This is a genomic window from Hydrogenophaga taeniospiralis CCUG 15921 (genome assembly GCF_001592305.1).
GTDB classification, from domain to species: domain Bacteria; phylum Pseudomonadota; class Gammaproteobacteria; order Burkholderiales; family Burkholderiaceae_C; genus Hydrogenophaga; species Hydrogenophaga taeniospiralis.
In genome coordinates, this window is record NZ_BCWR01000022.1 from 1 (window position 1) to 102,511 (window position 102,511).

The 102,511-nt window shown below is 65.8% G+C and carries 85 protein-coding genes, 6 tRNA genes and 1 pseudogene; 21 read left to right on the forward strand and 71 right to left on the reverse strand.

Features of this window, described 5'->3' with window-relative positions:
• Window positions 1-180 (reverse strand): hypothetical protein (locus tag HTA01S_RS25785; RefSeq protein WP_218017383.1); only part of this gene is annotated, 180 nt, incomplete at its 3' end.
• Window positions 181-300: 120 nt separating this feature from the next.
• Here HTA01S_RS25785 and HTA01S_RS22470 point away from each other — a divergent pair.
• The 5 genes from HTA01S_RS22470 (at window position 301) to HTA01S_RS22490 (ending at window position 5,351) form a co-directional block, all read left to right on the forward strand.
• A complete protein-coding gene (locus HTA01S_RS22470) occupies window positions 301-765 on the forward strand; it encodes a DUF4863 family protein (protein ID WP_068175497.1) in 465 nt (154 codons plus the stop codon).
• 28 nt (window positions 766-793) lie between these two features.
• A complete protein-coding gene (locus HTA01S_RS22475; RefSeq protein ID WP_068175499.1) occupies window positions 794-1,606 on the forward strand; it encodes an alpha/beta fold hydrolase in 813 nt (270 codons plus the stop codon).
• A gap of 105 nt (window positions 1,607-1,711) precedes the next feature.
• Window positions 1,712-3,997 carry a selenide, water dikinase SelD gene (gene selD, locus HTA01S_RS22480; protein WP_068175501.1) on the forward strand — a complete coding sequence of 762 codons (2,286 nt, stop codon included), beginning with the start codon at window positions 1,712-1,714 and terminating at the stop codon, window positions 3,995-3,997.
• A gap of 51 nt (window positions 3,998-4,048) precedes the next feature.
• Window positions 4,049-4,723, forward strand: coding sequence for a TIGR04283 family arsenosugar biosynthesis glycosyltransferase (locus HTA01S_RS22485; protein ID WP_068175503.1), 675 nt, complete (start codon window positions 4,049-4,051; stop codon window positions 4,721-4,723).
• 7 nt (window positions 4,724-4,730) lie between these two features.
• Complete coding sequence (locus HTA01S_RS22490; protein WP_068175505.1) at window positions 4,731-5,351, forward strand: TIGR04282 family arsenosugar biosynthesis glycosyltransferase; 621 nt, start codon at window positions 4,731-4,733, stop codon at window positions 5,349-5,351.
• Window positions 5,352-5,484: 133 nt separating this feature from the next.
• On the opposite strand, the gene HTA01S_RS22495 is transcribed toward HTA01S_RS22490, so the two are convergent.
• The 16 genes from HTA01S_RS22495 to hemN form a co-directional block, all read right to left on the reverse strand.
• A complete protein-coding gene (locus tag HTA01S_RS22495; protein ID WP_068175507.1) occupies window positions 5,485-6,123 on the reverse strand; it encodes an ATP-binding cassette domain-containing protein in 639 nt (212 codons plus the stop codon).
• Between the two features lies 1 nt (window position 6,124).
• Window positions 6,125-7,792 carry an ABC transporter permease gene (locus HTA01S_RS22500; protein ID WP_218017384.1) on the reverse strand — a complete coding sequence of 556 codons (1,668 nt, stop codon included), beginning with the start codon at window positions 7,790-7,792 and terminating at the stop codon, window positions 6,125-6,127.
• Window positions 7,765-8,940 (reverse strand): ABC transporter substrate-binding protein, encoded by a 1,176-nt coding sequence (locus HTA01S_RS22505; protein WP_068175523.1) that lies wholly within the window; start codon window positions 8,938-8,940, stop codon window positions 7,765-7,767. Before HTA01S_RS22505 ends, HTA01S_RS22500 begins: the two co-directional genes overlap by 28 nt.
• Window positions 8,941-9,015: 75 nt before the next feature.
• Window positions 9,016-10,080 carry an aminoglycoside phosphotransferase/kinase family protein gene (locus tag HTA01S_RS22510; RefSeq protein WP_169804803.1) on the reverse strand — a complete coding sequence of 355 codons (1,065 nt, stop codon included), beginning with the start codon at window positions 10,078-10,080 and terminating at the stop codon, window positions 9,016-9,018.
• Between the two features lie 110 nt (window positions 10,081-10,190).
• A tRNA-Pro gene (locus HTA01S_RS22515) sits at window positions 10,191-10,267 on the reverse strand.
• A 35-nt stretch (window positions 10,268-10,302) separates the two neighbouring features.
• Window positions 10,303-10,779, reverse strand: a complete 477-nt coding sequence (locus HTA01S_RS22520) for a MerR family transcriptional regulator (protein ID WP_068175527.1) — start codon at window positions 10,777-10,779, stop codon at window positions 10,303-10,305.
• Between the two features lie 196 nt (window positions 10,780-10,975).
• On the reverse strand, window positions 10,976-11,302 hold the full coding sequence (locus HTA01S_RS22525) for an integration host factor subunit alpha (protein WP_068175530.1): 327 nt from the start codon (window positions 11,300-11,302) through the stop codon (window positions 10,976-10,978).
• Window positions 11,303-11,327: 25 nt separating this feature from the next.
• Entirely contained in the window at window positions 11,328-13,763 is a 2,436-nt protein-coding gene (pheT, locus tag HTA01S_RS22530; RefSeq protein WP_068175532.1) for a phenylalanine--tRNA ligase subunit beta, read from the reverse strand.
• A 17-nt stretch (window positions 13,764-13,780) separates the two neighbouring features.
• Complete coding sequence (pheS, locus tag HTA01S_RS22535; protein ID WP_068175534.1) at window positions 13,781-14,833, reverse strand: phenylalanine--tRNA ligase subunit alpha; 1,053 nt, start codon at window positions 14,831-14,833, stop codon at window positions 13,781-13,783.
• Between the two features lie 125 nt (window positions 14,834-14,958).
• The gene (rplT, locus tag HTA01S_RS22540) at window positions 14,959-15,318 is read right to left on the reverse strand and encodes a 50S ribosomal protein L20 (RefSeq protein ID WP_068175536.1); all 360 of its coding nucleotides are present in this window, start codon (window positions 15,316-15,318) and stop codon (window positions 14,959-14,961) included.
• A 24-nt stretch (window positions 15,319-15,342) separates the two neighbouring features.
• A complete protein-coding gene (gene rpmI, locus HTA01S_RS22545) occupies window positions 15,343-15,546 on the reverse strand; it encodes a 50S ribosomal protein L35 (protein ID WP_066151481.1) in 204 nt (67 codons plus the stop codon).
• A gap of 171 nt (window positions 15,547-15,717) precedes the next feature.
• Window positions 15,718-16,329 carry a translation initiation factor IF-3 gene (gene infC, locus HTA01S_RS22550; protein ID WP_084236483.1) on the reverse strand — a complete coding sequence of 204 codons (612 nt, stop codon included), beginning with the start codon at window positions 16,327-16,329 and terminating at the stop codon, window positions 15,718-15,720.
• 109 nt (window positions 16,330-16,438) lie between these two features.
• Window positions 16,439-18,346: a threonine--tRNA ligase gene (thrS, locus tag HTA01S_RS22555; protein WP_068175539.1), complete on the reverse strand. Its 1,908-nt coding sequence runs from the start codon at window positions 18,344-18,346 to the stop codon at window positions 16,439-16,441.
• Window positions 18,347-18,580: 234 nt separating this feature from the next.
• Entirely contained in the window at window positions 18,581-19,912 is a 1,332-nt protein-coding gene (gene aceA / locus HTA01S_RS22560; RefSeq protein ID WP_068175541.1) for an isocitrate lyase, read from the reverse strand.
• Window positions 19,913-20,289: 377 nt separating this feature from the next.
• Window positions 20,290-20,961, reverse strand: a complete 672-nt coding sequence (locus HTA01S_RS22565) for a sulfite exporter TauE/SafE family protein (protein WP_068175543.1) — start codon at window positions 20,959-20,961, stop codon at window positions 20,290-20,292.
• Window positions 20,962-21,022: 61 nt separating this feature from the next.
• Complete coding sequence (hemN, locus tag HTA01S_RS22570) at window positions 21,023-22,402, reverse strand: oxygen-independent coproporphyrinogen III oxidase (protein ID WP_068175733.1); 1,380 nt, start codon at window positions 22,400-22,402, stop codon at window positions 21,023-21,025.
• 179 nt (window positions 22,403-22,581) lie between these two features.
• Here hemN and fnr point away from each other — a divergent pair, with 179 nt between their 5' ends.
• On the forward strand, window positions 22,582-23,301 hold the full coding sequence (gene fnr, locus HTA01S_RS22575; protein WP_068175544.1) for a fumarate/nitrate reduction transcriptional regulator Fnr: 720 nt from the start codon (window positions 22,582-22,584) through the stop codon (window positions 23,299-23,301).
• Between the two features lie 107 nt (window positions 23,302-23,408).
• Here fnr and HTA01S_RS22580 read toward each other — a convergent pair whose 3' ends face one another.
• From HTA01S_RS22580 to HTA01S_RS22620, 9 genes are all read right to left on the reverse strand, one after another.
• A complete protein-coding gene (locus HTA01S_RS22580; protein ID WP_068175546.1) occupies window positions 23,409-23,702 on the reverse strand; it encodes a hypothetical protein in 294 nt (97 codons plus the stop codon).
• A gap of 77 nt (window positions 23,703-23,779) precedes the next feature.
• Entirely contained in the window at window positions 23,780-24,076 is a 297-nt protein-coding gene (locus HTA01S_RS22585; RefSeq protein ID WP_068175548.1) for a hypothetical protein, read from the reverse strand.
• A gap of 42 nt (window positions 24,077-24,118) precedes the next feature.
• Window positions 24,119-25,492: a cytochrome c oxidase accessory protein CcoG gene (gene ccoG, locus HTA01S_RS22590; RefSeq protein WP_084236508.1), complete on the reverse strand. Its 1,374-nt coding sequence runs from the start codon at window positions 25,490-25,492 to the stop codon at window positions 24,119-24,121.
• 163 nt (window positions 25,493-25,655) lie between these two features.
• Window positions 25,656-26,564 carry a cytochrome-c oxidase, cbb3-type subunit III gene (gene ccoP, locus HTA01S_RS22595; RefSeq protein ID WP_068175553.1) on the reverse strand — a complete coding sequence of 303 codons (909 nt, stop codon included), beginning with the start codon at window positions 26,562-26,564 and terminating at the stop codon, window positions 25,656-25,658.
• Between the two features lie 26 nt (window positions 26,565-26,590).
• Complete coding sequence (locus HTA01S_RS22600; protein WP_068175554.1) at window positions 26,591-26,728, reverse strand: CcoQ/FixQ family Cbb3-type cytochrome c oxidase assembly chaperone; 138 nt, start codon at window positions 26,726-26,728, stop codon at window positions 26,591-26,593.
• A gap of 15 nt (window positions 26,729-26,743) precedes the next feature.
• Window positions 26,744-27,364 (reverse strand): cytochrome-c oxidase, cbb3-type subunit II, encoded by a 621-nt coding sequence (ccoO, locus tag HTA01S_RS22605; protein WP_157572239.1) that lies wholly within the window; start codon window positions 27,362-27,364, stop codon window positions 26,744-26,746.
• Window positions 27,365-27,375: 11 nt separating this feature from the next.
• Entirely contained in the window at window positions 27,376-28,821 is a 1,446-nt protein-coding gene (gene ccoN / locus HTA01S_RS22610; protein WP_068175556.1) for a cytochrome-c oxidase, cbb3-type subunit I, read from the reverse strand.
• A 68-nt stretch (window positions 28,822-28,889) separates the two neighbouring features.
• Window positions 28,890-29,027, reverse strand: a complete 138-nt coding sequence (gene ccoS / locus HTA01S_RS22615; protein WP_068175737.1) for a cbb3-type cytochrome oxidase assembly protein CcoS — start codon at window positions 29,025-29,027, stop codon at window positions 28,890-28,892.
• Window positions 29,028-29,070: 43 nt separating this feature from the next.
• A complete protein-coding gene (locus HTA01S_RS22620; RefSeq protein WP_245638180.1) occupies window positions 29,071-31,488 on the reverse strand; it encodes a heavy metal translocating P-type ATPase in 2,418 nt (805 codons plus the stop codon).
• 110 nt (window positions 31,489-31,598) lie between these two features.
• Here HTA01S_RS22620 and HTA01S_RS22625 point away from each other — a divergent pair, with 110 nt between their 5' ends.
• A complete protein-coding gene (locus HTA01S_RS22625; RefSeq protein WP_068175557.1) occupies window positions 31,599-32,042 on the forward strand; it encodes a universal stress protein in 444 nt (147 codons plus the stop codon).
• A 70-nt stretch (window positions 32,043-32,112) separates the two neighbouring features.
• Here HTA01S_RS22625 and HTA01S_RS22630 read toward each other — a convergent pair.
• The 4 genes and pseudogenes from HTA01S_RS22630 to ilvD (HTA01S_RS22645) form a co-directional block, all read right to left on the reverse strand.
• Window positions 32,113-33,670: pseudogene (locus HTA01S_RS22630) on the reverse strand (malonate--CoA ligase).
• 11 nt (window positions 33,671-33,681) lie between these two features.
• Window positions 33,682-34,467, reverse strand: coding sequence for an enoyl-CoA hydratase/isomerase family protein (locus HTA01S_RS22635; RefSeq protein WP_245638181.1), 786 nt, complete (start codon window positions 34,465-34,467; stop codon window positions 33,682-33,684).
• Window positions 34,464-35,291, reverse strand: a complete 828-nt coding sequence (gene lgt, locus HTA01S_RS22640) for a prolipoprotein diacylglyceryl transferase (protein WP_068175558.1) — start codon at window positions 35,289-35,291, stop codon at window positions 34,464-34,466. Before lgt ends, HTA01S_RS22635 begins: the two co-directional genes overlap by 4 nt.
• A gap of 46 nt (window positions 35,292-35,337) precedes the next feature.
• Complete coding sequence (ilvD, locus tag HTA01S_RS22645; protein ID WP_068175560.1) at window positions 35,338-37,185, reverse strand: dihydroxy-acid dehydratase; 1,848 nt, start codon at window positions 37,183-37,185, stop codon at window positions 35,338-35,340.
• Window positions 37,186-37,349: 164 nt separating this feature from the next.
• Here ilvD (HTA01S_RS22645) and ilvD (HTA01S_RS22650) point away from each other — a divergent pair, with 164 nt between their 5' ends.
• Window positions 37,350-39,056, forward strand: coding sequence for a dihydroxy-acid dehydratase (gene ilvD / locus HTA01S_RS22650; protein ID WP_068175562.1), 1,707 nt, complete (start codon window positions 37,350-37,352; stop codon window positions 39,054-39,056).
• A 45-nt stretch (window positions 39,057-39,101) separates the two neighbouring features.
• On the opposite strand, the gene HTA01S_RS22655 is transcribed toward ilvD (HTA01S_RS22650), so the two are convergent.
• A complete protein-coding gene (locus tag HTA01S_RS22655; RefSeq protein ID WP_068175564.1) occupies window positions 39,102-39,347 on the reverse strand; it encodes a TIGR04438 family Trp-rich protein in 246 nt (81 codons plus the stop codon).
• Between the two features lie 123 nt (window positions 39,348-39,470).
• On the opposite strand from HTA01S_RS22655, the gene HTA01S_RS22660 reads away from it, so the two are divergent.
• Window positions 39,471-39,776, forward strand: a complete 306-nt coding sequence (locus HTA01S_RS22660) for a c-type cytochrome (RefSeq protein WP_068175565.1) — start codon at window positions 39,471-39,473, stop codon at window positions 39,774-39,776.
• 88 nt (window positions 39,777-39,864) lie between these two features.
• Here the strand turns inward: HTA01S_RS22660 and acs are convergent, their stop codons facing one another.
• Window positions 39,865-41,859, reverse strand: a complete 1,995-nt coding sequence (gene acs / locus HTA01S_RS22665) for an acetate--CoA ligase (RefSeq protein WP_068175567.1) — start codon at window positions 41,857-41,859, stop codon at window positions 39,865-39,867.
• Between the two features lie 196 nt (window positions 41,860-42,055).
• Here acs and HTA01S_RS22670 point away from each other — a divergent pair, with 196 nt between their 5' ends.
• Window positions 42,056-42,655: a TIGR00645 family protein gene (locus HTA01S_RS22670; protein WP_068175570.1), complete on the forward strand. Its 600-nt coding sequence runs from the start codon at window positions 42,056-42,058 to the stop codon at window positions 42,653-42,655.
• 69 nt (window positions 42,656-42,724) lie between these two features.
• On the opposite strand, the gene fumC is transcribed toward HTA01S_RS22670, so the two are convergent.
• Window positions 42,725-44,110, reverse strand: a complete 1,386-nt coding sequence (gene fumC, locus HTA01S_RS22675; protein ID WP_068175572.1) for a class II fumarate hydratase — start codon at window positions 44,108-44,110, stop codon at window positions 42,725-42,727.
• A gap of 130 nt (window positions 44,111-44,240) precedes the next feature.
• On the opposite strand from fumC, the gene HTA01S_RS22680 reads away from it, so the two are divergent.
• Complete coding sequence (locus HTA01S_RS22680) at window positions 44,241-45,794, forward strand: fumarate hydratase (protein WP_068175574.1); 1,554 nt, start codon at window positions 44,241-44,243, stop codon at window positions 45,792-45,794.
• Window positions 45,791-46,603, forward strand: coding sequence for a glutamate racemase (gene murI, locus HTA01S_RS22685; RefSeq protein ID WP_068175588.1), 813 nt, complete (start codon window positions 45,791-45,793; stop codon window positions 46,601-46,603). The genes HTA01S_RS22680 and murI overlap by 4 nt, the downstream gene beginning before the upstream one ends.
• 30 nt (window positions 46,604-46,633) lie before the next feature.
• On the opposite strand, the gene HTA01S_RS22690 is transcribed toward murI, so the two are convergent.
• The 18 genes from HTA01S_RS22690 to HTA01S_RS22775 form a co-directional block, all read right to left on the reverse strand.
• Window positions 46,634-47,950 (reverse strand): MFS transporter, encoded by a 1,317-nt coding sequence (locus HTA01S_RS22690; protein ID WP_068175592.1) that lies wholly within the window; start codon window positions 47,948-47,950, stop codon window positions 46,634-46,636.
• Window positions 47,951-48,037: 87 nt separating this feature from the next.
• On the reverse strand, window positions 48,038-48,661 hold the full coding sequence (locus HTA01S_RS22695; protein ID WP_068175596.1) for a DUF6806 family protein: 624 nt from the start codon (window positions 48,659-48,661) through the stop codon (window positions 48,038-48,040).
• 42 nt (window positions 48,662-48,703) lie between these two features.
• A tRNA-Leu gene (locus HTA01S_RS22700) sits at window positions 48,704-48,796 on the reverse strand.
• A 133-nt stretch (window positions 48,797-48,929) separates the two neighbouring features.
• Window positions 48,930-49,005, reverse strand: a tRNA-Gly gene (locus HTA01S_RS22705).
• Between the two features lie 25 nt (window positions 49,006-49,030).
• Window positions 49,031-49,104: transfer RNA gene (locus tag HTA01S_RS22710), tRNA-Cys, on the reverse strand.
• Between the two features lie 74 nt (window positions 49,105-49,178).
• Window positions 49,179-49,254 (reverse strand) — tRNA-Gly (locus HTA01S_RS22715).
• 78 nt (window positions 49,255-49,332) lie between these two features.
• A complete protein-coding gene (gene lon, locus HTA01S_RS22720; RefSeq protein WP_068175602.1) occupies window positions 49,333-51,765 on the reverse strand; it encodes an endopeptidase La in 2,433 nt (810 codons plus the stop codon).
• Between the two features lie 101 nt (window positions 51,766-51,866).
• On the reverse strand, window positions 51,867-53,132 hold the full coding sequence (gene clpX / locus HTA01S_RS22725; RefSeq protein WP_068175604.1) for an ATP-dependent Clp protease ATP-binding subunit ClpX: 1,266 nt from the start codon (window positions 53,130-53,132) through the stop codon (window positions 51,867-51,869).
• Between the two features lie 149 nt (window positions 53,133-53,281).
• Window positions 53,282-53,902 (reverse strand): ATP-dependent Clp endopeptidase proteolytic subunit ClpP, encoded by a 621-nt coding sequence (clpP, locus tag HTA01S_RS22730; RefSeq protein ID WP_068175607.1) that lies wholly within the window; start codon window positions 53,900-53,902, stop codon window positions 53,282-53,284.
• Window positions 53,903-54,124: 222 nt separating this feature from the next.
• Complete coding sequence (gene tig, locus HTA01S_RS22735) at window positions 54,125-55,435, reverse strand: trigger factor (protein WP_068175611.1); 1,311 nt, start codon at window positions 55,433-55,435, stop codon at window positions 54,125-54,127.
• A gap of 72 nt (window positions 55,436-55,507) precedes the next feature.
• A tRNA-Leu gene (locus HTA01S_RS22740) sits at window positions 55,508-55,594 on the reverse strand.
• Window positions 55,595-55,705: 111 nt separating this feature from the next.
• Window positions 55,706-56,350 carry an aspartate/glutamate racemase family protein gene (locus HTA01S_RS22745; protein WP_068175614.1) on the reverse strand — a complete coding sequence of 215 codons (645 nt, stop codon included), beginning with the start codon at window positions 56,348-56,350 and terminating at the stop codon, window positions 55,706-55,708.
• Complete coding sequence (locus HTA01S_RS22750; RefSeq protein ID WP_068175617.1) at window positions 56,347-58,944, reverse strand: TRAP transporter permease; 2,598 nt, start codon at window positions 58,942-58,944, stop codon at window positions 56,347-56,349. Before HTA01S_RS22750 ends, HTA01S_RS22745 begins: the two co-directional genes overlap by 4 nt.
• 102 nt (window positions 58,945-59,046) lie before the next feature.
• Window positions 59,047-60,033, reverse strand: a complete 987-nt coding sequence (locus tag HTA01S_RS22755) for a TAXI family TRAP transporter solute-binding subunit (RefSeq protein ID WP_068175621.1) — start codon at window positions 60,031-60,033, stop codon at window positions 59,047-59,049.
• A 180-nt stretch (window positions 60,034-60,213) separates the two neighbouring features.
• Complete coding sequence (locus HTA01S_RS22760; RefSeq protein WP_068175624.1) at window positions 60,214-61,602, reverse strand: aspartate aminotransferase family protein; 1,389 nt, start codon at window positions 61,600-61,602, stop codon at window positions 60,214-60,216.
• A 42-nt stretch (window positions 61,603-61,644) separates the two neighbouring features.
• Window positions 61,645-62,535, reverse strand: a complete 891-nt coding sequence (locus HTA01S_RS22765) for a MurR/RpiR family transcriptional regulator (protein WP_068175627.1) — start codon at window positions 62,533-62,535, stop codon at window positions 61,645-61,647.
• Window positions 62,536-62,685: 150 nt separating this feature from the next.
• Window positions 62,686-65,853 carry an efflux RND transporter permease subunit gene (locus tag HTA01S_RS22770; protein WP_068175630.1) on the reverse strand — a complete coding sequence of 1,056 codons (3,168 nt, stop codon included), beginning with the start codon at window positions 65,851-65,853 and terminating at the stop codon, window positions 62,686-62,688.
• An 8-nt stretch (window positions 65,854-65,861) separates the two neighbouring features.
• Entirely contained in the window at window positions 65,862-66,983 is a 1,122-nt protein-coding gene (locus HTA01S_RS22775) for an efflux RND transporter periplasmic adaptor subunit (protein WP_068175633.1), read from the reverse strand.
• Between the two features lie 246 nt (window positions 66,984-67,229).
• Between HTA01S_RS22775 and hpnC the strand changes: the two genes are divergently transcribed.
• The 7 genes from hpnC (at window position 67,230) to HTA01S_RS22810 (ending at window position 77,988) form a co-directional block, all read left to right on the forward strand.
• Complete coding sequence (gene hpnC / locus HTA01S_RS22780) at window positions 67,230-68,162, forward strand: squalene synthase HpnC (RefSeq protein ID WP_084236490.1); 933 nt, start codon at window positions 67,230-67,232, stop codon at window positions 68,160-68,162.
• Window positions 68,163-68,230: 68 nt separating this feature from the next.
• On the forward strand, window positions 68,231-69,352 hold the full coding sequence (locus tag HTA01S_RS22785) for an efflux RND transporter periplasmic adaptor subunit (RefSeq protein ID WP_068175637.1): 1,122 nt from the start codon (window positions 68,231-68,233) through the stop codon (window positions 69,350-69,352).
• A gap of 13 nt (window positions 69,353-69,365) precedes the next feature.
• A complete protein-coding gene (locus tag HTA01S_RS22790; RefSeq protein ID WP_068175641.1) occupies window positions 69,366-72,530 on the forward strand; it encodes an efflux RND transporter permease subunit in 3,165 nt (1,054 codons plus the stop codon).
• A 61-nt stretch (window positions 72,531-72,591) separates the two neighbouring features.
• Complete coding sequence (hpnD, locus tag HTA01S_RS22795) at window positions 72,592-73,458, forward strand: presqualene diphosphate synthase HpnD (RefSeq protein WP_068175644.1); 867 nt, start codon at window positions 72,592-72,594, stop codon at window positions 73,456-73,458.
• 40 nt (window positions 73,459-73,498) lie between these two features.
• Window positions 73,499-74,869, forward strand: coding sequence for a hydroxysqualene dehydroxylase HpnE (hpnE, locus tag HTA01S_RS22800; RefSeq protein WP_068175752.1), 1,371 nt, complete (start codon window positions 73,499-73,501; stop codon window positions 74,867-74,869).
• A gap of 46 nt (window positions 74,870-74,915) precedes the next feature.
• Window positions 74,916-77,375, forward strand: coding sequence for a Lon protease family protein (locus tag HTA01S_RS22805; protein ID WP_245638182.1), 2,460 nt, complete (start codon window positions 74,916-74,918; stop codon window positions 77,373-77,375).
• Between the two features lie 145 nt (window positions 77,376-77,520).
• Window positions 77,521-77,988 (forward strand): SH3 domain-containing protein, encoded by a 468-nt coding sequence (locus HTA01S_RS22810; protein ID WP_068175649.1) that lies wholly within the window; start codon window positions 77,521-77,523, stop codon window positions 77,986-77,988.
• Between the two features lies 1 nt (window position 77,989).
• Here HTA01S_RS22810 and HTA01S_RS22815 read toward each other — a convergent pair whose 3' ends face one another.
• Window positions 77,990-78,649, reverse strand: a complete 660-nt coding sequence (locus HTA01S_RS22815) for a glutathione S-transferase family protein (RefSeq protein ID WP_068175652.1) — start codon at window positions 78,647-78,649, stop codon at window positions 77,990-77,992.
• Window positions 78,650-78,669: 20 nt separating this feature from the next.
• A complete protein-coding gene (locus HTA01S_RS22820; RefSeq protein ID WP_068175654.1) occupies window positions 78,670-79,446 on the reverse strand; it encodes an HAD family hydrolase in 777 nt (258 codons plus the stop codon).
• A gap of 19 nt (window positions 79,447-79,465) precedes the next feature.
• Here HTA01S_RS22820 and hemH point away from each other — a divergent pair, with 19 nt between their 5' ends.
• Window positions 79,466-80,557: a ferrochelatase gene (gene hemH / locus HTA01S_RS22825; RefSeq protein ID WP_068175658.1), complete on the forward strand. Its 1,092-nt coding sequence runs from the start codon at window positions 79,466-79,468 to the stop codon at window positions 80,555-80,557.
• Between the two features lie 22 nt (window positions 80,558-80,579).
• On the opposite strand, the gene HTA01S_RS22830 is transcribed toward hemH, so the two are convergent.
• The 16 genes from HTA01S_RS22830 to HTA01S_RS22905 all read right to left on the reverse strand — a co-directional run bounded on the left by HTA01S_RS22830 (window position 80,580) and on the right by HTA01S_RS22905 (window position 98,823).
• The gene (locus HTA01S_RS22830) at window positions 80,580-81,452 is read right to left on the reverse strand and encodes an alpha/beta fold hydrolase (RefSeq protein WP_068175661.1); all 873 of its coding nucleotides are present in this window, start codon (window positions 81,450-81,452) and stop codon (window positions 80,580-80,582) included.
• Window positions 81,449-82,549 carry a branched-chain amino acid ABC transporter permease gene (locus HTA01S_RS22835; protein WP_068175664.1) on the reverse strand — a complete coding sequence of 367 codons (1,101 nt, stop codon included), beginning with the start codon at window positions 82,547-82,549 and terminating at the stop codon, window positions 81,449-81,451. Before HTA01S_RS22835 ends, HTA01S_RS22830 begins: the two co-directional genes overlap by 4 nt.
• 13 nt (window positions 82,550-82,562) lie before the next feature.
• Window positions 82,563-83,549 carry a branched-chain amino acid ABC transporter permease gene (locus HTA01S_RS22840; protein WP_068175668.1) on the reverse strand — a complete coding sequence of 329 codons (987 nt, stop codon included), beginning with the start codon at window positions 83,547-83,549 and terminating at the stop codon, window positions 82,563-82,565.
• Window positions 83,546-84,283, reverse strand: a complete 738-nt coding sequence (locus HTA01S_RS22845; RefSeq protein ID WP_068175673.1) for an ABC transporter ATP-binding protein — start codon at window positions 84,281-84,283, stop codon at window positions 83,546-83,548. The genes HTA01S_RS22840 and HTA01S_RS22845 overlap by 4 nt, the downstream gene beginning before the upstream one ends.
• Window positions 84,280-85,047 (reverse strand): ABC transporter ATP-binding protein, encoded by a 768-nt coding sequence (locus tag HTA01S_RS22850; RefSeq protein WP_068175675.1) that lies wholly within the window; start codon window positions 85,045-85,047, stop codon window positions 84,280-84,282. Before HTA01S_RS22850 ends, HTA01S_RS22845 begins: the two co-directional genes overlap by 4 nt.
• Before the next feature lie 25 nt (window positions 85,048-85,072).
• Entirely contained in the window at window positions 85,073-86,569 is a 1,497-nt protein-coding gene (locus HTA01S_RS22855; RefSeq protein ID WP_068175678.1) for an extracellular catalytic domain type 2 short-chain-length polyhydroxyalkanoate depolymerase, read from the reverse strand.
• Between the two features lie 224 nt (window positions 86,570-86,793).
• Complete coding sequence (locus HTA01S_RS22860) at window positions 86,794-87,984, reverse strand: substrate-binding domain-containing protein (RefSeq protein ID WP_068175682.1); 1,191 nt, start codon at window positions 87,982-87,984, stop codon at window positions 86,794-86,796.
• Between the two features lie 162 nt (window positions 87,985-88,146).
• The gene (locus HTA01S_RS22865; RefSeq protein ID WP_068175685.1) at window positions 88,147-89,637 is read right to left on the reverse strand and encodes a sigma-54 interaction domain-containing protein; all 1,491 of its coding nucleotides are present in this window, start codon (window positions 89,635-89,637) and stop codon (window positions 88,147-88,149) included.
• Between the two features lie 70 nt (window positions 89,638-89,707).
• A complete protein-coding gene (locus tag HTA01S_RS22870) occupies window positions 89,708-90,346 on the reverse strand; it encodes an HAD family hydrolase (protein ID WP_068175688.1) in 639 nt (212 codons plus the stop codon).
• 78 nt (window positions 90,347-90,424) lie between these two features.
• The gene (gene phnD / locus HTA01S_RS22875) at window positions 90,425-91,390 is read right to left on the reverse strand and encodes a phosphate/phosphite/phosphonate ABC transporter substrate-binding protein (protein WP_068175692.1); all 966 of its coding nucleotides are present in this window, start codon (window positions 91,388-91,390) and stop codon (window positions 90,425-90,427) included.
• Between the two features lie 52 nt (window positions 91,391-91,442).
• Complete coding sequence (locus HTA01S_RS22880; RefSeq protein WP_068175698.1) at window positions 91,443-92,498, reverse strand: ABC transporter ATP-binding protein; 1,056 nt, start codon at window positions 92,496-92,498, stop codon at window positions 91,443-91,445.
• A gap of 21 nt (window positions 92,499-92,519) precedes the next feature.
• The gene (locus HTA01S_RS22885; protein ID WP_068175709.1) at window positions 92,520-94,712 is read right to left on the reverse strand and encodes an ABC transporter permease; all 2,193 of its coding nucleotides are present in this window, start codon (window positions 94,710-94,712) and stop codon (window positions 92,520-92,522) included.
• A 95-nt stretch (window positions 94,713-94,807) separates the two neighbouring features.
• Complete coding sequence (locus HTA01S_RS22890; protein WP_068175712.1) at window positions 94,808-95,830, reverse strand: ABC transporter substrate-binding protein; 1,023 nt, start codon at window positions 95,828-95,830, stop codon at window positions 94,808-94,810.
• Window positions 95,831-95,925: 95 nt separating this feature from the next.
• Window positions 95,926-97,005: an ABC transporter ATP-binding protein gene (locus HTA01S_RS22895; protein ID WP_068175715.1), complete on the reverse strand. Its 1,080-nt coding sequence runs from the start codon at window positions 97,003-97,005 to the stop codon at window positions 95,926-95,928.
• Entirely contained in the window at window positions 97,002-98,126 is a 1,125-nt protein-coding gene (locus HTA01S_RS22900; RefSeq protein WP_068175718.1) for a sensor histidine kinase, read from the reverse strand. Before HTA01S_RS22900 ends, HTA01S_RS22895 begins: the two co-directional genes overlap by 4 nt.
• A 10-nt stretch (window positions 98,127-98,136) precedes the next feature.
• Window positions 98,137-98,823 (reverse strand): response regulator transcription factor, encoded by a 687-nt coding sequence (locus HTA01S_RS22905; protein WP_068175722.1) that lies wholly within the window; start codon window positions 98,821-98,823, stop codon window positions 98,137-98,139.
• 391 nt (window positions 98,824-99,214) lie between these two features.
• Here HTA01S_RS22905 and HTA01S_RS22910 point away from each other — a divergent pair, with 391 nt between their 5' ends.
• Window positions 99,215-100,186: a porin gene (locus tag HTA01S_RS22910; protein WP_068175729.1), complete on the forward strand. Its 972-nt coding sequence runs from the start codon at window positions 99,215-99,217 to the stop codon at window positions 100,184-100,186.
• A 135-nt stretch (window positions 100,187-100,321) separates the two neighbouring features.
• Here the strand turns inward: HTA01S_RS22910 and HTA01S_RS22915 are convergent, their stop codons facing one another.
• Both HTA01S_RS22915 and HTA01S_RS22920 read right to left on the reverse strand, forming a co-directional pair.
• On the reverse strand, window positions 100,322-101,815 hold the full coding sequence (locus tag HTA01S_RS22915) for a tripartite tricarboxylate transporter permease (RefSeq protein ID WP_068175731.1): 1,494 nt from the start codon (window positions 101,813-101,815) through the stop codon (window positions 100,322-100,324).
• A 30-nt stretch (window positions 101,816-101,845) separates the two neighbouring features.
• Window positions 101,846-102,394, reverse strand: coding sequence for a tripartite tricarboxylate transporter TctB family protein (locus HTA01S_RS22920; protein WP_084236502.1), 549 nt, complete (start codon window positions 102,392-102,394; stop codon window positions 101,846-101,848).
• Window positions 102,395-102,511: the final 117 nt, after the last annotated feature.

Here is a 102,511-nt window from a genome sequence, read left to right on the forward strand (position 1 = left end):
TTCGCTGGGGGCGGTGCGGTAATCGACCATCTGAGCCTGGCGCGTGACGAAGGGATCGGGAGCGTTCATGGGGCCATTCCTTGGTAAATGCAAGATGCTGCAAACTGGATTTGATGCATCATAGTGCATGATATTGCGCCAGGTCAAGCATTTTAATGCGCCAATCACCCTATCGTTCATGACTCAAGCGCGACTTACACCAATATGAAGTGCAACATACTGCTTGACAGATCACCACATTTCGATAGTCTTGCCGAACTGCACAATAGTGCATACCCTATAAACCACCAGGAGACTTTCGTGAACCCCGACGCATTCAAGACCCTGCTGCAAGACGTGACGCGCCAGATCGGCGACCGTGCGCTCGACACCTCGCTACAGACGTGGCTCAACCAGGAACTGGGTGCCGACTCGCCCACCTACCGCCAGCTCAAGGCCGCGTGCGAGCAAGGGGTGGCCGAGGGCTGGCTCTGCCAGCGCGAGGGGGGCGGCCTCAAGTACGGGCGCATCTTCAAACCCGACGACGCTCTGCAGCGCTTTTCGGTGGACGTGGTGGACATGAACACCCTCGCCGGCCCCCACCATGCGCACCCCCTGGGCGAAATCGATCTGATCATGCCGCTGGACGACACCGCCACCTTCGACGGCCGTGGCGCGGGCTGGCTGGTCTATGGCCCGGGCTCGGCGCATTCGCCCACCGTGGCCCGCGGTCGTGCGCTGGTCCTGTACCTGCTGCCGGAAGGCCGCATCGAATTCACCCAGTGAGCCACTGCCCGCCGCGAAAAAGAACCCCATGAACACCACCCCCCTTTGCCGCGTGGACTGGGCCGGCAGCGCCGTCGACATCGAAACCCGGTGGATTCCCGCCAGCGCCGCCGACCGGCCCCTGTTGGTGTTCCTACACGAGGGGCTGGGCTCGGTCAGCATGTGGCGGGACTACCCCGCCCTGCTCTGCCAGGCGCTGGACTGGCATGGCCTGGTGTATTCACGGCCCGGCTACGGCCGCTCCACCCCACGGCCCGCCGAGCAGCATTGGCAACCCGACTTTCTGGAGCGCCAGGCGAGCGAGGTGTTGCCGGCCCTGTTGCGCGAACTCGGCGTGCACCAGATGTACCGCGAAGTCTGGCTGCTGGGCCACAGCGACGGCGGGTCGATCGCGCTGATCCACGCCGCGCGCCACCCCGGGTCGGTGCAGGGCCTGATCGTGGTGGCGCCCCATGTGATGGTGGAAGACATCTCCGTCCGCAGCATTCAGCAGGCGCGCGAGGCCTACCTCCAGACCGATCTGAAAGCCCGGCTGGCCCGCCACCACCAGGACCCGGACTCGGCTTTCTGGGGCTGGAACGATGTCTGGCTGTCACCGGCGTTCCGCGATTGGTCGATCGAAGACCTGCTGCCGCTCATCCGCTGCCCGGTGCTGGCGGTACAGGGCAGCGCCGACGAGTACGGCACGCTGGCCCAGATCGAGCGCATCGGCGCCCTGGCACCGTTGGCCACGACGCACGTCATGGCGGGCTGTGGCCATTCACCGCACCGGGACAGTCCTGACGAACTGACCCAGGCCATCAAGGCCTTCGTGGCCCGGTTGCCCCGGCACGGAGGCTGACGCACGGGAACTCCATCGACCTCTCGGCGCTGACCTCGATCAGGCCACTGCGGTGCATCGTGCGCCCACCTATGATCGACGGCAACAGCCCCCCACCAAGGTCCCATGCAAGCCTCCGAACAACCCATCCTGCGCGACCTCGTGCTCGTCGGCGGTGGCCACAGCCACGTGGTCGTGCTGCGCATGCTGGCCATGCAGCCCGAGCCCGGCCTGCGTATCACGCTCATCTGCACCGACATCGACACGCCCTACTCCGGCATGTTGCCCGGCTACATCTCGGGCCACTACAGCTTTGACGACGTGCACATCGACCTGGGTCGCCTGGCCTCGTTCGCCGGGGCGCGCTTCATCCACGGCGAAGTGACGGGCCTGGACCGCGCCCACCAGCGCGTGTTGCTGCGCGACCGGCCACCGATTCCCTACGACCTGCTCTCCATCAACACCGGCTCCACGCCCAATGTGCGCCAGGTGGACGGCGCGCGGGCACACACCGTGCCGGTCAAGCCCATCGCGCATTTCAACCAGCGCTGGCTGCAGCTGCTCGACCGCGTGCGCGAACTGCGCAGCCGCTTCACGATCGCGGTGGTGGGCGGTGGCGCGGGGGGCGTGGAACTGGCGCTGTCGGTGCAGTTCCGGCTGCGCAACGAGCTGCAGAAACTGGGCCGCAACCCCGAGCTGCTGCGTTTCGTGCTGATCACCGCGAGCGACACCCTGTTGCCGACGCACAACCCTGGCGTGCGCGAGCGGTTCACCCGCATCTTGCGCGAACGCCATGTGGCGGTGCACACCCGCGCCGAGGTGTCCCAGGTGTCGCCCGGTTGCCTGCACACGCAGGACGGCCGCACCTTCGACGCCGACGAAACCCTGTGGGTCACGCAGGCCGGTGGCCCAGCCTGGCTGCAAGGCACGGGCCTGGCGCTGGACAAGGACGGCTTCATCCAGGTCAATCAGCAACTGCAGACGCTGGACGACCCCAAGATATTTGCCGCGGGTGACGTGACCTCATTCACGGCGCGCCCGCTGGAAAAGGCCGGTGTGTTCGCGGTGCGCATGGGCCCGCCGCTGGCGAAAAACCTGCGCCTGAGCCTGCGCGGCCAGCCGCTGGTGGCCTACAACCCGCAGCAACGCTGGCTGGCTTTGATCTCCACCGGCGACCGCTACGCCGTGGCCTCGCGCGGAGCCCTGGGCTTTGCCGGCGCCTGGGTCTGGACCTGGAAGGACTGGATCGACCACCGCTTCATGCGCAAGTTCACCGAGTTGCCGGCCATGGCGTCGGAAACCTCTGCCCAGGCAGCGCCCGCCAGCGGTCTGGTGCTGAGTGCCGAAGAATCGCAGCAGGCCATCTCGGCCATCGCCATGCGCTGCGGCGGCTGCGGCGCCAAGGTGGGCGCCAGCATCCTGAGCCGCGCCTTGGGGCAACTGCAGCCGGTGCAGCGGGATGACGTGCTGATAGGGCTGCACGCGCCCGACGACGCCGCCGTGGTGCGCGTGCCGCCGGGCAAGGCCATGGTGCACACCGTGGACTTCTTCCGCAGCTTCATCGACGACCCCTACCTGTTCGGCCAGGTGGCGGCCAACCACGCGCTGGGCGACATCTTCGCCATGGGCGCCGAGCCGCAGTCCGCCACGGCCATCGCCACCGTGCCGCCGGGCCTGGAAGCCAAGGTGGAAGATCTGCTGCTGCAGATGATGACGGGCGCGGTCGAGGTGCTCAACGCCGCGGGGTGCAGCCTGGTCGGCGGCCACACCGGCGAGGGCCGCGAGCTGGCGCTGGGCTTCGCCATCAACGGTCTGATCGACGAACAACTCGGCGGCGTCATGCGCAAGGGCGGCATGTTGCCCGGCGACGTGCTGCTGCTCAGCAAACCCATCGGCACCGGCACCCTGTTCGCGGCCCACGCGCGGCACGCGGCCAAAGGCCGCTGGATAGCCGCCGCGCTGCAATCCATGGTGCTGTCCAACCAGGCCGGCGCGCAGATCCTGCGCCAGCACGGCGCCACCGCCTGTACCGACCTGACCGGCTTCGGCCTGCTCGGGCACCTGGTGGAGATGACGCGCCCCTCGGGCGTGGACGCCGAGCTGCAGCTGAGCGCCCTGCCCTTGCTCGACGGTGCCGTGGAATGCGTGGAGGCGGGCATCGTCAGCTCGCTGCAGCCGGCCAATGTGCGCCTGCGCCGCGCGCTGCGCAACGCCGAAGATTTCGTGAAAGACCCGCGCTACCCGCTGCTGTTCGACCCGCAGACGGCGGGCGGTCTGCTGGCCAGCGTGCCGGCCGATCAGGCCAGCGCCTGCATCCGCGCCCTGAAGGTGGCGGGCTACACCCAGACGGCCGCCATCGGGCGCATCCGCGGCGCTTCCGACGCGCTGGAACCCGTGGTGCTGACGGCTTGATGGCGTGATGCGGTCCCACGCCCGGTCCATTCGCTTCCATTGACGGTACCCATGCGCTTTTCGATCATCGTGCCCATGTTCAACGAGGCCTCTGGCTTGCCCGGCTTGCTGGCGCGGCTGTCCGTGCTGACGCGCCAGGGTTGTGAGGTCTTGATCGTCGACGGCGGCAGCGACGACGGTTCTGTGGAGTTGGTGGAATGTGCCGGCTTTCGGGTGCTGGCGTCACCGAAAGGCCGTGCGCGGCAGATGAACCTGGGCGCGGCCCGGGCCACCGGCGACGTGCTGCTGTTCCTGCACGCCGACACGCTCTTGCCCGAAGGCGCCCTCACCACCGTGCGCCAGACGATGCTGAAGACCGCCGCCTTGTGGGGCCGCTTTGATGTGCTCATCGACGGGGCACACCCCATGCTGCGCGTGATCGCCCGCCTGATGAACCTGCGCTCGCGCTGGACGGGCATCGCCACCGGCGACCAGGCCATCTTCGTCATCCGCAAGGCCTTCGAGGCCGTGGGTGGCTACCCCGATCAACCCCTGATGGAAGACATCGAACTCAGCCAACGCCTGCGGGCGCTGGCCCGCCCCGCCTGCATCCACACCCCGGTGCTGACCTCGGGGCGGCGCTGGGAAAGCCGGGGTGTCTGGCGCACCATCTTGCTGATGTGGCGCCTGCGCTGGGCCTACTGGCGCGGCACACCGGCCGAACAGCTCGCGCAGCGCTACCGGTAGGCCCCCTATGGCCAAACCACCCCGCATCGTCATCTTCGCCAAAGCCCCCGTGGCGGGCCTGGTCAAGACCCGGCTGATCCCTGCGCTGGATGCTCAAGGTGCAGCCATGCTGGCGGCCGCGCTGCTGCAACACACGGTAGCGCAAGCCCTGGCCAGCGGTGTGGGCCCGGTGGAACTGTGCGTGACGCCCGCGCCCCCTGACCCGCTCTGGTCGGGCCTGGCGCCGCAGGCAACGCTCAACTGGAGCGACCAGGGCGACGGCGATCTGGGCGCGCGCATGGCCCGCGCCGCCCAGCGCGCGCTGAGTGCGGGAGAGCCCGTGCTGCTGATGGGAACCGACTGCCCCGAGCTCACGGCCGGGCGCATCCGGGAAGCCGCAGCCAGCCTGATCGCGGCCGACGCCACCCTGGTGCCGGCCTTCGATGGCGGCTACGTGCTGCTCGGCCTGAACCGCTTCGACGCCAGCCTGTTTGCCGGCATCGCCTGGAGCACGGCCACCGTGGCGCAAGAAACGCAGCGCCGTCTGGAGCAACTCGGTTGGTCGCTGCGGACCTTGCCGACGCTGCACGACATCGACGAGCCGGCCGACTTGCGTTGGCTGCCCCCTCACCTGCAACCAGCCACTTGAAACGCGGCAGCTGGAAGTCCAACCACCTTTCCGGGACGACGTGCACGACCCAGAACGCCGCGGAACCGGCTTTGCCGGGCCGCCAGCGTTGCCCCCTGGAGGGGGTCGCGCGCAGCGCGGCGGGGGTGTCCCTCTATGCCTGCCACTGGTGGATGTCCAGCACCCGCCCGCCAGGGGGCACATCGTCCGGATCGTGCGTGACCAGCAAGGTGGGGATGCGCTGGCGCGCGATCTGCTCGAACACGAAGCCCCGGAACTGCGCTCGCAGCTCGGCATCGAGCCGGGAGAACGGCTCGTCCAGCAGCAGCGCGCAGGGCTCGGCCAGCAAAGCGCGCATGAGGCTCACGCGGGCGCGCTGACCTCCCGAGAGCGTGGCGGGATCGCGGTCGTGAAACCCGTCCAGCCCGATCTCGCGCAGCGTCTGCTCCACCCGCGCGCGGCGCGCGGCAGCGCCCTTCCGCGCTGCGGGCAAGGCGAAGGCCAGATTCTGGCCCACGCTCAGGTGCGGGAACAGCAGGTCGTCCTGAAAGAGGATGCCGACACCCCGGGCTTCCACCGGCAGGTGGTCGCGCCGCTGGCCGTCCAGCCACAGCTCGCCGCTGGCCTGGAAGGCCGGGTCCAGATCACCCACCAGCCAGTTGAGCAGCGTGGACTTGCCCGAACCCGAAGCCCCGGTCACGGTGGCGATGTCGCCTGGTTTCACCTGCAGGTCCAGACCCGCGATGAGCACACTCTGGCCCTGGGTGATGGTGAGATTCCGTATTTCAAACATGTCAGCGCAAGCCTTTCCGGCAGCGGCCGGCCCAGTGTGAAATCAGCGCCGCCAGGCCAAAGCCCAGCAGCGGCAGCGCGATCTGCAGCATCGCCTGCACGGCCAGCACGCGGCGGTTGCCGCCGGCGCTCAGGGCCACGGCTTCGGTGGTCACCGTCACAAACCGCCCGCCGCCCGCAAACAGCGTCGGCAGGTACTGCGCCACGCTCACCGCAAACCCCACGGCCAGCGCGGCCAGCATGGGTTTCAACAGCATCGGCCACTTCACGCTCAAACAGGCCCTCAGCGGTGAAGCCCCCAGCGCCCGCGCGGTGGTCATGAGGCGGCGGTCAAAAGCGCGGTAGGGGCCGATCAGCGTGAGCACCATGTAGGGCAGCACCCACAGCAGATGGCTCCACACCAGACCCGGCGCGGTGCCGTCCACCTGCAGCCGCAGCAGGGCCGCGTACTGCGCCGCCACCAGCGGCAGGGCGGGAATGATCAGTGGCACATACAGCACGGCGTTGAACCGCTGCGGCCCCCACTCCAGCCAGATCAGGGCGGCCGGCAGGCACAGCAGCACGGCAGCCGCGCCGAGCCACAGCGTGGTCCAGAACGGCGCCCTGTCGGCCTGTCTCCAGGTCTGCAGCGACAGCGATTCGGGCCACAGCGCCGGGAAAAACCAGCTCTCGGCCAGCGACCACACCAGCAGCACCGCCACCACCGCATAGCCGATCAGCAGCAAGGGCAGGTGCAGGCCCACGCGGGCCGGCCGGCGCGCGGGCCGGCGCTCGCCCGCCGGGTAGGCGGCGCGGCGCAGGGTGTGGCGCCACAGCCAGCGCGCGGCGCCGGCCCCCAGCAGGAACAGCCCCAGCAGCACCAGCGAGGCCGCGCCGCCTTTGGCCTGCATCGCGGCATCGGGGTCGGTGAGCCACTGCCAGATCAACACGGCCAGGGTGGGCGGTGTGCCCGGCCCCAGGATCACCGCCATGTCCACCACCGACAGACCATAGGCAAACACCGCCGCCAGCGGCCAGCCCAGGCGCGGCAGCAGCTGCGGCCACAACACCAGGCGCCAGGCCTGCACCCGGCTGTAGCCCAGCGAGCGAGCCACCACCATGTGGCGCTGGACCTGCTGCTCACCCAGCACTGCGACCAGCACCCACAACAGAAACCAGCTCTCCTTGATGCCCAGCGCCAGCGCCAGGCTCAGGCCATAGGGGTCCTGCACCGTGATCCAGGCGGGCGGCTCGGCCCAGCCCAGCCCCTGGGCCAGCGCGCGCGCCAGCCAGCCCGATGGCGACAGCAGGAAAAACAGGCCCACCGCAAAGGCCGCGTGCGGCACCGACAGCAACAAAGGCATGCGCCGCTGCAAGTCGGCCCAGCGGCGGCCCGGGTAGTACAGGGTGGCGAGCGCGGCGGCCATCGCGGCGCCCAGAGCGGTCCCCAGCAAGGCCGAGAGCAAGGTCGCTAGCAAGGCCTGGGGCCACTGGGGGTCGGTCCACAGGGCCTGCCAGACGGCGGCGTCCAGCGAGGGCGCGAGCGCCCAATACAGCCCGGGCAGCAGGGGCCCGAGGATCAGCGCCACCGGCAAGGCAGCCAGCCACACCGACCATGGTCGACGCCCGTGGCCCGGTGGCCCTGGCGGCGCCCAGCGACGGATCAGCGTGCGCCGTACCGCTTCAGCCACTCGGCCTCCAGCGCTTCCACCCAGCTGGCGTGCGGCTCGGCGAGCGTGGGCACGGCCTCAGCCAGTGCGCCAGGCGCGGTCTTGCGCATGGTGGCCTGCAGGGCGGCGGGCAGTCTGGCCAGGTCAAGCACGCTGCGGTCGCCCCAGACCGCCACGTCGGCCTTGCGGGCCTGGGCTTCGGGCGACAGCAGGAAGTTGGCGACCACCTGGGCGCCGGCGGGGGCCTTGGCGTTGACCGGAATGCCGACGAAGTGCACGTTGCCGATGGTGCCACCCGTGAAGCCGAAGCTGTAGGCCGTGGCGGGCAGCTGGCGCGTACCGATCAGGTTGGCCGCCTCGTTGGGGTTGAAGGTCAGCGAGAGTTTGAGCTCGCCGTCGGCCAGCATGCGGTGCATTTCAGCGGCACTGGCTGGGAAGGTTTTGCCGCTGCGCCAGAGTTGCGGGTGCAGCTGGTCCAGATAGGCCCACAGTGGCGCCGTGGCCGAGGCGAAGCTGGCGGCCGACACCGGCGCCTGCAACAGTTGGCGGTCGGGCGCCAACTCGATCAGTACCTGCTTGACGAAGGTCGTGCCGTGAAAGTCAGGCAGCTTGGGATAGCTCACGCGGCCGGGGTTGGCTTGGGCAAACGCCAGTAGCTCGGCCGCCGAACGCGGCGGCGTGGGCGTCTTGGCCTTGTCGGCGATGAAGGTCAGCTGCGCAGTGCCCCAGGGTGCTTCAAAGCCTTCGGTGGGCACCGAGAAGTCGCTGCGCACAGGCTTGTTCAGGTCCACGGCACCCCAGTTCGGCAGGCTCTCGGCCCAGGGGCCGAACAGCAGACCGCCCTGCTTCAGGTTGCGGAAGTTTTCACCGTTGATCCACATCAGGTCGACCGAGCCGTCGGTGCGGCGCCCGGCGGCCACTTCGGTCTGCACCCGCTTGACCACCTCGGCCGTGTCCGTCACCTTGACGTGGCGCAGCTCCACACCGTAGCGGCCCTTGACCTCCTTCGCCACCCAGCCGATGTAGGCGTTCGTCGCCTCGCTGCCACCCCAGGCGTTGAAGTACACCGTCTGGCCTTTGGCGTCGGCCTCCACCTTGGCCCAGTCGGCGTTGGCCGCGAAGGATAGCGACAGGCTCAACGCCAAGGTGGTGAGGGGCAAGCATTTCATGTGCAAGGACTCCGAAAACAAAGAGGTAAAGCCCATAGTCGGGCGAAGCCATCAAAGCTTACAGCCTCGCCCACTTCATGTGGCCAGGACGGCTTGCAGGTCGTGGAACTCCGCCAGCATGCGTTCGATGCAGCGGATGGACAGGTAGTCGTTCACCCGCCCCCGCACATGTTCGATCAACGCGGCTTCGCTGTGGCGGGCCGACCAGTCTTCACCGTCGCCACCCGCCCTGTGGCTGCCGGCCGATTCGGCCAGCCACTTGGCGCACCAGGTCACCGACCAGAGCCACATCAACTCGCGCAGCGGCACCAGCGGCACCAGCGCGCGCCGACAAGGCCCGGCAATGGCCTCGCCCACCGCCGCTGCCCAGACCTCGTAAGCGCGCGCCACCGCTTCGGTGGGCAGCTCGAACGAGGCGTCGCGGTCCCAGGTGGTCGAGGTGTAGAGCGTCGCGTGCGCCAGGTCCAGCGGCGGGTAGCTGTAACGCAGCTTCTCCAGATCCACCAGCACCGCCTTGCCCGAGGGCGTGATCAGGAAATTGCCCGGATGGGCGTCGAAAGTGATCAACCGCTGGGGGCAGTCCATCACGACCGGCACCATGCGCTGCGTCAGGTCCGCCAGCCGGGCCTTCACCGCCCGCGCCGAAGCCGCGGGGACGGTGGGATGGTCCAGATGGCGGGCCTGAGCGTCGATGAGGGCGACGATGCCCGCAAGCGGATCCGGTTCATTGAGCAACGGCGCGCAGTCTTGCGGCACAGGCACCGGCAACGCGTGGATCGCTGCAAGCGCCTGCATGATGGGCGCCAGATGGCGCGGCTCGCTGGCCGGCATGCCCACGATCTCTTCCACCAACAGCGCGCCCCGGGGCATGCCGTCCGACGGCTCGATCACGCTGTGCAGCCACGGGACATGCCCCGAAGGGGCTGCGCGTTGAAAGCAGACGCACTGGTAGCGCAGGTTCGCCGACGCGGCCAGGTCCATCTGGCTCTGTTTGGGAATGCGCGCCAGCAGGCCCGCGCCCTTCAAGCGGACGTGCCAGTGGGCAAGCCCCTTATCGGGCAAGGCCTCCAGACGAAGGGGCTGCCGAATCCGGTCAGAGAGATGGCGATCCAGCAGACCGGCCAAGAGATCAAGCTGCATGGGTGAGTCCGTGGGGGGCATGGCCACTTCGGCTGCAACACCCGATCAATCCTGGCAGCCCACAAAGAAAAACGGGTTAGCTCAGAACTGAGCTAACCCGTTAATTTAAATGGTCGGCGTGGCGGGATTCGAACTCGCGACCCCTTGCACCCCATGCAAGTGCGCTACCAGGCTGCGCTACACGCCGACAAGCCTCAAATTATAGCCGGCAAAACACGGCTTTCAGCTCGCGTGGCGAAGAAGCTCTCGAATTTCCAGCAATTCGCGGCGCATATCGCGCAACAGCGTGCCCGAGCCATTGATCGCAGGCGCAGTGACGGCAACATCGCCTTCCACATCGGCACCAAAAGTCGAGTCATCCACAGGGAACTGGGAATCCAGATCGAGCTCGATGACCTCGATGCCCTCGACTTCGTCCTGACGACGCTTGTCCCGCTCGGCCTGCACGATCTCCTGCAGCTTGTTGCGCGCCCCACTGATGGTGAACCCTTGGTCGTACAAAAGTTCGCGGATCCTGCGGATCATGAGCACTTCATGGTGCTGGTAATAGCGGCGGTTGCCACGCCGCTTCATGGGCCGCAGCTGGGTGAATTCCTGCTCCCAATACCGCAGCACATGCGGCTTGACACCACACAACTCGCCCACTTCACCAATGGTGAAGTAGCGCTTTGCGGGAATGGGTGGGAGCGTTTTTTCCATGAAAATCAAGGCGGTACGGACCGAACCTTGAAATTTACTCTAACACAGTCGGACCCGTCCTGGCGGATGAAAAATTCCACACAAACTGTTGCAAATGCCACGCTACCCCATGATTTAAAAGGCAACAACCCTTGAACAGATGAAAAAAAGCCCAGTGGTCACTGAACCACCGGGCTGGCAGGCAAATGCGTGAGGGTCAGCCGCCTATGATGGCCGTCTGCACCTGTTCCTTGAGCTTGGGGCTGGCGTGGAAGGTGACCACGCGCCGCGCCTGGATGGCCACCGGTTCACCGGTCCGCGGGTTGCGCCCAGGTCGGGGCGCCTTGGTCCTGATTTGAAAATTGCCGAAACCCGAGATCTTCACGTCGGTGCCATTGACGAGGCTGTCGGTGATGAGATCAAAAAAGGCATCGATCATGTCCTTGGACTCGCGCTTGTTCAGACCGATCTGATCAAAAAGCAATTCGGCGAGCTGCGCCTTGGTCAATGCGGGCGTTTCCAGGCTTTCAACAGCGAGTTCCATTCGGTGGGCCTCCATTTTCTTGTGATCAGGCACGCAGCCTGGCTGCGACGCGCTGCCCCAGTGATGCGAGCACCGCCTGGATGGCGGCATCGATCTCATCGTCGGTCAGTGTAGCGTCGTCCCGATTGAGCACCAATCGCAAGGCAAGGCTTTTTTCGTCGGCAGCCAGTGCACCAGGAGCGCTCGCGTCGACCCCGGCCTGCTTCTTGGGTCGGTACACATCGAACAACACCACGTCGCGCAACCAGGGACTGGCGGGTGCACGAACGGCATCAACCACCGCCGCGTGCGTGACGGACTCCTTGACCACGATGGCAAGATCGCGCTCCACCGCCTGATGGCGGCTCACCCCCTGGTAGGCCGGCACATCGCGCGCCAGCACGGCGTTGAGGTCGAGCTCAAACATCACCGGCGCCTGAGCCAGCTCGTAGGCCTGCCGCCACTTCGGGTGCAGCTCGCCCACGTGGCCGATACACCCTCCGGCCAGCCAGACGCTGGCGCAACGACCGGGATGCATCGCGGGATGCTCGGCCACTCGGAACTCGACCGCCCTGGGTGCGAGCAGCGCCTGCACGTCCCCTTTGACATCAAAGAAGTCCACCGCGCGCGCAGGTACGCCCCACTGCAGGGCCTCCACCGCACCGAAGCACAGCCCGGCCACGCGCATTGGCTGGTCGAACCCGGCCACCGTGGTGTCGCTGTCGGCCACCGACGCGTCCTTGCGGAACACGCGCCCCACCTCGAACAGACGCACGCGGTCGGCGCGGCGGTCCAGATTGAACTTGAGCGCGGCCACCAGGCTGCCCAGCAACGAAGAGCGCATCACGCTCATCTGGCTGGCGATGGGGTTGAGCAGACGGATCGGATCGGCGTTGCCCGCCAGCTCCGACTCCCAGCGCTCTTCGACGAAGCTGAAATTGATGGTTTCCTGATAGCCCAGCTGCGCCAGGCTGCGGCGTACCGCAAACGGGCCCCGACGCGCTTCGGTCCGGACCTTGGCGGTGATGGGAGCCTGCGGCGGTGTGTCGGGCAGCTCGTTGTAGCCCACGACGCGCGCCACCTCTTCAATCAGATCTTCCTCGATCTGCAGATCAAAACGATAGGCCGGTGGCGTCACGGTGAGGGTGCCATCGCCCTCCGCCACAGGCAACCCCAGACGCCGCAAAGCAGCGGCGCATTGCGCCTGCGTCAGTGGCATGCCGATCACCTTGACCGCGCGCGCCACGCGCAAGGTCACGGGCGTGGCCTGCGGCAGGTGGATCACCTGGTCATCCAGCACCGCCGCCTGCCCCCCACAGATCTCCAGCACGAGCTGCGTGATGCGCTCGACATGCTCCACCGTGGTCGAGGGGTCCACCCCGCGCTCGAACCGGTGTCCCGCGTCGGTGGAGAAGTTGTACCGCCGCGAACGCCCGGCAATCGCCTTGGGCCACCAGAAGGCTGCCTCAATGAAGATGTTCTGCGTGTCGTCGGACACGGCGGTGGCATCGCCCCCCATGATGCCGGCCAGCGACTCGACCTGATGGTCGTCAGCGATCACGCCAACGTCGGCGTTCACCGTGATGGTGTTGCCGTTGAGCAGCTTGAGCTGCTCACCCTCGCGACCCCAGCGCACCTGCAAGCCACCTTGGATCTTGTCGAGGTCGAAAATGTGCGAGGGACGGCCCAGCTCGAACATCACGTAGTTGGAAATGTCCACCAGGGGCGAGATGCTGCGCTGACCACAGCGCGCCAGCCGCTCGACCATCCAAGCCGGGGTCTGCGCTTTCGTGTTCACGCCGCGCACAATGCGACCGCTGAAACGCCCACACAGGTCGGGCGCCTGCACGCTCACAGGCAGGCGGTCCTGTATATCCGCCGCGACCTTTGGAAATTCGGGCTGCAGCAACCGCGTGCCGGTCAAGGCAGACACCTCGCGCGCGATGCCGTACACACTCAGACAGTGCGCCAGGTTGGGCGTGAGCTTGAGCGTGAACAGCATGTCGTCCAGGCCCAGTTGTTCACGGATGTCGCGACCGACCACAGCGTCGTCGCCCAGCTCCAGCAGACCGTTGCTCTCTTCGGAGATTTGCAACTCCTTGGCCGAGCACAGCATGCCTTGGCTTTCGACGCCGCGCAACTTGCCCAGCTTGATGGCAAAAGGCTTGCCGTCTTCACCGGGCGGCAGTAGCGCACCGACGGTGGCACACGGCACCTTGATGCCGGCGCGCGCGTTCGGTGCACCGCAGACGATGTTCAGCGGAGCACCCTGCCCCACATCCACCTGGCACACGCGCAGGCGATCGGCGTTGGGGTGTTGTTCGGCGCTCAGTATCTGGCCCACCACCACGCCAGTGAAAGCGGGGGCGAACGGGCGAAGTTCTTCGACCTCCAGACCGGCCATGGTCAGGGTGTCGGCCAGTTGCTGGCTGGTCAGGGGTGGGTTGCAAAAGGCACGCAGCCAGGATTCGGGAAATTGCATCGTGTCGTACCGAAAGTTCAGCGGAACTGCGAAAGGAAGCGGATGTCGCCATCAAAGAACAGGCGCAGGTCGTTCACGCCATAACGCAGCATGGTCAGGCGATCCGGCCCCATGCCGAAGGCGAAACCGATAAAGCGCTCGGGGTCCAGCCCCATGTTGCGCACCACGTTCGGATGCACTTGGCCGGAGCCGGCCACTTCCAGCCAACGCCCGGCCAATGGGCCGCTCTGGAACTGGATGTCGATTTCAGCGCTGGGTTCGGTGAACGGGAAGAAGCTCGGACGGAACCGCAGAACCAGATCGTGGCTTTCGAAGAAAGTCCTGCAGAAATCGGTGAAGACGTACTTAAGGTCCTTGAAACTCACGTTTTCGCCAATCCACAGGCCTTCACACTGGTGGAACATGGGCGAATGCGTGGCATCACTGTCCACACGGTAGGTTCGCCCCGGCGCGATCACCCGAATCTCGGGCATACCCTGCCCTGCGTCGAGCGCTGAGCGGTGGCGCTTGACATGCTGCACCGCATGGCGAATCTGCATCGGACTGGTGTGGGTGCGCAGCAGGTTGGGGGCCTTCTCGCTGCCGCCTTCCACGTAAAACGTATCGTGCATGGAACGCGCCGGATGGTCTTCGGGCGTGTTCAGTGCGGTGAAGTTGAACCAATCGGACTCGATCTCAGGGCCTTCGGCGACGTCGAAACCCATCGACGAAAAGATCGCCTCGATCCGCTCCAGCGTCCGACTGACCGGGTGCAGACCACCTTGTCCACGCTGGCGACCGGGCAGCGTCACATCCAGCGCCTCGGCCTTGAGTTGGGCCTGGAGTTCCGCGTCAGCAAGTGCCTGGCGGCGCGCGGTGAGCGCGGCTTCGATGGCCTGCTTGGCCTGGTTGATGGCGGCGCCGCGGGTCTTTTTCTCGTCCACCGACAAAGCGGCCATGCCCTTCATCAACTCGGTGATACGACCCGACTTGCCCAGAAACAATGCCTTGGCATTCTCCAGATCGGCAGGGGTGGTGGCCTGCGCAAAGCCAGCGCGTGCGCTATCGACCAGTGCGTCCAACTCGTTCATGTGTATTTACAGGTTTGCAAAACAAAAAAGGGGTTGAGCGCTGCGAGGGAAATCCCTCAAGCCTCAACCCCTTTGAGCGACAGGGGGAACCGCAGCCTGGACGGCTGCGGACATCCCGTCGTGAATCAAGCGGCCAGCTTGGCTTTGACTTGCTCCACGATGCTGCCAAAGGCAGCCGGGTCGTTCACGGCCAGATCGGCCAGAACCTTGCGGTCGATTTCGATGGAAGCCTTTTTCAGGCCGTTGGCGAACTGGCTGTACGTCAGGCCGCAAGCACGGGCACCGGCGTTGATACGCGCGATCCAGAGCTGACGGAAGACGCGCTTCTTGTTGCGGCGGTCACGGTAGGCGTATTGCCCAGCCTTCATCACCGCCTGTTTGGCGATGCGGAAGACGTTACCGCGGCGACCGCGAAAACCCTTTGCAAGGGCGAGAACTTTTTTGTGGCGGGCGCGTGCCGTTACACCACGTTTGACGCGAGGCATGAGTGACTCCTTGTTCGTCGTTGATCAAATACCCATGCCGGGCAGCATCTGTGCCATGTGACCCATATTGGTCTCATGGACAGTCACCGCACCACGCAGATGGCGCTTGTTCTTGGTGGTCTTCTTGGTCAGGATGTGACGTTTGAAGGCTTGACCGCGCTTGACGGTGCCACCGGGACGAACGCGGAATCGCTTCTTCGCGCTGCTCTTGGTCTTCATTTTGGGCATATTCATGCTCCTTTTCATTTGTGCTCGTGAGGCGCTGCGAACCTTCCGCAGACTTGTTGGCCCCGAGCCACTTTTATGAAAAGCCTTGCGGCCTCTCTTTCGGCAACCGGTCTTTCAACCCGTGCCTCGAACCGGCAGGAGACTACCCTGCCCGTCCAATCCTTATCAGTCTCAGGCCGTCGGCTGATCAGCGCTTTGCGCTGCTGCTTCGACCGCCTTGGCGGCACCGCCACCGGTCTTCTTGCGACCGGGCGCGATCATCATGATCATCTGACGCCCTTCGAGCTTGGGGAACTGCTCCACCACGATCGAATCGGCTAACTCATCGCGAATGCGATTGAGCAGCGCCAGTCCAAGATCCTGGTGCGTGATTTCACGACCACGGAAGCGCAACGTGATCTTGCACTTGTCGCCATCATCGAGAAAACGCCGGATATTGCGCATCTTGATGTTGTAGTCGCCATCATCGGTCCCAGGGCGGAACTTGATCTCCTTGATCTCGATGACCGTCTGCTTGGCCTTCGCCTCAGCCGCCTTCTTCTGCTCCTGGTACTTGAACTTGCCGTAGTCCATCAGGCGACACACCGGCGGAATGGCCGTGGCCGCAATTTCGACCAGATCCACATCCAGCTCACCAGCCATGCGCAGCGCTTCCTGCAGACTGACAATGCCCAGCGGCTCGTTTTCCGGCCCGTTGAGGCGAACCTCGGGGGCCATGATTTCACGATTCAGTCGGTGCGCGCGCTCCTCGCGCTGGCGGCGGTCACGAAAATTGGTAGCTATGGTAGGTTCCTTTGCGTGGGCAGTTCAAACAGATGGGCAACCTATCGGCAGCCCCAGTGCGTCCGCGCCGTGTGCTGCAGCCGCAGGGGCATCAACCGGATGTTTGAATTCAAACCTTGGATGAAATGTCTGCCGCGATCAGTCTGAAAAAGTCTTCCAGCGGCATGACCCCGAGGTCTTTGTTACCTCGCGCCCGCACAGCCACGGCACCAGCCGCCTTCTCTTTGTCGCCCACGACAACGATATAAGGGAGCTTTTGCAACGCGTGCTCCCGTATTTTATACGTTATTTTCTCGTTGCGGAGGTCGGTTATGACCCTAAGCCCTTGATTCTGCAGTGATTCCGCGATTTCGCGACAGTATTCGGCCTGCGCATCGGTGATATTGAGCACGGCCACCTGCACCGGCGCCAGCCATGTCGGCAGCGCACCCGCGTGCTCCTCGATCAAGATCCCGATGAAACGCTCCAGGCTGCCGACGATGGCTCGGTGCAGCATCACAGGTCGGTGTCGCGCGCCATCTTCGCCCACGTACTCGGCATCCAGGCGTTCTGGCATGGAAAAGTCCACCTGCATGGTGCCGCACTGCCATTGCCGACCGATCGCATCCTTCAGCGTGTACTCGATCTTTGGGCCGTAGAAGGCCCCATCGCCAGGTGCTATCTCGAATTCGCACCCAGACGCCCGCAGGCTTTCCATGAGTGCATGCTCGGCTTTGTCCCAGACTTCGTCAGAACCGATGCGCGCTTCCGGCCTCGTGGCCACCTTGTAGATGATGTTCTTGAAACCGAAATCGGCATACACCTTCTGTAGCAGTGCGGTGTAGGCCAGGCATTCGGGCAGAATCTGCTCTTCGGTGCAGAAGATATGACCATCGTCTTGCGTGAACCCACGCACGCGCATGATGCCATGCAGGCCGCCGCTCGGCTCGTTCCGGTGGCACTGGCCAAACTCACCGTAGCGCAGCGGCAGGTCGCGGTAACTCTTGATGCCCTGCTTGTAGATCAGGATGTGACCGGGACAATTCATGGGCTTCAAGGCGTAGTCGCGCTTTTCGCTTTCGGTCGTGAACATGGCATCGCGGTACTTGTCCCAGTGGCCTGTCTTCTCCCACAGCGACTTGTCAATGATCTGCGGCCCCTTGACCTCCTGATAGCCGTTGTCACGGTACACGCGGCGCATGTATTGCTCCACTTCCTGCCACAGCATCCATCCCTTGGGGTGCCAGAACACCAGCCCTGGGGCGTGCTCATCCAAGTGAAACAGGTCGAGTTCGCGACCCAACTTGCGGTGGTCGCGCTTCTCGGCTTCTTCGATCATGGTCAGGTGTTGCTGCAACTCGTCCTTGGTGGCCCAGGCTGTGCCATAGATGCGCTGCAGCATCTCGTTGCGATGGTCGCCACGCCAATAGGCACCGGCCACCTTCATGAGCTTGAAGTGTTTGAGCTTGCCGGTGCTGGGCACGTGCGGGCCGCGGCACAGGTCCTCAAACGCCCCCTCCCGGTAGAGCGACACATCTTCATTGCTCGGAATGCTGGCAATGATCTCGGCCTTGTAGTGCTCTCCCATGCCCTTGAAATACTCGACCGCCTCATCACGTGGCAGCACACGGCGCACCACGGGCTCGTCCTTCGCAGCCAGTTCAGTCATGCGCTTTTCGATCGCCACCAGATCCTCGGGCGTGAAAGGTCGCTTGTACGAGAAGTCGTAGAAGAAGCCGTGTTCGATCACCGGACCGATGGTCACCTGGGCATCGGGAAACAATTCCTTGACCGCGTACGCCAGCAAGTGGGCGGTTGAGTGGCGGATCACCTCCAGGCCATCCGCATCCTTGGCGGTGACGATGGACAACGGACTGTCCTGTGTGATGAGGTAGCTGGTATCAACCACCTTGCCATCGATCTTTCCCGCCAGTGCGGCCTTGGCCAAACCGGTGCCGATCGAGGCGGCAACCTCGGCCACGGTGACCGGGCCAGAGAACTCGCGTTGTGAACCGTCGGGGAGCGTGATGTGCAACATGGGTGTCCAGAAAACAAAAAAGCGCGGCTAGGGCCGCGCTGGATTGGAGAGAACAAAGGGAATCGGGCAGGCGCGAACTGCTGGCCTTAAGAGGCCGGAAAGAGCTTCTCCTGAGTTCGCGGTGTCATAACCAGATTGCCTTTCTCGCTCTTGCTGATTCAAAGGATCTTGATTTTCCCACAAAAAAGCCCGGGGCAAGCCCGGGCTTTGTCTCCTCACCACTCAGGGGTGCTTTCAGTGGAACTGCTCTTCCTCGGTCGAGCCGGTCAAGGCTTTCACGGAGGACGAGCCGCCCTGGATCACGGTCGTCACATCGTCGAAGTAACCCGCACCGACTTCCTGCTGGTGGGACACGAAGGTATAGCCCTTCTCGCGAGCAGCGAATTCGGGCTCCTGCACCATCTCGGTGTAGTGCTTCATGCCTTCACCGCGGGCATAGGCATGGGCGAACTGGAAGGTGTTGAACCAGTTGATGTGGATACCGGCCAGCGTGATGAACTGGTACTTGTAGCCCAGCGCGGCCAGGTCTTCCTGGAAAGACGCAATCTGCTTGTCGTCAAGGTTCTTCTTCCAGTTGAAGGAAGGCGAGCAGTTGTAGGACAGCAGCTTGCCGGGGCAGGCACCTTGCACCGCTTGGGCGAACTCACGGGCAAAACCGATGTCGGGCACGCCGGTCTCGCACCACACCAAGTCAGCGTAGGGCGCGTAGGCGATGCCGCGGCTGATGGCCTGCTCCAGGCCGTTCTTGACGCGGTAGAACCCTTCCTGCGTGCGCTCGCCGGTCAGGAAAGGCTTGTCGTTCGCATCGTGGTCGCTGGTGATCAGATTGGCGGCCTCGGCGTCGGTGCGGGCCAGCACGATGGTGGACACACCCATCACGTCGGCGGCGAAGCGCGCGGCAATCAGCTTTTCGCAGGCTTCCTGCGTAGGCACGAGCACTTTGCCACCCATATGGCCGCATTTCTTCACGGCAGCCAGCTGGTCTTCGAAGTGCACGCCAGCAGCACCGGCAGTGATCATGTTCTTCATCAGCTCGAAAGCATTGAGCACACCACCAAACCCGGCTTCGGCATCCGCCACGATCGGCAGGAAGTAGTCGATGAACTCAGGGCTTCCCGGTTCGATGCCACGGCCCCACTGGATTTCATCGGCGCGCTTGAAGGTGTTGTTGATGCGGCGCACCATCGTCGGCACCGAGTCGTAGGCATAAAGCGACTGGTCGGGGTACATGGTTTCGGAGGTGTTGCCGTCGGCGGCCACCTGCCAACCGGACAGGTACACGGCTTCGAGACCCGCTTTGGCCTGCTGCATGGCCTGACCGGCGGAAATGGCACCAAAGGCGTTGACGTAGCCCTTCTTGGCGCCGCCGTTGACCTTGTCCCACAGCTTCTCAGCACCACGCATGGCCAGCGTGTGCTCCACCTGCATGCTGCCGCGCAGACGCACGACATCGGCTGCGGAATAGCCGCGCTTCACACCCTTCCAGCGGGGGTTGGTCGCCCAGTCCTTTTCCAGGGCGTCGATCTGTTGCTGACGGCTCAGTTGCTCGTTGAGGGCTTGGGGCATGTGTTCACTCCATGAGGTTGATTGAAAAGGGTCGGCGAGGGCATTTGCCAATGCGGCGCCAATGGAGAGACTTTAAGTCTTATAGAAGACTTTGAAAAGCTCTTATGTCTTATACAAGACAAATATTTTTCCCTTTTGATTCAATAACTTTTATATCAAATTCCTCAATATGAGATATTTTCTCTCATATTGAGAAAATTTCTTGCGCCGCACCATTGTGTAATTTCACATGGAGGAAATTAACTCTCTCATCCTGAGATATCGATCGGTCCGCCGCTTGGACCATGGGTTGCAACGACTCCGGCTCAAGGCCAAGGGAGTCGACCTGGCAGTGGCAACGCGCCCAGGCTGGCGGACTCAAGCCACCTGAAACCAGGTCAGGCGCACCACAGTCCCGTCGGATTCGTGATACCCATCCACAGCGCCCAGCCAGACGTGGCCGCCAGTGCCAATCCGGCCAAGCGGATTCCCCATGCACCCGAACGGCCACCACGCAAACGCAGCAGCAACCAAGGTCCAGCGGTCAGCGAAATGGAGGTGCCAAGGGAGAACAACGCCATGATGGCCGCCCCCTCCAATGCGTTGGCCGAGAGTGACGCCACCAACAGCGCCGAATACAACAGGCCACATGGCATGAGCGCCCAGGCGACTCCCAGCACCACCGGCGCACGCCGCCCGAGGGATGTCAGCACGGGCCTGGCTTTGCGCCAGACGGACTGCCCCAGGTTTTCAATCCAGGCTGGCTGGCGCGCCTGCCAGATCAGAACAGCCCCCAGCAGCAGCGCCCCGACGTGAAACATGGTCCAGACCGGGCGTATCGCTGCGGTATTCGTGCCCAACCATGCCAGCCCCTGGACCGAGCCCGCGGCAAAGGCACCAAATAAGGCGTAGCCGACCATGCGACTGAACTGGAAGGTCCACAATGCGCGCGTGCTCCGCTCGCCTGCGGCTCGGCTGATACCCGCGCAGGCCGCGCCACACATGGCTACACAGTGCGGCCCACCAGCCAGCCCCATGAAAAGGGCCGTGATCGCCATTGAAGTCTGCATGAGGGCACTGTAGCGGAGTCAGCGGTCAGGGGTACTCTGGACTCCGAGTCCACCCTGGCGGTCAGATGATCCTGGAAAAACGCGCCCGATCCTGATCCACCTGCAGGTTCTTGTCAAACACCATGGCAATGGCGCGCACCAAGAACCAACCCGTGGCCGTCACCTGCACACCGCTGTCGTCGATCGTCACCAGCCCATGCTCGGCCAACCCGGCCAGCACCTCCAGTTCACGCGCGAAGTACGTCTTGAAATCGATCAGGTGACCGAGTTCAATCGACTCGTACTGAAGCTGTCCCTGGCACATGATGGACATGATCACCGACCGGCGCAGCAAGTCATCACGCGTCAGGGCCAAACCGCGCACGATCGGCAGCCGCCCCTGGTCGAGCGCGTCGTAATACTCTTCCAGCGTCTTGGCGTTTTGGCTGTAGGTAGCGCCAATGCGACCAATGGCCGAAACACCTAGCGCGATCAGGTCACAGTCTGGCTGGGTGCTGTAGCCTTGGAAATTGCGGTGCAGGCGCCCCTGCCGCTTGGCCACGGCCAGTGCATCGGTCGGCAGCGCAAAGTGATCCATGCCGACATAGACGTATCCAGCCCCCATCAGCGCATCGAGCGAGGCCGACAGCATGGACAGCTTGTCGCCTCCACTGGGAAGCTCCGCTGCAATGATGCGGCGCTGAGGCTTGAAACGCGAAGGCAGATGCGCGTAGGCATAAAGCGCAATGCGGTCCGGGCGCAGCGCATTGACCTGCGCCAGCGTGCGGGAGAACGACTCGGGCGTCTGAAGAGGCAGTCCATAAATCAGGTCGACATTGACCGACTCAAAACCGATCTTGCGCGCTGTGTCCACCAGCGCGAACACCTGTTCAGCCGGCTGCACCCGGTGCACCGCTTTTTGCACCGCTGGATCGAAGTCCTGCACACCAAAGCTCAAGCGGTTGAAACCCAACCTGGCCAAGGTCTGCAAGCGCTGGTCGGTGACAGTGCGGGGATCGACCTCGATCGAGTACTCACCACCGGGAACCAGCGTGAAGTTGCGCCGGATCATGGCCATGAGATCTTCGAGCTCGGTGTCCGAGAGGAATGTCGGCGTGCCGCCACCCAGATGCAGCTGCGATACGCTGTGCCCCTGCCCGAAGTGCTGGACCTGAAGCTCTACTTCACGGGACAGGTAGCGCAGATACTCGGCCGCTCGCTCATGGTGTTTGGTGATGACCTTGTTGCAGGCACAGTAATAACAAACCGACTCGCAGAACGGGATGTGCACATAGAGAGACAGTGGCAACGCCATCGACCCGGCCCTGCGCTGCTCCAGCGCCTGGACATAGTCCTGCTCGGTGAAAGCTTCAACGAAACGATCAGCGGTCGGATACGAGGTGTATCGTGGCCCAGGGACGTCGAATCGCTTGAGCAATTCGTTGGAAATGGCATGACTCACAAACAATTCTCCAGTTCTTCGGCGCCACTGTGCATCATGCGTAAAGAGAACCCCTTGATCTTGATCAAGCCCACCCGTCATACTCGGGTTGACCCTGAGTTCTTGTCTCCACGACCCGATCCTTGCTCGACAGGCCGTAGGGCCATAGGGTAAGCTAGGGCTGCAATTCTTGGAAAAATATGGACGTCCACAGCATCAAAGTCGCCTGTTCAAGCTGCAACCTGCGCGAGTTGTGCTTACCCATGGGATTGAACTCCGAAGAAATGGACAAGCTCGACAGCGTGATTTCTTCGCGGCGCAGGATCAAGCGCGGGACGGCACTGTTCAACACCGGCGACAAATTCACTTCGTTGTATGCGGTCCGCTCAGGCTTTTTCAAGACCTGTGTGACCACGGCCGACGGGCGTGATCAGGTGACAGGATTCCAGATGACGGGTGAAATCATCGGCCTGGATGGCATCGTCAGCGACCACCATTCCTGCGATGCCATTGCTCTGGAGGACGCTGAGGTCTGCGTCATGCCGTTTGACGATGTCGAGCAGTTGTCCAGGGAGTTCACTACCCTGCAGCACCATGTGCACAAGATCATGAGCCGCGAAATCGTGCGTGACCACAGCGTCATGTTGCTGCTGGGCAGCATGAGGGCCGAGGAACGGCTGGCGGCCTTTCTGCTCAACCTTGTACAGCGCCTGCATGCCAGAGGCTTCTCGCAGTCGGAACTGATTCTTCGCATGACCCGGGAAGAAATCGGGAGCTACCTTGGAATGAAACTCGAGACGGTGAGCCGCACGTTCTCGAAATTCGTCGAGGAAGGCACGATCGAAGTCAAACAACGCTATGTTCATATCAAGAACACCGACGCGCTCAAACAGATCGTCAATCCGCAGACCTGTCGCTAGCTTTGGTCACGGCTCCTGGCCCGCCCCTCCGCCGTTTCACGCCCTAAAACAAAAGCCCCGTCGGAGCAGACTCGACGGGGCTTTGTCGTTGCAATCAAGAAATTGATTCAAGAGCACGGACCGTTCCTGGCGCAGTCGCGAGGCCGCTCGTCCAGAGGAACGGGGCAACGGTTGACCTCGAACGGAGACATGGACAACAGCGCAGTGAGCGAGCTCGACACCATGGTCACCATCCAGAAGACGAAGAAGGCCATCGTGTAGACAGCCTGCCTGGACATGTCCAGCGGCTGCCCGAACCAGTGCAGATCGCTGGGATCCACCATGGCAAACACGATCATTTCCAGTACGGCTGCCACCAGAAAGGCTGGCCATGCAATCCACATCCATCGCTGTACCCACATCGTTGTGTCTCCTTGGGTTCTGTCGCTGATTCGGGGAACCGTGTGATGCTCCTCACGAAGCCCTGATCATCACACACCTACCTAGTGGCAGGGATCACCGGCGAAGCCGCGTGATTGCGCGCTTGATGGGCAGGCTGCAACTGAATCAGCGCGTCAATGCGGGCCTGGCCTTGCAGCGACCGCGCGGCCTGGAGGTTGCGCTCATAGTCCTCTTTGTCGAGAACAGGATCGGCGCCCTTCACCGCAATGACTGCGGTGACGATGCTCGCAATCACCACCAGCAAAGGTCCCCCCACCACCAGCCACATTTGTGGCACGCGCCACCAGGAGACAGAGGGTTTGTTGTCCGGATTCTTGAGGGTTGCGGTATTCATGGATGATTCCAGGGTAAACAGCGGATGCGCGACGTCCGGGTTTCAGCGCGGGACAAGAAAGGCCGCTTTTTCGGTCACCTGGGAAACCTCATCCCCAGTGGACCGGATCTCAAAGTGGATCGGATGAGACCCGCTGGCTGCCGCATCGGGTGGCACCTGTACCCTAAGCACCGCAGACCGGACCTCCGTTGGCAACACTTCAATCTCGGTTTCCGAAGCGATGGTGATGCCCGGCAGCCCTGAGACACTGATCACATAGCGCTGTGTGCTTTCGGTGGCATTCATGACCTGCAGCCGGAACACGTTCTCGATGCGCCCCTGCTCCACCATGCGAGCCAACACGCCACGATCGCGAATGACGTCAACCTTGAGGGGGGTGCGCATGAAGAGGCTGACCATCACGGCCAGGGTTATGGCCAGCAGGATACCGGTATACACCAGAACCCTGGGACGCATCGCGCGGCGGATCATCTGCTGGGTGCTCCAACCCTGTGCCATGCCGTTCTGCGTGGAGTATTTGACGAGGCCGCGCGGATAGCCCACCTTGTCCATTACCTCATCGCAGACGTCGATGCAGGCCCCGCAACCGATGCATTCGTACTGCAGGCCCTTGCGGATGTCGATCCCGGTGGGACACACCTGCACGCACAACGTGCAGTCCACACAGGCCCCCAAGCCCAAAGCCTTTGGGTCCGCCTTCTTGGAGCGTGGTCCACGTGGCTCACCGCGTTTCTCGTCGTAGGTAACGATCATCGTGTCCTTGTCGAACATGGCGCTCTGGAAGCGTGCATACGGGCACATGTACTTGCAGACCTGTTCGCGCATGAAGCCGGCATTGCCATAGGTGGCAAACCCGTAGAAGAAGATCCAGAAGGTCTGCCAAGGACCGAGGGACGCTGCCAAAGACAACGAGGCCAGTTCACGAACCGGCGTGAAGTAGCCCACAAAAGTGAAGCCAGTCCAAAGGGCAAACAAGATCCACAGCGCGTGTTTGATCCACTTCTTGCTGAATTTGGCCGCCGACAGGGGTGACTGATCGAGCCGCATGCGTGCAGATCGGTCACCTTCGACCTTCTTCTCGATCCACAAGAAAATCTCGGTGTAGACCGTCTGCGGACAGGCGTAACCGCACCACAAACGTCCCGCCACCGCGGTGAACAGAAACAGTGCCAGCGCCGAGATGACCAACAGCCCCGTGAGGTAGATGAAGTCCTGCGGGTAGAGCACCAAGCCGAAAATGTAAAAGCGGCGCGCTTCGAGATCGAAGAGCACCGCTTGACGCGCATTCCACTCCAGCCAGGGCAATCCGTAAAACACGATCTGCGTGATCCAGACCGCCGCCCACCGCCATTTTGAAAACAAGCCTGCGACCGAGCGCGGGTAAATTTTCTGGCGGGAAGCGTACAGAGAAACCATCACCTCATCGCCCGCGGCATCTCCCTGCAGTGGCTCCGGAGCGATGGGAATGATCGGCTTGCTGGTGTTGACGTCTGGCGTGGCGGAAGTCACAAGGAACCCATGGTTGGTGAATGAAAAAAGGCTATGCGGTCATGACGACCGCATAGCCTCCTCCTCTGCCTTAATTGGCAGGCTTGTTCGACATGCCCCAGACGTAGGACGCGAGCACGTTGATCTGCGCCTCGTTCAGCAAGGCCGACTGCCCTGGCATCTGGTTGGTGAACCCGTTGTTCACGGCGCGAACAATGGCTTCTTCACCCCAGCCATGCAGCCAGATGCCGTCGGTCAGGTTGGCAGCGCCCACCGCAGACATGCCTTTGCCGTCCATGCCATGGCAAGCCGCACAAGCAGCGAACTTCTCTTTGCCTTGGGCAGCTCGTACGGAGTCGTGAGGACTGCCGGACAGGCTCAGCACATAGTTCGCCACGTTGCGCACGTCCTCGGCGCTGCCCACAGCTGCGGCCATCGGGGGCATGACACCGGTCCGACCCTGCGCGATCGTCGTCTTGATCGTCGCATGCTCACCACCGCCCAGCCAGTCGTTGTCGGTCAGGTTGGGGAAGCCTTTGGAACCACGGGCGTCCGAACCATGGCACTGGGCACAGTAGTTCATGAACAGGCGCTCACCGATCGCCATGGCCTCAGAGTCCCCCGCGATCTGCTCTGGCGTCATGCCATTGAATTTGGCGTAAATGGGTGCGATTGCTGCCTCCACCTTGGCCACCTCGGCAGTGTGCTGACCCCGCGAAGTCCAGCCCAGCACGCCCTGAAACTTGCCGAACATCGGGTAGAGGGCCCCGTATGCCAAGGCAAAAATGACGGTGATGACGAACAGATAGACCCACCACTTGGGCAGTGGATTGTTCATCTCCGCCAGATCGCCGTCCCACACGTGACCAGTGGTGTTGTCGGCATGCGTAGCAGCCTTGGTGGTGCCACTGACCCAAAGCAGGATCAGGCAGGCGATGATGCTGACCAGCGTCAGACCACCCACGTAAAGGTGCCAGAAATCACTCGTAAAGTCGCTCATGATGTTTCTCTTGTTGGTGCCGCGGTTTAGTCGTCAGTGAAGGGCAGCTGGGCTGCCTCGTCAAAACCGGCCTGGTTGCGTTTGGACCAGGCCCAGGCCACGATGCCCACGAATGTCAGAAGACTGACCACTGTCACGATGCTGCGCAGGTCATTGATGTCCATGTCGGGCCCCTGTGTTTACTTGCGCGCGGTGCCCAGCACCTGCAGGTACGTGATCAGGGCCTCCAGCTCGGTCTTGCCTTTCACAGCCTCCACCGAACTCGCGATCTCTTCATCGGTGTAGGGAGCCCCCAAGGTGCGCAGCACTTCCATGCGTTTGGGCAGACCGGTTTCATCGACCGTTTTCTGCGCGAGCCACGGATAGGCAGGCATGTTCGACTCGGGAACAACGTCACGCGGGTTGTTCAGGTGCGTGCGGTGCCATTCATCGCTGTAGCGACCACCCACGCGGTGCAGGTCAGGACCCGTGCGCTTGGAGCCCCACTGGAACGGACGGTCATAAACGTACTCACCGGCCACAGAGAAGGGTCCATAACGCAGGGTTTCAGCCTGGAAAGGGCGAATCATCTGCGAGTGGCAGTTGTAGCAACCTTCCCTGACGTACACGTCACGGCCAGCGAGCTGCAGCGGGGTGTAGGGCTTGAGGCCTTCAATCGGCTGCGTGGTGGACTTCTGGAAGAAGAGTGGAACAATTTCCACCAGACCACCCACCGCTACCACGAGCGTGATCAACAGGATCATGAGAAAGTTGTTGGTCTCGATCCGCGCGTGACCACTGAGCTTTTCGTTTTGTGCCATTGTGATTCTCCTCAGGCGTGGGCGGGATTGACAGCGGCGACCGGCACATCCTCAATGCGCCCCTGACGGACCGTCATGATGGTGTTCCAGAGCATGATCACCATGCCACCGAGGTACAGCACGCCACCGAGCAGACGGATCACATAGAACGGGAATGTTGCTTTGACGGACTCCACGAAGGTGTAGGTCAGGCTGCCATCGGGGTTGACCGAGCGCCACATCAGGCCCTGCATCACCCCGGCAATCCACATGGCAGCGATGTACAACACGATGCCGATGGTGGCCACCCAGAAGTGGATCTCAATCGCGGGCACCGAGTACATCTTCTTCTGACCGAACAGGCGCGGAATCAGGTAGTACAGCGAGCCCATGGACACCAGCCCCACCCAACCCAGAGCGCCGGAGTGCACATGGCCCACGGTCCAGTCGGTGTAGTGCGACAGCGCGTTGACGGTCTTGATGGACATCATCGGGCCTTCGAAGGTGGACATGCCGTAGAACGACAGGGACACGATCAGGAAGCGCAGGATGGGATCGTCACGCAGCTTGTGCCAGGCACCTGACAGGGTCATGATGCCGTTGATCATGCCGCCCCAGCTGGGAGCCAGCAGAATCAGGGAGAAGACCATGCCAACCGATTGCGTCCAGTCAGGCAGCGCGGTGTAGTGCAGGTGGTGTGGGCCCGCCCACATGTAGGTGAAGATCAGCGCCCAGAAGTGGACGATGGACAGACGGTAGGAGTAAACCGGGCGCTCGGCCTGCTTGGGGATGAAGTAATACATCATGCCCAGGAAGGCGGCGGTCAGGAAGAAGCCCACCGCGTTGTGGCCGTACCACCACTGCACCATGGCATCCTGCACACCTGCGTAGGCCGAGTAGGACTTGGTCATGCTCACCGGAATCGCAGCGCTGTTGACGATGTGCAGCAAGGCGACGGCGATGATGAACGCACCAAAGAACCAGTTGGCCACGTAGATGTGTTTGACCTTGCGAATACCGACAGTTCCGAAGAACACGATTGCATAGGCAACCCAGGTCACGGCGATCAGCAGATCGATGGGCCACTCGAGTTCCGCGTACTCCTTGCCGGAGGTCAGGCCCAGCGGCAGGGTGACGACCGCTGAGACGATCACCAGGTTCCACCCCCAGAACGTGAACCAGGCCAGCGCATTCGAGAACAGCCGGGTGTGACAGGTTCGTTGCACCACGTAGTAGCTGGTGGCGAACAGAACCGATCCGCCAAACGCGAAGATCACCGCGTTGGTGTGCAGCGGTCGCAATCGACCGTAGGTGATCCATTCGATCCCCATGTTCAGTTCGGGCCAGGTCAACTGGGCCGCGATGATCACACCCACCAGCATGCCCACCACGCCGTAGATCACGGACATGATGGCAAACCCGCGGACCACACTGTCGTTGTAGACCGCCGGCTGGCTGGCCTTTCTTGTTACGGACATACAGAACTCCTCATAAATGTCGCTCGTTGGAGTGTCCTCACGGCACCCTCCATGCGCCTTGACTTAAGTCAATCGCCCCGAAGAATGCGCTCGCCCTCGCGCTCTATGTTGTCGAATTGCCCCGCCTGAAGCGCCCACCAAAAGACCCCCATGATGGCAAACACAAGCAGCACCGAGATGGGGATCAGCAGATACAAAACATCCATGATGAATACCTTTATCAATCGAACACTGAGAACACCGTGCGCCTCATGCCAACGAGGCCGTACTCACAGTGGTTGTTGAAACACCCGCTGTGACCTTGGACGCCAAACGCAGCGCGTTGACGATCACCAGCAACGAACTGCCCGCCATGCCAAGCCCGGCGAGCCAGGGAGGCATCCAGCCCACGAGCGCCAAGGGTACGCTCACGAGGTTGTAGACGGCGGCCCAGACGAGGTTCTGCCGCACGATGCGCAGCGTGGACCGGGCCTGACGCAATGTCAAGACCACGCCCATGACCTCACCCCCCTGGATCACATAGTCCGACTGGGCTTGTGCCAACGGCGCAGCGTGGCCTAGTGCAAAAGAGGTATTGGCTCGCGCCAGCACCGGGCCGTCGTTGAGACCATCACCCACCATGGCCAACCGCATGCCCTGCGTTTGCAAAGCCGCCACCTCGATCAGTTTTTGCTCGGGTGACGCGCCTGCGATCACATGATCCACCCCCACCGCACACCCCACCTGCATGGCGGCACTCTCGCGATCGCCGGAAAGCAGCCAAGTGCGCACCCCCATGGCACGCAGTGCAGCGACCGCATCCCGGGCGTCTTCGCGCAACCCCTCCTGCAATTCGAACGTCGCCATCCAGCCCTGGTCGTCCGCCAGAAAAGCCCTGGGCGCATCATCATTCGAGCGCTCGGTGTTCCGTGCACCGCAGAATGCCGCCGAGCCCAGCCGTACCCGAGCGCCATCGGCGCGCCGTGCCTGCATGCCCTGCCCGGCAACCTCAGCCAGTTCCGTCAGGGAAAGCACCTCACCGGCCTGCTCCACCGAAACCGACTGCGCTATCGCACGCGAGACCGGGTGCAGCGACCCCGCTGCCAGCGCTCCGGCCAATGCCAGTGCCTGCTCCCTGCCCACCCCCTCACGCGTGCGCACCCCAACCAGCACCAGCCTGTCATGCGTCAGCGTGCCCGTCTTGTCAAACACCACGGCATTGATGCCAGCCAAGGCTTCGAACGCCTGCAACCGCCGCACGAGGATGCCGCGTCGGGCCAGCGCACCGGCAGACGTGAGCATGGCGGCGGGCGTGGCCAGTGAGAGCGCGCAAGGGCAGGTGACGATGAGCACAGCAACGGCCACCGCGAGCGCCTTGGTGTGATCGATCTGCCACCAGTAGAAGCCTGCCAGGGCCGCAGCGAGCAACACCAGCACCAGAAACGGCGCGGCAACGCGGTCGGCCAGCACGGCCAGACGGGGCTTCTCGGTGGACGCCCGCTCCATCAGCGCAACGATCTGGGCGAATCGGGTATCGCGCCCAAGCCGGGCAATCCGCACCAGGACCGGGCCACCCAGATTGAAGCTGCCAGCCACCACGCCCTGTCCCTGCGCACGTGTGACCGGATGCGACTCGCCCGTCAACAAGGCTTCATCCACCGTGGCCGACTCGCTCAGGATGTTGCCATCACCAGGGAACGCCTGCCCCGCCTGCACACGTACCACATCCCCGACGATCAGACGGCGGATGGACACGATTTCAAAACCGCCTGCGGGCATCTGCCGCTCGCACACGTCGGGCAAGCGGTTCATCAGACTGTCGAGCGCGCCGGCCGTGCGGTCGCGGGCCTTGAGTTCAAGGTAACGCCCGCCCAGCAGGAAAAACACGAACATGGTCAGCGAGTCGAACCAGACCTCGTGGCCCCAGACGCCACTGGGATCGAACGTGGAGGCCGAACTGGCCAGAAAGGTCACGAGAATGCCGATCGACACCGGCGTATCCATACCGGCCCTGCCCAGCTTCAGGTCGCGCCAGGCGCTGCTGAAGAAGGGACCACTGGCGAAAAACACCACGGGCAGACTCAGCACCCAGCTGGCCCAGCGCAGCAACTGATCGATGTCGGCAGGGATCTCACCCGGCTCGGCAATGTAGGCAGGCCATGCGTACATCATGACCTGCATGGCACAAAAGCCCGCCACGAACAAGCGCCACAAAGCCTGACGCGTTTCACGCAGGCGTTCACTGATGGACAGGGCCTGCTGCATCGGCAGCAGCCGGTACCCGGTCTGGCCCACCGCACGGGCCAAGCTGGACATCGTGGTCTGGGCAGGGTCCCAGCGCAGCGTGAGCCGCCGCGTGGCTGCGTGCACCTGCGCGCGCTCCACACCCGGCAGATCCTGCAGCGCGCACTCGACGGTGTCGGCACAGGCCGCGCAATACATGCCCTGCACCATCAACACCGATTCGGCCGAGGTGCGACCGTCCACTTCACTGAACCGTGTGAACTCCTGCTGCTCGACGGGGTCGTCAAGTACCGCGAAGTTGTCGGTCACGGTGAGCGGCCCGCGGTGACCCTCCAGCCAGCCGCGTGAACCAGGCATAGATGGTTCGTCCTGAGTGGCCTGGCCGTCAGAATGCGGATCGGCGAGCAAAGACCCCACCGGCGGCGCGGTGGCGGCCTCGTTCATGCTTCGAGGGTAATTCAAGAGGCTTTCCTCACGCTTGATTTAAGTCAACCGAACGCGGCCGGTCTTTGCTAGTCTATGGTTGTTCCAGCAATTACCCGAGGAGATGCAGCATGTACAAACGGATTTTGATCGCGACAGACGGCTCGAAACTCTCCCAACAAGCCGTGGAGCATGGCATCAATCTGGCCGACCTGACGGGTGCAGAAGTGATCGCCCTCAAGGTGGTCCCGCGCTATCCGCAGACCTATTTCGAAGGAGGTGTGGCGCTCGCTGCGGCCGAAGTGGCCCGCATCGAAAAGCAGTGGCTGGACGAGGCCATGGAAGCCGTCAACGCGGTGAAGTCGGCCGGTCAGTTGCGCGAGGTGAAGGTCAAGCCGATCACAGTGAAGTCCGACCTGATCGCCGAAGCCATCATCGCTGCGGCCAAGCGCAACAAGTGCGACCTGATCGTGATGGCCTCACATGGCCGTCGGGGCCTCAAGCGGCTGTTGCTCGGCAGTGAGACCCAGCAGGTGCTGACCCACTCGCACATCCCGGTGCTCGTCTTGCGGTGACCCCCCATGCCGGGCTCACGTGGAGGTGAGCCAGGCATTGCAAGATCAAAGGTGCAGCGGGGCTCGGCCCTCAGTCAACGAACAGGGCCTTGTACCGTTCGCGCAGCAGGTTCTTCTGCACTTTGCCCATGGTGTTGCGTGGCAGTTCGTCCACCACGAAACAGCGTTTGGGTATCTTGAAATGGGCCAGTTGCGCCTTGAGGCTGGCGATGAGCTGCTCGGGATTCACCTGACTGCCGGGTCGAGCAATCACCACCGCCACACCCACCTCACCGAAGTCCGGGTGCGGCACGCCAACCACGGCGCTCTCCGCCACACCGGGCAAACCGTTGATGAAACCTTCGACTTCGGCCGGGTACACGTTGGTAGCCCCCGGAAATGATGAGGTCCTTGCTGCGCCCGACGATGGTCACGTAGCCCTGGGCATCCACGTATCCCACGTCGCCTGTCCTGAAAAACCCATCGGTGGTGAACTCTTCCGCGGTTTTTTCCGGCATGCGCCAATAGCCCTTGAACACATTGGGTCCGCGCACCTGGATCGCGCCGGTGGCGCCCGCGGTCAAAACGTGCTCCGTTTCGTCCACCACACGCAAGTCCACGCCCGGCAGCGGAAATCCCACCGTACCGCCACGCCGTTCGGCGAGCCCACCGTGGCGAAGATCGGCTTCGCAGGGGTTGGAGGTCAGCATGATGGTTTCGCTCATGCCATAGCGCTCCAGGATGGTGTGCCCGGTGCGAAGCTTCCAGGTGTTGAAAGTCTCGACCAGCAACGGCGCCGAACCCGATATGAACAGACGCATGTGCGCCGCCTGCTGCGGGGTGAGCCCCGGTTCGGCCAGCAGACGCACATACAGCGTGGGAACGCCCATGAACACGGTGGCCCGCGGCAGCAACGACACCACGGTGGGTGCGTCAAAACGGTTGAGCCACAGCATGGGGCTGCCGTTGATCAGGGCACCGTGGATCGCTACGAACAGGCCATGCACATGAAAGATCGGCAAGGCGTGAATCAGCACGTCGTCCGGACGCCAGCACCAATAGTCGCGCAGCACCAGCGCGTTGCTGAGCATGTTGCCGTGCGTGAGCATGGCGCCCTTGCTGCGGCCCGTGGTTCCACTGGTATAGATGATGACCGCCAGATCGTCGGCCGCACACACGGCGGGCTGGTGCACGGTGCTGTGGTGGGCCGCGCGCTCCAGCAGACTGCCGCCGCGCGCCTCGTCCAGGGTGAACACATGACGCGTGCCCGCCATGAAAGCAATCTTGGAAACCCAGCCAAAATGCGCTGGACTGCACACCACCACCGCGGGTTCGGCGTTGCCAATGAAGTACTCGATTTCGGCGCTTTGGTAGGCGGTATTGAGTGGCAGGAAGACAAACCCCGCACGCAGCGTGGCGAGGTACAGGATGAGCGCCTCGACCGATTTTTCCACCTGCACGGCAATGCGGGCACCGGCTGGCAGCTCCAGCGAGGCCAGCAGATTGGCCACCATGGCTGTGGCCTGATCCAGGTCGCGCCACGAATAGCGCAGCACCGGCCCCGCCCCGCCCACGGTTTCAATGGCACAGGCATCCTGATCGGCTGGAAACGCCGCGCGCAGCGCGGCAAAAAGGTTGTGGTTGCGCATGAAAGTCGGTGTCAGAACTGGGGTGGCCGTTTGGCCAGGAAGGCAGAGATGCCTTCGATGTGTTCGGCGCTGTCCGCGTACCGGTAAGCGTCCGCCAGCAGCGCGGCAGAAGGGTCGACGCCCTGCCCTCGCCCAACGAGCGCGCGCAGTGTCTGCTTGTTCAGGCGTGCGGCCTGCGGACTCAGCCGCATCATGCTGTCGATCAGGACGCGGACCTCCGTGTCCAGAGCATCCCCGGGCAGCACACGATTGAGAAAACCGCGGGCCTTCATCTCGGCTGCGGGCAACACGGCCGCAGCCAACAGCATCTCGCGCGCGGTCAGCTCACCGGCCGCGCCGGCCACCAGTTGGGCCTCACGCGGCGCCATGGGGAAACCGAGTTTCGCGATCGGCGCACCAAAGCGTGCGGACTCACTGGCCAGGCGCAGGTCGCAACAACTGGCGATCTCCATGCCCGCCCCCATGCAGTTGCCAGCGATCTGCGCCACGACAGGCAGGTCGCACTCCAGTATGGCGCTCAGCCCACCCCAGACATCGTCTTCGTGAAAGGCTCGGAGCGCCGCTTCGTCAAAGCGGAAATCCGGGTACTCCGAAATGTCTCCGCCCGCGCAGAAATGCCCCTCATGGCCTTGCACCAGCACGCAACGCACGGTTTCACTGAGCGCCAGTTGTTCAAAGACCCGGCGCAGTTCGCGCCACATGGGCCGCGACATGGCGTTGAGTTTGCCCGGGTTGCACAGTGTGACGCTGGCCAGCCCGCCGTCGATCCGGCAATCCACCCAGCCAGAGGGGTTCACAGGGGCGCCCCTGCGCCCGCCCCCCCACGACGGCCGAACCACCACCACATGAAGGCCCCCGCCAGAATCATGGGCACGCAAAGCCATTGACCCATGCTCATGCCCAGCGACAACAACCCAAGGTGGTCATCGGGCTGACGGAAAAACTCGGCGATGAAACGGAAAACCCCATAGCCGAACAGGAACACCGCCGACACCTGCCCACGCGCGCGCTCCTTGCGCGCATAGAGCCAGAGCAACACAAACAGCAGCAGCCCCTCCAGCAGAAACTGGTAGACCTGTGAGGGGTGGCGCGGCAGGTCTCCCGCGCCGCGGAACACCATGCCCCAAGGCAAGGACGGATCGGCCACGCGGCCCCATAGCTCGCCATTGATGAAGTTGCCCAGGCGCCCAGCGGCCAAGCCCGTGGGCACGCAGGGCGCCACGAAGTCCATCACCTGCATGAACGGCCGCTGGCGGCTGCGGGCATACCAGACCATGGCCGCCATCACACCCAACAGACCGCCGTGAAAACTCATGCCACCCTGCCAGACCGCGAAGATCTCCAGCGGATGCGCCAGGTAGTAAGCAGGTTTGTAAAACAGGCAATACCCGATGCGCCCCCCGAGCACCACACCCATCACACCCAGGAACAGGATGTCTTCGGTGTCGCGTCGGGTCCAGGGCGCGGGCTGGCGCAAGGAGGCAAATGGCTCGTGGCGCAAGCGGGCATTGGCCAACAGCATGAACAGGCCGAAGGCCGCGAGGTAGGTCAGACCGTACCAGTGGATGGCCAGCGGCCCCAGCTGCAGAGCGACCGGATCGATTTGAGGATGGATCAGCATGGTCTGCGATTGTGCACGCAAGCCATGCCGACCCGACCCGCGTTCGTCAGTCGCCGAGCAGCGAGAGGTCGCGCACGGCGCCCTTGTCGGCCGACATGGCGAGCAAGGCATAGGCCTTGAGTGCGGCGGAGACCTTGCGCTTGCGCGGCAGTGCGGGCTTCCAGCCCTTGGCGTCCTGTTCACTGCGGCGCTGCGCCAGCTCATCGTCGGACACCAGCACGTTGATGCTGCGGTTGGGAATGTCAATGCGGATGCGATCGCCATTGCGCACCAGACCGATGGCGCCACCCGCCGCCGCTTCCGGAGAGCAGTGGCCGATCGACAGGCCCGAGGTGCCGCCGGAGAAGCGGCCATCGGTCAGTAGCGCGCAGGCCTTGCCCAGGCCCTTGGACTTGATGTACGAGGTCGGGTAGAGCATTTCCTGCATGCCCGGGCCGCCCTTGGGGCCTTCGTAGCGCACGATAACCACGTCGCCGGCCTTGACCTTGTCGTCCAGGATGTTGGCGACCGCCTCGTCCTGAGACTCGGTCACATGGGCCGTGCCCTCGAACACCAGCAGCGCGTCGTCCACACCAGCGGTTTTCACCACGCACCCATTGAGCGCGATATTACCCACGAGAACGGCCAGCCCGCCTTCTTGCGAGAAAGCATGCTCGCCCGAACGGATGCAGCCTTCGGCGCGGTCGGTGTCCAGACTGGGCCAGCGCGTGGACTGGCTGAACGCCACCTGGCTGGGCACGCCAGCGGGGCCGGCCCGGTAAAAGGTCTGCACCTCGGCACTGGGGTTGCGCGCGATGTCCCACTGGTCCAGCGCGTCCTTCATGGTCCGGGCGTGCACCGTGGGCACATCGGTGTGCAGCTTGCCGGCGCGATCCAGCTCACCCAGGATGGCCATGATGCCGCCGGCGCGGTGCACGTCTTCGATGTGGTACTTGTTGGTGTTCGGCGCCACCTTGCACAGCTGCGGCACGACGCGCGAAAGGCGGTCGATGTCCTTCATGGTGAAGTCGATTTCGGCCTCCTGGGCAATCGCCAGCAGGTGCAAGATGGTGTTGGTCGAACCGCCCATCGCGATGTCCAGCGTGATGGCGTTCTCGAACGCCTTGAAACCCATGGAACGCGGCAGCACGGATGCGTCGTCCTGCTCGTAGTAGCGGCGGCAGAGGTCAACCGCCAGGCGGCCGGCGCGTTTGAAAAGCTGTTCGCGGTCGGCATGGGTCGCCACCACCGTGCCGTTGCCCGGCAGCGAGAGCCCCAGCGCCTCGGTCAGGCAGTTCATGGAGTTGGCGGTGAACATGCCCGAGCAGGAACCGCAGGTCGGGCAGGCGGAGCGCTCCACCTCGGCCAGATCGGCATCCGACACCTTGACGTCGGCGGCCATCACCATGGCATCGATCAGATCGAGCTTCTTGATCTCGATGCTGCCCGCCAGGCGGGTCTTGCCCGCTTCCATCGGGCCGCCCGAGACGAACACCACGGGAATGTTCAGACGCATCGCGGCCATCAACATGCCCGGGGTGATCTTGTCGCAGTTGGAAATGCAGACCAGCGCATCGGCGCAGTGCGCGTTGACCATGTACTCCACCGAGTCGGCAATGATGTCGCGACTGGGCAGCGAATACAGCATGCCGTCGTGCCCCATGGCGATGCCGTCGTCCACCGCGATGGTGTTGAACTCCTTGGCCACACCCCCGGCGGCTTCGATCTCGCGCGCCACCAACTGGCCCAGGTCCTTCAGGTGCACGTGGCCGGGCACGAACTGGGTGAAGGAGTTGGCGATGGCAATGATCGGCTTGTCGAAATCGCCATCCTTCATGCCGGTGGCGCGCCACAGCGAGCGGGCGCCCGCCATGTTGCGGCCGGCGGTGGAGGTCTTGGAACGGTATGCGGGCATGGTGGTTTTTCGTCTGGAGAAATTCGGGGACAGGAAAAATCGCGTCTTCGATTATCTCCCACGGGCCAGGGGTGATTGCCCCGTGGGCTATAAGCGAAGCTTGCCCAGCCGACGCCCCGCAACGGCCCAGCGCGGCCGAACCACCCCACCCACGGAGACACCCCATGGCCGACAACACACCCATCCCCATCCTTCCGATCAACCACCGCAGCGCGCACATCACCCAGGGCAAGTCGCGCGCGCCCAACCGGTCCATGTACTACGCCATGGGCTACGAGGAAGGCGACTTTGTCAAACCCATGGTGGGTGTGGCCAACGGCCACAGCACGATCACCCCGTGCAACTCGGGCCTGCAGAAGCTGGCCGATGCGGCCATCGCGGGCATCGAAGAGGCGGGGGGCAACGCACAGGTGTTCGGCACACCCACCATTTCCGACGGCATGGCCATGGGCACCGAAGGCATGAAGTATTCGCTGGTGTCGCGCGAGGTCATCTCGGACTGCGTGGAAACCTGCGTGCAGGGCCAGTGGATGGATGGTGTGGTGGTCATCGGTGGCTGCGACAAGAACATGCCAGGGGGCCTGATGGGCATGCTGCGCGCCAACGTACCCGCGATCTATGTGTATGGCGGCACCATCCTGCCCGGCCGCTACAAAGACCAGGATCTCAACATCGTGAGCGTGTTCGAGGCCGTAGGCCAGAATGCCGCCGGCAAACTCAGCGACCACGACCTGCACGAGATCGAGCAGCGCGCCATCCCCGGGACCGGCTCCTGCGGCGGCATGTACACCGCCAATACCATGTCATCGGCCTTCGAGGCGCTGGGCATTTCACTGCCCTACTCCAGCACCATGGCCAACCCGCATGATGAGAAGACGAACTCGGCCAGGGAATCGGCCAAGGTGCTGATCGAGGCCATCCGCAAAGACATCAAGCCACGCGACATCGTCACGCGCAAGAGCATTGAAAACGCGGTGGCCGTGATCATGGCCACGGGCGGATCCACGAACGCGGTCCTGCACTTTCTGGCCATTGCACACGCGGCCGGGGTGGAGTGGACCATCGACGACTTCGAGCGTGTGCGCCAGAAGATCCCGGTGCTGTGCGACCTCAAGCCCAGCGGGAAGTACCTCGCGGTCGATCTGCACCGCGCCGGTGGCATCCCGCAGGTGATGAAAATGCTGCTCCACGCCGGCCTGCTGCACGCAGACTGCCTGACCATCACGGGCCAGACGATTGCCGAGGTGCTCAAGGACGTTCCCGATGCCCCACGCGCCGACCAGGACGTGATCCGGCCGTTCGACCGGCCGCTGTACGAACACGGCCACCTGGCCATCCTCAAGGGCAATCTTTCACCCGAAGGTTGCGTGGCCAAGATCACCGGTCTGAAGAACCCGGTCATGACCGGCCCTGCCCGTGTGTTCGACGACGAGCAGTCCGCGCTCCAGGCCATCCTGGACGGACACATCGTGGCCGGCGATGTGATGGTGTTGCGCTACCTCGGCCCCAAAGGCGGCCCCGGCATGCCCGAGATGCTCGCGCCCACGGGCGCGCTCATTGGCGCCGGACTGGGCGAGAGCGTGGGCCTGATCACCGACGGGCGCTTCTCTGGCGGCACCTGGGGCATGGTGGTGGGCCACGTGGCGCCCGAAGCGGCCGTGGGTGGCACGATCGGACTGGTGCAGGAAGGCGACCGCATCACGATCGACGCGCACCGCTTGCTGCTGGAACTCCACGTGCCCGATGCCGAGATCGCGAAGCGACGTGCAGCGTGGATGGCTCCCGCACCGCGCTACACCCGGGGTGTGCAGGCAAAGTTTGCCTTTAACGCGTCCAGCGCCAGCCAGGGTGCGGTGCTGGACAACTACTGACCGGAGACGAAGTCGGGGGCAGTCGGCAGGACCTGCCGCCAACACCTACCGCGAACGCCGCTTGCCCTTGAGACCCAGGGCCTCGCGCTGCTTGTCGATCCGCTCCTGCTTTTTCTTGTCCATCTTCTCCATCTGCTTGCGCTTGGTGTAGCCGGTGGCATCGGCCCAGGCCCACCAGGCCATGGCCCCGAGAAAGGGCGACAGCACCCACCACCACGACGAATCGGCGACCAGACCGATCCGAAGATAGTTCCAAATGGTCAAGGCAACGCCCGCAATCAGGAGAAACATCACACCCTCCGGTAAAGGGCTGATAAAGCCCGGCAAGAAACTGTAAGCCCACGCTTCACGGAAATCCGAATCGGTAGAATCGGGTCCGTGACATTTTCATTTTTCACCCACGAGGATAACTCCATGAAACGCGCTCTTCTGATTATGGCCGCCATGGCCGCCATCTCCGCTCCGGCCATGGCCGACGAAGCCCTCGCCAAAAGCAAGAACTGCATGGCCTGCCATGCGGTGGACAAGAAACTGGTGGGCCCGGCCTACAAGGACGTGGCCAAGAAATATGCTGGCGACGCCAAGGCGGCGGACATGCTCGCTGCCAAGATCGTCAAGGGTGGTTCGGGTGTCTGGGGCGCCATTCCGATGCCGGCGAACACACAGGTCAACCCGGCCGAAGCCAAGAAACTGGCCACCTGGGTGCTGAGCCTGAAATAAATGACGGGTCCGTTGACCCATTAAAAAACCCGCTGAAGTTCAGCGGGTTTTTTTTGACCAGGGCATGGTGATATGCCCTGCGGCTGGATCAATTGTTTTCCGACAACTGATCAAGGATGGCCGGATTCTCCAGCGTGGAGGTGTCCTGGGTAATCGCCTCGCCTTTGGCAATGGAGCGCAGCAGGCGACGCATGATCTTGCCAGAGCGGGTCTTGGGCAGGTTGTCACCAAACCGGATGTCCTTGGGCTTGGCGATCGGACCGATTTCCTTGCCCACCCAGTCGCGCAGCACCTTGGCAATGGCCTTGGCCTCGTCGCCCGTCGGACGCGAGCGCTTGAGCACCACGAAAGCCACGATGGCCTCGCCCGTCAGATCGTCCGGACGCCCCACCACGGCCGCTTCGGCCACCAGGTCGGTCTTGCCCACCAGCGCCGACTCGATCTCCATCGTGCCCATGCGGTGGCCCGAGACGTTGAGCACGTCGTCGATGCGGCCGGTGATGCGGAAGTAGCCGCGGTCAGCGCTGCGCACCGCACCATCGCCGGCCAGGTAGTAGCCCTTGAGCTCTTCGGGGAAGTAGCTCTTCTTGAAACGCTCCGGATCGCCCCAGATGGTGCGGATCATCGACGGCCAAGGCCTCTTGACCACCAGGATGCCGCCCGATCCGTTGGGCACGTCCATGCCGGCCTCGTCGACGATGGCGGCGGTGATGCCCGGCAGCGGCAATGTGCACGAGCCCGGCACCAGCGGTGTGGCGCCCGGCAGCGGGGAGATCATGTGGCCGCCGGTTTCGGTCTGCCAGAAGGTGTCCACGATCGGGCAGCGCTCGCCGCCCACGTGCTTGTAGTACCACATCCAGGCTTCGGGGTTGATCGGTTCGCCGACCGAGCCCAGGATGCGCAGGCTGCTCAGATCGGAGCGCGCGGGATGCACTTTTTCATCGCCCTCGGCGGCCTTGATCAGCGAGCGGATGGCGGTGGGTGCGGTGTAGAAAATCGTGCACTTGTGGCGCTCGATCATCTGCCAGAAACGACCCGCATTCGGGTAGGTCGGCACCCCCTCGAACACGATCTGCGTGGCACCCGCGGCCAGCGGACCGTAAGCCACATAGGTATGACCGGTGATCCAGCCGATGTCGGCGGTGCACCAGAAGATGTCCTTGTCCTGCAGGTCGAAGGTCCACTGCATGGTCAGGCTGGCCCACAGCAGGTAGCCGCCCGTGCTGTGCTGCACGCCCTTGGGCTTGCCGGTGGAGCCAGAGGTGTAGAGCACGAACAGCGGGTGTTCGGCGCCCACCATTTCGGCCGGGCAGTCGGTGGACTGGCCAGCCATCACGTCGTGCATGAAGCTGTCGCGGCCGGCCACCATGTTCACGGCCGTGGGCGTGCGCTGAAACACGATCACGTCCTTGATGCATTCGCAGCCGCCCATGGCGATGCCTTCGTCCACGATGGCCTTGAGCGGCAGTTCCTTGCCACCGCGCAACTGGTAGTTGGCGGTGATCACCGCCACGGCGCCTGCGTCCTGGATGCGCTCCTGCAGTGCCTTGGCCGAGAAGCCACCGAACACCACGCTGTGGGTCGCGCCGATGCGCGCGCAAGCCTGCATGGCCACCACACCCTCGATGGTCATGGGCATGTAGATGACCACACGGTCACCCTTTTTCACGCCACGGGCCTTCAAAGCATTCGCAAATTGCGACACTTTGCCCAGCAGTTCCTTGTAGGTCACCTTGGTCACTTCGCCGCCGTCGGCTTCGAAGATGATGGCGGTCTTGTTTTCCACCGGGGTACCCATGTGGCGGTCCAGGCAGTTGTAGGAGGCATTGAGTTCACCGTCTTCGAACCACTTGAAGAACGGCGCATTCGATTCGTCCAGCGTCTTGGTGAACGGCTTGTGCCAGGTGAGCGTCTCGCGAGCACGCCGGACCCAGAAGCCTTCGAAGTCGTCTTCCGCCTCAGCGCACAGCGCGTTGTAGGCATCCATGCCCGAGATCCGGGCGGCCTTGACAGTCGCCTCCGTGGGTTCAAAGACACGGTTCTCGACCAAGGTGGATTCGATGGACGTCGAAGGTGTGGACATGGGCAGTCTCCTCAGGTGTAGTGGGAACGTTTGACTCTTTGAATGTGCGCAAAGGCTCTTACGAGCCACTTACATGACCAGCCGCCAGCCCTCGGCGCCCGGCAACGCCGCCGCGGACAGAGGCCGATGCGTCACAGACCTACAATCTTCTTCGCATACATTGTGCCTGTCCGCATCCCCTGCATTTGTACCCTCCATGACCGATCCCGTCAAAACGCCCCGCACGCTCCAGGCCCTGCCCAATCTGATCTTCGCCAGCCGTTGGCTGCAACTGCCGCTCTATCTGGGCCTGATCCTGGCGCAGGGCATCTATGTGTTCCATTTCTGGGTGGAGCTGGTCCACCTGATCGAAGCGGCCTTCGGCAACAAGGACGCGCTGGCTGCGCTGGTCAAGAGCATTGGCTACAAGGAATCGTTCGACGTCACCTCGCTCAACGAGACCATCATCATGCTGGTGGTGTTGGCGTTGATCGACGTGGTCATGATTTCCAATCTACTGATCATGGTGATCGTGGGTGGCTACGAGACCTTTGTCAGCCGCATGAACCTGGAGAGCCACCCGGACCAGCCCGAGTGGTTAAGCCATGTGAACGCCTCGGTGCTCAAGGTGAAACTGGCCACCGCCATCATCGGCATCAGCTCCATCCACCTGCTCAAGACCTTCATCAACGCTGCCAATTACTCGGAACAAGTGCTGATGTGGCAGACCATCATCCACGTGGTGTTTCTGCTCAGCGCCATGGCCATCGCCGTGACCGATCGGTTGATGGCGCGTCCAACGTCCGACGCCCACTGAAGCGCCAAACAGCAGCGCGCAGAAAGCGGCCCCCCCGGCCGCTTTTTGCGTTCCAGTGCCCGCGCAACATCAACGACCGGTCATCTCGCCCGGCACCACCCACTGGTCGAACTGCTCACCACTCACATGCCCCGACGCCAGTGCGGCCTCGCGCAGCGTCGTCCCGTCCCGGTGCGCCTTCTTCGCGATCTCGGCGGCCCGGTCGTAGCCGATGTGGGTGTTGAGCGCGGTCACCAGCATCAACGACTGCTCCACCAATTCACCGATACGCTCGATGTTCGGCGCGATACCGAGCGCGCAATGGGTGTTGAAGCTGGCCATGCCGTCGGCCAGCAGGCGCACGCTCTGCAGGAAGTTGTGCGCCACCATGGGCCGGAACACGTTGAGTTCGAAGTTGCCCGAGGCTCCGCCCATGTTGATGGCCACGTCGTTGCCCATCACCTGGCAGCACAACATGGTGAGCGCCTCGCACTGCGTGGGGTTGACCTTGCCGGGCATGATGGACGAGCCGGGTTCGTTTTCGGGAATCGACAGTTCCCCCAGCCCACTGCGCGGTCCGCTGGCGAGCCAGCGCACATCGTTGGCGATCTTCATCAGGCTCGCGGCCAGCCCCTTGAGGGCGCCATGCGCGTGCACTAGCCCATCGCAACTGGCCAACGCCTCGAACTTGTTGGGTGCGGTGATCAGCGGCAAGCCGGTGTCCCGGGCCAGCTCGGCGGCGATGGCCGCGTCGAATCCCGCGGGCGCGTTCAGGCCGGTCCCCACAGCCGTGCCGCCCAACGCCAGTTCGCACAGGTGCGGTAGCGCGGCCCGGATGTGCCGCTCGGCGTGCGCCAGTTGCGCCGCCCAGCCGGACACCTCCTGCCCCAGAGTGAGCGGTGTGGCGTCCTGCAAATGGGTCCGCCCGATCTTCACGATGCCATCGAACGACACGGCTTTCGCTGCCAGGGTGTCGCGCAAGCCACTCAGCGCGGGCAGCAAGGATCGCACCAGCCCTTCCACCGCCGCCAGGTGCATCGCGGTGGGGAACACATCGTTGGACGACTGACTGCGGTTGACGTCGTCGTTCGGGTGCACCAGCCGCCCCTCGCCACGCGTGCCGCCCAACAGCTCACTGGCGCGGTTGGCCAGCACCTCGTTGGCGTTCATGTTGGTCTGCGTGCCCGAGCCGGTCTGCCAGATCACCAGCGGGAACTCGGCATCCCACCGCCCGCCGATCACCTCGTCGGCCGCGGTCTGGATGGCTTGAGCCTTGTCGGGCGCAAGACCGGCCAGACGCTGGTTCACCACGGCGCAGGCCCGCTTGACCCGGACCAGCGCACGGATCAGTTCACGCGGCATGCGCTCGCCCGAGATGTCGAAATGCTGCAGGGAGCGCTGCGTCTGCGCGCCCCACAGGCGCTCCGCCGGAACGGCAATGGAGCCCATGGTGTCGTGCTCGATGCGGGTGTCCATGTGTGCCTCCTGGTGTCAGCCGGTGACAGAGTTCAACCTGTCAAAATAAGGGGTTGCGCTCACCGTAGCAGACATTGCGCCGCCCAACCACCGCGGCACCCTTTCTCCACGTCAACCACAAGCCCACGCCATGACCACGAGCATCCGTCAGAACGACCTGATCGAATCCGTCGCAGCCGCGCTGCAGTACATCAGTTACTACCATCCGGCCGACTACATCGCCCACCTGGCCCGCGCCTACGAACGCGAGCAGAGCGCTGCCGCCAAGGATGCGATCGCCCAGATCCTGACCAACAGCAAGATGAGCGCCACGGGCCACCGCCCGATCTGCCAGGACACCGGCATCGTCAACGTGTTCCTGAAGGTGGGCATGGACGTGCGCTGGGAAGGTTTCAGCGGCAGCCTGGACGACGCCATCAACGAAGGCGTGCGCCGCGGCTACAACCACCCCGACAACACGCTGCGCGCCAGCGTGGTGGCCGACCCGCAGTTCGACCGCAAGAACACCAAGGACAACACCCCTGCCGTGATCTTCACCGAGATCGTGCCCGGCAACACGGTGGAAGTGACCGTGGCCGCCAAGGGCGGCGGTTCGGAAAACAAGTCCAAGATGGTCATGCTCAACCCGGGCGACAACGTCGTTGACTGGGTGCTGAAAACCGTGCCCACCATGGGCGCCGGCTGGTGCCCGCCGGGCATGCTGGGCATCGGCATCGGCGGCACCGCCGAAAAGGCCGTGCTGATGGCCAAGGAAAGCCTGATGGACGACCTGGACATGTACGAACTGCAGGCGAAGGCCGCCAAGGGCGAGAAGCTCAGCAAGGTCGAAGAAATGCGCCTGGAGCTGTTTGACAAGGTCAACGCACTGGGCATCGGAGCGCAGGGCCTCGGTGGCCTCACCACCGTGCTCGACGTCAAGATCAAGATGTACCCCACCCACGCGGCCAGCAAGCCGGTGGCCATGATCCCCAACTGCGCCGCCACGCGCCATGCCCATTTCGTGCTCGACGGCAGCGGCCCGGTCTACATCGATCCGCCCAGCCTGGATCTGTGGCCCAACGTGGACTGGACGCCCGACACCCAGAAGAGCCAGCGTGTGGACCTCAACACACTGACCCCGGCCGACGTGGCCAGCTGGAAACCCGGTCAGACCCTGCTGCTCAACGGCAAGATGCTCACCGGCCGCGACGCCGCTCACAAGCGCATCCAGGACATGCTGGCCAAGGGCGAACCGCTGCCGGTGGACTTCACCAACCGCGTCATCTACTACGTCGGCCCGGTCGACCCGGTCAAGGGCGAAGCGGTCGGCCCGGCCGGCCCCACCACCGCCACCCGCATGGACGGCTTCACCGAGATGATGCTGGCACAAACCGGCCTGATCGCCATGGTTGGCAAGGCCGAGCGCGGCCCAGTCGCCATCGAGGCCATCAAGAAGCACCAGTCGGCCTACCTCATGGCCGTGGGCGGTGCCGCCTACCTCGTCTCCAAGGCCATCAAGACGGCCAAGGTGGTGGGCTTTGCCGACCTGGGCATGGAAGCCATCTACGAATTCGACGTGGTCGACATGCCGGTCACCGTGGCCGTGGACGCGGGTGGCACCAGCGCCCACATCACCGGTCCGGCCGAGTGGAGCAAGCGCATTGCCTTGGGCGAATTCAAAGGTATCGCGGTGGCCGCCGCTTGAAGACCATCGGTGTCTTTGACAGCGGGGTGGGCGGCCTGAGCGTGCTGCGCGCCCTGCTGGCCGAAATGCCGGACGCGCACTACGTCTACCTGGCCGACGGGGCACACGCTCCTTACGGTGAGCGCAGCGCTCAACAGGTCGCAGAGCGCGCCCAGCGCATCACGGCACGTCTGCGTGAGGACCATGGGGTCGATGCCTTGGTGGTGGCCTGCAACACAGCCACCGCCCTGGCCATCGAATCCCTGCGCCAGCAGCACCCCGACTGGCCCATCGTTGGCGTGGAACCTGCTCTGAAACCCGCTGCCGCCATCAGCCGGACCGGGCATATCGGCGTGCTCGCCACGCGCGGCACGGTCGAAAGTGAGCGCTTTGCACGGCTGCGGGCCAGGGTCGAGTCCGAATCCGGTCGCACGCTGCACTTCAACTGCCAGGCCTGCGATGGCCTCGCCGACGCGATCGAGCGAGGCGACGAACCCGCCACAAGGTTCTTGTGCGCACGCTATCTGGACGCGGTGCACGCCACCGCCAACACCCAGGACCCCATGGACACCCTGGTACTGGGCTGCACACACTACCCGTTCGCGGCCGACATCCTGCAGTCGCTGGCGGGACCCTCTGTGCACCTGATCGAAACCGGCGCTCCGGTCGCACGCCGCACGCGGGCTGTGCTGGGACTGCCCGGGGCCACCAGCCCGGAGACCGGTACACCGCAGATCACGCTGTTGTCCACCGGCGACCCGGCACCGCTGGCGCACGCCGCGGCGCGTTGGCTTGGGACACAGGTTGGCGCCGGCCACATGAACGTCTGATCAGGCGAGTAACCCGCTGGCGACGCAGGGTCAGGCGTTCGCCAGGCGAGGATCCGACAACACGGCCCGGCGCCCCCGCTCCATGTTCACGGGCAGCAGCAACACAAGCCCCAGCAAAAACAGCAGCGCCGTGAACCCGATGGCCAGCCGCTGATTGCCCCCGGTGGCCCAGGTGATCGCGCCATAGCTCAGAGGCCCGATGATGCTGGCCAACCGGGTGGCGAAGGTCCACAGACCGTAGAACTCGGCCAATTGCCTGGGAGGCGCCAGCATGCCGGCCATCGCCCGGCCCGATGATTGGCTCGACCCCATGCACAGCCCGGCGATGGCGGCGGCGTACCAGAAACCACCCTTGGTGGTGGTGAGGGCCGCGATGATGCACGTCGCCATCCAGCCCACCAGGGTGATGCCCAGGGCCAGCTTGTGACCCAGCCGGTCCTGCCAGTAACCAAACGCAAAAGCGCCCAGCGCAGCGGCGATGTTGAGCACGAAGATCAACACCATGGTCTCCTGCTGCACGAAGCCGATCACCTGCTCCGCGTAGATTGCGGCGAGCGTGATCGTCACCGCCACGCCACCCTGGTAGGCCGCAGCACAACCGAGCAACCACATGAAGTCGCGGTAGTTGCGGGCATGGCGCAAGGTGTCACCCAATTGCCGCAGCGAAGCCTTGATACCAGAAACACCACCAGCCCCGGCAGTCGCCTGGGCGCGCTCGCGCAACAAGACCGTGGTGAAAACCGAGGCCACCGCAAAGATGCCCGCCGTGATCAACATGGTGACCGGCACGAACTGCCCCGCCGGCTGTCCCTGGGCTTGCGCCCAGATCACATAGGCCAGGCTCAGACCCAGCGCCAGCATGCCCCCCAGGTAGCCGAAACTCCAACCCCAGCCGCTGACCCTGCCCATGGCCGACGGGCGCGCCAACTCGGGTAGAAATGCCGCGATCAGCGATTCGCCCCAGGCAAAGAACACGTTGGAAACCATGACGAGCAGCATGCCCAGCACCACCGCGCCGGGGCCGACCAGGGCCAGCGCCGCGGTCGCCAGCACACAGCCCACCGTTGTGAGCAACAGCAAACGCTTTTTGGCGGCATGCCGGTCAGCCCACGCCCCGAGCGCGGGGATCGTGAACATGACCACCGCGTGCGACGCGCTCAAGGCCAAGGTCCAGGCGAATGTGGCCCAGTCCGCCCCGCCTGCGACAGAACCCACGAAGTAGGCCGCGAAAACCGCCGTGAGCACCACGGTGGTGTAGCCGGAATTGGCGAAATCGTACATTGCCCAGCCAAACACCTCGCGCTTGCGCACGCCCGGGTTCAGGGATTCGGAAGAAAACAGGGCCATCACCGCCGCTCCGGTCAGTTGGCGGTCGGCGACCGCCCCGTCATGCAGTCTAGTCGCGGCCCACGAAGAGCCGCATGGGGTTCACCATCAGTGCAGATGGCGCGGCTTGCGCGGACCTCCGTGGCCGGAGGAGCCTCCGTGCCCCCTCGGTGGTTTGCCCAACTGCATGGAATTGACCAAGGCATCAAAACGCTCAGTGAAAAGCTTGTCGATGGCTCCGACCACATCCGCGAGCTCAGCCGCGTCGAAATGGCGCTCCATGACGTGGATCACGTCCTGCACCAGCAAGTCCCGCTGCACCTGCATGATGGCCGCCGGCGTGGGGCCCACGAAACACATCATGAAATCGTCGCGCGCCTCTTCTTCCGAGGCGTCATCTTCCTCGTCGAACTCGGCATCGTAGAACGACACCTCCAGTGGCGCGCCTGCCGAGGCAATTTCATTGAGCCCCATGCAGGCCTCTTCGATCACCTGACGGAAGTCCTCGTCGCCCGGGACCGTCCAGCACATCTGCAACACATGGGTTGCAGCATCGAAGCGGATGCCCGGTTCGTCTTCATAGGTGCTCTCCGCAGCGGCCGCCAGCGAGCGAGCGCCTGCGTATTGCCACAGAGGTTTGAGCGCCTCCTGGATCTGGCCGAACTCCACATCCTCACGCAGGGGCACATCCCCATGCACATGGATTTCGAAGGGCGCGTTGTATCGGGTCATGGAAACTCACTGTACCGGCGAAACCGGAAAAATCCTAGGGCCTGGTGCCTCGAACCGGGGTCGAACCGGTACGCCCCCTCACGGGAAAGCGGCGGATTTTAAGTCCGCTGTGTCTACCAATTTCACCATCGAGGCGGCGTTTGATTGTCGCAGGTTGGACCGAAGCCCCTGCTGCACAAGCCACTGGCCACACAGCGCCCCCAAAAGAGTATGAGGAGAGGCGTCACGAAATGAAAAAAGGGAAGCCTGGGCTTCCCTTTTTCAATACTGGAGCGGGAAACGAGACTCGAACTCGCGACCTCAACCTTGGCAAGGTTGCGCTCTACCAACTGAGCTATTCCCGCACTATCTCTGCTGCCTGTCAGTGACTGGAGGCGCGACCCGGAGTCGAACCGGGCTAGACGGATTTGCAATCCGTTGCATAACCGATTTGCTATCGCGCCCCATGCGAACGACAGGAAAAACCAGCCCTTCACAACTGACAAAAAAGGGAAGCTGGGCTTCCCTTTTTCAATACTGGAGCGGGAAACGAGACTCGAACTCGCGACCTCAACCTTGGCAAGGTTGCGCTCTACCAACTGAGCTATTCCCGCATGTTTCTGATGTTTGTCAGAAGCTGGAATTCTAGCGCAGAAAAACGCCTCTTTTCAAGCCCCCGCAAATTTTTTGACTCAGTGTTTCACGGCATCGGGCGCGGGCGCCGCCGGGCGTACGGACGCGGCAGCCACCTGTGCAGCCACCTCTTCGTCGGTCAGAGGAACCGGCTGGCGCTCCAGCGCAATGGCCAGCACCTTGTCGATCCATTTGACGGGAACGATCTCCAAGCCCTGCTTCACATTGTCGGGAATCTCGGCCAGATCCTTCACGTTTTCCTCCGGAATGATCACGGTCTTGATGCCGCCACGCAAAGCCGCCAGCAGCTTCTCCTTCAGGCCACCGATCGCGGTGACTTCACCGCGCAAGGTGATCTCCCCTGTCATGGCCACGTCGGCACGCACGGGAATGCCTGTGAGCGACGACACCAGCGCCGTGGTCATGGCCGCTCCAGCGCTCGGTCCGTCCTTGGGCGTGGCGCCATCGGGCACGTGGATGTGGATGTCGCGCTTGTCGAACTGTTCGTCCTTGATGCCGAGTGAGCGCGCACGACTACGCACCACCGTGCGCGCCGCCTCCACCGACTCCTTCATCACGTCACCCAGCGAACCGGTCCGCGTGATCACGCCCTTGCCGGGCATGATCGCCACTTCGATGGTCAGCAGATCGCCACCGACCTCGGTCCAGGCCAGGCCCACGACCTGCCCCACCTGGTTCTGCGCTTCGGCTCGCCCATAGTTGTACTTGCGCACACCCAGGAATTCACTGAGGTTCTCGGCGTCCACCACCACCGTGGGGGTGTACTTCTTGAGCAGAACGCCCTTGACCACCTTGCGGCAGATCTTGGAGAGTTCGCGTTCGAGCGAACGCACACCCGCCTCACGGGTGTAGTAACGCACGATGTCGCGCACGGCGTCTTCACGCACCTCCAACTCACCCTCGCGAATCCCGTTGTTCTTCAGCTGCTTGGGCAACAGGTAGCGAATGGCGATGTTGGTTTTTTCGTCCTCGGTGTAACCCGACAGGCGAATCACCTCCATGCGGTCCAGCAGCGCTGGCGGGATGTTCATCGAGTTCGAGGTGGCGACAAACATCACGTCGGACAGATCAAAGTCCACCTCGACGTAGTGATCACCGAAGGTGTGGTTCTGCTCAGGATCCAGCACCTCCAACAGCGCGCTCGAAGGATCGCCCCGGAAATCGGTCCCGAGTTTGTCGATCTCGTCGAGCAGGAACAGCGGATTGCGCGTGCCGATCTTGGACAGACTTTGCAGCACCTTGCCCGGCATGGCGCCAATGTAAGTGCGGCGGTGGCCGCGGATCTCCGCCTCGTCACGCATGCCCCCCAGGGCCATGCGCACGTATTTGCGGCCCGTGGCTTTGGCGACCGATTGGCCCAGCGAGGTCTTGCCCACGCCGGGAGGGCCCACCAGACACAGGATGGGCGCCTTGACCTTGTCCACGCGCTGTTGCACCGCGAGGTACTCGAGGATGCGATCCTTGACCTTGTCCAGACCGTAGTGATCCTCGTTGAGCACCACTTCGGCATGCGCCAGGTCGTGTTTGATCTTGGTCTTCTTGCTCCACGGCAAAGCGACCAGGGCATCAATATAGTTGCGCACCACGGTGGCCTCGGCCGACATGGGCGACATCAGCTTGAGCTTCTTGAACTCGGCATCTGCCTTCTTGCGCGCCTCGGCGGGCATCTTGGCGGCCTTGATCTTCTTCTCGATCTCTTCGATGTCGGCACCCTCTTCGCCTTCACCGAGTTCCTTCTGGATCGCCTTGACCTGTTCGTTCAGGTAGAAGTCGCGCTGGTTCTTCTCCATCTGGCGCTTGACGCGGCCGCGGATCTTCTTGTCGACATTGAGAATGTCAACCTCGCGTTCCAGCTGTTCGAACAGGTTTTCCAGCCGCTTGTTGACAAGATCCAGATCCAGCACCACCTGTTTGGATTCGAGCTTGAGCGGCAAGTGGGCCGCGATGGTGTCGGCCAGGCGACCGGGATCGTCGATGCTGGAGATCGAGGTCAGGATTTCCGACGGGATCTTCTTGTTGAGTTTGACGTATTGGTCAAACTGCTGCATCACCGCGCGGCGTAGCGCTTCCAGTTCGGTGGACTGCATGTCGGCACGCTCCACCGCCGGGTCCACCGGCTGGACGCTGGCGACAAAATGGCTCTCGCCATCGCTGATCGACAGCACCTTGGCGCGCTGCACGCCTTCAACCAACACCTTCACCGTGCCGTCGGGCAGCTTGAGCATCTGCAGGATGGTGGCGACGCACCCCATCTCGAACATGTCGTCGGTCGACGGCTCGTCCTTGGCGGCGGCCTTCTGCGCCACCAGCATGATGCGGCGCTCGGCCTCCATCGCGGCCTCAAGGGCCTTGATGCTCTTCGGGCGCCCCACGAACAAGGGGATCACCATGTGCGGGAACACCACCACGTCGCGCAGGGGCAACAGGGGCAGTTCAACCGGTGTGCTAGTTAGGGGGGTTTGTCCGGACATTTCTCAACCTCAACAAAATGGGCAGATGGGGTTGATGCGGGCGATATCAACCGGACGCATCGTCAACTTCGGCACGCACTCGCATCGCGTGCAGGCAGCGTTCAAGCCTGCTTGGCCGCTTCGCGGTACACCAGCAGCGGTGGCTTGTTCTCTTCGATGGTGGACTCGTCCACCACCACCTTCTCCACATTGCTCATGCTTGGCAGATCAAACATGGTGTCGATCAGCGCGTTTTCCAGTATCGAGCGCAGGCCACGGGCGCCGGTCTTGCGCGCCAGCGCCTTGCGGGCAATCGCCTTGAGCGCCGCCGGACGCACTTCCAGTTCAGCACCTTCCATGGACAGCAGCCGCGAAAACTGTTTGACCACGGCGTTCTTGGGTTCGGTCAGGATCTCGACCAGCGCATCCTCGCTGAGTTCGGACAGCGCAGCGATCACCGGCACACGCCCCACGAGCTCCGGGATCAGACCAAACTTGATCAGATCCTCGGGCTCGATTTCCTTGAACGCCTCGGTCAGGCTACGCTGCTTCTTGCTTTTGACCACGGCACCGAAACCAATGCCCGAGGCCTCGGTACGGTTTTCAATGATCTTCTCCAGCCCGGCGAAAGCACCACCACAGATGAACAGAATGTTGGTCGTGTCGACCTGCAGGAAATCCTGGTTCGGGTGTTTGCGTCCGCCCTGGGGTGGCACCGATGCCATGGTGCCTTCGATGAGTTTGAGCAGGGCCTGCTGCACACCCTCGCCCGACACGTCGCGGGTGATGGACGGGTTGTCGGACTTGCGGGTGATCTTGTCGATCTCATCGATGTAGACGATGCCCTGCTGCGCGCGTTCGACGTCGTAGTTGCAGCTCTGCAGCAGCTTGGCCACGATGTTTTCCACGTCTTCGCCCACATAACCGGCTTCGGTCAGCGTGGTGGCGTCGGCCATGACGAAGGGCACATTGAGCATGCGCGCCATGGTCTGGGCCAGCAGCGTCTTGCCCGAACCGGTGGGGCCGATCAGCAGGATGTTGCTCTTGGCCAGTTCCACATCGTCCTTGCGGGCGTTCTGCTTGTGGCGCAGGCGCTTGTAGTGGTTGTACACCGCCACCGCCAGCGCACGTTTGGCGCCTTCCTGCCCGATCACGTAGTTGTCGAGATTGCTCTTGAGTTCGGCGGGCGTGGGCACGTCATCCCCGGAGGCCTTGACCGACTCCAGGCCGGGCAGCTCGTCGCGGATGATGTCGTTGCACAGGTCGATGCACTCGTCGCAAATGAACACCGAGGGGCCGGCGATCAGCTTCTTGACCTCGTGCTGGCTCTTACCGCAAAACGAGCAGTAGAGCGCCTTTTCACTGGAGGTGGCTTTTTTGTCGGCCATGGGTCTGGGGTTCCGGAATACGAGGGGAGTTCAATGACAACAATGATAGTTCAAGCCCGCCAGGGGCCAAACGCTGGAAAAGGGGGCCGAATCGGTGCCGGTCTGCCAGACCAGGGGACACAAACCCGTACCGCCCCGCTCCAGAAACATCAGGAGGCTGCCCCCGGGCGCTTGTCGATGACCTTGTCGATCAGCCCGTATTCGGCCGACTCGGCCGCCGACAGGTAGTAGTCGCGTTCGGTGTCGCGCTCGATCTTTTCCAGCGGCTGGCCGGTGCGTTCGGCCAGGATCTTGTTGAGTTGCTCGCGCGTTTTCAGGATTTCGCGGGCATGGATCTCGATCTCGGTGGCCTGACCCTGGGTGCCGCCCAGCGGCTGGTGGATCATGACCTTGGAGTTGGGCAGCGCAAAGCGCTTGCCCTTGGCACCCGCGGCCAGCAGGAAAGCGCCCATGCTCGCGGCCATGCCGATGCACAGCGTGGACACGTCGGACTTGATGAAGTTCATGGTGTCGAAGATCGCCATGCCGGCGCTCACCGATCCACCGGGCGAGTTGATGTAGAAGGAAATGTCCTTGTCCGGGTTTTCGCTTTCCAGGAACAGCAACTGGGCCACCACCAGGTTGGCCGACTGGTCGTTGACCGGGCCCACCAGAAAGATGACGCGCTCCTTGAGCAGGCGCGAATAGATGTCGTAGGCGCGTTCGCCGCGACCCGACTGTTCGATCACCATGGGCACCATGCCCAAGCCTTGAATATCCATTGCGCTCATGCGTTTCTCCATGTATTGATGTATCGCCATGCCACTACTGTAACCAACCCGCCAAACCCGCCACACGGTTGCGGGCATGGCCCAGTCATGCATATGGCGTGCCCGACGAAAAAGGCAAGCGGGCGGGCATGAAAAAGGGCGGATTTCTCCGCCCTTTTTTCACACCCCATTGTCCCGGACGGCGACCAAAGTCGCGCGACCGATCCCAGAGGGGAGAACCGTTCAGGCCTGGCCCATCAGTTCGTCGAAGCTGATCGCCTTCTCGGTGACCTTGGCCTTGGACAACACGAATTCGGTCACGTTGTTCTCGACCACGATGCCTTCGACTTCGGCCATGCGGCGGTTGTCGCCGGTGTACCAGCGCACCACGTCGGCGGGCTTCTCATAGGAGGCGGCCAGCTCTTCGATATGGGCCTTGAGCTGCTCGGGCTTGGCGTGCAATTCGTTGGCGCGGACCAGCTCGGCCACCACGAGGCCCAGGCGCACGCGGCGCTCGGCCTGCGGACGGAACAGCTCTTCGGGGATCGGCGCCTTGTCGGCGTCTTTCACACCGCGCTGCTTGAGGTCGGCACGGGCGCCTTCGATCAGGCGGTCGAGTTCGGACTGCACCACCGACTTGGGCAGGTCCAGTTCGGCCTTGGCCACCAGCGCGTCCATCACGGCCTGCTTGTTGCGGGACAGCAGACGGAACTTGACCTCACGCTCCAGGTTCTTCTTGATGTCGGCACGCAGGCCGTCCACCGTGCCGTCGGCGATGCCAAGCGACTTGGCCAGGGCCTCGTCCACTTCGGGCAGATGGGCGGCTTCGATCTTGTTGACCGTTACCAGGAAGTCGGCCGTCTTGCCGGCCACGTCCTTGCCGTGGTAGTCCTCGGGAAAGGCCAGCGGGAAGGTCTTGGACTCGCCGGACTTCATGCCGCGCACGGCGTCTTCGAATTCCTTGAGCATCTGGCCGTCGCCGACGATGAACTGGAAGCCTTCGGCCTTGCCACCTTCAAAGGCTTCGCCGTCGATCTTGCCGGCAAAGTCGATGGTGACGCGGTCGCCGTCCTGGGCGGCCTGGTCCTGCGCGCGCTGCGCGAAGGTGCGGCGCTGCTTGCGCAAGATGTCCAGCGTGCGGTCGATGGCGGCATCGGTCACTTCGGCCGACACTTTTTCGATCTCGGCGGTGGACAGGTCTTCGATCTTGACTTCCGGGTACACCTCGAAGACCGCATCAAAGGCCAGCTGGCCTTCGGGCGCTTCTTCCTTTTCGGTGATCTTGGGCTGACCGGCCACGCGCAGCTTGGCTTCGTTGGCGGCCACGGCAAACGCCTCGCCCACCTTTTCGTTCATGACTTCGTAGTGCACCGAGTAGCCATAACGCTGGGCCACCACGTTCATCGGCACCTTGCCCGGACGGAAGCCGTCCATCTTGACGTCGCGCGCCACACGCTTGAGGCGGTTGGTCACCTCGGTCTGGATGACATTGGCTGGCAGCGTCAGCGTGATCTTGCGCTCAAGCTTTTCCAGGGTTTCAACGGTCACGGTCATGGTTTTCTCCAAAAGGGAAGTCGGTCAACCAGCCTGTCTGGCTCACCGGTGGAAATGCGTCTGTCTGAGCTGTGGTGCGCGGGGGGGGACTCGAACCCCCACACCATTGCTGGCGTCAGGACCTAAACCTGGTGCGTCTACCAATTTCGCCACCCGCGCGCCTTCATGTCATGCGGCCCGGTCACAGGGCTTTGCTCACCTTGTGCACCGGGTCGTCTGCTTCACGGCAACCTTAGATTGTAGCCGCTGCAGCTCCCGGGCCCGGAGGATTCAGGCCCCGAGCCGTTGGCGCAATGCCCGCACGGCGCTGCCCGGTGTGGTGAGCACCGGCAACCCCACCGCCCGTTGCACCACCGGCTGGGCGCGCGCCATGCTGAACTGGGCCAGCGCGATCAGGTCGCAACCCTGCCCGGCCAGCCATTGCGCGGCCTCGACGACCCGCTGGTCATGCCCGGCAAGGTCCCCCCGGTTCAGTGCGTCCAGCGCGCCCTCGGCGAGACGGGTCACGAGTTCGACCCTTTCCGGGAACTCGGGCGGCATGGACACCAGGGTGGGTGCGAACGAGGCGATCAACCCGATGCGCCGGCCCAGACCCACCGCCTCGTCCACCATGGCCTCGTTCGGTTTGAGCACCGGCATGTGTGGCCGGCGCGCCGCCACCGCCTCAATGCAAGGGCCGAACGCCGAGCAGGTGAACAGGATGGCCTGCGCCCCGGTGCCCTCGGCATAGGCCGCGAGCGCCTCGAACCGCCGGTGCATGGCCTCGTCCAGCCCCCCACCGTCGCGGGCCAGATCGGCCGACAGGCTGTCGTCCAGCAGGTTCATGCGTACCGCCTCGGGCCAGGCGCGTTCCAGCTCGTCGTTGATCGGCGCGACCGAATGCGACAGCGCGTGGATCAGCGCCAGACGGGTCACGCACGGCTCCCGGCAGCGGCTCCAACCCCTGCCTTGCGGGGCAGGCGCAGGCGCTGCAGGCCCATGACCAGCAACAGCAGTGCCAGCGCTGGCAGGAACAGCCATTCCTTGGCCGGGCGCTCGGCCGGCACCTCGGCGGACACGATGCGAAAGCCCTGTTCGATACCCAGCTTCTCGGCCGCGCTGCCGAACTTCACCCCCGAGATCAACAGCTCATCCCCCTGCGCAACCACGCTCACGCCAGCGCTGGCCAGCCGCTCGCGGGCGGATGCGGGCGCTCCCAGCGGCAGCAGCACGCCTTTGCGAACGTCATCGCCGTTGAGGTTGGTCCCTTCGATCCAGAGGCGCTTGGCCGCGTTGGCGGGCGCCTCTTCGATCAGGCGGCTCATCTGCGCCGCCGGCACCTCGTTGTAGGGCGGGTAGACCATGTCCCACCAGTAGCCGGGGCGGAACAGGGTGAATGTGATGAGCAGCAGCGCTGCGGTTTCGTACCAGCGCGAACGAACCAGGAAATGGCCCTGTGTGGCGGCGGCGAACACCAGCATGGCCACGGTGGCGCTGACCACCGTGAGGATCAGGTGGAACGGCCCGGTCAACCCCATCAGCAGCAACTGGGTGTTGAAGATGAAGAGAAAGGGCAGGATGGCCGTGCGCATGCTGTAGGCGAAGGCCGTGATGCCGGTCTTGATGGGGTCGGCGCGCGCGATGGCGGCGGCCGCGAACGAGGCCAGCCCCACGGGCGGCGTCACGTCGGCCATGAGGCCGAAATAGAACACGAACAGGTGAACGGCGATCAGCGGCACGATCAGGCCGCTCTGCGCGCCCAGCTCCACCACGACCGGGGCCATCAGCGTGGAGACCACGATGTAGTTGGCCGTGGTGGGCAGCCCCATGCCCAGGATCAGGCTGATGAGTGCCACCAGCACCAGCATGAGCATGAGGTTGCCGCCCGAGAGCAGTTCCACCAGTTCGGTCATGACCAGGCCCACGCCGGTGAGCGACACCGTGCCCACGATGATGCCAGCCGCGGCCGTGGCCACCCCGATGCCGATCATGTTGCGAGCGCCCGTGGCCAGGCCGTCGATCAGGTCGGCAAAACCCTGCCGGGTCGCCTGCGCCAGACCACCATGCCCGCGGAACGCGGCGGAGATGGGCTTTTGCGTGAGCATCACGAAGATCATGAACAGCGTGGCCCAGAAGGCCGAAAGACCGGGCGACATCTGTTCGACCATCAGGCACCAGATCAGCACCACCACCGCCAGCAGGTAGTGCAGGCCCGACTTCACGGTGGGGGCGGTCTCGGGCAGTTCGAACACTGGGGCGTTCGGGTCGTCGAGTTCCAGCACCGGCTGCCTCGCCCCGAACCACAACAGGCCCACGTAAGCGGCCAGTAGGCCCGCCCCCACGATCCAGATCGCGGCGTCGCCGGCCACGGACTTGATCCAGCCGATGCCCCAGTACACCGCGCCCGAGAGCGCCAGGAAGCCGGCGACCGTGAGAGCGAAGGCCAGCAGCCGTGACCCATGGGTGCCCGGGTTGCGCCGCGGCAGGCCGACCATGTTGGCCTTGAGCGCTTCCAGGTGCACGATGTACAGCAGTGCGATGTAGGAAATGATGGCCGGCAGGAAGGCGTGCTTCATGACCTCGATGTAGGGAATGCCCACGTACTCCACCATCAGGAAGGCGGCCGCCCCCATCACTGGCGGCATGATCTGGCCGTTGACCGAGCTCGACACCTCCACCGCGCCGGCCTGGTCGGCGCGGTAGCCCACCCGCTTCATGAGCGGAATGGTGAAGGTCCCGGTGGTCACCACGTTGGCGATTGACGAGCCCGAGATGATGCCGGTGGCTGCCGAGGACAGCACCGCCGCCTTGGCGGGCCCGCCCCGCATGTGGCCCAGCAGCGCAAAGGCCGACTTGATGAAATAGTTGCCCGCCCCCGCCTTGTCCAGCAGCGCGCCGAACAGTACGAACAGGAAGATGAAGCTGCTGGACACGCCCAGCGCCACGCCGAACACACCCTCGGTGGTCAGCCACTGGTGGCTCATGGCGCGGTTCAGCGAGAAGCCCCGGTGCGCGATCATGTCGGGCATGTAGGGCCCGCCAAAGGTGTAGATCAGGAACACCAGCGCCACGATCACCATGGGCAGCCCCAGCACGCGCCGCGTGGCTTCGAGCAGTAGCGCCATGCCCACCGCGGCGGTGATGACGTCCATCTGGGTCGGCTGGCCGGGCCGGGTCGCGAGCTCGCTGTAGAACAGGAACAGATAGGACGCGCAGAACGCCCCCACGAAAGCCAGCGCCCAGTCGATCAGCGGCACATGGTCCCGCGGCGAACGCCTGAACGCCGGATAGGCCATGTAGGACAGGAAAACCGCGAACGCGAGGTGGATGGCGCGGGTCTCGGTGTCGTTGAACACCAGGACACCCAGGCTGAACGGCAGCGGCGAGGCGATCCAGAGCTGGAACAGCGACCAGGCCAGCGCCAGGTACAACAGCAGGCGGCTCACCCAGGGGCCGGGTGCGCGGCCGCCCGTGTCGGTGTCGGCCACCAGCTGGTTGACGTCCACATCGGGGGCGGTGGGTGTGTTCATGGGTTCCTCCACTGTCGATGGATGGCGACACCAAAGAACGCTGACGTGTCAGCGTTCTTTGGCGCGCGTCAGCTGCTCAAGACCTCGGCCCTCGGGCGGGCCTCACATCCAGCCTTTTTCCTTGTAGTACTTCACCGCACCGGGGTGCAGCGGAGCCGACAGGCCATCCTTGATCATGCTTTTGGGATCGAGCGCGACGAAGGCGGGGTGCAGCTTCTTGAACTCCTCGAAGTTCTCGAACACGGCCTTGACCAGTTCGTACACCGCCGCATCAGGCACCTTGGACGAGGTCACGAACGAGGCGAGCACGCCGTAGGTGGGCGTCGGGTTCGGGTGTCCGGCGTACAGGCCGCCGGGAATGTTGACCTTGGCGTAGTAGCTGTTGGCCTTGACCAGTTTGTCCACAGCCGGGCCGGTCAGGGGCACCAGCTTGGCGCCGCAGGTGGTGATCGGGTCCTGGATGTTGGCGCTGGGGTGGCCCACACCGTAGAAGAAGGCGTCGATCTTGTTGTCGCACAGGGCGGCGCCGTGTTCGTCGGCCTTGAGCTCGGCGGCCAGGCCGAAGTCGGAGGTCTTCCAGCCCATGGCGGTGAGCAGTTCGTCCATGGCCGCGCGGGTGCCCGAGCCGGGGTTGCCGATGTTGAAGCGCTTGCCCTTCAGATCGTCGAACTTGGCGATGTTGGCTTCCTTGCGCGAGAGCACGGTAAAGGGCTCGGGGTGGATGGAGAACACCGCGCGCAGGTCGGTGTGTTTGCCGTCTTTCTCGAACTGCTTGGTGCCGTTGAAGGCGTTGTACTGCACGTCCGACTGCGACACGCCGAAGTCGAGCTCACCGGCTTTGATGGTGTTGATGTTCACCACGGAGCCGCCCGTGGATTCCACCGAGCAGCGAAAGCCGTGTTTGGCGCGGTCCTTGTTGACCAGGCGGCAGATGGCGCCGCCAGCCGCGTAGTACACGCCGGTCACGCCGCCGGTGCCGATGGTCATGAACTTCTGCTGGGCGTGCACGGCACCCAGGGGGGCCGACAGCGCCATGGCGACGGCCACGAGCGAGAGACGGGATGCGGGGAATGTCAGACGGGTTTGCATGCGGACTCCTTGGGTGATGAAACAAAAAAAGGCTTGTGGCCCAGGTGGATGTCCCGACCGGTTCGGATCACCGGGCGGAAGGACTCGCGACGAACAAAGACAAAGGCTGCCCCGGCGGGCACAGCGTACCCATCGGGTTTAACCATGGTGGAAGCAATGCCGATGGTTCACCCATCCGGCTCATCGGGCAAGGGCCGCGGCACCGCAGCCCGCCACGGCCCGGTCCAGCGCCGCGCGCAGGCGCTCGACGATCTCGCCCAGATCGGCCTCGCTGGCAATGAACGGGGGCGCCAGCAGGATGTGGTCGCCGCAGCGGCCGTCCACCGTGCCGCCCATGGGGTAGACCATCAGGCCACCGGCCATGGCCTCGCTCTTGACCCGCGCATGCAAGCGGAGCGCGGGATCGAACCAGCGCTTCGAGCCGCGTTCGGCCACCAGTTCGAGGCCCCAGAACAGGCCACGCCCGCGGATGTCGCCCACCTGCGGATGCCCGGCGAAAGCCTGTTGCAGCAAGGCCTGCAGCGCCGCCCCGCGCTCGCGCACTTGCGCGAGCAGGCCGTCGCGCTGGATCACGCGCTGCACCGCCAGCGCCGCGGCGCAGGCCACCGCATGGCCGAGGTAGGTGTGCCCATGCTGAAACAGCCCGCTTCCCTGGCGAAAGGCCCCCACCACCCTGCCCTGCGCCAGCACCGCGCCAATCGGCTGGTAGCCGCCGCCCAGGCCTTTGGCGATGGTCATCAGATCGGGCACCACGCCCTCCTGCTCACAGGCGTGCAGCGTGCCGGTGCGGCCCATGCCGCACATCACCTCGTCCAGGATCAGCAGGATGCCGTGGCGGTCGCAGAGTTCACGCACCCCCTTGAAATAACCCGGCACCGCCGTGAGCACGCCGGCCGTGGCACCACCCACGGTCTCGGCCACGAAGGCCATCACGTTCTGCGGCCCCAGGCGTTCGATGGCCTCGGACAACTCGGCCACCAGGCGCTGGCCGTACTGCTCGGCGCTCTCATCAGCTCGCCGGTCGCGGTACTCGTAGCACGGCGCCACGTGCGTCACGTCGATCAGCAGCGGCTGGAACTGCTCGCGCCGCCAGGCGTTGCCACCCACGGCCAGCGCGCCCAGGGTGTTGCCGTGGTAGCTCTGGCGCCGGGCGATGAAGTGGCGGCGCTGGGGTTGGCCGATCTCCACGAAATACTGGCGCGCCATCTTCAGCGCCGCCTCCACCGCCTCGGAGCCGCCGCTCACGAAATACACATGGCTCATGCCGGCGGGCGCGGTGTCGATCAGCAGGTCGGCCAGTTCCTCGGCCACCCCGGTGGTGAAGAAGCTGGTGTGGGCGTAGGTCAGGCGATCGATCTGCGCGTGCATCGCCGCCCGCACCTCGGGATGGCCATGGCCCAGGCAAGAGACGGCCGCGCCGCCGCATGCGTCCAGGTAGGTCTTGCCGCTGGCGTCGGTGAGCGTCATACCCTGGCCGCTCACCGCCACGGGCAGGCCGTGGCGCAATTGGCGGTGGAACACATGGGTGGCGTCCTGCGCCACGGTGGCGGGAGATGAGAGCGTGTTCATGACATAGTGGCCGTGTGCTGGAAAAGACGGTGCTGAAGAGCTTCAGGCGGTCGCCCGGCCCATGGCGGGAGGCGATGGTCGAACCGGCTTGTCCCAGTAGACGTGGGCCGCCTGCAACTGCTGCTGGCGCGCCGCCAGGCGCTGCACGACGGCGTCGCCACCCTGCTGCGCCACCGCGTCCATCAAGGCCTCGGCCAGCGCCTGGGCGCCGGTCATGGAATGGAAAAACGCGGGCGACGCGGTGTCGAACAGCAGGGTCTGCGTGGCCGCCCGCGCCAGCGGCGACAGGGCGCTGTCGGTCAGCGCCAGCACCGGCACCCCGCTGGCCTGGGCGTGCAGCACCGCATCCACCGTCAGCACCGTGTAGGGCGCCTGGCTCACGGCCACCAGCAGATCATCGGCACCGAGCGCGGCCAGCCGGTCGGCCCAGGCACCGCCCGGGTCGGTCGCCAGCTGGGTGCCTGGGCGCAGCCAGTCGCAGGTGTAGTGCAGGTGGTAGGCGATGCCGAAACTGGCACGCAACCCCAGGAACAGCACGTGGCGCGCCCGCAGGATGCGCGCCGCCGCGTCCAGCAGGTGGCCCGCCGGGTTGCGTTCGCCGATGGACGCCACGTTGGCCCGCTGCGCCCGGGCCAGCGGGCTGGCCGCAGCATCGGCGCCACCGGGTTCCACCGGCGCCTGGGCGCGCGACACCGAGCGCGCGAACGCCGCCATGGCCGGGCGGCGCATGGCCTCGAAGCCATCGAGCCCGAGCGCCTGGGCCAGGCGCGTCATGGTGGCGGGCGACACGTTCGCCGCCTGGGCCGACTGCCGCATCGACTGCAGCCCCAGCTCGGCCGGGTGTTTGCGCACCCAGCGCGCCGCGCGCTGCAGTTCGGGGCTCAGGGCGTCAAAGCGTTGGTCCAGCAGGTGGGTGAGCTGGCGGTATGGCATGGGAAGGACGATGAATTTGAAACATTTGAATCATAAAAATGATAATGAAACAAATGAATCATGTCCATCCCTTGATCTCCGGCCCCCCAAAAAAACCCGCCATGCCTCCCGAGAAGCATGGCGGGTCCAGAACCTCGGCCGCAGCGCTGCTCAGGCCGGGCGGGGTTCTTCGCGCCGGACGCGGAACCAGGCCGCGTACATCGCCGGCAGCGCCAGCAGAGTGAGCACGGTCGCCACGATCAGGCCACCCATGATGGCCACCGCCATCGGGCCCCAGAACACGCTGCGCGAGAGCGGGATCATGGCCAGCACGGCGGCGGCCGCGGTCAGCACGATGGGGCGCGCGCGACGCACGGCGGCCTCCACGATCGCGTCCCAGGCCGGCACGCCACGCGCGCGGTCCTGCTCGATCTGGTCGATCAGGATCACCGAGTTGCGCTGGATCATGCCCATGAGCGCGATCACGCCGAGCAGGGCCACGAAGCCGAACGGCCGGCCCAGCAGCAGCAGCGCGCCGGCCACGCCGGCCATGCCCAGCGGGCCGGTCAGGAACACCAGCAACGAGCGACTGAAGCTCTGCAGCTGCAGCATCAGCAGCGTGAAGGTGATGAACAGCATGATGGGAATGCCGGCGGCGATCGACGACGAACCCTTGCTGCTTTCCTCCACCGCGCCGGCCACCTCCACGCGGTAGCCGTTCAGGCCCCGCTGGGTCCAGCCCTCGCCGATCTGCTTGAGCTGCGGCAGCAGCTCGGCCGTGACGGTGGCCCCCTGCAGGCCTTCGACCACGTCGCTCTGCACCGTGATGGCGAAGTCGCGGTTTTCGCGCCAGATCACGCCGGGCTCCCAGCCAAACACCGGGCGCGCGATCTGCAGCAGCGGAATGCTCTTGCCGCTGGCCGTGGGCAGGTAGGCGTTGCCCAGGCTGGTGATGGCGTCGCGCTCGTGCAGCGGCTGGCGCAGCACGATGTCGATCAACTTGTCGCCATCGCGGTACTGGCCCACCGTGCTGCCACTGAGGATGGTGCGCGAGGCCTGCGCGATGGACTCGCTGGACACCCCGAGCGCGCGCGCCTTGGCCTGGTCCACGTCCAGACGCAGCACTTTGACCGACTCGTTCCAGTTGTCGTTCACGCCCCGGGTGTGCGGGTTGTCGCGCAGCGCCTGCTTGACCTCGTCGGCCAGGCCACGCAGCACCGCCGGGTCGTCGCCGACCACGCGGAACTGCACCGGGTACGGCACCGGGGGCCCGTTGGGCAGCAGCTTGACGCGTCCGCGCACCTCGGGGAATTCGGTCGCCAGCAGGGCCGGCAGGGCCTGGCGCAGGCGCTCGCGCGTCTTCAGGTCCTGCGGCAATACGATGAGCTGGGACACATTGGTCTGCGGGAAGGTCTGGTCCAGCGGCAGGTAAAAGCGCGGCACACCCGATCCCACCCAGGTGCTCACGCTCTTGACACCGGGCTCGGCGGTCATGCGGGCCTCGATGCGGCGCGTGACCTCGCCGTTTGTGGCGATGCTGCTGCCTTCGGGCAGCCACACGTCCACCAGGATTTCGGGACGGCTCGAATCCGGGAAGAACTGCTGCTGCACCTGGCCCATGCCCACGATGCCCAGCACGAAGGTGCCGATGGTCAGGCCGATGGTGATCCAGCGGTGCTGCACGCACCAGTTCACCAACCGCCGAAAGCGCACATAGAACGGCCCGTCAAACACCTCGTGCGCCGGCCCCACATGGGCTTTGACCTTGAGCAGGCGCACGCCCAGGTAGGGCACGAACATCACCGCCACGATCCAGGAGATCACCAGCGCGATCACCGTCACCGCGAAGATCGCGAAGGTGTATTCGCCCACGGCCGAGTTCGCCATGCCGATGGGCAGGAAACCCGTGGCCGTGATCAGCGTGCCGGTGAGCATGGGCATGGCGGTGGCGTCCCAGGTGAAGGTCGCGGCCCGCGCCATGCTGTAGCCCTCTTCCAGTTTGCGCACCATCATCTCCACCGCGATGATGGCGTCGTCCACCAGCAGGCCCAGCGCGATGATGAGCGAGCCCAGCGAGATCTTGTGCAGGCCGATGTTCCAGTACCGCATTGCCAGGAAGGTGATGGCCAGCACCAGCGGAATGGTGATGAACACCACCAGGCCGGGCCGCACGTCCAGCACGAAGCTGCGCAGGCCCCGGCCCCCTGCGCGCCGGTGCAGGCCCAGCGCCAGGAAGCTCACCGCCAGCACGATCACCACCGCCTCGATCAGCACCTTGACGAACTCGTTGACCGAGTTGGTCACCGCGCTCGGCTGGTCCTGCACCTGCACCAGCGCCATGCCCGCGGGCAGCTCGCGTTCGATGTCGGTCACGGCCAGCTTGAGCGCCTCACCCAGCGCGATGATGTCGCCGCCCTTGGCCATGGAGATGCCCAGGGCGATGCTGTCCTGGCCGTTGTGGCGCACCATCACCTGCGGCGGGTCCACGTAGCCCAGGTGGATGTCGGCGATGTCTCCGAGCCGGATCTGGGTGCCGTTGGCGGCGCGGATGGGCATGGCGCGCAGTTGCTCCACCGACTGGAAGGCGCCACCCACGCGCACCTGCAGCACGTCGTGCGGCGCCTGCACGGTGCCGGCGGATTCGATGGCGTTTTGCTGCCCCAGCGCGGCCAGCACCTGCTGCATATCCAGCCCCAGGGTGGCCACGCGCTGGTGCGAGATTTCAACGTAGAGCTTCTCGTCCTGCGCGCCAAAGAGTTCAACCTTGTTGACGTCTTTCACGCGCAGCAGTTTCTGGCGCACCCGGTCGGCCACCTGTTTCTTGTCGGCCGGCGAAAACCCCTCGCCCTGCAGTGCGTAGATGACCCCGAAGACGTCGCCGAACTCGTCGTTGAAGAACGGCCCGGCCACACCCTGCGGCAGCGTGCCGCGCATGTCGCCCACCTTCTTGCGCGCCGTGTACCAGATCTGCGGCACCTCGGCCGGCGGGGAGGAGTCCTTGAGCTGGAACAGGATGAGCGCTTCGCCCGGCTTGGAATAGCTGCGGATCTTGTCCGCGTAAGGCACTTCCTGCAGCGTCTTTTCGATCCGGTCGGCCACCTGCTCGGCCACCTGTTCGGCGGTCGCGCCCGGCCAGTAGGCCCGCACCACCATGGCGCGGAAGGTGAACGGCGGGTCTTCGTCCTGGCCGAGTTGGAAGTAGGCCGCCACGCCCAGCAGCATCAGCACGATCATCAGGTAGCGCGTGAAAGCCTGGTGGTCCAGCGCCCATTGCGAGAGGTTGAAACGCGACACCCAGGAGCTCGCGCCGTCGGTGGGGGTTGGGGGAGTGGTTTGCATGGGGCCGCTCACTGGACTCGGGCGCCGGTGAAACGCGTGACCTTCTGGCCCGGCGACAACACGTGCACCCCGGCGGCCACCACCTCGTCGCCCGGCTTCAGGCCGGCCGCGATCACCACCTCGTTGCCATCGGCACCGGCCACCGCCACCGGGCGCACCCGCACCGTGCTGCTGGCGGCGTCAAACAGCCACACCGCGCTGCCCTGTTTGTCGCCTTCGGTGGAGCGCATCAGCGCGCTGGTCGGCAGCTTGATGGCCGCCGGCGCCGGGCCCTGCCCGCTGGCGGCCAGCGTCACGTGGGCGGTGGCACCCAGCGGCGCCTGCGCGTCGGCCGGCAGCGAGAGCTTGACCTGGTAGGTACGGGTGGCCGGGTCGGCGCTGGCCGCCACTTCGCGCACCTCGGCGGTCAGCGTGGCGTCGGCCGGGGCCGCGCCGGTTGCTGCCGAACGCCACAGGCGCACCTGCGCGGTCTGGCCGCGGCGCACCTGCGCCAACTGGTCTTCGGGCACGGCGAACACCACGTCGCGGGCGCCGTCGCGCGCGATGCGCACCACCGGCGCGCCCGCGGCCACCACCTGGCCGGCCTCGGCCTCCACCGCCACCACCACGCCAGCGCCATCGGCCAGCAGCCGGGCGTACCCGGCCTGGTTGCCCTGCACCGCGCCCTGGGCCCGGGCCTGGCGCAGGCTGGCCTCGGCCGCCTGCAGCGTGGCCTGGCGGCGCTCGATTTCCGCGCCACTCACAAAACCCTGCGCCTTCAGATCGGTGAACCGCTTCAGATCGGCCGCCGCCAGATCGCGCTGGGTCTGCGCCGCGCTCACCTGCGCCTGGGCCGCCTGGCTGGCCAGCGCCAGGTCGCTCGCATCCAGCTGGGCCAGCAACTGACCGGCCTGCACCCGTTGCCCGACCTCGGCCGGGCGCTGCACCAGCTTGCCCCCCACCCGGAAGCCCAGCCGCGACTCCACCCGCGCCTTGACTTCACCCGCGTACTCGCTGCGGGCGTTCACCACACCCGCGCTGACGGTCATCAATTTGACGGAACGGATGGGTGCCTGCGGCGCCTCGGGCCGCGAACAGGCCGACAGCACCAGGGCTGCGGTCACGATGAGGGCAAAGTGCGGTGTTTTCATGGTCGGACTGGGCGTGCGAAGGTGGAACTGGCCGGTGAACTGCGGGGAAAACGGGCGGCCGAATACACGGCCTGGCCCGGATTCTACTAATGACTGACCGGTTAGTAATAAAAATTGTAGTTCAATGCAGGGGCTCTCGCACCCCCTTCGGGCCCGCCACGATGCCCGAAACAGGTCTTCTGTGAAATAAACCGCTGCTCAATCCTGCAACGCCACCGTCTTCCCCAGGCGGCACACTCCGAATCCATGTCTCCTTCCCACCCGGTCAGCCCCACGCCCTCCCCGACGCCCCCCACCACCAGCGAGGTCGCCCCGCTGACCGCCGGCGTGGGGCACTACGAAAACTTCCCCGTGGCGTCGTGGCTGTGCCCGCCGCGCCTGCGCCCGGCCGTGATGGCGATCTACCACTTCGCCCGCACGGCCGACGACCTCGCCGACGAGGGCGACGCCAGCGCGGAGCAGCGCCTGGCCGAGCTGGCAGCGTTCCGACAGGCGCTCGATGCCTGTCTGGCCGCCCCGTCGGGCGCCCCCACCAACGGGCGCTGGCCCCACATCTTCGGCCCGCTGGGCCGGGCGATGCGCGAACACGCCCTGCCCGGCGCGCTGCTGCACGACCTGATCAGCGCGTTTGAGCAGGATGTGCGCCACACCGCCAGCGGCCACCGCTACGCCAGCACCGCCGAGCTGCTCGACTACTGCCGCCTCTCGGCCAACCCGGTGGGCCGCCTGCTGCTGCACCTCTACGGCATCAGCGACCCAGCCTCGCTGCAGCACAGCGACCAGATATGCAGCGCCCTGCAGCTCATCAACTTCTGGCAGGACCTGAGCGTGGACCTGCCGCGCGGGCGCCACTACCTGCCGGCCGACGCTCTGCAGCGCCATGCGCTGGGCATCGAGGATTTCCTGCCCGGCGCAGCGGCCGCAGCGCAAGGCAGCCCCTGCGCGCAACAGGCGCTGGTCAGCGAACTCTGCGCCCAGGCCCGTGGGCTGATGCAGATGGGAGCCCCGCTGGTGCACCGCGTGCCCGGGCGCGCCGGCTGGGAGCTGCGCCTGGTGGTGCAAGGCGGCCTGCGCATCCTGGACGCCATCGCCGAGCGGGAGTACCGCAGCTGGCAGACCCGCCCCAAGCTGGGCCGCGCCGACCTGCCCCGGTTGATCTGGCGCGCTTTGTGGATGTAAAAACCACCCTTTTTGGCCCGCGCCGCGCCCCTCACTCCCCCACAAAAATGATCCCTCAGGAAGCCACCATGCCCGCCAGCACCACCCACCCCACCCCTCTGCACCACGCGCCGGCCCTGGCCGCGCTGCTGCTGGGCCTGGCCTGTGCCAGCGCCCTTGCCCAGGGCAGCACCCCGGCCCCGGCCAACTCTCCCGCCCCGTCGGCACCGGCGCGCGCCCGGGTGGACGTGGCCCGGCTCGACAGCGTGTGGCTGCGGCCCGAGCGCGAAGCACCGGCCAGCGTGGTGGCGCGCAACGAATCGCGGCTCGCGGCCGAAGTCGCTGGCACGCTGCAGCGCTGGACCGCCGACGTGGGCGCGCAGGTCGCGCGCGGGCAGGTGCTGGCGCAGATCGACCCGGTGGACCACCAGTTGGCCGTGCAGCGCGCCCAGGCCGCGCTGGACGCCTCCACCGCACGGCTGAAACTGGCCCAGGCGCAGTTGCAACGCTCGCGCGAGCTGGTGGCGCAGGGCTTTTTCTCGCAGGAAGCGCTGGCCCAACGCGAAACCGAGGTCGCGCTGGTGCAGACCGAGGTCAGCGCCAACCGCGCCCAGCTCGCCACCGCGCAGCGCCAGCGGGCCAAGACCACGCTGCGCGCGCCGTTCGCGGGCAGCGTGAAGGAGCGGCTGGCGCAGACTGGCGAAGCGGTCTCGCCCGGCAGCGTGCTGTATGTGCTGAGCGAATCGGGCGCGGCCGAACTGCAGGCCACGCTCAGCCCGGCCGACGTGCCCGGGCTGCGCGCGGCCAAGGCCCTGCGCTTCGAGGCACAGGGGCAGCAGCACGCGGCGCGGCTGCTGCGCGTAGGCAGCACCCTCAGCGCGTCGGCCCGCACGCAGACCGCGCGCCTGGCCTTCGAGCCCGGCGCCGCCGCGCCCGCGGCGGGCACCAGCGGCACCCTGCGCTGGCAGGAAGAGCAGCCCCATCTGCCACCGGCCCTCATGGTGCGCCGCGGTTCCGTGCAGGGGGTGTTCGTGCAGCAGGGCACGGGTGCCCAGGCCAGCGCGCGCTTCGTGCCGCTGCCCGGTGCCCAGGAAGGCCGCGCCAGCGCGGTCGCCCTGAACCCCGACACGCCAGTGATCGTGCGTGGCCAGGCCGCGCTGCAGCACGGCCAGCCGATCGAGCCGCAGGCGGCCAGCGGCGCGCCGAAATGAGCCGGGGCGCCCCATGAACTTCCTGCGCTCCCTCTTCACCAACCACCCGCTGGCCAACATCGCCTTCGTGGTCGTGCTGCTGCTCGGGCTGGTCAGCTACAACACCATGCCCCGCGAGCAGGACCCGGAGATCAACTTCAACTGGGTCAGCGTCTCGGCCGTGCTGCCCGGCGCCAGCGCCGAAGAGGTGGAACGCCTGGTCACCAACCCGCTGGAAGACGGCATCAAGGGCGTGGCCGACGTGCGCTTCGTGGTCTCCAACTCGCGCGAGAACATCGCCAGCCTGCTGGTGCGCTTTCGCGAGGTCAACGAACGCACCTTCGACAAGCGCATGGCCGACCTGCGGCGCGAAATCCAGAACAAGGCGTCGAGCGAGCTGCCGCGCGAGGCCAAGGACCCGATGATCCTGGAGATCACCACCAGCAACGGCTTCCCCACCGCCGCGCTGATGCTGACCGGCCAGGCCGACGACGAGACCCTGCGCCTGAACGCGCGGCGCATCAAGGGCGATCTGGAGCGCATCGCCGGCGTGGACCAGGTCTACGCCTCCGGGCTGCGCGAGCCCGAACTGCTCGTGAGCCCGAACGCCCAGGCGCTCGCCGCGCGCGGCCTGCTCGCCTCCGACGTGGCCGACGCGGTGTCGGCTTGGTGGCGCGACACCTCCGGCGGCACGCTCAAGACGCGCAACGGCGCCTGGTCCATCAGCGTCAAGGGCGTGCTCACCGACCCGCAGGCGCTCGTTGGCCTGCCCGTGGTCTCGGCCACGCGCCCCGGCGTCTCGGCCCGGCTGGGCGAGGTCGCGCGCATCGAGCGCGCGCGCGCACCGGCCGCGCAGTACGCCGCCACCGAGGGGCACCACGCGGTGTCGCTCGCGGTCACCAAGAAGTCGCGCACCAACACGTTGGAACTGGTGGACCGGCTCAAGGCCTTCATCGAAGCCCAGAACCCGGTGCTCGCCGCCTCCGGCCTGCAGTTGGCGCTGACCGACGACCAGACCGTGCCCACGCGCGAGGCCATCGGCGTGATGCAGACCAACGCGCTGTACGGCGTGATCATGGTGCTGGCCGTGTGCTGGCTGTTCCTGGGCTGGCGCATCGGTGTGCTGGTGGCCGCGGGCATCCCGTTTTCGCTCATGGGCACTTTCGCCGTGCTCGACGCCCTGGGCCACACGGTCAATGTCTCGGTGCTGCTGGGTGTGGTGATCGCGCTGGGCATGCTGGTGGACGACGCGGTGGTGGTGGTCGAATCCATCTACTACCGCATGCAGCGCGGCCAGGAGGCCCTGAGCGCCAGCCTGGACGCGATTGTTGAAGTGTGGAAACCGGTGGTGGCCTCGGTGGCCACCACCATGGCGGCGTTTCTGCCGCTCATGCTGCTACCCGGCATCGTGGGCAAATTCATGTTCGTGATCCCCTTCGTGGTCACGCTGGCGCTGCTGATCTCGCTGGTTGAGGCGTTCTGGATGATGCCGGTCCACGTGAGCGCCATCGGCCTGCGCTTTGACCAGCGCTCGCGCGTGCAGGCCTGGCGCGAACGCTTCAACCGCGGCATCCGCCTGCGCTATGGCCAGGCGCTGGCATACGTGCTGCGCCGCCCCAGGCGCTTCGCGCTGCTCAGCACCGCGGCCGTGGTGGCGGCGGTGGTGCTGCTCGTCGTCGGCGTGATCCGGGTGCAGTTCTTCGCCTTCGACCCGATCCGCGCGTTCTACGTCAACGTGGACATGCCCCAGACCGCGTCGCTGGAGGACACGCTGGCCGAGACCCAGCGCGTGGAGGCCGTGGTGCGCCAGCAGCTGCGCAGCGTCGGGCCAGAGGGTGAAGCGCGCGCCGTGACCTCCGTCGCCGGGCTCAAGTTCACCGACACCGAACCGGTCTACGGCGATGTCTATGGCCAGGTGTTCGTCTCGCTCAACCCGCGCACCGACGACGCGCGCGAGGTCACCGAGGTGGTCGACGGCATGCGCCAGACCATCGAGGGCATGGGCGGCCCGGGCCGCAAGAGCTTCACCGTGCTCGCGGGTGGCCCGCCCGCGGGCAAGGCCATCAGTGTGAAGGTGCGCGCGGACGACTTCGAGCAGATCCAGCGCGCGGCCGATGCGCTCAAAACCATCGTGGCGGCCATACCCGGCGCCAAGGACGTGCAGGACGACAACCAGCCCGGCCGCGCCCAGCTGCAGCTGCGGCTGGACCACGACGCCGTGCGCGACGCCGGCCTGAACGCTGCCCAGGTGGCGCGCCTGGTGCGCCTGGCGGTGGACGGCGAGGTGGTGGCCTTCACCCGCATCGAAGGCGACAAGATCGAGCTGCGCGTGCGCTCCGACCAGGCCCTGCGCGATGGCGAGCAGTTGCGCACCGACCCGGCCAGCCTGCTGGACGAGCCGGTCGCCCTGCCCAACGGCCAGACCACGCGGCTGGGCGCGCTGGTGCAGGTCCAGGTCGAGCCCGGGCGGGGCTTCATCCGCCACTACAACCTGCGCCGCACCATCACGGTCGAGGCCAACCTCGACAAGGAGATCACCGACACCAAGGTGGCCAACGACGCCATCAAGGCCGGCTGGGAAGCCATCCGCGTGCAGCACCCGGGGGTGGATCTGGACTTCTCGGGCGAGCTCGAAGACATCGAAGAGAGCCTGGCCGCCATGCAGGTGCTGTTCCTGCTGGGGCTGGGCCTGATCTACCTGATCCTGGCGGCGCAGTTCAAGAGCTACTGGCAGCCGCTCATGATCCTGGTGACCGTGCCGCTGGCCTTCACCGGCGTGGCCTACGGGCTGGCCATCTCGAACAACCCGCTCTCGCTCTACACGCTCTACGGCGTGATCGCGCTCACCGGCATCGCGGTGAACTCGGCCATCGTGCTGATCGACGCGGCCAACGACCGCCTGGAGCGCGGCATGAGCACCATCCACGCCATCGTGCAGGCGGCGCGCCGCCGGGTGGTGCCCATTCTGATCACCACCACGACCACCATCGGCGGCCTGTTCTCGCTGGCCTTCGGCATTGGCGGCCACAGCCTGCTCTGGGGCCCGGTGGCGGCCAGCATCGTCTGGGGGCTGGCCTTCTCCACCGTGCTGACGCTGTTCGTGGTGCCCATGCTGTACCTGGCGTTCATGCGCGGGCGCGGCCGGGCGCACCAGCCGCAGCGCCGCCGGTGGTGGCGCCGGCGCACGGCCCCTGCATGAGCGCCGCCCGGCCGGAGCGATGGCGCGCCTGTTTACACTCAGGCAACCTTGCCCCGAGCCCATGACCCCTCAAGACTACGTCCAGCAAAAAGCCGCTGCCTCGGGCAGCAGCTTCTATTACGCCTTCCTCTTCCTGCCGCCGGAGCGGCGCGCCGCGATCACGGCCTTCTACGCCTTCTGCCGCGAGGTGGACGACGTGGTTGACGAGGTGAGCGACCCGGGCGTGGCGCAGAACAAGCTGGTCTGGTGGCAGCACGAAGTGGCCCAGTCCTTTGCGGGCCAGGCCCAGCACCCGGTGATGCGCGCGCTGATGCCGCTGGCTGCGGACTTCGGCATCGAAGCCCGCCACCTGCTCGCCGTCATCGACGGCTGCCAGATGGACCTGGACCAGAACCGCTACCTCGACTTCGCCAACCTGCAGCGCTACTGCCATTTGGTGGCCGGCGTGGTGGGAGAAGTCGCCGCCGGCATCTTTGGCCAGACGCAGGCGCAGACCACCGCCTACGCGCACCAGCTCGGGCTGGCGTTCCAGCTCACCAACATCATCCGCGACGTGGGCGAAGACGCGGCACGCGGGCGCATCTACCTGCCCGTCAACGAACTGCAGCGCTTCGACGTGAAGGCGCACGAGCTGCTCAAGCGCGGCGCGGCGCCCGGCACCGACGTGGAAGACTTCCAGCGCCGCTTCCGCGCGCTGATGCAGTTCCAGTGCGAACGCGCCCTCAAGACCTACGACGACGCCCTGGCCCTGCTGCCCGAAGCCGACCGCCGTGCGCAGAAACCGGGCTTGATGATGGCCAGCATCTACCGCACCCTGCTGCGGGAGATTGCCGCCGACCCGCTGCTGGTGCTGACCCAGCGCGTGAACCTGACGCCGCTGCGCAAGTTCTGGCTGGCGTGGAAGGTGCAAGCGCTGGGGCGCTTGTGAACGTGGCCCCCACGCTCCGCCGCTGCGCGGGATGCGCGAAGTGAAGCTGGCGATCGTCGGCGCGGGCTGGGCCGGCTTGGCCGCCGCCGTGGCGGCGGCCGAAGCGGGCGTGGGCGTGACCGTGTTCGAAGCCAGCCGTGCGCTGGGTGGCCGGGCCCGGGCGCTGCAGGTACAGCGGCCCGACGGCGTGCCGCTCACGCTGGACAACGGACAACACATCCTGATCGGCGCCTACAGCCAGACCCTGGCGCTGATGCAGCGCGTGGGCAACGATCCGGCGCAGGCGCTGCTGTGCCTTCCGCTGGCCCTGCCCTACCCCGACGGCAGCGGCCTGCAGACCCCCGCCTGGGCTGCGCGCTGGCCCGCGCCCCTCGATGCCCTGGCCGCCATCGCCACCGCGCGCGGCTGGCGCTGGAGCGAACGGCTGGCACTGATCCGTGCCTCGCTGGGCTGGCAGGCCACAGGCTTCGTCTGCGCGCCCTCACTGACCGTGGCCGCACTGTGCGCCCGGCTGCCCGCGCGCGTGATGGACGAGCTGATCGAACCGCTGTGCGTCTCGGCCCTGAACCTGCCGGCCCGCGACGCCAGCGCGCAGGTGTTCCTGCGGGTCATGCGCGACGCTTTGTTCGGCCGGGGCTTTGGCGGCTGGGCCGCGTCGAGCCTGCTGCTGCCGCGCACCGATCTCTGCACCCTGTTTCCGCAAGCCGCCGCGCGCTGGCTTCAGACGCGGCATGCGGCCACCGCCAGGATCATCGAAGGCGCCCGCGTGCTGGGCCTGCACCACCAGGGGCCCGGCTGGCGCCTAAGCGGCCAGCGCCAGGGCGAGGCTTTCGACCAAACCTTTGACCACGTGATCTGGGCCACCGCCGCCGGCCCGGCCGCGCAGGCCATGGCGCAGACCGCGGCGCACACGCCCGATGCCGACACCGCCGACCGGCTGCGCACCTGGGCCCACGACGCCGCGGCGCTCGACTTCACCGCCATCACCACCGTCTACGCCTGGGCACCGGGCGCTCGCCTGGCCGCGCCCATGCTCGCGCTGCGCGCCGAGCCCGATGCCCACGCGGCCCCGGCCCAGTTCGTGTTCGACCGCGGCCAGCTCGCCCCGCAGGACCCGGCCGCGCAGGGCGTGCTGGCATTCGTGATCAGCGCCAGCGAGGGCGAGCGCGACGAGCTGCAGGCGCGCGTGTTGCAGCAGGCGGCGCGCCAGCTCGGTCTGGGCGGCCTGCAGCCGATCCAGACCGTGGTGGAAAAGCGCGCCACCTTCGCCTGCACCGCGGGCCTGCGGCGCCCGGCGCAAGCCATCGCGCCGGGCCTGTGGGCGGCCGGCGACTACGTGGACGGACCGTACCCGGCCACGCTGGAAGGCGCCGTGCGCAGCGGTCTGGCGGCGGTGGCGCGGGTCTTCTGATACCGGTTTGACGCCTGGACTTGCGCGGCCCTCCAATCCGCGCATCATGAACACACTGAACCCGAGGGACCTGTTCATGACCACCACCCGCCTTGCCCCCGAGCAACTGAGCCTGCGCATCGACCCCGCCTCGCTGGGCTTCGACGACACGTCCACGCTGCCCACCGGCACCCTGCCCTGGATCGGCCAGGAGCGCGCCGAAACCGCCGCGCGCTTCGGCCTGACGATGGACCAGCCCGACTACAACCTGTTCGTGCTGGGCGAGGTGGGCAGCGGGCGCGCCACGCTGCTGCGGCAGCTCACGCGGGCGGTGGCCGCCGAGCGCCCGGTGCCGCCCGACCTGTGCTACCTGCACAATTTCGACGCCCCCGAGCGCCCGCGCGCCCTGCGCATGCCCGCCGGCCAGGGGCGCGAGCTGCGCCAGCTCATGGGCAAGCTCTCGCGTTTCCTGCAGAGCGAGATCCCGCTGCGCCTGAGCAGCGAAGACTTCAAGGCCGAGAGCGAGCGCATCCAGAACGCCTACCAGGCCGAGGAAGCCAAGGCCTATGTCGAGCTCGACGCCTTCGCCGAGGCGCGCAGCTTCAACCTGTTTCGCGAATCGGGCCATCTGGTCTTCACCCTCATCGGTGACAAAGGCGCCGCGTTGACCGAGGCCGAGGCCCGCGCGCTCTCCAAGGAGCGGCGCGCCGAGATCGACAAGGCCGAGCAGGAGCTGCGCGACGAGATCGCGCGCTTCCTGGAAAAGACCCGCCCCATGCTGCGGGTGATGAACGAAGGCCTGGCCGCGCTGCGCCGCCAGACCGTCAAGCCCCTGCTCGACCACGAGCTGCAGACCATCCGCGTGAGCCTGAAGAAGCAGATCAAGGACTCCGTCAAGCTCGGGAGCTACCTCGACCAGGTGCAGCACGACGTGCTCGAACACATCGAGCTCTTCATCGCGCAGGACAGCGACGACGAGGCGCGCCAGGAAGCATTGGCCCAGCTGCTGCTGGGTTACCGCGTCAACCTGGTGGTGGACAACGCCGACCTGTCGGGCGCGCCGGTGATCGCGGAAGACAACCCGGTGTTCCACACGCTCTTTGGCCGCATCGAGTACCAGGTCGAAGAGGACGTGATGATGACCGACTTCTTCCGCGTGCGCGCGGGCAGCCTGATCCGCGCCCACGGCGGCTTCCTGCTGCTGCACCTGCGCGACCTGCTGGCCGACGAACTGGTGTGGGAAAAGCTGCGCCGCTTCATGCGTTCGGGCCGGGTGCAGATCGAGGAGCCCGGCAGCTCGCTGATGCCCATGGCGGCCGTCTCGCTGCAACCCGAGGCGGTGGACGTGGAGGCCAAGATCGTGCTGATCGGATCGGTGGACGAGTACTACGCGGTGCAGGAGGCTGACCCCGAGTTCGCGCGCCACTTCATGGTCAAGGTGGATTTCGCCGAGAGCTTCCCGGCCAGCGACGAGACCCGCGCGGCCAGCGCGCTGTTCGTGGCCCACACCTGCCGCAAACTGGGCCTGCCCCACCTGTCGGCGCCGGCCGTGGCCCGCCTGATCGAGGATGCCCACCGCCAGGTGGACGACCAGACGCGCCAGAGCGCCATCTTCGCGCGCACCGAGGCCCTGGTGGCCGAAAGCGCCGGCATGTGCCGCGTACGCGGCGCCGGCCGGGTCGAGCTGCAAGACGTGGACGCGGCGCTGGACGCGCGGCGCCAGCGCCACAACTACCCCGAACAGCGCCTGCGCGAGTCCATCGCCGAGGGCGAGCGCCTGATCACGCTGCGCGGCGAGCAGGTGGGCCAGATCAACGGCCTGACCCAGATCGACCTGGGCGACTGGCGCTTTGGCCTGCCGGTGCGCGTGAGCGCGCGCACCCACGCGGGCACCCAGGGCCTGCTCAACATCGAACGCGAGGTCGAGATGTCGGGCCCCATCCACGACAAGGGCGTGCTGATCCTGCACAGCTACCTCACGGCCCTGTTCGCGCACCTGTCGCCGCTGGCGCTCAACGCCTCCATCGTGTTCGAGCAGGAGTACCACGGCGTGGAGGGCGACTCGGCCTCGTGCGCCGAGCTGTTCGCCGTGCTCTCGGCGCTCTCGGGTGTGCCGCTCAACCAGGGCATCGCGGTCACGGGCGCGCTCAACCAGCACGGCGAGGTGCTGCCCGTGGGCGGCATCAACGAAAAGATTGAAGGCTGGTTCCGCGTCTGCGAAGCCTCGGGCCTGGACGGCCACCAGGGCGTGTTGATGCCCGCGCGCAACCTGCGCCACCTGATGCTGGAGCGCCCCGTGATCGAGGCCGTGGAACAGGGCCGCTTCCACATCCACACCGCCGCCCACCTGAGCGATGGGCTGGAGCTGCTGACCGGCCTGCCCTCGGGCCTGCCGGTGGCGCCCACGGTGGAGGTGGACTACCCGCCCGAGAGCGTGCTCGGGCGCGCACAGCAGACCCTGCAGGCCTACCGCCGTGCCTGCCAGCGCGCCGGATCGGCGGGGCGGGCGAGGCGGCTCCGGCCATGATGCGAACATTCACCCTTTGATCGCGCCGTCATGTGAACCTGGGCACCCGGTGCCCTGCGCCGGCAAAACCACGGGAACCTCTGCGACCAGTTGCGTTCCCATTGGCTCACCAGCATTTCAACCACGAGGAAAGGAGCATCTTCGGATGAACTGGAAAAACACCACCCGTCAAACCCTTGGCACCACGGTCCTGTGTCTGGCGGCACTCGCCGCCACCGCCGCATCGGCCGCCACGCAACAGATGGTGAGCGTCAAAGGCTCCACCCTGAACATGCGCTCCGGCCCCGGCACCCACACCGAGGTGTTGTGGGAGCTGAAAAGGGGCTACCCGCTCAAAGTGCTCGCCCGCAAGGGCCGCTGGTTGCAGGTCATCGATTTCGAGAAAGATCGCGGCTGGGTGGCCCGCTCGCTCACGGGCAGCACGCCGCACCACGTGGTGAAGTCCCGGGTCGCCAACATGCGCTCCGGCCCCGGCACCCAGCACAGGATCGTGGGCAAGGTGGAGTATGGCGAGGTACTGCGCACACGCGAAAAACGCGCCGACTGGGTGCGGGTGGAGCGCGACAGCGGCAAGATCGGCTGGATCGCCAAGCGCTTGTTGTGGGGCTGGTAAGTCAGCCCAGCGCCTTCACAGCCACGTGCGCGGGGCGTTCGATGCAGCGCCGGATCCAGTCGTGCGTGAGCGGGTGCGCGGCCATGAGCTCGCGCGCCGGCCTGGCCCAGTTCAGCACGCTGGCCGCGCACAGGTCGGCCACCGTGAAACGGTCCGCCGCCAGATGGCTCTCGCCGCGTGCCTGCTGCTGCTGCAGGTGCTGCTCGATCACACGCAGTGGCACGGCCAGCCGCTTCTCGGCCACCACGGCCAGCTCGGGCTTGCGCCGCTCGGCGGGCATCACCATGCGGTGCATCAGCACCGTGAGCGCGTCGGCTTCGGCTTCGTTCACGGCCCAGAAGCTCCAGCGCAGCGCTTCGGCGTCTTCGCGCACGGTGGCGGGCGTGATGCTGTGGCCGTCGGGCCGGCCGTGGTGGCGTGCGATGTAGAGCGCGCAGGCCATGCTTTCCCAGACCACGATCTCGCCGCCCTGCTCCGGTGGCCGCCGATCCACCACCACGGGGATGTGGCCGTTGGGGTTGAGGGCCAGGAAGTCGGGGCTGCGCGTGTGGCCGCCCAGGTAGGTGGTGGGCACGTGGGTGAAATCCAGGCCGAGTTCGGTCGCGGCCCAGAGCGGGCGCACCGCACGCGAGGCGGGAATGCCGTGGATGGTGAGGCTCATGGTGAAACGATGAGGTGTGTTTAGCCGAGCGCGCGGCACAGGGCCAGCAGCTCGGTCACGGTGATGTGGGGCGCCAGCGGTGCGTGTGCCCATGCCTGCCTGGCTCGATTGACCCAGGCGAGCTGCATGCCGGCCTGGAGCGCGCCCACGCCGTCCAGGTGGGCGTCGTCCCCGATGTGCAGCACCTGCGAGGCGTCCACGCCCGCGGCCCGCGCGGCGGCGTGGAAGATGCGGGCGTCGGGCTTGGCCGCGCCGAAGCCGTGCGCGTTGAGCGAGGCCCGGAAATGCGCGCCGATGCCCACGCGGTGCACGTCGGCGTTGCCGTTGGACACCGCCACCACCGGGTAGCGGCTGCTCAGCCACTCCAGCGCGGGCAGCGCATCGTCGAACAGCTCCACGCGGTGCCGCTCGGCAAAAAACACCTCGAACGCCGGCTCGGCCAGCGCCGGGTCGTCGCCCGCGCGCTGCAGCAGCAGGCGGATCGACTCACGGCGCAGCCCGCTCATGTCGTGCGCGAGATCGGGCCGGGTGGTGCTCATCTGGTTGCGCAGCTCGCGCAGCGTGCCCGGCGCGGCGCACAGGGCGGCGGTGGCCGGCGCATGCTCGCTCAGCCAGGCCTGCAGCACGTCTTCGGCGCGGGCGATGGTGGGCCAGATCGGCCAGAGCGTGTCGTCCAGATCGAGCGTGATGGCGCGCACGCGGCTGGCGTCAAGGCCGAGGTCCGGCGGGGTGGTGAGCGCGTCCGCTGGGGCGCGGCTCTCGGAGGCATGTGGGAGCGAGGGGGTGGCGGCGGTCATGTGTGCGGGAGAATAGCGCATGCCTTTCCAACCAGAACCCCCGATCCCGCATGGCCAGGCGGCGCGCACGGCCATCGTGCTGTGCAATCTGGGCACCCCCGACGAAGCCACCGCCCCCGCCCTGCGCCGCTACCTCGCAGAGTTCCTGGGCGACCACCGCGTGGTGGAAATCCCCAAACCGATCTGGTGGCTGATCCTGCACGGCATCATCCTGCGCACCCGGCCGGCCAAGTCGGCCGCGAAGTACGCCAGCGTCTGGATGCCCGAGGGCTCACCGCTCAAGGTGTGGACCGACAGGCAGGCCACGCTGCTGCGCGGCTACCTGGGCGAACGCGGCCACCAGGTCACGGTGCGCTACGCCATGCGCTACGGCAACCCGTCCATCCCCGCGGTGCTCGACGAACTCAAGGCCCAGGGCGTGACGCGCGTGCTGATCGTGCCGGCCTACCCGCAGTACAGCGGCACCACCACCGCCAGCGTGTTCGACGCGGTGGCCACCTGGGGCCTGAAGGTGCGCCATCTGCCCGAGCTGCGCTTCATCAACCGCTACCACGACGACGCCGGCTACATCGAAGCCCTGGCCAGAAAGGTCCGCGCGCACTGGATGCACCACGGCCAGGCCGACCAACTGGTGATGAGCTTTCACGGCGTGCCCGAGCGCACCCTGCGCCTGGGCGACCCCTACCACTGCGAGTGCCAGAAGACGGCGCGCCTGCTGGCGGAAAAACTGGGGCTGGCGAAAGACCGCTACAAGCTCACGTTCCAGTCGCGCTTTGGCAAAGCCAAGTGGCTGGAGCCCTACACCGAGCCCACGCTGATCGCGCTGGCGCGGCAGGGCGTGAAGAGCGTGGACGTGGTCTGCCCCGGCTTCACCAGCGACTGCCTGGAGACGCTGGAAGAAATCAACATGGAAGCGCGCGAAGCCTTTCTGCACGCGGGCGGCCAGGCGTTCAACTACATCGACTGCCTCAACGACAGCCCCGACTGGATGCGCGCCCTGACCGAACTCACCGAGCGCCACCTGCAGGGCTGGCCCACCCGGCATGCCGACGACCCGATGGCGCTCAAGGAAAGCCGAGAGCGGGCGCTGGCGCTGGGAGCAAAGGACTGAGGGGGCTCAGCTTCTCGCCCGCTCAGTGCACGCCGACCAGAAAGCGCTGCACCAGATCGAGCTGCTCCGGCACATTGAGGGCCGGAGCATGGCCGCAGCCGGCGATCGTCACCACCAGAGCCCGCGGCCCGCGGTCGCGCATGGCTTCGGCGGTGTCGGCCAGCAGGAGGTCGGACTCCGCGCCGCGCAGGCACAGCACCGGGATGTCAATGCGGTCGTAGGCGTCCCACAGCTCGTAGTCGGCTGGGTGGTGGGTGAACTGCATCACCATGGCCGGGTCGTAGTGCGGCGTCACGCGGCCGTCGGGCAGGCGGCGGGTGGAGCTTTCGGTGAGCAGCTTCCACTGCGCGTCGCTGAGAAAACCGTAGGGCTTGTAGATGGTGCGGAAGTACTGCTCCAGTTCGCCCACGGTGGCGAAACTCGCCGGGTTGCCGGCGTAGCTGCGGATGCGCTCGACCGCCGCATCGGCCAGCTTGGGGCCAATGTCGTTGAGCACCAGGCGCTGGATGTGGCCCTGCAGCGGACCGGCCGCGCAGACCATGCCAATGGCGCCCCCCATGGAGGTGCCGACCCAATGGAAGGACGACAGCCCGAGCTGGTCGACCAGCGCCGTGGCGATGCGCGCGTAGAAGTCCAGGCAGTACTCGGCCTCGGGGGTCGGGCTCCATTCGGACAGGCCACGGCCGATGGTGTCGGGGCAGATCACGCGATGACCGAGGGCACTCAGGTACGCGGCCAGCGGATCCATGTCGCGCCCGGTGCGCGCCAGGCCGTGCCAGGCGACCACGGGCGTGCTTTCGGGCACGCCGGGTGCGGGCGCCCAGTCCATGAAATGGATCTCGCGGCCTTCGCAGCTCAGGTAACGCGATTGGGGAATCACGGCGGCGGTGTTCATTTCATGCCTTTCAATCGGGCGAGAACGGCGCGCTCCCTGAGCTTGCCCACGATGCCTGTCGGGAAGTAATAGACCGACAGCACGAACAGCACACCCATCCAGAGCAGCCAGCGGTCGGGCGTGAGCAGCGCGGGCAGCAGCGGGATGCCCTCGGTCGCTTCGCCGGCCAAACGCAACAGGTCCTGCAGGTAGCTCTGCGCCAGCACGAACAACACGCTGCCGATCAGCGCGCCGTAGAGCGTGCCCATGCCGCCGATCACGACGATGAGCAGGATGTCCAACATGATCTCGAACGAGAGCGAGGTGTCGGGCCCGTTGTAGCGCAGCCAGAGTGCGAGCAGGCAGCCGGCCAGCGTGGCGAAGCCGGCCGAGAGCACGTTGGACAGCGTGCGGTAAACGACAGTGCGGTAGCCCAGCGCCTCGGCCCGGAAATCGTTCTCACGGATCGCCTGCAGCACGCGGCCGAAGGGCGAGTTCACGATGCGCAGGATGGTGAGGAAGATCGCGGTGACGGCCGCGAAGATCAGGTAGTAGGTGATCAGCTTGCCGTTGAGATCGACCTCGCCCAGCGGTGTCACCAGCGGTTCTTCGCTCAGCGTGAAGCCGGGCGAGAGCAGCTCGGGCACGCTGAAGCTCAGACCGTCTTCACCACCGGTGAAGTCCGACAGCTGCGAGGCCAGCGTGAGGAAGGCCGAGGCCACCGCCAGCGTGATCATGGCGAAGAAGATCGCGCGCACCCGCAGCGAGAACAGGCCGATCATGAGCGAGAGCACCAGCGAGACCGCCAGCGCGCACAGCACCCCCAGCGCGATGGCGCCCCAGGACGGTTCTTCGACCGCGCTCAGCGCGATCGCCACGCCGTAGGCCCCGATGCCGAAGAACATGGTGTGGGCAAAGCTCACGATGCCGGTGTAGCCCAGCAGCAGGTCGAAGCTGGCCACCAGGGCCACGAACACCAGCACCTTGGCCGCCACGTTGAGCGCCTTCACGCCCGGGAACAGGAAAGGCGCGAACGCCAGGCCAAGGAACAGGATGACCAGCAGCGCGGCAAGCCAGCGGCTGCGCGGGAGGTCGTTGGAGAGCAATCGGTGAAGCATCAAATCCTCCTGCTCAACGGTTCGTGACTGGGTAAACACCTTGGGGGCGCCACAACAAAATGGCGACCATCAGCGCGATGTTGGAAAACAGCGCCACCTTGGGCACCAGGAAGCCGGTGTAGTTGGCCATCAGGCCCACCAGCAGCGCGCCGATGAGCGCGCCCAGCGTCGAGCCCAGGCCGCCGATGATGATGACGATGAAGATCAGCACGTTGACCTGCGCGCCCATCTGTGGGGTCACGTTCTGCTGGTACAGGCCCCACATCACGCCGCCCAGGCCGGCCAGTGCCGAGCCGGCCACGAACACGCCGACGAACAGGCGCCGGATGCGGTAGCCCAGCGACTCGACCATCTCGCGGTCCTGCACGCCGGCGCGGATCAGCAGACCGACCTTGGTGCGGTTGAGCGTCCAGACCATGGCGGCGAACACGGCGGCGCCCACCAGCACAGCCAGCAGCCGGTATTTCTCCACCGCGGCGTCGCCCATGAGCACCGCGCCGCGCAGCGCCTCGGGCAGCGGCAGCGGAATCTGCTCGGGACCCCAGATCACCTTGATCAGCTCCTCGCCGATGATCATGCCGCCCATGGTGATGAGGATCTGCTTGAGGTGCATGCCGTACACCGGGCGGATGATGAGGCGCTCGAACACCAGGCCCAGCGCACCCGCGACGGCCATCGCCACCAGCATCGCGGGCAACAGCGCCAGCAGGTTCAGCCACAGGCTGTCGGCCGTGGTGTAGCTCCCCATGCTCGCGAGCACCGTGGTGGCCACGAAGGCGCCGAGCGCGATGAACACGCCGTGGCCGAAGTTGAGCACGTCCATCAGGCCGAACACCAGGGTGAGGCCCGAGGCGATGATGAAGACGATCATGCCCATGGCCAGCCCGGCCACGGTGAGCGTCAGCCAGGTGGACGGGCTGCCGATGGCCGGCAAGGCGGCCAGCGCGAGCACCGGCACCAGGGCCATGGGTTTCCAGTCGAGTTCTTTGAACAAGCTCATTGGTGTGCTCCGAGTGAGAGGCCCAGCAAACGCGACTGCATCGATTCATCGGCAGCCAGCTCGGCCATGGAGCCGCTGTGCACCACGCGCCCGTCGTCCATCACGGCCACCGTGTCGCCGAGCTGTCTGGCGAAGTTGAAGTTCTGCTCGACCAGCAGGATCGTGGTCTGCGCCGCCTTGAGCTGGCGGAAGGCCTCGATCATGTTCTGGATGATCGCGGGGGCCAGGCCCTTGCTGGGCTCGTCGATCAGCAGCAGCTTGCGCGGCTCGACGATGGCGCGCGACACGGCCAGCATCTGTTTCTGCCCGCCGCTGAGCTTGCCGGCCGGGTGCGTCCAGAACTTCTTCATGGCCGGGAACAGGCCGAAGATCCATTCGAGCCGCGTGGTGTCGATGTCATCGAGCGTGCGCGCACCGCGCGCGGCCAGCAGCATGTTTTCGCGCACCGAGAGATCGGAGAAGATGCCCATGCTCTCGGGCACGTAGGCCACGCCGCTGTGCGCGATGTCGGGCGTGGGCTTCTGCGTGATGTCCTGCCCGTCAAGCACCACCGTGCCCTGGCTGGCGTGCCACAGACCCATGATGGTGCGCAGCGTGGTGGTCTTGCCCGCGCCGTTGCGGCCGAGCAGCATGGTCAGCTCGCCCTTGGGCACGACCAGGTCGACGCCGTGGAGGATGTGGTACGCGCCGATGTGGGTGTGGACCTGTTCCAGTTTCAACAGCACCTCGCTCATGCGGCCTCCTTCTCTTCCGGGTTGATACCCAGATACGCCTGCTGCACCACCGGCGAAGCGATCACCGTGGCCGGGTCGCCGTCGGCCACCAGCTCGCCGTTGTGCAGCACGATGATGCGGTCCGAGAGTTCGCGCACCACGTCCATCTTGTGTTCGACCAGCAGGATGGTCTTGGTCTTGTCGGCCTTGAGCTGGCGGATCAGGTTCAGGATCACGGGCACCTCGTCCACGCTCATGCCGGCGGTGGGTTCGTCGAACATGAACACCTGCGGCTCCAGCGCCATGAGGATGCCGACCTCCAGCTTGCGCTGGTCGCCGTGCGGCAGGCTGGCCGCCAGCGCGTCGCGCTTGTCCGCCAGCGCCACGGTCTCCAGCACCTCGTCGGCGCGCACCACCAGGTCCTTGCGGTCGCTCCAGATGCGCCAGAGGTTCAGGCCCGCGCCCGCCCTCGCCTGCACCGCCAGCCGCACGTTCTCGCGCACGGTCAGGTTGGGAAACAGGTTGGTGAGCTGGAACGCGCGGCCCAGCCCTGCCTGCGCGCGCGCCGGCGCCCCCAGCGCCGATACATCCACCCCGTTGAGGTGAACGCTGCCGGCGGAGGCCCGGATCTGGCCCGAGATGAGGTTGAAGTAGGTCGTCTTGCCCGCGCCGTTGGGGCCGACGATGGCGGTCAGCGTGCCGGGCTGGAAAGCGCAGGTCACGCGGTTGACCGCCACGTGGCCGCCGAAGCGGACGGTCAGGTCCTGGGTGGATAGCTGGCTCATGATCTCCTTGGGGTCGTCCGTTGCATCAGGGGCAGGTGCCGATGACGTAATAGTTGCTGCCGGTCATCTTCAGCGTCCGGGTGATGAAGACATTCCACAGGCCCATGTTCTGGTGGGACCCGTTGGCGTAGGTGTAGCCGCCCAGTTGGTAGGCGCGGCCCGCCGTGGTGTGGGCGTAGTTGCTGGCCGTATAGCAGGTGGCGGGTGGCGGCGCGCTGCCCGTGGTGGTGCCCAGGGCCGCCGCGGACGCCGCGCCCTCCACGCCCTCTTCGTCCGCCGCGCGCACCGTCCAGCTGTACTGCGTGGCAGCGGCCAGGCCCGTGTCGGTGAAGCTGGTGGCCGTGACCGGCAGCGCGTTGGTCTTGTTGGCGTTGCGGTACACGTTGTAGCTGTCGGCGCCGCTCACGGCGCTCCAGCTGATCGTCATGGTGGTATCGGTCGGGTTGGACGCGACCACGCCGGTGGGCGCTGGCAGCGTCGGGGTGCCACCGCCGCCGCCCGAGGACACGCGGTCCACCATGGCCTTGATGGCGGCCATCTGCGTGCCGGCCTTCTGCGCGAAGTTGCCGCCGTACCAGCCGATCCAGTCCCAGCAGGCATTGGGATTGGCCAGCGAGCCGCTGGCCGCCGTGCTGCGGCTGGTGTTGTCGGTCTTCGTCTGGGGGAACAGCACGATGATGCTGTTGGTGTCGGCCCAGCGGCTGTAGCCCGTGTTCTTGATGAACTTGTCGCCGATCTTGTCGGTGCTCTGCTGGCAGCCGTGCAGCGCCACGTGCAGCTTGCACTGGCTGCCGCTGGCGCAGTTGGCCGGCACATAGGCCCAGCCCGTCGCGGCCATGCCGGGGTTGCTGACGAACTCGCCCTGGTTGAACTCGATGTAGTTGCCCGCCGCCGGTGCGTTGTTGCGCGGGTTCAGCGTGCCGTAGAACTTCTGCAGCACGGCCTTGGCACCGTCGTAGCCGCAGTTGCTGATGTAGGGCGAGGCGGCGCTGCCGCAGCCGTTGTTGCCCGTGCTGTCGAAATCGGTGGGAAAGGTGTGGGCTGTGCCGCCGCGCACCACGTGTTCCATGTTGGTCGCCGTCACGCCGTTGTTGGTGTACTGCGTCTTGAGCGCGTTGACGGGGTTCTGCCCCACCGTCGTGTCGCTGGTGCCGATGAACAGGTACACCTTCTGGCCGGCAACGTTCGACTTGTTGTCGATCGCGCCGCTGGCGCTGTAGCTGTCGATGCGGTTCTGCATGTTGGCCAGCGCCGTGCTCGAAATGCTGGCGTTGTACATGCAGGCCGTGTAATTGCTCAGGCCCGCGCACATGTAGGGGCCGGCCGCGAACACGCCCACGCCCTTGAACAGCGACGAATAGGCGATGCCCAGCTGGTTGGCCATGAAGCCGCCCGAGGACAGGCCGGAGACCGTGGTCTGGCTGGTGTCCACGTTGTAGGCGGGCAAGTTGATGGCGGCCAGCGCCGTGCCAGAGGAAAGCGCCGCGATGGCGGCGAGCGCACGCATTGAATCGAACGTCATGGGGTTGTCTCCTGGAGTGCTTTTTGGGCAAAACATCGCCGGCCCCCGTGTGTCCGGGGGTTCCTCACGGAACAAGCAGAAGTGGAAGGCAGCGAGTGCAGCACCCTTCCAGAAACACGGCGGAACCGGCTCCGCCGGGCCGCTCGTGTTGTCCCTCTTCAGGGGGAAGCCGCGTCAGCGGCGCAGGGGGTAGCGCCGAACAATGCGCAGGGGGTCAAGCGCTTTCAGCGCTTGTTCCTCACCGGCACGTTCATGTCCGCCGGCTTGATCTCGCGCACCAGCTCGGGCACGCCCCAGGGGAAGGCCGGGTCCACCTTGATCTTGAAGTGGTACATGCTCTGCATGGCCTGGTGGTCTTCCTGGCGGAAGGTCATCGTGCCCTTGGGCGTCTCGAAGCTCATGCCTTCCATGGTCTTGATCAGCGTGTCGGTCTTGGTGTCGCCGTTGGTCTTCTTGAGCGCCGTCACCACGGCCATCGCCGCGCTGAAGCCACCGGCGGTGAAGAAGTCGGGCGGGCTCTTGAACTGCTTGTAGTGGTCGGCCACCATGGCTTCGTTGACCGGGTTCTTCGGGATGCCGAAGTAGTAATACGTGGCGCCTTCCATGCCGGGGAAGTTCTTGTAGGCGGCCATGGCCGGCAGGATGTTGCCGCCGGTGGCGATCTCGATGTTGTAGCGCTTGAGGTCGAGGTCGGCGATCTTGAACGGGTTGCCCGCGCCGGCCCAGATGATGAAGATGACCTTGCGGCCCGGCTGGTCCTTGAGTTTGTCGATCAGGCGCTGCGCACCGGCGGTGAAGTCGGTGGTGCTGGTCGGCAGGTATTCCTCGTGCACGATCTTGGCGGTCTTGACCGCGTCCTTGAAGGCCTTCACGCCGTCACGCCCGAACGCGTAGTCCTGCGCCAGGGTGGCGATGCTCACGCCGGCCTTGTCCAGCGCCACGGCGTTGGAGATCGCGTCCTGGCTGCTGTTGCGCCCGGTGCGGAAGATGTACTTGTTCCACTTGTCGCCGGTGATGGAGTCGGCCACGGCGGGCTCCACCAGCAGGATCTTCTTGTATTCCTCGGCCACCGGCAGCATGGCCAGCGCCACGCCGGAGCCGGTCGGGCCCACGGCGATGTCGGCCTTGTCATCGGCGAACGCGGCCGCCAGCTGGGCCTTGCCCACGTCGGGCTTGAACTGGCTGTCCTTCTCGATCACCACCAGCTTCTTGCCGCCCACCATCATCGTGCCGCCGGTGGCGTAGTTCAGACCCATCATCAGGCCGGTGTGGGTCTGCTTGGCGTAGGCTTCGAGCGGGCCGGTCTTGTCGTACACGTGGGCGATGCGGATCTCGCCCTTGTTCGACTGGGCAAAGCCCAAGGTGGCGGTGCAGGCGAGCGCGATGACCGCCAGACGGCGGGTGGTGTTGTGCATGTCTTGTCTCCTGGTTGGATGTGTCACGGCGCGTGGCACCGTGTCTTTCGCAGTGCAGGGTCCGTGCCAGGGCAGACAGGCCTTGATTCACAAGGTATTTTTATCGATCCCTCTTGGCATTGTCTGAATTTCAGACAGTACCGACACGCCCGATGTGTCTGATTATTGGACAGTTGTCCGAATTTCAGACGTCACTTCCATGGCCGCCAGCTTGTCGTAAAAGCTGGCCCGCGAGATGCCCAGCAGCCGGGCCGCGGCCGTGCGGTTGCCGCCGGTGCGGGCCAGGGCAAGCGCAATCGCCCGGCTCTCCAGCTCGGCGATCTGCTCGGGCAACGGCCGCAGATCCGTTTGGCCCGCCGGCGCGCCCGCGTCCCCCGGCGGCCAAGGCACGGCCGGCTCGATGCGGTCCAGCCCGGCCTCGCGCAGCACCGGCTCCACCTGCGCAGCGTCAATGTGCGGCGAATCGCTGCGCAGGGCCAGCTGTTCCAGCACATTGCGCAGCTCTCGGATGTTGCCACGCCAGGCCTGGGCCGCCAGCAGGGCCTGGGCCGAGGCGCCGATTTCCAGCTGGGCGCCGCCGCCCCGCGCCGCGATGTCCTCGCACAGCGCCTCGATCAGCAGCGGGATGTCGCCCTGGCGCTCGCGCAGCGGCGGCACCCGGATGGGCAGCACGTTGAGCCGGTAATACAGGTCTTCACGGAAGCTGCCCTCGCGCACCATCTGCTGCAGGTCGCGCGAGGTGGCCGCCACCACGCGCACGTCGAAGCGCACCAGCTTGTTCGAGCCCAGCGGCTCGATCTCGCCTTCCTGCAGCGCGCGCAGCAGCTTGACCTGCACCGTCATCGGCATGTCGCCCAGCTCATCCAGAAACAGCGTGCCGCCGTCGGCCAGTTTGAACTTGCCGTCGCGGCCCTTCTTGTCGGCCCCGGTGTAGGCGCCGGGCGCCACGCCGAAGAACTCGGCCTCCAGCAGCGTGTCGGGCACGGCCGCCATGTTCACGCTCACGAACGGCCGCCCCGCGCGCGGCGACGCGGCGTGGATGGCGTGGGCCAGCAGTTCCTTGCCGGTGCCGGTTTCGCCCAGCAGCAGCACCGGACTGCTGGAAGACGCCGCGCGCCGCGCCTGGCGCTTCACCTCCAGCGCGCCCGGGCTGGTGCCCACGAAGCTGGCGAAGGTGTATTTGGTGCGGCGCTGGCTGGCGAGCTCGCGCCGCGCGTCGTTCAGGTCCTGCTCCAGCCGCGCGAACTTGGCGATCAGCGGCTGCAGCGTGGTTTCGGGGTGGTCGAACAGCACGATGCCCAGCACGCCGATCACCTCGCCCGCGTCGTCGCGCAACGGGATGCGGCTGACCACGAACGTACCGGCCTTGTTGGTCAGCAGGTCGATCAGGATCGGCTTGCCGGTGGCCAGCACCTGGTGCATCTGCGTGTTCTGCACCACGCTGGAGACCGGGTGGCCCACGAAGTCTTCCTCGCGCTCGAAACCCAGCGCCGGCAGGAAGCGGCGGTACTGGTCGTTGATCCAGACCACGCGCGCCTTGCGGTCCACCAGCATCATGCCCTCGCTGGCGGTGGCGAACAGGTCGAACATGGACCGCGCAGCCAGCTCCAGGATGCTCTGCGCGTCGCGGGGAAGTCGGTCGTCTCGGGTCATGCGGCCATATTACGCGCAGCCCCGCGCGCGGTCCGCGCGCAGCCCAGCCCAGCCCAGCCCAGCCCAGCCCTCAGCCTTCTGCCAGCAGTCCGAGCCCTTGCAGCTGCGCGCGCGCCTGCTGCGCCGATTCAAAGCGCACGCCGCGCCAGCCCTGCGCGGTCGCCACGTCGATGTTGCGCTGCATGTCGTCGAGGAACACCGGCACCTGGTCCTGCAGGCCCAGGCGCTGCACGGCGGTCTGGAAGATTGCCGGATCGGGTTTGACCTGGCGCACGCGCGCGGAGAACACGCCGTCGTCGAACCAGTCGAAGAAGGCATGGTTGCGCTCGATCCACTCGGCCAGGCCGGTGGGCATGTTGGAGAGATAGACCAGACGGTGCCCCTGCTCCCGCAGCTCGCGCATCAGCTCCACGGTGTCGGTCTTGACCGTCATGTGGGGTGGCAGGGCCTCGATCAAGGCACGCAGTTCCTGCTCGGGCAGCCCGGTGCGCCGTGCGATGCGCTCGGCCAGCCCATCGGGCCCGATGTGGCCGAGATCGAACTGCGTCCAGTCACCGTTCAGGTCCAGCGTCTGGAAGATGCGCGCGCTCAGGCGCTGCACCGACGCCTTGTCGGGAGCGTGTTGCGGCAGCACCTGCTGCAGCAACACCGTGGGCTGCCAGTTGAACACCACCCCCCCCAGATCGAACACCACCACCGATTTCGTCATCGAACATCCTCATCGTTGAAAAAACAAACACCACACCTCATACCCGCTTTTCATGCCACCGGAGCGGGGCATTGGGCCTCATGCCCCCAGCTTCAGACGCAACTCCAGGCGCGATCCGCGCTTGATCACCGCCTCGATCCGACGGGCCCGCTCCTGCGCGCTCAGCGACTTGTCGTGGTTGATCGCCTGGCGGGCCTTGAACATCTCCAGGTCGGCAATGGGCACCAGTTGCCGATTGCTCGACGCGCGAAACCGGGAAAGGCCGTTGACCCTTTCGAGAATCTGTTTCTCTTCGAGGCGGGTCGCACCGAACCCGACCACAAAGCTGCCGATCTTTCGCCGCACATCCGGTGGCAGGCCCGTCCGCCACAACAGGGGGGACTGCGGAATCAGGGGCGACTCCCACACCACCTTGATCCGGGTGGCCAGTTCGGGAAAATCTCGCGCGAAAAAGGCCACCTCCTCGTTGTTGGCGGTGGCCACATCCACCGCGCCGGTGGCCACCTTCTTCAGATTGTCCTGGTGGCTGCCCGATTCGTGGTGCTGAAAGATGGATTTCGCCTCGTTGATCCCGTTCTTCTGGAAGGCGAAGTACAGCGGCACCAGGTGCCCCGACGTGCTCTTGGCCTCGCCATCGCTGAACCGCAGATGCCTGGCCTGCGCGAGCACATCGCCCAGATCGTTGATCGAAGCCGCCTGCCGCCCAACGACCATCTGCGACTGGTAGCCCAGCCCCCCGTCGCGGGTCACCATCTGGGCAAAGACCGCCCCGGCCCCGGCTTCCACCACCTCCAGCGCCGGCACGTTGCCCATCCATCCAACATCGACTTCATGGGCCATGAAAGCCCGGACCATGTGTTCCTGGGTCTCGAACACCTGGAGCTCGATGGCCTGCCCCACCGCCGCCCCCAGCCGCTCGACAAACGGCCACCAGTTGTCGCGGGTCTGCTCCACCGCCCGGGGCGAGATCACGCCAAACACCAAGCCAGCGCTGCGGGCCTGGACGGCGCTCAAGCCGGCCAGCCACGGGAGGGTGCCCAGCACGGCCGACCGGAGACAGCCTCGACGCGTCAAAGATGCCATGAAGTCGATCCCGTCAGGCCGCCACCACGGACACGCCCCGGGCCGGCGGGCTGAGCGACACCGCGTCGCCGATCTGCCATGTGCGTTCCACATCGGGCGAGATGACGAAGATCGCACCCAGGTCGGTGTGCACGGTCAGCTCGTAGAAGCTGCCCAGGTAGGCCAGCTTGGACACCACCCCATCGACGGCGCCCGCCAACCCGGCCGGGCTCACGGTCCAGGCCTCGGGCCGGATCGCGGCCTTGATGGCCCCGGGCCGCACCGCGTGCAGGGCCCCGAGCTTCAATGGCCCCACCTGCACCGTGCCGTCGTCCAGCGCCTGGCCCGGGAACAGCATGGCCTCGCCCATGAAACCCGCCACGAACTCGCTCACCGGCCGCTCGTACAGGTCGGCCGGGCTGCCGGCCTGCGCGATCACGCCGTGGTCCATCACGATGATCTGATCGCTGACCGCCAGGGCTTCGCTCTGGTCGTGGGTCACGTAGGCCACGGTCAGGCCCAGGCGCTGCTGCAGGCTGCGGATCTCCTCGCGCATGCTGCGGCGCAGGCGCGCGTCCAGGTTGGACAGCGGCTCGTCGAACAACAGCACGGCCGGCTCGATCACCAGCGCACGCGCCAGCGCCACGCGTTGCTGCTGGCCGCCCGAGAGTTCGCTGGGCAGGCGCTGATCCATGCCGACCAGGCCCACGGTGGCGAGCGCGGCGCGCGCACGCTCGGCCGTCTCGGTGGCCGACACCCCGCTCACGCTCAGGCCGTAGCTCACGTTCTGCAGCACGCTCATGTGCGGGAACAGCGCATAGCTCTGGAACACCATGCTCACGTTGCGTTCGTTCGGGCCGAGCGAGGTCACGTCCTGGCCGTTGATGAGGATCTGCCCGCCGCTGGGCGTTTCCAACCCGGCGATCATGCGCAGCGTGGTGGTCTTGCCGCAGCCCGAGGGACCGAGGATGGTGGTCAGGCCGCCCTTGGGCACCACGAAGTCGATGCCTTTGACGATCAGCGGGGACGAGGGGCCACCGTAGCGTTTGGTGACCTGGCGGAATTCGATGCCGGCGGTTGGTTTGCTCATGAAGGACTCCTGAAGAAGGGATCAGGCCGCGCGTGCGCGCCGGCCGAGTTTGCGTTCGCCCACCAGGCGCTGCACCAGCGCGGTGATCAGCGACATGAAGACGATCAGCACCGTGCAATACGCCAGCGCCACGCCGTAGTCGCCATTGCCCACGCGGCCGATGATGTAGGTGGTGGACAGCTCGTACTTGGCCGACACCAGAAAGATCACCGCCGAGACGGTGGTCATGGAGCGCACGAAGCTGTAGATCAGCGCGGCCGTCAGCGCCGGCTTGAGCAGGGGCAGCACCACCCGGCGCAGCGTGGTGAGGGTGCTGGCCCGCAGCATGAGCGAGGCCTCGTCGAGCGAGCGGTCGAGCTGCTTGAAAGCCGCCGTGCCGGCGCGCACGCCCACCGGCAGATTGCGGAAGACGAAACACAGCACGATGATGAGCCCGGTGCCGGTGAGCTCCACCGGCGGCACGTTGAAGGCCATGATGTAGCTCACGCCCAGCACCGTGCCCGGGATCGCGAAGGTCAAGAGCGCGGCGAACTCGAAGGCCGACTTTCCACGGAACTCGGTGCGTGCCAGCAGCCAGGCGATCAGCAGGCCGAGGAAGGCGCAGACCGGCGCCGCCATCGCCGCCAGCGAGGCGGTGGTGAACAGCGAGTTCCAGGCCGTGCCGGCCCAGACCAGCCCGTGCTCGCCCCACTGCAGGTCGAAGGCGCCGCGGAAGTGGTCCAGCGTGAGCGTGTAGTCGCGGCCCCAGGTGCGCACGAAGCCGCCGGCGAACGCGAACAGGTACACGGTGACCGTGAACAGCAGCCATGGGCCGGCCACCCCCAGGCACATCCAGCGCACGCTGCGCGGCAGTGGCATGGCCATGCCCGCATCGCCCTTGCCGGTGACGGTGGTGAAACTGGTCTTGCCCAGCAGGGCACGCTGCAGGAAAAACACCGCCAGCGCAAAGACCGTGAGGATGAGCGCCAGCGCGGCGGCCATGCCGGGGTCCAGCGAAGCCCCCACGATCGCGAAGAAGATCTCGGTGGAGAGCACCGCGTACTGGCCACCCAGGATGATGGGGTTGCCGAAGTCGGCCATGCTCTCGATGAACCCGACCAGGAAGGCGTTGGCCAGGCCGGGCTTGAGCAGCGGCAGCGTCACGGTCAGGAAGGTGCGGACCCGGTTGGCGCGCAGCGTCTGCGCGGCCTCTTCCAGCGAGGGGCTCACGCCCTGCACCACGCCGCGCATGATCATGAAGGCGATCGGCGTGAAGGCGAACATCTGCGCCAGCCAGACACCGAAGACACCGTAGAACCAGCGCGAGGGCGGCACGCCGAAGGCCCATTCCATGAACTGGTTGTAGAGCCCCGCGCGGCCGAACAGCAGGATCAGCCCGAGCCCGACCACGAAAGGCGGCGTGATGATGGGCAGCATGGCCAGCGCGTTGAGCGGGCGCGCCAGGCGCGTGCCGCCGCGCTCGGCCCACAGCGCCATGAGCGTGCCCATGAAGGTGGTGCCGGCGGCGGTGAGCAGCGCCAGGTACAAGGTGTTCCAGGCCACGCCGCAACGGATGGCGCCGCCCACGCAGCCCAGGCCCCAGATGCGTTCCGTCCCCAGGCGCTGCCACAGCGCGGCCGGGGAGAACTCGCCCATGTCGTCGTACAGGCCCGTGACCAGCGAGCGCAGCACCGGGTAGACCACGAACAGGGCCAGCAGCGCCACGCAGCCCACCACCGAAGAGGCCACGAACACGTCGGAGCGGAAGTAGCCCAGCCGCGCGATGCCCGAGCCCAGCAGCGCAACCAACGACGCCAGCACGACGAAGCCACCCCAGCCCATGCCGAACTGGCCATGCTCCAGCGGCCCGAACAGGGCTTCGAGCGACTCGAACGACCAGCCCGGCGCGCCGATGGCAAAGCCGCTGGCCAGCAGGCCGATCAGGCCCAGGCTCGCGCCGCCCACCAGCAACCGCCCCTGCCCCCGCCCAGCCGGCAGCAGCAGGCCGCTGGACGCCAGCAGCAGGCCGGCCAGGCCCACCCAGAGCCACGGCCGGCCATGCCGGGCGGCCTGCACCAGGCCGCTGGCCGTGGTGTCTTCTCCCCAGACCCCGGCCAGGGCGGCCAGCAGCGAATGCTGCTGCAGGAAATACCAGGGCAGCACGGCGTAGGCCGCGAACCCCAACAGAGCCCAGGCGGCCATAGCGCGCCCGGACCGCAAAACAGAAACGGTCATGGTGAATTCCGTGGTGTATCAGGCTGGGCGATGCACCGTCGCCCGGCGGTCCGACCGGAGCCCGCAGGCGGCTCCGGTCGGAAGGACGGCAGGGCTCAGTGCGGCAGGCTGTTGACGTCTTTTTCCCAGCGCAGGATCAGGCGGCGGCGCTCGGCGGTCTGGCCGTATTTGGCGTAGTCGTAATCGATCATCTTGATCTTGCGGAAGTCGGGCACGCGCGGGTCCACCTTGGTCTCCTTGTTGGACGGCAGCTGGAACTGCAGCGTGGCCGCGCCCAGGGCCTGGGCCGCCGGTGTGAGCGCCCATTCGTAGAACTTCTTGGCCGCGTCCAGGTTGCGCGCGCCCTTGATGATGGACATGGAGCCGATCTCGGCGCCGGTGCCATCGGCGGGCGTGATGGTCTCCAGCGGGAAGCCATGCGCCTTCTCGCCCGGGCCGTCGTGCACGAAGCTGATCGACACCGTGGCCTCGCCACGCGCCACCGCCTTGATCGGGCCCGTGCCCGAACGGGTGTAGGCGCCGATGTTGCCGTGCAGCTTCTTCAGGTATTCAAACGCCTGTTCTTCGCCCATGAGCTGCACCAGGGTGGCGATCATGGTGTAGGCCGTGCCGCTGGAGGCCGGGTTGGCCGACTGGATCTCGCCCTTGTATTCAGGCTTGAGCAGGTCGGCCCAGGTCTTGGGCACGGCCAGCTTCTTCTTGGCCAGCAGTTCGGTGTTGTAGCCAAAACCGAGCGGGCCGGAGTAGATGCCCACGGTCTTGTAGCCCGACTGCGCGGCCTGCTTCTGCGCCCAGTCGTGCAGCTGGGGCAGCGAGGGCGACTTGTAGGCCAGGGTGAGGTTCTGCTCGGCGGCCTGCAGGTGCGGGTCGCCGGTGCCACCGAACCACACGTCGGTCTTGGGGTTGGCGCGTTCGGCCAGGATCTGGGCAATCGCCTCACCCGAGCCCTTGAGCGTCATGTTGACCTTCACGCCCTGGCTCTTCTCGAAGGTCACCGCGAGCATGTTGCACCACGCGGCCTGGGCCGAGCAGATCAGGTTGAATTCGCTGCTCTGAGCCTGGGCGGGCAGCATCTGGGCCAGCAACAGGGGGGCGGCCAGCCAGAGTTTCTTCGTCATCGTTTGTCTCCTGGGATAGGACCGACAGCGGTCCAGGGGTTCAAGGGTCGGGAAAGCGGAAAGGGGGTGTGCGAAGCGCTGCGGGACTGCTGTGTCTAGGGCCCCTGTGGCGCGGCGCCCTCGCCGCCGAGCAGCACGCTCACCCCCGGGCCATCGAGAAACAGGCTCACCGGCGCCTGCAGCTGCAGTCCCTGAAGTTCGTGGAACTTGTTCACCTGCAGCTCACCGAGTGCCGTGAGCACCCGGTACTGGGTGAGCCGCCCTTCGAACGCGCGGGCCACCACCTTGCCGGCCAGCCCGGCACCGCTGGCGGGCGCGATGCGCCAGGCCTCGGGCCGGACCACCAGGCGCAGGGGCCCCTGGCGCCGCGTCAGCCCCGGCGCCAGACACAAAGGCCCCAGGTGCACGCGGCCCTGGGCGTCGGCCTCGGCGTCAAAAACCGCGGCATCGCCCATGAATCCGGCCACGAACTCGGAGCCGGGTTGTTCGTACACCTCGCGCGGGCTGCCCACCTGCAGCACCTGCCCCTCGCACAGCACCACGACCTGGTCGCTCACGGCCATGGCCTCGTCCTGGTCGTGCGTCACATAGATCACGGTCAGGCCCAGGCGCTGCTGCAGACCGCGGATGTCCTCCCGGATGTGGCGGCGCAGACCGGCGTCGAGGTTGGACAGCGGCTCGTCGAGCAGCAGCACTTCGGGCTGCAGCACCAGCGCGCGCGCCAGCGCCACGCGCTGCTGCTGCCCGCCCGACAGTGAAGCGGTGCTGCGCGAGGCGAGCGACGCCATGCCGACCAGCGCCAGCGCCTCGTGCACACGCGCGTCGTTGGCGTCGTTGTCCTGCCGGCGGTGGGCGCCGGCCTGCATGCGCAGCCCGTAGCCCACGTTCTGCCGCACGTCGAGATGGGGAAACAGCGCGTAGCTCTGGAACACCATGCTGATCGGGCGCTGCTCGGGGCCGGCCTGCGTGAAGTCGCGCCCACCGATCAGGATGCGCCCGCCGCTCGGTCGCTCCAGCCCGGCCACCAGCCTGAGCAGCGTGGTCTTGCCGCAGCCCGAGGGCCCGAGCAGCGTGGTCAGCTGGCGCCGCGCAAAGCGCAGGTGCACCCCTTTGAGGGCGTGCGTGCCATCGGCGAAGCGCTTGTCCACCGCCACCAGTTGCACCGCGTCGTTCATGGCTGCCGGTCCCGGGCATCGGGCAGCGGCCCGGCCAGATCCACCGGCACGGGCGGGGTCGCCGCGGCCGGCGCGTGCGGCCAGCGCACCACCGCGTCCACCCCGACCACCTGCCCGTCCTGCACCCGGTTGAACAGCTCCACCTCGGCCTGCATCGACTGGGCGATCTGCCGGCAGATCGACAGGCCCAGGCCGATGCCCGTGCCCCCGGCCGCCGACTGGAACGGCTCGAACAGGCGCGCGCGCAGGGTTTCGTCGATGCCGCCACCGTGGTCCCACACCAGCAGCTCCGACTGCCCCGGCAGCACGCGCAGCACCATGCCCATGGCCGAGCCCTTGGCCGAGTGGTGAATGGCGTTGGACATCAGGTTGCGCAGCAGCTCGCCGGCCAGCCAGGGGTCGGTGCGCAGGTTCACCGGCACCGACTCCAGCGAAAAGTCCAGCCGCTTGCGCGCCAACAGCGGCGCGAACTCCAGGCAGACCTCGCGCGCCACGGCCTCCAGGTCCACGTCCTGCCAATGGGCGTTGCCCACCAGCTGGTCCACCTTGGCCTGCGACAGCAGTTGCCTGACCAGCTGGCTGGAGCGGTCCACCGTGGCCAGCATCTTGGGCAGCGTCTCGCGCACCTCCAGCTGCCCCGAGAGCGCGCCCTGCAGTTGCGTGCGCAGCACCGCAAAGGGCGTGCGCAGCTGGTGCGAAGCGTCGGCCAGGAAACGGCTTTGCTGATCGACCGCGTCGCGCTGCTGCCGCAGCAGCCGGTGCACCACCTCGGTGACGGGTTGCAGTTCGCGCGGCGAGGCGTCGTCGTCCACCGCCGAGGCCTGGCCCTGCAGGCGGTCACCGAGCTGGCGTATGGGCGCCAGGGCGCGCCCCGCGAGCCAGGCGAACACCAGCAGCGTCAACCCCATGCGGACGATCGAGCCGAGCAGAGAAGCCCCGGACCCGTCGCTCCACACGAGCCAATGCAGGCCTTCGACCACCGCCAGCACCAGCGCCAGCCCACCGATCAGAAAACCCTGGATCGAGCCCGAAGGGGCGACGCGAAAGCGGCGCCAGCCGCGCAGACCGGTCGGCTTCACGGCGGGTTCGCCGGGTGTGGAGGATGTCTCGGGGGCGGACATGGAAGCGGCCTCAGGCGTTGGCAGCGCCATCGCTGGTGGCTTCGTCGACGAGGAAATAGCCCAGACCCCGCAGCGTGATGAGGGCTGCGCCGGAGCCCTGTATGCGCTTGCGCAGCCGGTGCACCAGCACCTCGACGGCGTCGGGGCTGACGGGGACCTCCTGGCCAAACACCGCGCGGTGCAGGTCTTCCTTGGCCACCGCCTGGCCCGGGCGCGACATCAGTGCCTTGAGCAGGCCATATTCACGGCCCGAGATGTCCAGCGGCAGGGCGCCACGAAACACCAGGCCCGAACCCGGTTCGATGCGAAGCGTGGCGCACCGCAGCTCTTCCACCCCGTGGCTGCGCCGCACCAGGGCCTTGAGCCGCGCCGCCAGTTCCTCGACGTCGAATGGTTTGCTGAGGTAGTCGTCGGCACCGGCCTCCAGCCCCTGCACACGCTCCCCCACCGCCCCGCGGGCGGTCACCACCAGCACCGGGACGGAGCCATTTCCGTCGCGCAGGCGCTGCAGCAGTTCGAGCCCGTCGATGCCGGGCAGGCCGAGGTCCAGGATCACGGCGTCAAAGCTGTGCCGGCGCGCGAAGGCCAACCCCTCGAGCCCGTTGGAGCAGCAAACCACCTGAAAACCGCGGGACGACAGCACCCTGCTGAGCGACACGCACAGTTCCAGATCGTCTTCAACCAAGAGGACATTCATGTCCGGGGAATCTCCAGGTTCGTCGTGAAGGAAGGCCAGGCCACCGGGCCACGCCCTGAGGGCGTCGTGGGGGTCTCATCCGCCACGCACGCACCCCGTGCCATGGAGAAGATGGTCCCGCAGGCCCGCTGGCGTGTCATCGTGTGATTCCCGCACAGCGGTTGAAAGAAACCTGAAATCTAACGCCTGCGCCTCCCGGGCCGGCACCCGGTATCGGCCCTCCGAGGCCGACTTTCAAGAAGCTTGCGCCAATGCTCCGTGCTTGTCCGCTGCCGGCGCGCGGCCCTGGTGGGCAGCATGGCGTCGGCAGTGTTCCGGTGCATCCGGCGCCCGCTGACCCGGCACGACAAGCGTCGTCCGGGCCACCCCCACCCTTCCTATGGAGTCTCCCTTGAAAAGAACCCTGATCGCTCTGGCCGCTGTGGCCGCTTGCGGCGCCGCCATGGCGCAATCATCCGTTGCGGTGTATGGCCGCGTCGACCTCTCGCTGGGCCATCTCAAAGAACAGGGAAAGGCCAGCCAGAGCCGGATGTTCGACGGCAATCTGACCTCCACCCGCCTGGGCTTTCGCGGCACCGAAGACCTTGGCGGCGGCCTCAAGGCCAGCTTCAAGATGGAGCACCGCTTCGACGCCGACACGGGCGCGTCGGAAGATCCCATGTGGAAAGGCGAGTCCACCCTGAGCCTCTCGGGCGGTTTTGGTGAGCTCAAGCTCGGCCGCAGCTCGACGATCTACGATGAAGTGCGCGGCCTGTCGGCCAGCAGCAGCGTGTTCGACTCGGCCTTCACGCCCTCTTCCAACGGCGTGTTCGGCTCGGGCGGCGACTACAGCAACCGCTTCAACAACAAGATCACCTATGTGCTGCCGTCCATGGGCAACCTCTACGGCGGTGTCGAGTACGCGCTGGACGAAGACCCCGACGCCAAGGCCGACATGATCGGCGCCAAACTGGGCTACAAGAGCGGGCCGCTGAACCTGGCCATGGGCCTGCAGCAGGAAAAAGGCAAGGAAAACGACTACCTGATGGTCGCCGCCGCCTACGACTTCGGCGTGGCCAGCGTCTCGGGTGGCTACAACGTCCGCAACGGCAACGCCGCCTCGGGCGACGACAACGAATTCACCGTGGGCGTCAACGTGCCGCTGGGTGCGCTCCAGCTCTCGGCGGGCTTTGCCAGCGGCAAGACCGAAAAGGCCGGCGCCACGTCGTCGAAGGCCTCGGGCTTCGGCCTGGGGGCGACCTACACCCTGTCCAAGCGCACCAAGCTCTACGGCGGCGTGCGCTCGCACCAGGTCAAGGACGGCAGCGGCACGAAAACCGCCGACGCCCGCCTCTTCGCCGTGGGTGTGCGCCACGACTTCTGACGCCGAATGCCGCGTGCGCCGCACGCGGCAGGTGTTTTCTTGACAGTGCTCCAGGGGTCACGCGGGGCGAAGCCCATCAGAGGCGCGTGATTCTTTGCGGTTCCAGCGCACGCTGGAACCGCTTTTTTGCCGGACTCAGGCCCGGCGATGCCAGGCCAGCACGCGCGGCGTGATCAGCACCAGGGCCACCACGGCCAGCAGCGTGGCCGACATGGGGCGCTGGAAGAACACCGTCCAGCTGCCCTCGCCGATGGACATGGCGTTGCGGAACTGCGCTTCGGCCAGCGGGCCCAGGATCAGGCCCACGATCACCGGCGCGGTCGGGAAATCGAACCGCCGCAAGGCCACTCCCACCAGCGCCAGACCGTACATGACGAACAGGTCGAACGAACTCTGGCGCATGCCGTACACACCCACCGTGGCGAAAATCAGGATGCCGGCGTAGAGCGGCGCCTTGGGGATCTTCAGCAGCTTGACCCACAGGCCCACCATGGGCAGGTTGAGCACCAGCAGCATCACGTTGCCGATGTAGAGCGAGGCGATCAGCGCCCATACCAGGGCCGACGAGGTCTGGAACAGCTGCGGCCCGGCGTTGATGCCGTAGTTCTGCAGCGCGCTCAGCAGGATGGCCGCCGTCACCGAGGTGGGAATGCCCAGCGTGAGCAACGGCACCAGGGTGGCCGTCACGGCGGCGTTGTTGGCGGCCTCGGGGCCGGCCACACCTTCGATGGCGCCGGTGGTGCCGAATTCCTTCTTGTACTGGGGATCGGCCAGCTTGCGCTCGGTGGCGTAGCTCAGGAAGGTCGGGATCTCGGAACCACCGGCGGGGATGGTGCCGAAGGGGAAGCCGATGAAGGTGCCGCGCAGCCAGGCCGGCCACGAGCGCTTCCACTCGGTCCTGGTCATGTGGGCCTTGTTCATCTTGTTCATGCTGGCTTCGCTCTTGCCTTCGTAGAGCGCGTTGTAGAGCGCCTCCGTGACCGCGAACAGGCCCACGGCCACCAGCACCACTTCCACGCCGTCGATGAACTCGATGACGCCGCCCGTGTAGCGCACCTGGCCGGTGATCTGGTCCATGCCCACCAGACCCAGCGCCAGGCCGAGGAACAGCGCCGTCATGCCGCGCAGCGAACTCTGCCCCAGCACCGCGCTCACCGTGGTGAAAGCCAGCAGCATCAGGCAGAAATACTCGGGGGGGCCGAGCTTCACTGCGAACTCGGCCAGGAACGGCGCGAACAGCGTCACCAGCACGGTGGCGATGGAGCCCGCCACGAAGGAGCCAATGGCCGAGGTGGCCAGCGCCGCACCGGCGCGCCCGCTCTTGGCCATCTTGAAACCTTCGAGCGCGGTCACCATGGTGCCGGTCTCGCCCGGGGTGTTGAGCAGGATGGAGGTGGTCGAGCCACCGTACATGGCGCCGTAGTAGATACCGGCGAAGAAGATCATCGACGCGGTGGGTTCCACCTGGCCGGTGATGGGCAGCAGCATGGCCACCGTGACCGCCGGGCCCAGGCCGGGCAGCACGCCGATGGCCGTGCCCAGCGCGCAGCCGGCCAGCGCCCACAGCAGGTTGATGGGGGTGCCCGCGGTGGCAAAACCACCCATGAGGTTGTTCCAGAGTTCAAGCATGGTGAATTCCTTTCGGACCCGTCGCGAAGATCACAGCCAGCCGGTGCCCGTGAGGCCCGGCAGGTTGACGGCGAGGAATTTGGTGAACAGCCAGAAGGTGGGCGTGGAGATCAGCATGCCGATCACCACGTCTTTCACCGTCTGCATGGCGTTGCCACCGGCCTTGCCTTCGCTGATGCGCAGGCCGCGCACGGCCAGCGTGAAACACAGCGCGCAGCTGAGCACGAAGCCAACGGTGGTGATGAGGGCCGCATTGCCCAGAATGCCGGCCGAGACCCAGGCCATGGCGTGCCAGTCGCCGCGGGCTGCGCCCGATGGCTCTTCCATGTTGCGGTAACCGCCGGTGCGCACCTCCCGGATCAGCAGCACGCCACACAGCCCCATGGCGGCCGACACCACCCAGGGCAGAAAATCGGGGCCCACGCCCGCGTAACCCGCGTCCGACGGGATGTTGGCCGCGCCGTAGGCGAGCGCGACGGCCAGCAGCACGGCGGCGATGCCCAGCGCCAGCTGGCCAGGCCTGTGATCGGGGCGTTGGGCGTCCTGGGGCTCTGGCGCCCCCGGGTGGTTGGTTTGCATGTGCGTCTCCTGTCTGGAAGTCAACGCGGCTGCGACGCGAACGCCGCAGCCGCCGTGTCAGATGCGGTCTGGACCGGTGTTCAGACCATGCCGGCGCGCACCATGGTGGCCCGCAGC

Coding starts and splice junctions, on each gene's coding strand:
- HTA01S_RS22490 (WP_068175505.1), top strand. CDS start 4,731: ATGGCCAAACCACCCCGCATCGTCATCTTCGCCAAAGCCCCCGTGGCG.
- HTA01S_RS22855 (WP_068175678.1), bottom strand. CDS start 86,569: ATGACGTTCGATTCAATGCGTGCGCTCGCCGCCATCGCGGCGCTTTCC.
- HTA01S_RS22680 (WP_068175574.1), top strand. CDS start 44,241: ATGACCACGAGCATCCGTCAGAACGACCTGATCGAATCCGTCGCAGCC.
- hpnC (WP_084236490.1), top strand. CDS start 67,230: ATGTCTCCTTCCCACCCGGTCAGCCCCACGCCCTCCCCGACGCCCCCC.
- HTA01S_RS22510 (WP_169804803.1), bottom strand. CDS start 10,080: ATGCAGCTTGATCTCTTGGCCGGTCTGCTGGATCGCCATCTCTCTGAC.
- rpmI (WP_066151481.1), bottom strand. CDS start 15,546: ATGCCCAAAATGAAGACCAAGAGCAGCGCGAAGAAGCGATTCCGCGTT.
- HTA01S_RS22670 (WP_068175570.1), top strand. CDS start 42,056: ATGACCGATCCCGTCAAAACGCCCCGCACGCTCCAGGCCCTGCCCAAT.
- ilvD (WP_068175560.1), bottom strand. CDS start 37,185: ATGCCCGCATACCGTTCCAAGACCTCCACCGCCGGCCGCAACATGGCG.
- HTA01S_RS22770 (WP_068175630.1), bottom strand. CDS start 65,853: ATGCAAACCACTCCCCCAACCCCCACCGACGGCGCGAGCTCCTGGGTG.
- HTA01S_RS22600 (WP_068175554.1), bottom strand. CDS start 26,728: ATGGACATCAATGACCTGCGCAGCATCGTGACAGTGGTCAGTCTTCTG.
- HTA01S_RS22905 (WP_068175722.1), bottom strand. CDS start 98,823: ATGAATGTCCTCTTGGTTGAAGACGATCTGGAACTGTGCGTGTCGCTC.
- fnr (WP_068175544.1), top strand. CDS start 22,582: ATGGACGTCCACAGCATCAAAGTCGCCTGTTCAAGCTGCAACCTGCGC.
- HTA01S_RS22880 (WP_068175698.1), bottom strand. CDS start 92,498: ATGAGCAAACCAACCGCCGGCATCGAATTCCGCCAGGTCACCAAACGC.
- HTA01S_RS22755 (WP_068175621.1), bottom strand. CDS start 60,033: ATGCAAACCCGTCTGACATTCCCCGCATCCCGTCTCTCGCTCGTGGCC.
- thrS (WP_068175539.1), bottom strand. CDS start 18,346: ATGTTGCACATCACGCTCCCCGACGGTTCACAACGCGAGTTCTCTGGC.
- pheS (WP_068175534.1), bottom strand. CDS start 14,833: ATGAACGAGTTGGACGCACTGGTCGATAGCGCACGCGCTGGCTTTGCG.
- HTA01S_RS22865 (WP_068175685.1), bottom strand. CDS start 89,637: ATGACCCGAGACGACCGACTTCCCCGCGACGCGCAGAGCATCCTGGAG.
- HTA01S_RS22760 (WP_068175624.1), bottom strand. CDS start 61,602: ATGAACACGCTCTCATCTCCCGCCACCGTGGCGCAGGACGCCACCCAT.
- HTA01S_RS22565 (WP_068175543.1), bottom strand. CDS start 20,961: ATGCAGACTTCAATGGCGATCACGGCCCTTTTCATGGGGCTGGCTGGT.
- HTA01S_RS22835 (WP_068175664.1), bottom strand. CDS start 82,549: ATGCTTCACCGATTGCTCTCCAACGACCTCCCGCGCAGCCGCTGGCTT.
- ccoS (WP_068175737.1), bottom strand. CDS start 29,027: ATGGATGTTTTGTATCTGCTGATCCCCATCTCGGTGCTGCTTGTGTTT.
- acs (WP_068175567.1), bottom strand. CDS start 41,859: ATGTCCACACCTTCGACGTCCATCGAATCCACCTTGGTCGAGAACCGT.
- HTA01S_RS22860 (WP_068175682.1), bottom strand. CDS start 87,984: ATGCACAACACCACCCGCCGTCTGGCGGTCATCGCGCTCGCCTGCACC.
- HTA01S_RS22520 (WP_068175527.1), bottom strand. CDS start 10,779: ATGGAAAAAACGCTCCCACCCATTCCCGCAAAGCGCTACTTCACCATT.
- tig (WP_068175611.1), bottom strand. CDS start 55,435: ATGACCGTGACCGTTGAAACCCTGGAAAAGCTTGAGCGCAAGATCACG.
- HTA01S_RS22765 (WP_068175627.1), bottom strand. CDS start 62,535: ATGCCATACCGCCAGCTCACCCACCTGCTGGACCAACGCTTTGACGCC.
- HTA01S_RS22495 (WP_068175507.1), bottom strand. CDS start 6,123: ATGTTTGAAATACGGAATCTCACCATCACCCAGGGCCAGAGTGTGCTC.
- HTA01S_RS22690 (WP_068175592.1), bottom strand. CDS start 47,950: ATGGCCCTGTTTTCTTCCGAATCCCTGAACCCGGGCGTGCGCAAGCGC.
- HTA01S_RS22850 (WP_068175675.1), bottom strand. CDS start 85,047: ATGAGCCAGCTATCCACCCAGGACCTGACCGTCCGCTTCGGCGGCCAC.
- lgt (WP_068175558.1), bottom strand. CDS start 35,291: ATGCTGATCCATCCTCAAATCGATCCGGTCGCTCTGCAGCTGGGGCCG.
- HTA01S_RS22505 (WP_068175523.1), bottom strand. CDS start 8,940: ATGAAATGCTTGCCCCTCACCACCTTGGCGTTGAGCCTGTCGCTATCC.
- HTA01S_RS22525 (WP_068175530.1), bottom strand. CDS start 11,302: ATGGAACTCGCTGTTGAAAGCCTGGAAACGCCCGCATTGACCAAGGCG.
- clpP (WP_068175607.1), bottom strand. CDS start 53,902: ATGAGCGCAATGGATATTCAAGGCTTGGGCATGGTGCCCATGGTGATC.
- HTA01S_RS22485 (WP_068175503.1), top strand. CDS start 4,049: ATGCGCTTTTCGATCATCGTGCCCATGTTCAACGAGGCCTCTGGCTTG.
- HTA01S_RS22805 (WP_245638182.1), top strand. CDS start 74,916: ATGAACACACTGAACCCGAGGGACCTGTTCATGACCACCACCCGCCTT.
- ccoP (WP_068175553.1), bottom strand. CDS start 26,564: ATGAGCGACTTTACGAGTGATTTCTGGCACCTTTACGTGGGTGGTCTG.
- HTA01S_RS22920 (WP_084236502.1), bottom strand. CDS start 102,394: ATGCAAACCAACCACCCGGGGGCGCCAGAGCCCCAGGACGCCCAACGC.
- HTA01S_RS22820 (WP_068175654.1), bottom strand. CDS start 79,446: ATGACCGCCGCCACCCCCTCGCTCCCACATGCCTCCGAGAGCCGCGCC.
- HTA01S_RS22790 (WP_068175641.1), top strand. CDS start 69,366: ATGAACTTCCTGCGCTCCCTCTTCACCAACCACCCGCTGGCCAACATC.
- HTA01S_RS22585 (WP_068175548.1), bottom strand. CDS start 24,076: ATGAATACCGCAACCCTCAAGAATCCGGACAACAAACCCTCTGTCTCC.
- HTA01S_RS22895 (WP_068175715.1), bottom strand. CDS start 97,005: ATGAACGACGCGGTGCAACTGGTGGCGGTGGACAAGCGCTTCGCCGAT.
- HTA01S_RS22870 (WP_068175688.1), bottom strand. CDS start 90,346: ATGACGAAATCGGTGGTGGTGTTCGATCTGGGGGGGGTGGTGTTCAAC.
- ccoO (WP_157572239.1), bottom strand. CDS start 27,364: ATGGCACAAAACGAAAAGCTCAGTGGTCACGCGCGGATCGAGACCAAC.
- HTA01S_RS22815 (WP_068175652.1), bottom strand. CDS start 78,649: ATGAGCCTCACCATCCACGGCATTCCCGCCTCGCGTGCGGTGCGCCCG.
- HTA01S_RS22885 (WP_068175709.1), bottom strand. CDS start 94,712: ATGACCGTTTCTGTTTTGCGGTCCGGGCGCGCTATGGCCGCCTGGGCT.
- HTA01S_RS22840 (WP_068175668.1), bottom strand. CDS start 83,549: ATGAGCTTGTTCAAAGAACTCGACTGGAAACCCATGGCCCTGGTGCCG.
- ccoN (WP_068175556.1), bottom strand. CDS start 28,821: ATGTCCGTAACAAGAAAGGCCAGCCAGCCGGCGGTCTACAACGACAGT.
- HTA01S_RS22625 (WP_068175557.1), top strand. CDS start 31,599: ATGTACAAACGGATTTTGATCGCGACAGACGGCTCGAAACTCTCCCAA.
- HTA01S_RS22830 (WP_068175661.1), bottom strand. CDS start 81,452: ATGAACACCGCCGCCGTGATTCCCCAATCGCGTTACCTGAGCTGCGAA.
- HTA01S_RS22775 (WP_068175633.1), bottom strand. CDS start 66,983: ATGAAAACACCGCACTTTGCCCTCATCGTGACCGCAGCCCTGGTGCTG.
- HTA01S_RS22785 (WP_068175637.1), top strand. CDS start 68,231: ATGCCCGCCAGCACCACCCACCCCACCCCTCTGCACCACGCGCCGGCC.
- HTA01S_RS22915 (WP_068175731.1), bottom strand. CDS start 101,815: ATGCTTGAACTCTGGAACAACCTCATGGGTGGTTTTGCCACCGCGGGC.
- HTA01S_RS22655 (WP_068175564.1), bottom strand. CDS start 39,347: ATGTTTCTCCTGATTGCGGGCGTTGCCTTGACCATTTGGAACTATCTT.
- HTA01S_RS22900 (WP_068175718.1), bottom strand. CDS start 98,126: ATGTCCGCCCCCGAGACATCCTCCACACCCGGCGAACCCGCCGTGAAG.
- HTA01S_RS22475 (WP_068175499.1), top strand. CDS start 794: ATGAACACCACCCCCCTTTGCCGCGTGGACTGGGCCGGCAGCGCCGTC.
- HTA01S_RS22810 (WP_068175649.1), top strand. CDS start 77,521: ATGAACTGGAAAAACACCACCCGTCAAACCCTTGGCACCACGGTCCTG.
- HTA01S_RS22660 (WP_068175565.1), top strand. CDS start 39,471: ATGAAACGCGCTCTTCTGATTATGGCCGCCATGGCCGCCATCTCCGCT.
- hemH (WP_068175658.1), top strand. CDS start 79,466: ATGCCTTTCCAACCAGAACCCCCGATCCCGCATGGCCAGGCGGCGCGC.
- pheT (WP_068175532.1), bottom strand. CDS start 13,763: ATGCAATTTCCCGAATCCTGGCTGCGTGCCTTTTGCAACCCACCCCTG.
- HTA01S_RS22845 (WP_068175673.1), bottom strand. CDS start 84,283: ATGAGCGAGGTGCTGTTGAAACTGGAACAGGTCCACACCCACATCGGC.
- rplT (WP_068175536.1), bottom strand. CDS start 15,318: ATGCCTCGCGTCAAACGTGGTGTAACGGCACGCGCCCGCCACAAAAAA.
- ilvD (WP_068175562.1), top strand. CDS start 37,350: ATGGCCGACAACACACCCATCCCCATCCTTCCGATCAACCACCGCAGC.
- fumC (WP_068175572.1), bottom strand. CDS start 44,110: ATGGACACCCGCATCGAGCACGACACCATGGGCTCCATTGCCGTTCCG.
- HTA01S_RS22695 (WP_068175596.1), bottom strand. CDS start 48,661: ATGACCCGATACAACGCGCCCTTCGAAATCCATGTGCATGGGGATGTG.
- HTA01S_RS22620 (WP_245638180.1), bottom strand. CDS start 31,488: ATGAACGAGGCCGCCACCGCGCCGCCGGTGGGGTCTTTGCTCGCCGAT.
- hpnD (WP_068175644.1), top strand. CDS start 72,592: ATGACCCCTCAAGACTACGTCCAGCAAAAAGCCGCTGCCTCGGGCAGC.
- selD (WP_068175501.1), top strand. CDS start 1,712: ATGCAAGCCTCCGAACAACCCATCCTGCGCGACCTCGTGCTCGTCGGC.
- HTA01S_RS22580 (WP_068175546.1), bottom strand. CDS start 23,702: ATGTGGGTACAGCGATGGATGTGGATTGCATGGCCAGCCTTTCTGGTG.
- clpX (WP_068175604.1), bottom strand. CDS start 53,132: ATGGCCGACAAAAAAGCCACCTCCAGTGAAAAGGCGCTCTACTGCTCG.
- aceA (WP_068175541.1), bottom strand. CDS start 19,912: ATGCCCCAAGCCCTCAACGAGCAACTGAGCCGTCAGCAACAGATCGAC.
- HTA01S_RS22750 (WP_068175617.1), bottom strand. CDS start 58,944: ATGAACACACCCACCGCCCCCGATGTGGACGTCAACCAGCTGGTGGCC.
- ccoG (WP_084236508.1), bottom strand. CDS start 25,492: ATGGTTTCTCTGTACGCTTCCCGCCAGAAAATTTACCCGCGCTCGGTC.
- HTA01S_RS22890 (WP_068175712.1), bottom strand. CDS start 95,830: ATGACGAAGAAACTCTGGCTGGCCGCCCCCCTGTTGCTGGCCCAGATG.
- lon (WP_068175602.1), bottom strand. CDS start 51,765: ATGTCCGGACAAACCCCCCTAACTAGCACACCGGTTGAACTGCCCCTG.